The sequence below is a fragment of the Shewanella sp. SW24 genome (assembly GCF_025653395.1).
Taxonomy (GTDB): domain Bacteria; phylum Pseudomonadota; class Gammaproteobacteria; order Enterobacterales; family Shewanellaceae; genus Shewanella; species Shewanella oncorhynchi.
The window spans coordinates 1-85,762 of record NZ_JAKKSH010000020.1 but is presented as its reverse complement, the minus strand read 5'-3'; the positions used below and the strand labels follow the sequence as shown (position 1 = coordinate 85,762).

Sequence of the window (85,762 nt, the reverse complement as noted above, 5' to 3'; positions counted from 1 at the left end):
TGTGCCACCCTGGCGTTCTAGTTTTAACTGTCTCACCCATTTATCCATAGTGGACTTACCTACGTTCATCGCCTTTGCAGCTTCGATGATGCTATGGTTTTTATCGAGGACTAATTGGGCTGCTTCAAGTTTGAATTCAGCACTAAATGTTTTTCTGGTTGTCGATCTCATGTGTTCACCTAAAGTCATCTACGAGGTAATAATATCACCTCTATTTAGGTGGCCAAAATTAGTGTGCCACTACAGTTATCCGTTATCCGTTATCCGTTATCCGTTATCCGTTATCCGTTATCCGTTATCCAGCATCAAAAAATGCTATTTATCTCCCAGCTAGTTGAATTTAACCTAAATCCCTAGGTGACATCACCAAAGCAGGTGATAAAATGGCGACCATTCAACTCAAATTTGGACATCGGTAATGCGCGTCAGCAAGTACCTGCTATCAACACAGAAAGAAACTCCTGCCAACGCAGAAGTCATTAGTCATCAATTAATGTTACGTGCGGGCATGATCCGTCGTAATGCGTCGGGCCTATATAGCTACCTCCCCACGGGCTTACGTGTACTACGTAAAGTCGAAGCCATTGTTCGTGAAGAAATGAACAAAGCCGGTGCAATTGAAATTCTAATGCCTATGGTGCAACCGGCAGACTTGTGGGTAGAAACAGGTCGTTGGGAAAAATTTGGTCCCGAGCTGTTACGCTTTAAAGATCGTCACAATCGCGACTTCGTACTGGGGCCAACCCATGAAGAAGTGATCACGGATCTCATTCGTAAAGAAGTCAGCTCATATAAGCAATTACCACTGAACCTTTACCAAATTCAAACCAAATTCCGTGACGAAGTTCGTCCACGTTTTGGCATGATGCGCTCACGCGAATTCTTGATGAAAGACGCCTACTCTTTCCACCTTGACGTCGATACCATGAATGAAACCTATGAGGCTATGTACACAGCCTATAGCAACATTCTATCGCGCATGGGCTTAGCTTTCCGCCCAGTTTTAGCTGATACGGGTTCAATCGGTGGCAGCATGTCACACGAGTTCCACGTGCTAGCGCAAAGCGGTGAAGATTTAATTGCTTACTCAACGGGTAGCGATTATGCGGCTAACATTGAGAAAGCCGAATCACCTATGCCAACTGAGCCACGCGGCGCAGCCACTGAAGCATTGCGTTTAGTCGATACCCCAAATGCGAAGACCATTGCGGAATTAGTTGAGCAGTTTGGTTTGGATATCACTAAAACGGTCAAAACCTTGATCGTAGTCGGTGCAACCGAAGCCGCTCCGCTAGTGGCGTTAATCGTTCGTGGCGACCATGAACTCAACGAAGTCAAAGCCGACAAGTTAGATTTAGTAGCATCACCATTGGAAATGGCGCCAGAAGCCCTAATCCGTGACGCCATTGGCGCAGGTCCTGGTTCACTTGGCCCTATCGGTCTTAAAATTCCTATCGTTATCGATCACAGCGTTAGCGTCATGAGCGATTTTGCCGCCGGTGCTAACGTTGATGATAAACATTATTTTGGTATCAACTGGGAACGCGATCTGCCGACAGCGCAAGTTGCCGATATCCGTAACGTAGTCGAAGGCGAACCAACACCTGATGGTTCCGGCACTTATGCTATGGCACGCGGTATCGAAGTGGGCCATATTTTCCAACTGGGCACTAACTACTCTAAATCGATGAACGCAACTGTACTTGACGAAAATGGCAAGTCACAGGTGCTACTGATGGGTTGTTACGGTGTCGGCGTGAGCCGTATCGTGGCAGCAGCCATCGAACAAAACTTCGATGAACGTGGCATCATTTGGCCAGAAGCGATTGCGCCATTTAGCGTGGGTATTCTGCCAATGAACATGCACAAGTCGCACCGCGTCACCGATATCGCCGAGCAGTTATACAAAGACTTAAACGAAGCGGGTATCGAAGTGTTATTGGATGATCGTAAAGAGCGTCCAGGTGTGATGTTCGCCGATATGGAACTGATTGGTATCCCACATACAGTGGTGATTGGCGATCGCAATATCGATGCTGGCGTATTTGAATACAAAAACCGCCGCACAGGTGAAAAACAAGATATTCCATTCGATCAACTGCTCGACTTCCTGAAAAACGCAGTTAAAGGCTAAGCCTTAACGCGAAATGTAGACAAGCTGAAGATCAAAAACGAAACGCACTTGAGCCCAGCTTAAGTGCGTTTTTTATTGGACTTTTTATTGACCTTCATCGTTCACATTGGCTCGCAACATGACTTTTTATATGCGGCTGTTTACCGCTGTATTTTGGGCAAGGTATTTTGCGCTAACAGGTACTGACTCGGAGCGACGCCCATCAACTGCCTAAACATATAACCAAAGGCTGAACCCGAGGCATAACCTAAGGATAACGCTGTAGTGAGCACAGATTCACCTCGGCTGAGCATTTGAATCGCCACCTGCAATCTAAGCCTTTGCAACCATTGGCTATAACTCAGCCCTGTTTGCTGTTTAAATAATCTCGCTAACGTGCGGGCCGAGGCACCGACCTCCCGCTGCCAATCCACCAAAGTACGTTGCTCACTTGGATCGGCAAGCAAAGCCTCGGTAATGCGCAGTAATTTTTTATCCCTAGGATAAGGTAAATCCAAGGCGACCTTAGGGGCGAGTACCATAAAGTCACGGATCACCAGCAAGAGCCGCATGACGCTATCCTTAAAATCGGGATCAATTAGCCCAGCCTCACTCTTCACTAAGGCATTAGCCTCTTGCAGTAATAACTGCAAAACAGGCTTCACACTCAAACAAGTACAGTCGGGTGGAAACCCGCCTATCCGGGTTTCATCCAAATACAGACTACTCAATTGCACCTGACCTAGCGCGATAACCTCATGATCGACAAAGGGAGGCACCCACACCGCTTGCTCAGGCGGCACAATGTAACGCCCAGCAGGCGTGATCACACTCAACACACCTTGACTGGCATAAATGACCTGTCCCCAGGAATGACTATGGCGCTGCACATGTTCAAACGGCTTGAGTGTTCGTTTAAGCAACATGATGGAGGCACTTAGCCCTGCGGCGGCTAAACGTGAAGGTGCGACCTGCGTGTGCTGAGTAATATGCTGCTGGGATAAATGAGTGTCAGTGACTTGATTCAAGGTGTTATCGCCCAAGGTGATTTTTATATCGAAGCTTCTTTTCGTATTATCGAGCCTCTTCCGTATAGAAGCGCCTCTTTGTTTAGAAGCACCTTTTGTAAATAAGTGTCTTTTTATCTAGACATTAAGTCAATCTATCGAGCTCAAGCCAAAGCTGCAAACGCTAACATGTCATATCAGACTGAATAAATTGGAGATGACATGAGTATCCACATGGATAAAAATCGCGTAACGCCCGTTACATTACAAAAAATGAAAGGTAAAACCCCCATAGTTGCCCTCACCGCCTATGAAAAGCCGATGGCAGAAATTATCGATCCCCATGTGGATATGATTATCGTCGGCGACTCCGTCGGCATGGTGGTTTATGGGCAAGACTCTACACTCGGGGTCACCTTAGAAATGATGATTAATCATGGTCTTGCTGTCACTCGCGGCGCAGCACATGCCTGCGTTATTATCGATATGCCCTTTGGGAGTTATCAAGAATCGCCTCAGCAAGCCTTCAAACATGCCAGCCAAGTATTAATACGCACAGGCGCGCAGGCGGTAAAACTCGAGGGTGGCGCAGAGATGCTCGACACCACTCGTTTTTTAACCCAGCGAGGGATCCCTGTAATGCCACACATAGGATTAATGCCGCAACACGTGAATCAATTGGGTGGATTTAAAACCCAAGCAAGGGATGCTGCCGCCATCGAAGCCCTCGTTAGTTTAGCGAAAGACTTTGAGCAAGCAGGCGCTTTTAGCATACTGATTGAAGGCACATCCGAGCTCGCGGCGCGCACAGTGACGGCAGGAGTCTCAATCCCAGTCATAGGCATTGGCGCCTCACCCGCCTGCGATGGTCAAGTGCTCGTGACTGAGGATATCTTAGGCTTATTTTCTGACTACACGCCTAAATTTGCTAAACGCTATATCGACTTAGGACCATTGATCACTAAGGCCTGCGCCCAATATGCCCAAGAAGTGAGGACGGGTGAGTTTCCAACATCGGAGCATTGCTTTGGCCTCAGCAAAACGACCAAAGTTACAGCGGATTAATTGTCTAAAGCGAAATGTTCCAGCAATCGAATAAACGATAAATCGAAATTTACAACTAATTGAGTCTACCGACTTGCTTTTTATAGAGGGGCGTTGCTTTAATAAAACTATTAAAACAATAAATTGAGTCTGAAGATTGCCTACATCAACTGCATTAGTCTTAGGCGGTGGCGGCGCTAGGGCGGCCTACCAAGTCGGCGTGTTAAAAGCACTGGTCCAGCTTTATCCACGCAATCATGGTATTCCCTTTAAAATTATTTGCGGAACCTCTGCGGGTGCCATCAATGGCACCGCTATCGCGACCCATGCCTCTTGCTTTCACCTAGGCGTCAGAAAACTCGAATGGGTTTGGCGCCATTTTGAAACCCGAAAAGTCTACCGAGCTTCGATCACAGGCGTTCTCAGCCATCTAACGAAAATGGCCCTCAAAGGCATGCAAGATGATAAGGTCAATACCGATGCAGGCAGTCTGCTCGATAATGATCCGCTAAGAGGCTTACTCAATGAGCTCATCGACTTTAAACGTATAGACCGTAATATCCGTAATGGCTCACTGACAGCGCTGAGTGTGGATGCCTCTTGTTATAATAACTCTCGCTCAGTGACCTTTTTCCAAGCCGCGAAAGAAATCGAAAACTGGACCCGTGCCCGTCGCAGTGGCGAACGTATCATGCTCAATACCGAGCACCTACTCGCCAGTTCGGCAATCCCTATGGTATTTCCATCCATTAAACTCAACCAAGCCTATTATGGCGATGGTTCAGTCCATCAGCTAGCACCGCTCTCAAGCCCTATTCATTTAGGCGCAGAAAAACTCTTAGTTATTAACTTAGAGAGCCCGCACAAGCACTTTCCTATGGAACTAGAATATCACCCAAAAACGGCGACCATAGCGGGTCATCTGCTCGATACCATCTTTTCAGATACCTTAAATAGCGACCTTGAGAGACTAGAAAGGATCAATAACACTTTAAGCCTGATTCCTGAGTCAAGCCGTAACAAACTCGCCTTGCATCCGATTAAGGCCCTAGTCATCAAACCTAGCGAAGATCTCAGCAAAATTGCTGCCCGCTTCTATGATGACATGCCATGGGCCGTCAAAACCTTACTCGGCTTCATCGGTATAGACAGGCAATCAGACTCAAGTATTGTGTCCTACCTACTCTTCGAAAAAACTTATACCAGCGCTTTAATCGACTTAGGCTATAAAGATGCCATGGAACAAATCGATGAACTTAAAGATTTCTTTTGTTTAAAATAAGCTAACGACTTAATCAGTTTCTTCACTAAAAATCATGCCAAATGGATAGATATAGCTTGAATATTAGTGCCGAAATTCAAACTTTCGCATGAGCAAGAAGATCGATTTAACATTGATAATTTTGTTTGCATCGCTTACTATGCTGTACTAGATTATCAAAAAATCATGCACATTTTTTCAAAAAGGGAGTCACGATGAAAAAAACTTCACTAGCACTTATCGTTGCAATGACAGCATTCAGCTCTATGGCTGCAAATGCAGTTGAAGGCGAAGCTGCCGGTACTGGTACTGCTGCAAGCACTAGTACAGGTGTTATCGTTGCTGGTAGCGTAGCTGCTGCTGCTGCAATTGCTGGCGCAGTTGTTATCTCTAACAGTTCTGATGGTAACCCAATTACCAACACAGGTACTGGCACAGGTACAACTACAGGCACTGGTAACTAAGCTATTGTTAGTATGCTTCTAAACAGCCGCCTTATGGGCGGTTGTTTTTTTTGAGTGTTTACAAAGTTAATTTCATAACTTGAAATCTGTCTGATACCTCTTTAAATTCGCTATTTAATCCTAATTGAGAATAAGCAACTCGGATGCGTATATATAAAAAATTACTGTCACTACTGACAATCTCGATTGTGTTAGTAAACACAACCGCTTGTAGCCAAAGAATCAGCGCACTTAACGATACTTTGAAGTTAGCCTTTATCGGTGACAAAGATACTCAATTGTCGGAACAGCAAGTTAATAATATCCCCTATGCCAGTATCTATGCTCGAATCGATGGTATACCTCAAGCGTTCATTGTACTTGCACTTGCAGAGCCTAAGTTCACCTTAACGCTGCCACCGACTCCTGCAATAACAGAGTTAAAATGGCTCTCTGCAGATAAAGCCATGTTAGTAACAATAAATGGACGATTGGTTAGGACGAGCAACCTATTAACAGGTGATTTAATTGCAGTAGAAAGCAATGAGCCAGATCCTATACTCTTAGGCTTACATTTAGATAGCACTCCCAAAACATGGACTCGAACGATTGATTGGCAACCCGGATATCACTTTGGCTACCACGTAAATTCACATTTTAGTTTTATTGCTAAAGAAAACATTCTCATCAACGATACTCCAACCCAAGCGCTACATTACCTTGAATCAGTTTCGGTAGATAATCTCAATATTCAGTATCAAAATGAATTTTGGCTAACACCAGAAACAGGTCATGTGATTAAGAGTCGTCAAAAAATTGCCCCTAATCAGCCTTTTATCGAAATTACATTACTCAAGCCATTTGCGTCTTAGTGGAGTCCCAATGAGATCCTATTTAATGCCCTTAGCGCTACTGGTCAGTTCTGTTTTAGCGACAGTAGCTCAGGCTGAAACCCAATTGTTAGTTACAACGTCGTCAAACCAAGATGCACAAGTTGAATTACTTTATCCAACATCGATTCGTCTTGATAAAGTAGTACTGGACGGCTTGCAACAACTTCAAATACATAATAAAAACAATCATAAAGAGATAACCCCTATTTATTGGTTGGGTGCAGCACTACTCGATATCCAAAACATTGCCGCTTTAGAAGCTAAGCGCAAAGAAACCCTGTCCCAACTAGCACAAATGGGTCAAGCTGCAGATGACAGTATCTATACAGCAAAGCTTGCAAAACTTGCGCAGTTTTTACGACAAATCAAGCTCGGACAGCGCGTAATGCAGCCATTACATCCTGATCTAATTAGGATAAATGACTCATACAACCCTCTAATTGATGGCCGTTTCGAACTTATCTTACCTCAGAGACCTACGACAGTACTTGTCATGGGTGCGGTAGCTAAAGCGGGAAGTTTTGAATGGCAAGTCAATAAGAATAGTAAAGAGTATTTAGCGAAAGCGATTCCATTAGAAAACGCTGATAATAGCTTCGTATGGATAGTTCAACCAGATGGTAAAGCACTAAAACAACCAATAGCCTATTGGAATGCTCAAGCGCAAGATATTGCTCCAGGAGCTGTGCTTTATGTTGAATTTTCAGACTTAGTAGAAGACTACAGCACATTGAACGCCAATATTATTGAATTACTAAGGAATCGGGCTCTGTAATGAATAACGCTACCCATTCTAATCTTACGTTAAGTAAACTTTCAGCTATTGCTCTGGCTCTTTTCCCTTTATTCCATGTCCAAGCCGATGAATTTAGCTATCCTCCACTCTTAGCCTCACAATCGGACTTTGGTGGTGTAGGATTAATGCAAATGCCTACAGGGCGTATGGCTCCTGAGGGTGAGTTTAATTTTGCAACGTCTTATAACGACGAATACCAACACTTTTCGGCTTCAGTGCAATTATTCCCTTGGTTTGAAACCACGGTTCGTTATACCCAAGTACAAGATCTACTTTACAGCGCCGATCCGAGTTTCAGCGGTAACACCAAGTACACTGATAAAGGTATCGACTTTAAAGTCCGTCTAGTGGAAGAAAGTTACTGGTTACCAGAAACTTCTATCGGCATCAGAGATTTTGGTGGTACAGGCTTATTTGATGGCGAGTTTATTGCGGCGACTAAACGTGTTGGGCCAGTCGACTTTACCTTAGGCATAGGCTGGGGCTATATAGGAAATAGCGGTAACCTGACTTCGGATAAAAAAGATCTTAATGACAATTGTGAGCGAGACACATCTTTTGGAGGAAAAGGTGGAACTGTCGACTATCAACGTTGGTTTAAAGGCTGTGCGGCATTATATGGTGGTATTGAATATCAAACGCCGTGGGAACCTTTACGAGTAAAAGTAGAATATGATGGCAATGATTATCTAGCAGATTTCCCAGTCACTTTCGGTGGCGTCGATATGCCACAAGACAGTAAGTTTAACTATGGCTTACTCTACCGTGCAACGAGCTGGAGTGATTTCCACCTAAGCTATGAGCGTGGTAATACTTGGACGTTAGGTGTTAGCCTGCAAACTAACTTCAATGACTTACGACAAATTAAACGTGATACTCCTGCAGAGAAATATAAACCTATAGCAGCAGTACCTATGTCGGGTAAAAGAGTAACGCATGAAGGTACAGAAGAAACAGCACAATCCTCTACCGATACGGCTATTCCAACGGTAACAACTCAGCCATTAGTAACAACTGAGTCATCAAAGTCAGAACCGGTTACAAACACGACTATCAACGCTGAAATGCCCAGCCAAACTGATTGGGACAGAGTAGCGACTGAGCTTAGTACTATCGCTGGTTACGACAATCCAAAAATCTATCTTGATAATCACAGCGTGACCGTGGTTGCAGATCAAGTAAAGTATATGGACCGTAAAGAAGCCCACCATAGAGCGGCGACGATACTGGCAAATAACACGAACAAGCAGATAATTACTGAATATCGTCTTATTGAAACCCGTTATAAGCAGCCGATAACAGAGACACGTATCGACGCTGATAAATTCGCTCAAGTAGCTACCTATGGTTATATCAATGCAGATATGGCGGATAGCACAGAAATCAGTGTACCAAGGTCGCCTCAAGGAACATTAGTAACCCAATCCCATGAGGATTGGTTGGATAAATTAAGTTTTGATATTGCCCCCACTATGGTGCAATCCTTCGGTGGTTCAGAAGGTTTCTATATGTTCAACATAGGTGTTACTGGCAGTGCAGCGTATCGATTTAATGATCGCTTGGAACTTTCGGGATCACTTTATTTGAATCTCTATGATAACTACGATAAATTTTTGTACGATGTTCCACCTGATGGTACCGACTTAAAACGCGTAAGAACGCTCATTCGTCAATATGTCCATGACTCAACAGTCAGAGCGACTAACTTACAGCTAACTTGGATGGATAATCTAAGCGATAACATCTCCTATCAAGCCTATGGTGGTTATTTAGAGATGATGTATGGTGGAGTAGGTACTGAATTCCTTTATCGACCGCTAAACAGTGAGTGGGCATTCGGTTTTGATGTGAATTATGCGAAACAAAGAGATCCTGACAGTATGTTTGGTTTCTTCGAGGATGAGCATCAATACGATCCTATAACAGGCAGTTCATATCGGGTACAAACAGGTGTAGTGACTGGACATGCAACGGCTTATTACCAGCCAAAGTGGTTCCCGAATACCTTGCTAAAAATCAGTGCAGGCCAATATCTTACCGAAGATAAAGGCGTAACTGTCGATTTCTCAAAACAATTTGATAGTGGCGTTATCGTCGGTGCATTTGCGACTAAGACTGACTTGTCAGCAGAAGAATACGGTGAAGGTAGCTTTACCAAGGGATTCTATATTTCGATCCCATTCGATTTAATGACCATTAAACCGACTCAAAGTCGTGGCTTCCTCTCTTGGATGCCGTTGACCCGTGACGGTGGCCAAATGCTTGGTCGTAAATACAATTTATTTGATATGACTGATGCGCGGTCACCTTGGTATACCAGACCCAGTGTAGACCCCATTAAATAGTTAGTACGCAGCTAAACCTCAAAACGGGCAAGATAATTCTTGCCCGTTTTGTTTTCTGCCATTAGGACTAACTTACAATAGTTAATTTGCACTGCCAAATTAACTCACGACTCAATCATTCCTTTTAATACAAGCAGTGATTAGCTTTATGGGGGTGTGCTGGCGATGCTATCTCTGGTGGATAAAATCGGTGCGGCGATTAATGGCCAATCAATGGCAAACTCAGCACGGTTCCAAGCTAAAACGCTTTCATCTTCAGGATCATAATATTGGGTACATTGATAAATAACATCAGCATAATCACTGAGAACATAAAAACCGTGCGCAAAGCCCGGTGGGATCCACATTTGCAGATGATTCTCTGCCGATAGCACTCGCCCAACCCATTTTCCATAGGTGGCCGAGTCAGCCCGAATATCGACGGCAACATCAAAAATGCTCCCTGCACAGACCCGCACCAATTTACCCTGCGGTTTTCGCCGTTGAAAATGCAAGCCTCGCAGAACATTGTGTTGCGAACGACTCTGGTTTTCCTGCACAAATACGGGAGGCTCAAGTCCTCTTGCAGTGAAACAAGCATCAAAATAGGATTGCCTGAACGTTTCCTTAAAAAAACCACGCTCATCACCGAACACTTGGGGTTCAAACACCAATACTTCGGCTAATTCAGTTTCATTACATTTCATCAAATACCTGCTTATCGGGTAAACCGAGCAAATACTCACCATAGCCACTCTTGAGTAAAGGCTGAGCCAATTGCGCTAACTGCCGCCCATTGATCCAACCGCAGCGAAATGCAATCTCTTCAGGACAATTGATTTTTAGCCCTTGTCGTTTCTCAATGGCAGCAACAAATTGTGTCGCCTCGGCCATGGCATCAGGCGTACCAGTATCTAACCAAGCCGTCCCACGCCCTAGAATATCGACCCGTAACTCTCCCAAAGCTAAGTAACGAGTGATAACATCGACAATCTCTAACTCGCCCCTTGCCGAAGGTAAAACCGTTTCTGCAAATGTTGCAGCTCTGCCGTCAAAAAAGTACAAGCCAGGCATAGCGTAACGTGAACGAGGCTGCAGAGGTTTCTCTTCGATAGAAAGCACTTTACCCGTGTCATCGAACTCAACAACACCATAAGCGTTAGGGTTCGCCACATGGTAACCAAAAACGGTCGCCCCAGATTGGCCTTGCCAAGCATGTTGCAAATTTACCGTTAAGTGCTGACCATAGAATAGGTTATCCCCTAGAATAAGCGCACAGGCATCACCCGCTAAAAATGGCTCGGCGATAATGAGTGCTTCAGCCAATCCCTTCGGAGAGGCTTGTTCGGCATATTGCAGCTTAAGTCCCCAATGACTACCATCACCGAGTAATGCATAAAACAGTGGTAAATCGTGGGGAGTACAAATGATCAAAATATGCCGTATATCAGACTGCATCAGAGTGGCCAAAGGGTAATAAATCATTGGTTTATCATAAATGGGCAGTAATTGCTTACAGACAACCTGCGTCATAGGATAAAGACGCGAGCCAGTACCGCCCGCCAGTAAAATGCCTTTTCTCATTGAAATATCTAGGATTGATAAGCCATGTTGAAGTGCCAAGATTGTAGCATACAAAATGTCGCGAGCAGGAAGAATGGATAACAGGGCTGTTGGCTGTTAATGCAAGAAAAACAACACTACAGAATATTAAACCGCAAAAGCTAAATACCATTTTGGCTCAGTAAGATTTAAATTCGTCTTTTACTTTATGTAACATATAAGAAGACACTAACCTATCTCAACCCTTACTACTTTCAGGGATCAGCATCTCAATACGTAACCCCTGATTAGGCGCTGAGAAGAGTGACACATTACCATTCAGTTTTTGTGTGATCAGATTATAAATAATCGACATCCCCAAACCTGTTCCACCACTCTGCCTTGCGGTGGTAAAAAAGGGCTCGAATGCTTTGGCTTTCACTTCATCTGACATGCCTACACCATTATCTTCATAAATCATCTTGATCTGCGAAGCCATTTTTTCAACTACTATCACAATTTGCTTATCACCGACAAAATCATCGGGAAAAGCATGGCGAAAACTGTTCGCGACTAAGTTAGTGAAAATTTGTGCGATCGCACCGGGGTAAGAATCAATAAAAATATTATCGTCAAGTTCAACTTTTAAAGTGATATTTTTCTTACGCATCAAGGGTTTTAATGAACTAAATATTTGAAAAATGTAATTCTTCAGATTAAAGCGCTCGCGTTCCAGTATCGATTGGTCTGCAGCAGTACGCTTAAAGTTATGCACCAGTTCTGCAGCACGGGAAAGATTACGCTCAATTAAGCATAAACCATCCTGCATTGTATTGATAAAGCTGACAAATTTATCCTCATCAAGCTCGTTTTTCTCAAAGAGTCCTTTCAATAGGGATAACTCATCCAAACAATGGGTCACGGATGTGACAGCTATGCCAAGGGGGGTGTTCACTTCATGGGCAACACCGGCGACTAAGCTGCCTAAGGCTGCCATTTTTTCATTTTCAATTAAGTGCTTTTGGGTTGATTTTAAAGTCGATAATGCCGTTTCAAGCTCTGCGGTGCGCAGCTCAACTTTATGCTCAAGATCGGTATTAATGAGCTTGAGCTGTTGCTGATATTCAATGATCTCTTTAGCACTCATGGCTCGGCCAAAAAGGTCGGCCAGTGCCGAGGCAAAGGCCTTCTCATCCCGAGTCCATTCCCTCGCCTCGCCCTGATGTTCAGAACAAATAATCCCCACCATTTTGCCGTGGTGACGAATAGGACTATCCAACAAAGAGCTGATCTGATTCGGTTTCAGATAGGTTTCGACAAATTCTTTAGTGGCGGGATCCGTTTGCGCCTTATTGGCGACAATTGTGCGCTCATTGTCGAGCAAGCTAAAGTAATGGGGAAACTGCGCGCGAGTGAGCACTAACGCTTCTTGCGGCTGTTGATTGTCGAGTGAATAATAACAAGTGATGCTCTGATTATCCGGACTCAACAACCAAATGCCCGCCCGAGAGATCTGTAATCCCTTACAAATTGAGCTCACGATAAGTTGTGATGCTTGAATGAGATCACCCTCATCAATAACCTGAGACTTACTGACATCAAATAAAATTCGATCAAGCATTCGGGTCATAGTGGCTCATCCGGAATATGAATATGTAGTGAGGCAAACACATCTAACAAATTAAGGCTTGCTTCACATAACATGGGATCAAACTGTTTACCCGATTGCGCTAAGATGTACTCGCGCACCGCCTCAACAGACCATGCTTCTTTGTAACTTCGCTTGGAAAGCAAAGCATCAATCACATCAACAATCGCCATCAGGCGACCTTCAATAGGAATGTCTTCCTGCGATAGCCCACGGGGATAACCTTGCCCATCCCAACGTTCATGGTGAGTATAAGCAATTCTAGCGCCCATTTTGGCAATAATACGATTTGAGCCAACCAACAGGTTATAACCCTTCTCTGCGTGGGTTTGCATAATCGCCCATTCCTCGGCATCGAGTTTACCGGGCTTATGCAAAATACTCTCACGGATACCGATTTTGCCTACATCATGAAGAGGCGCCGCATAACGAATAGTTTCGATAAAGTCTGCCTTCATACCAATAGCAATCGCGAGCATTTCTGTCATGCGCGCTACGCGGCGCACATGGGCTCCAGTCTCCTTACTGCGCTGCTCAATGGCATCTCCAATGATTAAAATTAGCTCCCTTTGTGTCTGCTGCACATTTTCGCGGCCCGACAAATTCTCAAAGGTTAAGCTCACATTTGCCGCAAATAGCTCAAGAATGCTGACTTGAAAATCCGTTAACTTAGTGTTGTGTTGTAAATATAAAATACTGGTAACATGGCCACTAAGCTCATAAAATCCAACATAAATATTTTCACGGATCAGCGACGTTTTTAGCGCTATCGCTTCAATAATATGTTCACGCACATCCCCTGGCAGAGTCTCAACGCTACCACCTTCAAAGTAACTGATCATATCTCCCGTGGCGGCCAGCAGATTCATTTGAGTATCGAGGTAAAGGTCTTGATGATAACTCGTGAGATAAAGAGCCGAGCTTTCGAGATTGAGCAGCTGCAAGGTCTGTTCGAGCACTGCACTACCAAAGTTATGCAATGTATGGCTCTTAAGTACAGAGGTGGAGGCAGCAATCACTTTTTCCATCCCCTTTTGGCTTTGCTCGATAATTTTTATATCGCGATAGGAGCGCAATGAGGTGTATACACAAGACTTAAGCCGAGCCGCGGTGAGCTCTGTTTTAGCTTTATAATCGTTAATGTCAAAATCCCGAATAACTTGCTCTTCAGGTGCTTGCCCCGGCTGACCCGTACGTAAAATGATGCGGGTACTGTGGTTATTTAATTCAGTGCGAATTTTTTGGACTAGCTCTAAGCCTGCATGGTCCGTTTCCATGACGACATCAATAAAGGCCAAGGCGATATCTGATTCAGTTTGAAATAATGTTAAACCTTCAGCAGCACTGTAACAGGAGTAGAACTGCAAGACTCGATTATCTAAGGTCAGATTTTTTAACGCAAATCGAGTGACATCATGGATCCCAGGTTCATCATCAATAATAGCCACCTTCCAAATGCCTTGTTTAGGCTTATGGGATGTATCTTCGATAACATCAGCACTTTTCTTAAATAACGCCACAAAACCACCGTTTACGATGAATAGTTACGTTTTAGTATAGATTCAATCTTAAAAGTGACTAGTTTCAAAGGATAAATTATCATCCCATTAATTACAGCTTAGGACTAACAACTAACATACTGGTCACTTAAAACCCACACAAAAAAACTTAAGCTATTGTTATAAAAATAGAAATAGCAAAAGTTAGCCTAACCCAGTCTTGGCGGGTATGATGAGTGCACGTAATGCATAATTCCCAAAATTTCTATTGGAGCTACTATGAAAAAATCACTATGTTACATCGCGCTGCTGGCTTTATTCACCACGGCTTGCTCAGAAGCCCCAAAAGAAGAAACGGCAGTCAATACAGCCCAAGCTCAAACAGAAGCGGCAAAATCCGTCCCAGTAGGTGATACCAGCCAGAACTCGCTCGATTGGGCAGGTAGTTATGAAGGTGTATTGCCTTGCGCCAGTTGTGAAGGAATGCAAACCCTAATCACTTTGCAAGCTGATAATAGCTTTGTTCAAGAAACCGTTTATTTAGGTAAAGATGAAAAGATTTTAAAACTGATGGGTAAAGTGACATGGGACGAACTGGGCCAGAAAATCACTCTAGAAGATGGTACACAATATTTGGTCGGTGAAAATCAGTTGATCATGTTAGACACTGAAGGCAAACGGATCACCGGCGAACTTGCTGCAAATTATGTGTTGAAAAAGAAAGGTCTATAAAAGCAGAGCTGGCAGCTAGCACTCAGCTGCGGTATTAGATTATGAATAACGGCGGCTTTGTACTTAACGTAAGAGCAAAGCCTCCGTACCGTTATCCATAAGTCACACAGAAATGTTCTGCAATCGCAAAGCCATGCTTTAGAAGTTGTGAAGCTAAGAAAGGCGAATCAAACCTTCTTAACCAATAAAGAGGTGATTTTGAATAACAGCATACAACTGATCCGCTATCAAGATTGCCCATCAACGCCATGGAAAAATGGTGGTGGAAGCACAAAACAGCTACTCATTTCCCCCATCAAGGCCGAACTTACTGAATTTGATTATCGGATCAGCATTGCAAGTATTAGCAGCAACGGACCTTTTTCATCATTTATCGACATAGACAGGCAACTGCTCATTCTGGAAGGTGATGGTGTTGAACTCAGCATCAATAGTCATGAAGGGACAAAACAGATAAATGGCCTTGGAGCTGGAGAAAAGATATCAGGAAATACAGATACAACTGAATATAAGCGACTCACGCCAACTGATAGCCCATTCTGCTTTGCTGGTGAAACCTCAATAACAAGTCAATTATTAGGCAGTGATGTTATTGATTTCAATGTCATGACCAAACGCGGCGCATTTAAAGTGCACACGCAAAGGCTTAGCTTTGATGACATATTTATCGAAGAACAGATTGCAACCTCAAACAGCCACCCAAATGAACTGCAAAAAACTGAAGCTTACGTCCCTATCATCCAAATACTTTGCTGCTTAGATACCATGACATGGGAACATAATGGCAAGCTTATCAAGATCATGCCCTATGATATTCTCGTTTTCCAACAAGGCGATGGTATAAGGTTAAAAACAACAAGACCAAGTCGACTACTTAAAGTGTCCATTACTGCCAGTCCTCTATAACAGTATTTACAGGTTAATCTCCAATATTACTCAATTTGGCGCGTTAAAATACCGAGCCACTATCCACTCGACAGTTTTTCTGAGCCCAGAATCGAAGGACTCTAATGGTTGCCAACCAAGTTCTCGCAGGATCTTACTCGCATCAATAGCATAACGCACATCATGCCCAGGTCTGTCTGTAACATGCTCTATCAAACCTCGAAAACCAACACCATTAATAACAAAAGCTTGCGGATGAGTGGGCACTAACTCTTCGAGTAAATCGCAAATTTGGTACACAACCGCTAGATTGCTACGCTCATTAGCCCCTCCAATATTATAGGTCTCCCCGACTCTGCCCTGTGTCATAACAAGAAACAAGGCACGCACATGATCATCTACATATAACCAATCGCGCACTTGTTGACCATTACCATAGACAGGTAACGGTTTTCCGGCCAATGCATTATTAACCATCAAAGGGATCAATTTTTCAGGGTATTGAAAAGGCCCATAATTATTGGAGCAGTTAGTGATAACTATCGGTAAACCGTAGGTGCGATGCCATGCCCGAACAAGATGATCCGCCGATGCCTTGCTGGCTGAGTAAGGAGAGCTAGGATCATAGGCTGTAGTCTCAGAAAAGAATCCTGTAGCCCCTAATGAACCGTAAACCTCGTCGGTGGAAATATGATGGAATCTGAAAACTTTTTGCTTATCCGCATTCAAACTTTGGAAATAGCAGCGGCACGCCTCAAGCAATGTATAAGTACCCACTATATTGGTTTGGATAAATTCAGCAGGCCCATCAATTGACCGATCAACATGGCTTTCGGCCGCTAAATGCATCACCACATCTGGCCGATAATCCTGAAATACGGCATCTAATTTCGCTCTATCGCAAATATCAGCCTGAATAAAATGATAGCGCTCACTACCGGCAATTTCGGCCAAAGCATCAGAATGACTGGCATAGGTTAACTTATCGAAATTGATCACTACACACGTCGTTTGCTCAATCAGCATACGGACCAAGGCAGAACCGATAAAGCCAGCCCCACCCGTAATCAATATTCGCATATCACTCACCCAAAAAAGTAAAAGGTTAGAAAAAAAGTCAGAAAGTATACAACTTTCTGGCTTGAAAATTCAGCATATTAAGATCTGAATGGACACTAGCGCCATTAGGCTTTACAGACTCCAGATCTAAGTAGCTCGGACCGCATCTGCGATATATTCTGCTTGAGTCTGCGTCATAATCTTATCGGTAGATTCGACCATTACGCGAATAAGCGGTTCTGTACCAGATTTGCGCAACAACACACGCCCTTGGTCACCTAAGATCCCTTCAGCCTTAATCACGGCTTGCTGAACGCTACTTGCCGCTAAAATGCTATCAGCATTAGCCGTGGCTAAACGTACATTAATTAACACTTGAGGAAGTTTAGTCATGCCAGCTTTTATCTCAGACAAACTCTTCTGGGACTCTAATATAGCTTTAAGTACCTGTAAGGACGCAACAATGCCGTCTCCTGTAGAAGCATGTTGCAAGCTCAAAATATGTCCCGAACCCTCACCGCCAAGTTGCCAACCGGTATGCTTAAGTTGCTCAACAACATAGCGGTCGCCCACTTTAGCGCGAACAAAAGGGATATCCATCTGCTTAAGCGCAAGCTCTAAGCCAAGATTTGACATTAAGGTACCAACCACGCCACCAGTCATTTCGCCTTTATTGTAGGCGGCATGAGCAAGGATGAATAAAATCTCATCGCCATCAACCACATGGCCATTGTGATCTACAAACATGACACGGTCAGCATCACCATCAAGCGCAATACCTAGATCAGCTTCATGTAGCATAACAGCTGTTTGCAAACTGTCTAAATGCGTAGCCCCACAGTGATCATTAATATTCACCCCATTAGGCTTATCATTGATGCTAATCACTTCAGCACCGAGTTCACGGTAAACATTGGGCGCGATATGATACGCGGCGCCATGGGCGCTATCGACGACAATCTTCAATCCTGCTAAAGATAAATGATTAGGGAATGTACCCTTACAGAACTCAATATAACGACCTGCTGCATCATCAATACGGCGCACTTTACCCAGCTTCTCAGAAGCAACACACTGCATTGCATTCTGATTAAGTGCCTTTTCTAACAAGGCTTCGATTTCAAGTTCTTGCGCATCATTTAACTTAGTGCCGGAATTAGAAAAGAACTTAATGCCATTATCATAAAATGGATTATGTGAAGCACTGATCACTACCCCTGCGTCAGCACGAAATGTAGAGGCCAAATAAGCAACCGCTGGTGTGGGCATAGGGCCAATAAGCGCAACATTCACGCCCGCAGCAGAAAATCCCGCTTCCATTGCCGACTCAAGCATATAACCACTGCTACGGGTATCTTTACCAATAAGCACTTCTTTAGTGCCCGTAGACGCCAGCACAGTGCCCGCAGCCCAACCTAACTTCATCGCAAAATCAGGTGTAATAGGAAACTCACCAACCTTTCCACGCACACCGTCAGTACCAAAATATTTACGAGACATAAAACATCCTTAAAAAACCATAAAACAAAAAAGCCAAATCAAATTGATTTGGCTTTTTAAATACCACAAGAAAACTAAGAAACTAGCGGAACAACTTTATTTTGACCATCAGCAGCACTTAATTTTTTCTTTTGCTGCCATACTAAATCGCATATCCCGTCTGTTGGGTTAAAACCTGTTGGTGCAGACAGTAAGATTTCTCGTATAGCTTCATGGTTAAACTCATGACAAGCTTTATCTAAGCGATTAAGAATAACTTCTAGCTCTTTCCAAGTAAGACAGGTTTCATTGGCAGTCATAATACGTTCATGCTCAGTGCCAGTTACATCATCACCAATCAGTAATTCTTCGTATAATTTTTCACCAGGACGTAATCCACTAAACTCAATGGCAATATCGCCATCTGGATTGAGTTCATCCTTCACTTCAAAACCGCTGAGACGAATCATTTTTGCCGCTAAATCGACAATTTTGACGGATTTCCCCATGTCCAGCACAAACACATCACCACCTTTGCCCATGGCACCCGCTTGGATAACCAACTGAGAAGCTTCCGGAATTGTCATAAAGAAACGGGTAATTTCACGGTGAGTAACAGTAACAGGCCCTCCGTTGGCAATTTGCTTACGAAATAAGGGCACCACAGACCCAGAAGATCCTAATACATTACCAAAGCGAACCATGCAAAAACGGGTTTGATGCGGCTCTTTAGATAATGCTTGAAGTGCCAACTCGGCCATACGCTTAGTCGTGCCCATGATATTAGTTGGTCGTACAGCTTTATCCGTCGAAATCAATACAAAAGTTTCAACCTTTGCTGCAATCGCTGCGCGAGCTGTGTATAAAGTACCAAATATATTATTACGCACACCTTCAACGACATTGTGCTCCACCAATGGCACATGCTTATATGCTGCAGCATGATACACAGTTTGGACTCTAAACGATTGCATTACCGCTTGAACACGATTTTCCCGTTGTACCGAGCCCATGATCGGTAAAATTTTAACATCAAGTCCTAACTCAAAAGCTGTCGCTGAAAGTTCGCGCTCAATCGTATACAAGGCAAACTCAGATAACTCAAATAGCACTAATTTTTTAGGTGACTGTTTTAATATCTGTCGACATAACTCTGAGCCAATCGAGCCGCCAGCTCCTGTGACCATCACTACTTTATTACGGATATTGGCAACCATTAAGTCGCAACGGGGAGTAACTGCATCACGCCCTAACAAATCATCGATTTCGACTTCTTTAATATCACTATAAAGCTTATTACCACTCACCAGATCTGCCATTGCAGGTAAGGTTAAAACTTGTACAGCCAAAGGTTCAAGCTTGACTAAAATCTCTTGTCGACGAGAGCGAGAGGCACTTGGCATAGCCAACAAGACCTTTGTAGCAGCTTTTTGTGTGATGAGCTTTTTAATAATTGAAGGCGAATGAACATGCACTCCTTGAATGACAGTGCCATGCAAGGTTGCATCGTCATCAACAAATGCAAAGGGATAATACTCATGGCTTTGAACAAGTGAAGTTACCAGTTGGCGACCACTCACACCAGCACCATAAATAATCACAGGTTCACCAACGCGCTTTAGACCAGACCCCACTAACGAGCGCACCATAGCGCGAGTTCCACCGACAAATACCAAGGCAAAAGCAGCGTAAATAATTGGTACAGTACGGGGTAAATTCGCCTCGCTGTAATACGCAATTAACACTAACGACACTGTTGATGCAAGCACGCCAACTATAATCGCAGTAAGCGCCTGCAACCCCATATATCTAAGCACGGCACGATATAAGCCCAGCTTAGCAAACACCATGATACTCACAGGCACAACCAAAACGATGAGCAACCAGTATGCGCTATTAGTTAATACACTCACGGCATCTAACCGCACCAACAAGGCAGCCCAAAATGCGACTAAGAGAAATACCGAATCAATCGCCACACTCACCAAACGTTTATGTGCCCGTTTCAAAGAAAATAAACACTGCAAAAATTCCATCTTTTGCTCCAAAAAACTATAAGAAAACTTCATGAGAACAACCGATAAAATTAAATAAGCCAAACTAGGTCCGACTTATTTTTATCCTAAGCTCTAATTAATTGATGCTTGGGAAAGAACCTTAGATAAAACATCACATGCTTTACGCATTTCAACTGATGTTAAAGTCGGATGGACTAGCATCATAACACTAGTTTCACCTAAAAGTTTAGCATTAGGTAGTCGATTTTCAGGACGCCAAGACGTATTATCAAAGGCTTTTTCTAGGTAAACCTCAGAACAACTACCGTGATAACAAGGAACACCTTGTGCTGTAATTTCATCGATTATCCGATCACGACTCCAACCTGCAGCTAAATTTTCTTCGTTCACAAAAAAATAATGCTTGTACTCTGCATGTACTGCGTCACTTGGGACATCAACAAGCCTGAACACAGGGTATGAACGTGCAACAGCATTCAACAGTGCAGCATTAGCTATACGTGTAGAAGACCAAGTTGCCATACGTTTAAGCTGAATACGCCCAATTACTGCTTGTATTTCCAGCATACGCCAATTAGTACCAAATGAATCATGTACCCAGCGGAATCCTGGTGGATGTTGCTTATGATAAACAGAGTCGAAGCTTTTACCGTGGTCTTTATACGACCACATAAATTGCCACAGGGCTTTATCATTGGTGGTCACCATGCCACCCTCACCACCGGTGGTCATAATCTTATCTTGACAGAAACTCCAAGCCCCAATATGACCTATGGAACCTACACTTCGGCCCTTGTACTTCGCCCCATGGGCTTGTGCACAATCTTCAATTACAGCGAAGCCATGCTTCTTAGCAAGCGCCATAATTGGGTCCATATCTGCTGGCATACCAGCCAAATGCACCACAATCACAGCCTTGGTATTGGGGGTTAAAACGGCTTCTATCGTCTCAGCCGTGATATTTTGGCTATTGAGATCAACATCTGCAAACACAGGATTTGCACCTGCAGTAACGACTGTTGAAGCTGAAGCCAAGAAGGTGCGTGGCGTGACAATAACATCATCACCAATACCTACATCGAGTGCTTTAAGAGCAACATCTAATGCTAAAGTGCCATTGCTTAAAGCAATGGCATATTCAGTACCAGCCCACTCAGCAAACTCTTTTTCAAATTCGCGGCATTCATTACCAGTCCAATAGTTAACTTTATTCGACAACAACACGCGGCAAACGGCATCAGCCTCTTCTTGAGTAAAGCTTGGCCAAGGGGAAAATGGGGTATTTAACATAAAAATTCCTGAAGCTCCGTAAAACTATCAATCCAAATCTTTGGTAAATAACAAGCATCAACAAGATCAACTTTTTGAGTATGAATATTATTACCAGCGTCCTTTAGCCCAATAGTAATCCAACCTAGTTGATTAGGTGTAATGAAATCTTTTTTAAGATTATCACCTACATAAATAAAACCATACGCGTTTGGATATTTATTTTGTATGTAATGGAATCGCTCAGGCTGGGGTTTTAGTTCTTGCCAGTCTTCGGATATTAACACTTCGTAACAATCAAGCCCTAGCGCTAAAATTTTTAACCTTTGTGATACTGAACGACCATCAGTAATGATAGACAAAGCAACTGAGTTAGACTCAATCTTCGATAAAGATTCTAATACACCATTGTACAAATGAATTTGAGGGAAATGTAGCCGATAAAGCCAAAGAAAACTATCCTTAACAGATAAAGGCACATTCAAATAGTTACAAACTTCAGTAAGAACATCTTGTTTATTGTTTATAGCAGTTTCAACAAGCTGATCAACATCTCGTTTATAAATATTACGTACAAAATCCGCAATAGCTTTATATCCTGACTTTTTATACTCTAATTCAGAATATAAGGTATCATCGAGATCAAAAACCCAAACGTGTTGATTATTGATTTTCACGAATTAAAACCTTTGCATCATATCTCAACATAATTAGGTCAGATACCCAGTCTTCAAAAAAAATCGGAGCCTTACCCAATAAATACTCCTCGATGAGCCACTTTGGATATTGAGCACCAGCATCATAACTTAAAGGATATCCGCCACCAAAACGAGGATTAATTTCAAGACCTTTAATTACCTGTGTAATTTCATCAACAAAAAATTGAAATGTAATACACCCCCTAGCGCCTTGCACATACTTAAGTTTAGGTAAAAGATAATCATAAACAAAATTTTTCTTAGTTATACCTTTGCTTACCTCTCCTCCCCGAACCTCAAGCCTTTTTCTAGGCACAAGACTAATCAATTCTCCGTTATCAGTATAATAGCCATCCACAGTATATTCACTAAATGTTTTAGGAATAAGTTCCATGTACATGTTTTTATGATTATTATAGATTGCATCAGTAAGCTCACTTTTATCACTTACTACAAAAGCACCAACACTGCAACTGCCATCATACGGCTTACAAAAACAGGGATAAGTTAAGTTATCTTTATCATAAATTTGAGGTTGGTCTATATTATGCGAAGTAAAAAAATTTGCAGTTTCACGTTTATCTCTGCAACTAAAAGTAAAGTCCGGCGAAGAAATGACCAGCCTAACCCCTTTATCCAAAAAATATTCTCTTGAATTAGAAAGTAACAAAAGTTCAGTATCAATTGTTGGAACAACAAGACCAATGTCATGTTTCAAACAAATATCTTCCAATACTTTAAAGTAGTCATCGCTTGTGACTCGGGGGACTTTGAAAAAACCATCGGCAACTTGACATGCTGCTGACAATTCTGGTGCCATGTCAGTACAAAAAACCATACCATGTGGCAAAATGGATTTTAAATCTTTTTTAAATGCCTGAACTAACTCAACCCGCCTTCCAGCGGAGAGGATTAAAATGTTACTTCTCATGGTTTCTTCCCTCAAACTCAGGCATGGTAACGTGGTCATTTGCCGATATACCATCTTTAATTAGCACTTTTTTTACTGTTAATATTAAAATTTTAAGATCCAACCAAAATGAGTGGTTATCAACATACCAAACATCGAGTTTGAATTTATCTTCCCAACTAATAGCATTGCGGCCGTTGATTTGCGCCCAACCAGTAACACCTGGACGCACTTCATGACGGCGCGCTTGCTCTGGACTATAAAGTGATAAATATTGCATCAGAAGCGGACGGGGTCCAACTAAGCTCATCTCGCCTTTTAATACGTTCCATAGCTCCGGCAATTCATCAATACTGGAATTTCTAAGCTTATCGCCAAAAGGCGTCATACGCTCAGAATCGGGTAATAGATTACCCTTAGCATCTACGGCATCTTTCATGGTACGAAACTTGACCATTTCAAACGGCTTGCTATGTAAACCAGGGCGAATTTGGCGAAATAAAACAGGCGAGCCGAGGTTCTTACGGATTTTCCACGCAACAATGGCAATTACTGGAGATAAAACCAACAATCCCAAAAAAGATGCAAATATATCAAATAAACGCTTCATCTAACCTCCTCAAAGACAGCAATAAATTTATTAACCCCCTGTATGAGCGATAAATTTTTGTAATAAAAGTCACAAGCATTAAGCGCCATTTGATTACGTTCCTCCTCGCTCAAAGCGGATAATTGATGTATTGCAGTCGCTAATGATTCTGCCGAATTTGCTTTGCAACAGACTCCCGCTTTAGCATCTTTAATAAGCTGTGCTGCATCGCCGTCAACACCCATTACTATCGGTTTTCCTACCGCCAAATATGCCTGCGTTCGGGATGGAATAGTAATAGAAAATAACGGATCATCCGTTAAATGAACTAACAATGCGTCAGCCGCCTTTAATAAGGTACCAACTTCTTGCATAGGCACTCGCGGCAAAAAAAACACATTATCAAGTTGCAGCTTTTCTACTTGTTGCAGTGCAGTTGCTTTTGCGACCCCATCACCAATCAATACAAAATTTGCATTAATATTACGTTCTTTGAGTAAGCTTGCAGCCTCCACAATTGCAGTTAGTCCCTGTGCAAAACCTAAATTCCCTGCAAATACAATATTTAACTTTTGATTTTCAGGCAGCTTAAGAAGTGTAGGAAATGACTCCTTCAAGGCAATTTCATCACACCAATTATAAATGACTTCAATTTTGGATTCGGCAACACCTTTAGCTATTAGTCTTGCCTTAAAACCTGGCGACAACACAACAATTTTTGCTGCACGCCAATACACAAAATTGCAAACCCGTTCGACAATAGAAAGCGCTCTTTTATTGGTAAGCATACCTGTTGCTGCTAGAGTATCAGGCCATAAATCTTGAATATCAGTGATAAAAGGAACACGTCTAAATAAGCCAATAAACAAAGCAGATAAAGAAGTTGTTAGTGGCGGATGATAACTGTAAATCACATCAGGCTTACTAGCTTTAAACAGCCCACACAATAACGAGCTCGCAGCAAAAGACACATAATTAAAAACTCTTTTAAATGCGGAGCCATTGTGGCTCGGATACAGAGGAACTCGATGAATAACTACACCATCAATCAACTCCTTTTGGTAGGGTTTAATCTTGTACCCATCATATACTTTGCCACCCGGATAATTAGGAAAGCCTGTAATAACCTCAACTTGATGACCATGCTCTACAAGTGTCTTTGCAAAAAGCAAGCCTTTGAAAGTTGGCTCTGGATCAAACCACTGCGTAACAATTAAGATTTTCAAAATGGCATCAACTTATAAATATTGCAATTAATTGATGTAGGAGCAAATCACTCCTACATTCCTCAATCATTAGTACTGCTTCCACACTGTACGCATTACATAATCGCGATAACTATGAATAATTCGCACAACTTTATCTGCGACATTCGGCATGCTGTAATCAGAGACAAGACGTAAATCGCGTAAAGCACCAGAGCGCTGTGTTTCTAATATGGTTAATCCTTGCATTACACGCTCAACCTCAAGGCCAACCATCATAACGGATGCTTCTTCCATTCCCTCGGGGCGTTCATGTGCTTCACGCAAATTTAATGCAGGGAAATTCATGATTGATGATTCTTCATTTATCGTACCACTATCGGAAAGCACGGCTTTAGCATTTTTCTGCAGATGATTGTAATCATGGAAACCAAGGGGTTTTAGTAATTGAATGTTAGGGTGAAATTCTATTCCCTGCGCCTCAATTCGATTACGAGTACGAGGATGAGTTGACACAATAACAGGCAGATTGTAAGACTCAGCAACCATGTTTAACGTTTCAGCCAATTTAGCAAGTTGCTTTGGTGAATCAACATTCTCTTCACGATGCGCACTAACAACGAAGAATTGGCCTTTCAACAAACCTAGGCGAGCAAGTATATCTGAACCATCGATTTGCGGCATATAATGATTAAGTACTTCAAACATTGGGCTGCCAGTTTTAATTACACGGTCAGCAGGTAAACCTTCTGCTAATAAGTAATCACGGGCAATAGAACTATAAGTTAAATTAATATCAGCCGTGTGGTCGACAATACGGCGATTAGTTTCTTCAGGCACGCGCTGATCAAAGCAGCGATTTCCTGCTTCCATATGGAAAATCGGCACTTTACGACGTTTCGCTGGAATAGCTGAAAGGCAAGAATTAGTATCACCAAGCACCAGCATGGCTTCCGGCTGAACTTTTTCTAATACTTGGTCAACTTTAATGATAACTTGACCAATAGTTTCTGCCGCATTTTTACCCGCTGCATTCAAAAAATAATCAGGTTTACGCACACCCAAATCATTAAAAAATACTTCATTGAGCTCAAAATCATAGTTTTGACCTGTGTGAACCAAAATATGTTCACAGTGCTCATCTAATTTTGCGAGTACACGGGATAAACGGATAATTTCTGGACGCGTGCCCACGACTGACATGACTTTTAATTTTTTCATTCTACTTTCTGCCAATATTTATATAAAAACTGCAAGACTAAAGTGGGCTTGCAAAGGTATCTGGTGCTTCACGGTCAAAAATCTCATTCGCCCAAAGCATTACAATAATCTCTTCATCACCGATATTGGTGATGTCGTGTGACCAACCGGGAACAGTTTCCACTATTCGCGGAGAGCGGCTATCAGTTTGCAACTCGTAACGCTCACCACTAGCAATATGCTCAAACTTAAATAATGCTTTACCTCTCACAACAAGAAACTTTTCATTTTTTGTATGGTGGTAATGACCACCTCTTGTAATACCAGGATGAGCAGTGAAAAATGAAAACTGTCCAGCTTCTTTGGTTTTTAGCATCTCACTAAAAACTCCACGTTCATCACCATAACTAGGAATGGCATAACTAAATTGCTCAGGTGACATATAACTGAGGTAAGTAGAGTAAAGCGCTCTACAAAAACCACTACCCACATTTTCAGTAACTAAATTATCACGGCTATTTTTAAAGGCGCGTAATAAACTAGCAACTTCACCCACTGTGGTTGAATACTCTGGCAATATACTCTTAAAACCACTATTTGCTGAACCAGCTAAAAGTGAAATTAAGCTTTGACATACATCATCAATATAAACTAAGTTCACTGGAGTTAATGGGTCATTAATAGTGATATCTAAATCATTGAGGATGTTATAACAAAAAGTTGCCACAAAGGAGTTATAGTTAGGCTTACACCATTTACCAAACACGTTCGGAAAGCGATAAATATAGTAAGAAGCTCCAGTATTTACACCGTATTGCTCGACCGCTTGTTCGGCTAAACGCTTACTTTGACCATACGCATTATCGCGTTCGGCTTGGATAGAAGAACTCACCACCAAGGGGACCTGTTTACTAAACTGCTTTAATTGCTCAGTAATGAAACATGTTAGATCGGCATTTCCTTGTTGAAATTCAGTATCGTCTTTAGGCCGATTAATACCAGCTAAATGATAAACAAAATCAGCTTCACAGAGATATTTAGCAAGTATTTCACGAGATGTTTCACGGTCCACTTCAACAATATCTTGATAGCCATGCTCACGCAGCATTAAACATAAATTTTTACCGATAAAACCTTTTGCACCTGTTACAACAATTTTCATTTAAACACCCTCTGGCACGACTAAGCTGCCAGCCTCAATATCTACGATGAAATCGAGCTTGTGCAGTAGTTTGACCATACCATCAACATTTAAACGTTCAGTATTGTGTGAATTATAATCCTCAATGACAGACAGATCATTTTCACCCTCTTCATTGTATTTAGAGTAATTGAGATCGCGGTTGTCCGAAGGAATGCGGTAATAGCCACCTTGATCTTCAGCGACAAACATTTCTTCACGGCTGCACAGGGCTTCGTACAGCTTTTCACCATGACGAGTACCGATCACATTCACTTGATGCTCGGGTTGAGACGTAATCTGCAGCAAGGCTTTGACTAGCACATCAATAGTGGCAGCAGGTGCTTTTTGCACAAAAATATCCCCATTCGAACCATGTTCAAAAGCATGTAAAACTAGATCAACAGCATCATCTAATGTCATCATAAATCTAGTCATATTTGGATCTGTGACAGTGATCGCTTGACCATTTATGATTTGACGCAAAAATAATGGAATGACGGAGCCTCGTGATGCCATTACGTTGCCGTAACGAGTCGCGCTAATGACAGTTTTTGCTGGGTCAACGTTACGTGATTTAGCAACAATAACCTTCTCCATCATGGCCTTGGATATTCCCATGGCGTTTATTGGATAAACAGCCTTATCCGTACTTAAACACACGACTCGCTTAACTTCATTAGTAATTGCTGCCTCCAAGACATTTTCAGTACCTAATACATTAGTCTTGACGGCCTCCATAGGGTAGAACTCACAGGATGGAACTTGCTTGAGTGCTGCAGCATGATAGATAAAATCTACACCACGAGTGGCATTTAGAACACTGTTATAATCCCGGACATCTCCAATATAAAACTTAAGTTTTGGATGATTATACTTTTTTCGCATATCATCTTGCTTCTTCTCGTCGCGAGAAAAGATTCGAATCTCTTTAATATCCGTTTCTAAAAAACGATCCAGAACTGCATTCCCAAAAGAACCTGTGCCACCAGTTATAAGAAGAACTTTACTATTAAACATTTTAACTCCCACACATGATACATTTATTGTAAACATTCAAAATAGTCTCATTATTAGCTACAGGTGAATGAGTTACTTCTGCCCGTTGTATACCCGATATTGATAAAGCACTTGCTAATTCATCACTTTTAAAAACTCGTTGTATTTGAGCAGCAAGCATATATGGTGCATCATGCTGATAAAAGAGAACTTCCGTCTCATTTTCAGCTAAACTTGGAATTCCACCAACAAAAGAAGTAATACTTGGCACTCCTGCTATCATCGCTTCTCCAAGTGAATTCGGGCTATTTTCGATAGTCGATGAACACACATAAACATGAGAGCTAAGTAATTTTTTATGCATTTCCTCATCGTTTAGCTGTCCTAAAAATATCACATTTTTAGACAGGTCATATTTTTTAATTAATTTCCCAATATACCTATCATAATAAGTTGTTAAAAAGCATTGTTTAAAGGCGTTATCAAATTGCGTGTTTTTTCCGGATATATATAGCTTCACATCAGGAAATTGTTTCTTTAAAATATTAACAGCCCCAATAACATTATGAATACCTTTGATAGGATAATGCCCTTGACTAACAAAGATACTAAACGCTTCGCAACAATCTCTAGACCATTTCAAATCAGAGTAGAAAGATTTACGAAGAGTTTCATTACAATGATAATAACGAGCACCTGGATTAATTTCTGCAATACATGAATAGTCCCAAAGAGTACGGCCAACGATGTTTGCTGAATTTTTAATTGACTCAATTTCTTCTAATCCACGCTTTTTCATCAACCTCTTAATACCAAAAGCATTATCTCTCTTCAAGATATTTCTTAGCGTAAAGAGGTACCGCACATGGATTGGTAAGTTACCATATACATGTTCTGAATATACTGAGACTAATCCTTGTATAGATAACACGAACGGAATATCAAGTTGCTTACAAGCTTTAATCATTGCTAGTGTGTGTGGCATTTCTGTGCCATAAATGTGAACGATATCTGGTTTACAGTTAACCAGCACAACCTCCATTGTATAACTAGATGAGCTTTCTTTATTAGGGAATATATAATAGTTAATTGAATCCCCCTGTTTATTGTCTATTAAATTAGTCTTTGACACTGGAAAGACAATAGATAGGCTATCAATTGATTTAGATAAAAGATTCGAAGATTCTACCAGCCAACCGCCATAAGGGGTATATGGCAACCCAAACAAATTACACGCCTCAGGAGTTGGGACATTCACAACCCATAACACATTCATATCATATACCTTAAATTATTGTTTTATAAACAGCAAAGCTTTCCCAAAGTGGCGTATTAAAAAAAGAAACATACCTTAATAAAAACAAAAAGAAGATCAACGCAGCAATAAAAAACCTATTAACATCACTCCTTAACTTTTCGATCAAATGAATAACTGACACTAAAGAGAATAAACCAAAATATATATCAAATCGGCTTATCATTGGAAAGACAAAATACAAAATAGATATCAAACTTGAAAGCAAAGCTAATTTACAGACTAAAACCTTATCATCATCACATCTACTGTAAGCTAAAATATTAAAAACCAAAAATAACAAACTTATAAGTATAGTTCTAGGATTTGGCTGAATTACTTCAGAAAGATAACTAATAAAAAGAGGGAAGTATGCATTAACAACAAATTCAACCCCTGTTACAAACAAACCAGAAGTTGACATAAATATAATAACAACAAAAAAAATCACAATCCACTTTATACTAATACGCGTATGATTGATAAAAAATGGAATTAAAAATAAAACCATAGCACTTAAATGAAAACCACAAGCAACACTAACAAATAAACAGTAAGTAACGTACCGTTTTTTCTCCAGGAACAAGACTGCTAACAGAAAAAAAAGCATAGCAATAGTTTGCCTGAGAGCAGAAGCATGTATAAAAAACAAGTAAGGATTTAATATTAAAAAAATGCTAAACAAGTAAAAATAAGAGTTTGAAACCCATCGATTAATTACAATGTATAATACTACAACATAAAGCAAAGATATAAAAATTAAAAGTCCCCTAAAGGAAGGCATGCTCACATTCAAAAAATAAAAAAGTCTGTCAGATTGACCATGTGAGGGAGATCCACTCTTTATGGCGCTAAATATATATTCGTACGCAGAATAGTCATTGCCATAGTCAACCCTAAGAGATAAGAATATAAAAATAAATATCAAAAAATAAAAAAAACACACCTTATTCAACAATTTTATTTTTGCTCTAGAGCTTAAAAATACTAGTAGAAAAAAAGAAAAAAACAACAAATGCTGCATTAGATAAATTCTTCCAGTTTTTCAGCCCAAGCTCTTATACTTTTACTTTCCATATAACATAAACCATTTCTTGCTTTTTTTAGACACAGTTCATAATTTTCAATGCCAGCTTGTATCGCTTCAAAAATTGACTCAGGTCTATTATCCTTTACAGGTGTAACAAAATCACTATAAATACTAGGAATACCTTTCAACATTGTCATTATAACTGGCGTACCTGATACCAAATATTCCATAGTTTTAGATGGGAAAGAATACTTAGTAAAATCATCTTGTTCTGAACGACAATTAATTAAAAAATCAGCTTCTTCAAGGATCTTTGAAATTTTTTGTGGTGCAACAGACCCTTTAAATGTCACATTTTTTAATTTTGCCTCTTTCAGCCATGGGACCATACTTCCAAAACCATATAACTCAAGATTTATACGCCCCTCATCAAAGAACGAAACAGCATCTATAACGTTTGATAGCCCATAAGTTTTTTCAAGAGACCCCGCATACACAATAGATATAGGCTTACTTAAAAGTGAGGTGTCTCTAACAGGTTTTATTTTATCTAAATTGGAAATCCCTTCAAGTACAAAGTATGGTGCATTACTATTAAAATCCAACGCAAGGTATTTAGATACAACAATTGACTTATCAAATTTAGACATAAAAAATTTTGATAATGCGTACTCTCCACACCTTAAGTACTTAACAAAAATATTCTTTGAAGTATGTACTGAAGGAGGGTCAGTCCATAAAGCTATTATCTTAATATTAAAAATCTTAGAAACTAAGACCCCAATAACAAGATACGGTAAGTGCACAGAATAAACAATAACCATATCGTACTGCTTATTGACAAGTTTTTTTAAAACAGATATGAAAGTAAAAAAAAATCTACTTATCAACTTCAATACAGGGAAATTAATAAATCCAGATTCATATATAATGATATTTTTGTTTTCAATCACATACTCATGCGAGGAACAATTTACTATGATTTTTTTATTCTTCGGATAGATTGAAATTGGTCTATTTGACACGTAGTCAACATCATACTTACCACTACACTCTAATATTGAAATAAAATTCTTATTAAACTTATGCGTTTGAATTGCTGGATTAGCATCATTATTAAAATCACTAAAAATACTCTCATCCGGGATAAAGAACCCCATCATCAAGCATTTATTTTTCTTTTTCAACTTAGGCTACCACCATAATTTAGACTAGACGCGAAATATTAAATGTTTTACAAAGCAAAAACTTAGTCACCTAGGAAAAATTAACTTAAGTTCACATCAATAATCTTAAGTCTATTCAGTACTGAGAGAATTGGTTTAACCAATAAATATTGAATGATTTTACTATCACTTCCAACAAAGCAAGCATTGTTTAGCCAAGAAAACCTAAACCTTCTTGGTAAGATTATGCCGAGCTGGTCTGAATTATATACAAAAAAATCCTTCAATACTATTTCGATTGAATTCCTAGATTTGCGATTACTAACATTTCTCGGACTTAATAAATCTATTTTTTTATTATATTTGTAGTAAAATCTTCTGTAAATCCGTTGTTCAACAGTTGGATAATCATCTACACTTTGATAATCATTATTATCATCAGGAAACCCACCTAATGACCAAAACTTTTTCAAATCTTCAGTTCTACCTACTTGAATGAAATCACTAAAATGATAGTCCACTGTAAATAGCCTAAAATTTCTATAATAAAACCGTCTGGAAAAAACATCAATTATCGATATCTTGTTTTTAAAGTTATTAGCCTTCAATTGTAAGCCTATAATATCAAGTAAACTTCTATTAACAAAAAGAAAATCAGTACGTGTTTTGACTGAATAGGCAGTCGTGACATATTTAATTCCTTCAAACACTCCATTTACTTGCCGATTAACATTCTCGTAAATTTTTTTTCCTCCTATATATCCGCAAGTAGTAGGCCCTACGTCCTCAACATATATTATGCTATCTACAAGCCTATCAACATTAACTGTAGAAGGTAATTCACCTGAAATTGAGAATATTATTTTTGACTTAGGGTAATTTAGCCTAATACTTTCCAGAACTTGGAGTGTAGAAATGCCATCAAAATACTGAAATGGTCCCTGAACAACAAATGTTAAATCACTCGAATTGTATAACATATATAACCCAAAGGCAAAAAACCAACAAAACGAAAAAACAAATAGCACGAATCAAATAGTCTGCCACAGGGAACTTAAATAGGTAGAAAAAACGTCTGACGTTAAAAATACCGCAAGTGAATAGTTGCGAGAGAATTAGACCTAATACGACACCAACCAAACCATAATTCATACTGAAAACAAATGTGAATATTATAGATAATATTGCAGCCGCAAATGTAGAAATAATAAAATCTGTGTATCCAACAATATTACAAGCCGCCGTTGTTGTTGTTTGAAAAGCTTCAAGCATTATCAATATCGAAAAAAGAACTAATATATTAAATTGCGGCACAGATATTTCTGAGTTTATAAAACTGAAATATTTATCCACAAATACTGTGGAAATAATGGCACCTACTATAATCAATGTCAAAATAACATTCAAAACCTTTTTAACATTTTCATTTAACTCGCCTAACTTTCCTGTTTTATACATCATAGCCCAGGAAGACAAATACATGCTCCTTGGTATGACAGATAATTGCAAAATCCCGAAGTATATTTGAAAAAGCATTACATACTGAACGACTTCATTAGGGTCGAGATTTATACTAATTACATAAATCGTACTATTGAACACAAAAAGAGATGGTATCGCAGTCAATGCCCAATTTTTTATATTTTGAAGATTCCTTTTAATCACTGAAAAATCAAATTGTACTGAAAAATCTTGAGGAGTTAATAGGAACCCGACAAAAACAGCAAGAAGAGAGCTTATCAATATAGCCAACCCTATTGAATAATAACCGAAATCCATATTTATGAATAAAAGAGTCATTATAAAGTATGCTACATTTGTCGCTAACTTAGTTAACCTTTCACTTTCCACAGATTTCATTACATAAATCAAAGAAAAGTTATAATTAGAAAAAATCCTAACAATGTTTGCGACAAAAAAAAGAGCTAAGTAACCGGAGTGAAAAATTATTATTGCTGGAGTAAGTAATAAAAAAAAACCAAGAACTACCAAATTAAACATACATATACTTATCGCAATCTTTTCGATACTAGGCTTACTTTTTATTTTTTCAAAAGATATTTCCCTTATTAGTATTTGCCCAACACCTAGATCAAGCAATCCAATATATGGTGCAAGCGCTATCATTAGAACCCAAACTTCTAATTCCTCTAAGCTAAATTTATAACTTGCAAACTTCAGAATGATAATAGAGTAAACTATTGTCAAAATTTGATTCAAAAAAGAGTAAAACGTTGCTCGACTCATTCAGTACCTGCTAAAACTAACTACTCACGAATATCGCATGAGTAGCTATCATCATTCGTACACTTCATTCGCTAATGCAAATGTACCGCCATTAACGCTTATTTTTTGTTTTAAGGGTTAAAATCTGCTTTCTGACCTTATAAACGTCGACTAAACTCCCGAATGTGAACTCATATCATCGTACAATTATTTCACACTCAAGTCCTTCTAACGAATGTAGAAGCATATCTTGCTCTGTCGCCTGCTCATCAATTTGACAGATATTGACAATAATGCAACTGAACATTCCAACCATATTTAAGCCAGCGCCTTAAAATTTAAATTTTTTTGATATCAGACTTTACAATGTCTGCATCATTTCCACGGTGGTTTGATCTGCATCATCCGTGTGAAGAATTAATGAAATCTCGCTATGCAGACTTGCATAGTTTGCAGTAGGATTAACAAAGTACGCGCGAGGGGCCACTTTGGTGGCAGGTCATTCTCCTGATCGCCCTGATTGGATATTAGCTGGCTCAGGTTGGTTTTTCACCCAGCTACACTTTTGAAATTTGGCCATTCATGCTCCAAACCGCAAAAGTGCCCTTTCGTTCTCACTATAGCACAACAGTTTCATCACGATCGCATCTTCTAGCATAACTATCAATCTCTGAAAATTCCGGTAGCAATTGGGAGAGACGATAGAGATCATTTATTGCTCATTCCTGTTCGCCTTAATGACCTTTCACTAAAGCAAATAATAAGTATTTTATTAATTATCTGTTCGGCAATTTTCCGCTGACAGCTCATAGCATCTTATGCTATAAAACAGCCTTATATATTTTGAAATCCAACAGCTTGGTTATTTCAATGTTCTTATTAATTTTAACTTCTTCTTTTGATAGCCCAAGACTAAGGTTTTGTACTCTTGCAAATAGCAGTCATCGATTGAATAGCAGAGCGATCTTCTGATTTCATACGTCAGCACTCACCGTTTCCCCTCAATTGCAACGACCTATCCACTGGTTAGCTCATAACAATCTTTGGTCAAACTAATATGGCTATCTTTTGTATTACTATTGGACTGACCATACATATCTCACTAGCTATTGTGTCTAGCCCCATTTCCTCTGGAATAGTTCTAGAGAGCACCTATTTTCTAAACTGTTCGTATTCCTCGGGAACACCACAGAAAATCACTTCATTTTTATTAATTACATGACAGCGTATATCTGCACCACTTTTGATTAAGAAATTATACAAGGGAGCTACATATAACTCTCCTTTTTCCCATTCTAATTGCGGTTTTTCAAGCATTAACTCAAATGCTTTAGTGAAAAGTTCACGGCGGGAAAAATAATATAATCCTGTAGAGCATAGATTCGAGATTGGTCTCTTTTCAGCAGTCTCGATAACCCTGTCAGAGTTTAAATTTTCTGTCTTTGCAAAGGACCAATTATCTCCTTCTCCCATGAAAACTTCCAGATAACCGTCAGCATCAATTTGCTTAGGTTGAATAAAATTAGGACGGAAAGTATCAATATTGAAGATGGTAACAGCTCCTTGCCAATCAGAGCCATCTAAACCTAGCGCGACAGTCTCAGCCTGACCTCTAGTTTCTTGATCTAATACAACGATTTCAAATTTCTTGATACCTAAACACTCACAACGCTCACGCACAAAATCTAACGTACCGTAAACATCGCGAACAACAAACATAAAAGGCGTATTGTCAAAATATTTTTCGAAACTCAAAATAGAATGATCAAACAAGCTTTTTCCATGAGCTTCAAGCATGTATTTGGGTTTCGTATAACCAGCTTTAAAAAACCTAGAGCTCAATCCTGCCATGGGAATCAGAATCATTAGAATTCCTCTAATTTTGAAAATAGTCTTAGGGCGTTAGCCATCAATGCTTGTTGACGTTTAGGATTATCGGAATGAAGTGGAAGCATTGAAAGAAACAGATGAACTTGCATGGCTAATAAATTAGCCTTATTTAATCCATAGCGCTGTTCGATCAGTCGAGTGAAATAAGTTTCGATCGAGTCCATTCGACTAGATTTAGCTAGTGATATTTCAACATTATATGGCTGCCAAACTAATTTAAAGTACCCTGCAATAATTACATCATAACGTCCGATAACAGAATGACTTAATTTAGCAATGTCATATCGTATATCACCATAGGGACTGATTTCTCCCTCTGGTGTAATCCCTCTTGGATCAATTACTTTAACGCTACCTGTTCGAAAATCGAAAAGAATATTCGAGAAACATAAGTCTCCATGATACCATGTAGCTACAGTATTTGTATTGGGTAAATAATTATCAACTTTAGAAAGAATCTGACGTAGCCCAGGTAGAGTTTGCCCATTAAAAACCCAAGGAGTATCTAAATTTAATTCCGTTTGAATAGCATACTCTTGCAGGCGTTGTTCAGTTTTCACGCCAAATAAAGATGACATTTTTGCAACATTTATATCTCTAGGTGCCAAATACTCGATACAGGAATCAACAAAATCTAGGCAAGCTAAGAGTATCCTTCTCCAAACAAATGGCGGCAATTCACCAAAAGTGAATAACTCATTAAGTGCAGTCAGGTGTAAGTATTCGATTTGATAACCTACTGCATCATCTGCGTCTAAAACATCGAGTAACTGGGGAGTGAAACTTTTGATTTCAGGCGGCAGCTTTTTAAACCAATTCGCTTCAGCTTTCATTTTTTCTGATTTATAGCTCTTCTTTGTAACAGTTCGAGAAGTAATAATCATTTGATTGAATGCACGCTGAGTAGTCATTTTTGACTTGGAGCGATAATATGTATGTACATGACCGAAGTCCAACCATTGATCAATTTTTATCGGATTAAGCCCGACTCTCTGATGATATAAGTTAACAGCGTCAATAAATCCAAATCTAGATTCCGTCAGTGCTCGGCTCAATTCTCTTGGTTTAGAAAATGCAAAATACCCACTGGCAACCCACGTGCTGATATCTTCTTGATCAGGGTTAAAACTTCCAAGTAGTGTTGTCGATGCGTCTTGATATATAGCCCAATCATAAGCATCAGCGACCTCACTTAATGAAACCAGATCAAGGCCTTTAGGAAGTTGACTAAACAGAGTATCACCATGAAGTAGCTTCAATCCCTCTTCTTCTGGTAATGCCAGTAAGTTAATTGCATAGAGAACCGCCTCACCAAGTGACAACCCACTAGGCAATCGAAGAACTTCGACTCCTAAAGACTCTAAACGATTTTGATCATGGTGTTCAAGTTGATACTCTTCTGAGAGGGTAAGCACAACATCTTCATTCTTCGGCAAACTAGCAACTTGTTGTTCAAAAAGTCGCTTGTTACCAACAGGTAAAAAAGCCGGTGGAATTGGACCAAACTCAGATTGTAGCTCAGACTCTATCAGCGCTGATGACATAATAAGAATCACACTCGCTCCTCATCAATTAGTCGCTGAATTTCAGTCGGCGACAACTTTGCAAATTCAGAAGGTCGAATAGCGCGATCATCTATATAAAAACCTTCATGACCGCACCACGGTTTACCAACAATCACTTCATCAAAAGGTACATCGTGCAGCTCTAACCAAGCTGTGATTATAGGAAGCGTGTATAGGTTTATCTTACCAATGTTGCCTTCATAAGTGCGCATATTTCGTGCAGTAAAAATAGTTATGATATAACCTAGCTCTTTGTAATTACGTAATTGTCTAATCACGTCTATGTTTGGGCTAACATTTTTGTAATCCGACGTATCAGCTAATGTTACTGTGCCATCAAGGTCTACAACTAATCTTTTCATTTTTTGACTCTAAGTATAATTAGTCTCTAGCAGAACGCTCTGCAGAACATTGTTTTATCTCTGGGCTTGAGTGTCTTGAGACACTTCTTATTCATTTTGAGACTGGTCAATCTTAGGCCCCTTGTAACGCGTAGATTTTATTGTTCTTTAAATCAGTATTAATAGGCTTTTATCTTAAAAAGATGTTTCAATCTTCTTTTTTAACAAAATGTCTAATTAACACAAACATCACGCCTAGCATACCTCCAAGCATTGTGCCTAATACACAAATTAATGCGCGTTTAGGCTTTGCTTTTTCTTCTGGTACTAATGCTGGATCTATAGTCTTAAATACATATTCATCACGCACTTCAGCAAACATGATAGTTTTAGCTTGTTCTTCTACTAACTTATACAAAATGGTTCGAATATCTGCCACATTAGTTAAGGCAATTTGTTTATTTAAAAACTCACTGCTGCGATTCGCCTCAGCCACATCGCGGTCTTTCATCACTTTGTTAATATCTTGGATTAACCAAGCAACCCACTGCTGCGCAACAGCTGGTGATAAATGCTCAACTGAAATAGTAACCATGCCAGTTTCTTTGGCTTTATTAACGGCAATCATTTTGCTAAAGACTTTATAGGCCTCCTGCATTGAAGGCTCTGGTTTAAATGGCGCTTTAGCTTCACGTACCCAAGTACTGGTTTGTTCGTTGTAAAGTTCAGGATCATAAATTAACTTATCAGCGTCCCTGTCCCATTTTTCGACGGCCATTAAATCGGCGAGTATATTGTGCCGTTGAATAAAATCACTGGTAAATTGACGTGACTTTAATACCTCAATGGCTAATTCAGTTTTATCTGTACCGCCCTTAGCACCTAAATTTACCCCAGCTAAGCTGGCTAAGCCGCCAAACTGCGAGGCTAATCCACTTAAACCACCGCCTTGCTCTTCAGATGCAGGGGCTAATAAAGCTTCGGATTTATAGATATTGGGCTGTTTTATGGCAAAAATAACCGCACCAATCGCGAATACAGCTGTAATAGCAATAATCAACCATTTACCTTGCCAGATGACAGAGAATAATTCACGAAGATCAATTTCGTCGTCATGCACAGCCGACGAAAACTTTGCATCTTGTATATATTTGTTTATTTCATTAGACATTTAAAACTTATCTCGTTATGTAAGTTCTCGTAGACGGTTGACGGAACGCTCCGCTCGCAGATAACGGTAAAAGCAAAGCTAAGAACGTTGACAGTTGACGGAACGTTCGCAGTCTCACTCACGGAACGCTGCGCTTACGGATAACAGACAATGCTTTTACCGTAAGGGCGAAGCCCGTTCCGTTATCCGAGAGTCACGTAGTGACGTTCTGTAGCCGCAAAGCGGCGTGCGCTTATTTATTTTCTGAATTTCGACCTTTAATCGATTCGATTAACCCAGCTAGCATGGCGGATATCCTTTCAGTTTTCATTAGTAAATCATCAACATAATTTTGTTCTAAATAACCAATATCTTTACCAATCATTGCTTGCGTAATCAATTCCGCAAGCGAAGCTTTAGCAATATATAAAAACTGTATTTGCTCTTTAGCGCCATAACGTTCCATTCCCTCAGCAATATTTGACGGAACAGAAAGGCCGGACCGAGTAATTTGGTCTCTGAAGCCCCAATCTCGGAGGTCTTTTGTAGCTATATAAATAGAAGATGATAATTCGTAACTAAGTTGCCAGACTTCTAGCTTTTGAAACTTCATATCCATTCCTTGGAAAAATTTAAAACCGATCACGGTTGACGGAACCGGAAACGTTGACTGTTGACAGAACGCTTCGCTTACAGATAACGGTAAAAGCAAAGACGTTGACGGTTGACGGAACGTTCGCAGTCTCACTCACGGAACGCTGCGCTTACGGATAACAGACAATGCTTTTACCGTAAGGGCGAAGCCCGTTCCGTTATCCGAGAGTCACGTAGTGACGTTCTGTAGTCGCAACGCGGCGTTCCTAGCCCCTTAGTTCTACAGCCCTGCGATAACTGATACAGCTACGGCGGTGTTATAGATAATGCCCGTGATCTGTGTCCAGAGACTTAGGTTATCTTTATATTCCGTATCTAATGGCACAATAATGGTATCACCCGGTTGTAACTGGTCTTCACTAGTAAACCAACTCGAACGGCCAGGCATGAGTACAGAACCATTTGCTTGGATAACGTAAGTGCGGTCTTCATCAGCACGTTTACGCGCACCACCGGACATAGCTAAATATTGGTCTAAAGTTAAGCCATCTTTAAATCTGTGAGTTGCTGGGTGCTGAACCTCTCCCATCACTGCAATGGTTTGTTTAGTCGATGGAACATAAAGGATATCAGCATCTTCAAGCTGTATATTCGCTTGTTCAATCCCTAATGAAATTGCCGCTAAATCGACAACAAGGCGCCCTACCGCTTTGATATTTTCTAAATCGGCCAACATCAATTGCGCATCAGCATAATTGACCATAGTGCCATCCTGCGATACACCTCGTGTGGCTATATCTCGACGCAATTGATCGGCTAACTTTTTAATCTCTATTTGCTCTTGCTTACGAACAGATTCGCGCACAAATACAGCTGATGGCAAATAAGCATATTCAGTAAACCCACCCACACGAGCGATTAAATCATTTAGTGTTTCACCGCGGCGGATATTATAGCGTCCAGGGAATTTTACTTCGCCGCGGATTTCAACAACTTTAGATTCTTGCCAATCCGGAGTCGTCATCACTGTTAGCATGTCACGTCCAGTTAAACGGATATTGGCACTTTCGATTCCTTGCAAAGCTTGTGTTAAATCAAGATTATTATGCTTAATTCTCGAGCCATTGATATCGGTTGAGGTAGTGGTTAATTCAGCTCTAGCAGTATAAGCACCTTCTTTTAAACCACCTGCAGCGATCACTAAATCATTCACCCGAGCACCCACCGTCAGTGGATATACTCCTGGCTCTCTTACCTGCCCATCAATAGCAACAATTTGAATACCGGAGCCTGCTCGCCCTTGGCTATTTAATTTAACCATTACTGGGTAGAGTAACTCTTGACGGCCCATCTGATTACTGAGTTTAAGTAGTTCTGTATCGTCAAATAAATTAGCCAGCATTTTATTGACAACGCCTTTAACAACCTCAGCTTCTTCAGACTCTTTCTTATCTGTTAGTACTACACCAGCAAGATCGGTACGTTGCGATAACTTAGTTTTATCGAGTTGCACAAAGCCCGCTTTAAATAAATCTGAACCTAAAAGATTACTTGTATTTAAAGAAGTGACTTTTTCAATACGCTCTTTTACTAATTTATTTAGCTCATAGCGGTTCTGTATATCATCTGAAAAATTAAACAGAATGATTTTATCTCGCGCATTTAAGCTAAGGTCTTGGCCACTTTCTTTAGCACTAATTGCTTTCCCTGGTGAGAATTGATGCACTTCAATATCACCGTACTGATTCACTTCCCGGATCACGATTGCGTAATCGAGATCAGCAGAAGCCGCTAAATCTCCCCATAGAGAAGGTAATACGTCACTCACTTTTTGACCGGCAAACCATTGATATTTACCCGGACGAACAACAGCCCCGGCTATAGTGATGGCACTCTCGTATTGCTCCGACGCACTTTTTACACGAACAATGTCACCAGCTTTGGCCGGTGTATTTCGACCTTGCTCAGAAGTTAAGTCTACATTCACTATGCTTTTCAAAGATTTACTATTGTAACGCTCTATTGAACTGCTTTTAGGATATGCTCCTGTATTTAACCCTGCGGCCATTGCGATAACGTCAGCCATGCTCTCATTGTGTTTTAGCTCGTAAATGGCTGGGCGTCTTACTTCGCCAGTTACGCTTACAAGGCCGCCGATAGAAGGAATAAACACCACATCACCAGAATGGAGTCTTAAATCCCCCGAGGCATCACCTCGCATTAACAGGTCATAAAGATCTAAAGTACCAACTAGTTTGCCATTACGTTTCAGCTGTACATTACGTAATGAACCGATCTCGTTAACACCACCAGCGACAAACAGAGCCTGAGTGATAGTTGATAAACTTGAAACCGTATACGAACCAGGTTTATAGGCATCACCGGCCACAAAAATGCGTATCGAGCGCAACTCACCCATAGTGATGTTGGACTCAATACCTATCATTTGCTCACTAATACGCTGGGATAAAGAGTCTCTGAGCTCAGAGAAACTAAGCCCCATGACTGGTATTGGACCTAGCTCAGGGAACTGGATAACCCCCTCACGGTTAATGACGAGGTCATACTCTTTATTTTCTTTACCATAAAGCTGAACTTTAATGTTATCGCCTGGACCGACGAGATACTCTCCTGGAACAGGGACGTCTGACACAGGTGCAAATGTGCTTGGTTCACCAGCAAACATCTCATAACCGAAACGACGCAATTTTATTTTGCTGGGATCTTCAGAAAAATCTAACTCAGCTTTAGCCGCTTTTTTATCGGCATCAGACACACGAGGATTGGTGTCTCTTTCCCCTACGACTTCAGGATTTGTAACCTGAGTTTGGGCCTGAGAACCTGAAAGCATATTAGGATCAATACCGTATTGCTTAGCAAGCCTTGCCTGTTCAGATTTCGGTAATTGCTTGAACTGCTCAATCATTTGTGGAGATGGCGTAACGGCATGAACCTGAGCGCCCATCAATATTGTGGCGCTAAGGCCTACTATGATGAATTTTTTGATTTGTTGTAACACCAGATATCTCCGATTGGGTTAAAAATGATAAAAAGCAGAGTTGCTAGAAAAAAGAGCGTCGCTAGCTCCTTCTAGAGCCTAGGACGCTACGCGGCTAGAGCGCGCTACGCCCTGCTAGAAAAAGCAGAGCATCGCTGCGCTATAGCTAGAGTCTAGCGCGAAGCGACCTAGAGCCACGCAGTGGCGTTCTAGCAGACCGAAGGCCGTCCTTTCTTTGCTTTCAGACACACTACCGATCCGCGTGGCGGCCCGAGGCCTTCGGCGTCCGCTTAACGAATGAAACTATTCATTCGATGTCTTTCAGGCACGCTACCGCCCATAGATTGCGGCTTCTATATTGCCCTTCGCGATGCGAAAATTCATATTTTTCATTAACATAAAACAGTTTTACAAGAATAGTTAAGCTCTACACTCGTTCAGTTACAGAACGTAACTAAATCTAGTTACGTTAGTAAAACACCTTAACCATAGGATGCAAACACTTAAGGTAAGAGCTTATATTCTAACTATTCTAACTTTATGATTACAGAATCTTACTTCAAAGATTCACTACCCACAGAACACTTAGTGTTCAAACAGCCGTTTTTAAGGTCACAGCTTAACTGGTTACATTTTGAAAAATGTAATAACAAACCCTAAACAAAGCCAAAGAATTGATTTTTAAGTAAATATTAAACACCTTGTCACTTTGGTAAATATTTTATTAACTTCAAGAATAGCTAATATCTTACAGGATACTCAGCATTACTCCTACAAACAGGTTTGTACTTGTGCACTTAAACACAAATTCGTTCCACACTTTGCTCAGGTACAGTAACCGTCTTTATCTGCCCCATAATGTTAAAAAGAACATGGCAACGTTTGTTTGGGCATTTTTCTTGAAAAATGCCTTCTAGATCGACAAAGGGGCCATCTGTAAAACGAATTTTTTCCCCCGTTTTTAGCTCTAATGCTTCGTCTAATAATGTTTGGGAAGGCGTTAGTTCTTTCATGCGAATGGCATGGATAATTCTGTCGTCAATGGGCGTCATTTTCTCTTGACAATTAACGATTCGATTCACACCACGAGTAGAATGGACCTGCCTGACACTTGTCTGACTTGGGTCAAAATTGATGAATAAATAATTAGGAAAGAGTGGTACGCGACAGACTTGTTTGCGCCCGCGCTGAGATTTCTCTTCAGAAACCATAGGCAAATACGTCTCTAAATTTTGAAGTGCTAAGTTCTGTTGTGCTCTCGCTTCACTACGAGGTTTGCAATACAAAAGGTACCATGCCTTCATAAGCTAATCTCACTACCCTATAAATAAGTGACGTCCATTCACGGGTCGCAATCATAGCAAAGATGCTCAAGTCGGTGGAAGTAATTTTTCGACTATTCCAGTCTCTCGCTCGGTATGCATACAATGACACTCACATTAACTAATTCATAATTAAAATCACAACACTATACTGCTGATAATGTCACCACTTAGCTTACCAAAATTGACTTTGGTTGCTTTTAAGGGGTATATAAGGTGGGATTTTAGCGAAAATACTCATTTTACTGCTAAACACATTACTTTTATTATAAGAACGTAACAATAACCCATACGTAACTAGCGGTTATTCAACAATTAATGAATGCTATAGCGGGAATTAATGGTTGATTAAACCTGCAGGCGATATTGGGACGAGCAACAACCATTTTTCTGTGGTGACATCATCCTGTTTCAGGGGCCCACAGGCAATCACGAGCTTAAGGTGGAAGACTTCATGAGCGTAGCAAAACCACAAGGAACGATGCTTGGGCATCCCAAGGGATTGTTCCTGCTGTTTACAACAGAACTTTGGGAACGATTTAGTTATTATGCAATGCGTGCCATTTTGGTACTGTATTTAGTTGATCAGGTGGGTAAACAAGGCGGTGGCGGCTTAGGATTTAGCCAAGCTGACGCTTTATCCTTGTATGGTACTTTTACTGCGTTAGTGTATTTAACACCGCTGATTGGTGGTTGGTTAGCTGATAATTTTCTGGGTCAGCGCAAAGCCATTTATTTTGGTGGTGCGTTAATGGCGGCTGGCCAATTTATGCTAGCTGCGCCTCATGCTTGGTTTCCTGGTATTGAAACGACTATTTTTTATATCGGTCTAGGTACACTCATTCTGGGTAATGGTTTGTTTAAGCCGAACATTTCCACTATGGTCGGCGATCTCTACGAGGAAGGTGATCACCGTCGCGATGGTGCATTTACTATTTTCTATATGGGAATCAATTTAGGTGCGGCATTATCCGGCTTTATTGTTGCTTGGGCTTATACTAGCTTTGGCCACACTGAAATGGTTAATGGCCAAGAGGTTTTTGTTAATAACTGGCAGGCAGGTTTTTTCTGTGCTGGTATTGGTATGCTGCTGTCGCTGGTGATTCAATTTTTATTTGCTCAAAAACTGTTAGGTAATATTGGCACCGTGCCAGCGGCCAAGCTTGAACGTGAACGCCAAGCTAAGCTAGGCAATACCCGTAAAGAACCACTTACTAAAATTGAGCGTGATCGTCTCAAGGTGATTATGGTGCTGGGTTTGTTCACGATTATTTTCTGGGCGGGCTTTGAACAAGCGGGCGGGTTAATGAACTTATTTACCAATGAGTTTACAGACCGTTACATAGGTACTTGGGAAGTACCCACGACTTATTTCCAATCGCTAAACGCTATTTTTATTGTGTTATTTGCCCCTGTAATTGCTTCTATCTGGATCCGTTTAGGTAAAAATGAACCTAACTCGCCAGTGAAATTTGCCTTAGGTTTGTTCTTATTGGCGATTGGCTTCTTGTTCATGATTGGCGCTGTGGTTGAAATGGGTAGCGATCCTACTGCTAAATCAAGCATGTGGTGGTTAGTGGGTGCTTATTTCTTCCATACTATGGGTGAATTATGTTTGTCACCTATTGGCTTATCTATGGTGACTAAGCTTGCTCCACTGCGTATTGCCTCTTTGATGATGGGCGCTTGGTTCCTGTTTATTGCGATGGCGAACAAGGTTGCTGGGGTCGTAGGCTCTTTGATTGGTCACGGTGGTGGCAAAGAGGAACAACTTGCTAATGCTATGTCAATTTTTGCCGGTATCGCGATTACAGCGGCTCTGTCTGGCGTGATCCTGTATTTTATGGCTGACAAATTAGTCGATTGGATGCATGGCGCAGAAACCAAGCATCATACTGAAGCTGAAGCCTTAGAAAGCGAAATTGCAGTGACGGCTGAACATGAAGCGATAAAACGTTAATTATCTTTTTAACTGTTAAAACAAAACGCCTTACTCGCAAGAGTAAGGCGTTTTTGTTAAGTCAGCTACTCGGTTATATACTCAATTTCGTCAAAGCGTCTAAAAACTAAAGGCTTAACTGTAGAAAACCACCAGCAGGTAGCGTTGCATCATAGACTAAGCCCTTAAACTTGTTATCAAGTAAAGCTTGTTTATGCTCAGGCTCACTTGTCGCAATACACAACTGTTCTTGCGGTAAAATACTTCGGAACTGAATGCTCGGTTTACCCCAATCTAGCACACCAAGCTGCAGGCTATCAGACAGTGCTAACGGGCTTAATCCCTCGTCATTACGCAGATAACAACGCAGCCCCTTACCCGCCTGTGCAATAGCAGCACGGTACTTAGTTAGCTCAATGGCAACATAAATCATATCGGCTTTAATATCGAGACCAGATTTCACTAAACGCTCGTTCAAATAGCTCATCATGTTAAAGGGTTCAATAATGCTTTGACTCTGACCATTCCTAAAATCTTTAAGCTTCTGATTAACAAAACTTCTGAGCAGAACGCAGGCAAACGCAGCTCGATTATCCTCAGGGTACAAATGGGCCATGTACATGATCAGGTGATCGCTACCAACCATAGTTGAATCAATGAAATAACTGCTTATATCGCTATTTTTATAAAGGCTATAGTCAACCTTGGCTACCGGATAACTAATATTTGAAGCGGGAAAGAGTTGTTGCTGAACTTGTTTTGCCGCAGCAACACTTTGCTCAAGCAATGCTAGATTATCACTTAATTCTTGGTGGGATAGCGCGTCAAAATCTGAGGCTTGAGTATCATCAATGTAGGAACTATGAAGGCTTTGTTTAATGGCTTGTTCAATAATAAATAAATCAGATACTGGCTTAACGAGATAATCACTTGCGCCAATACGTAAGGCTTCAACGACGTCAGCCATGACATTATTACCCGAGATCACGATAGAAGGCACTAAAGGTGCTAACCTTGTCATTTCCTTAAGCATATCGAGCCCACCGAGCTTAGGCATACTCAAGTCTGCAAGAACAATATCGAAGCGCTGCGATTTAAAAACTGACAATCCTTGTTCACCATCACAGGCTTGTGTGACTTGCGCACCTCTGCTATCGAGAAAGCTTGCAACAATCTGTCTAAACACGGGGTCATCTTCAACTAAAAGAACCGCAACACCATTTAACGCCATAAAGGTTCCCGAATAAAGTTCATCGCATAGCCATTACTCAAGTGAATATGCCAATAACAAAATTTAACAAGGCGAGCATTTGATGACTAAAGACAAATGCTGTCAAGTACGGCCAATAGGATTACTCAAGCTCCTGCATATACTGATCGAGTAACTCATCATCATCTTGCTTTTGAGGGACATTACCATCATAGACTTTATAGTCCATGTGCTGTAAATATGCATCTTTGACAAAGGCATAGGGATCGAGTGCATTATCAACAAGTCGCTCTTGATCGATTGCTGATGCTCTAGAATGAAGGTTTTTAAGTCCCCATTTAACAATGGATTGCCACATTGTTAACTCAGACAATGGAAAGTATAGACCATCAACCCAATCAGACGCGAGTTCTCGCACAACATAAGGACCCGCAAATGGCGCCATGAAGTAAGGTCCATTAGGCACCCCATAATAACCCAGCACTTCATTAAACTCATCTTGCTTGCGGCTCATACCCATCATGTCAGCAACATCAATGACACCTAATAAGCCGACAGTAGAATTGATTGTAAAGCGTCCACCAGCATTAGCTGCCCAGCCCCACTTACCCTGCAGCACATTGTTTACTAAGCTGCTAGGTTCCTCTAAATTCTGCACAAAGTTATTGATACCTGTTTTAGCAGGCGTCGGAATATAATCGTTATAACCATGGGCTACAGGACGATATAAATATCTATCTAGGTAGAGATAGTTGAAGTCCCACATAGCTCGGTTAAAGCCTTCGAACGGATCGCGGGGATCATCATAGGTAATTTGTACCTTAGCAGGTGTTTCCTGCTGAATGGTATCTGATAGGGATACTTCAGCCGATTGCACTTTAGGCAACAGCATTAACCCCAAAGATAATCCCATCCATTTTAACTTCATATCGCTCTCTTAATATAAATGTACAGTTTAGACATCAAATTTTCGCTAAAGTGACAATACAAAAATGACGATATAAAGATAATTCGTCTTAGTGGCATACTATCCAGTATGACAGTTCCTTTGTCACAAGGCGCATAAGCATACTTGGCAAAAAAAATTGGTCAATTGTTAATTTTACTAAACGAATGTATCGCAGGATAAACTATATAAGGTCATTAAATGGAGTCGATTCCACTTGTCAGCAGTCAAAATTCGCAGTTACACACTGCGATGGCCCACACTGATGCCCTCAATGCTACTCCACGCCCCATTCCGGCTCAGGTGCAAACATCACCTGAGGGAGATAGTATTATTCTAAACGGTACAGAATATAATTTAAAGCTAGTTAATGCTCAACAGCGGCAAATATTGTTGACTGCTAATAGCTTTTTAGTCGCGCCCAATGCGCAAAACAGCTCAACTCCAACTACAATAGTGCAAAACTCAACTAGCCAACTGCTTGCGTTAGCTACACCTCTCGTACTGAAAATCCCTGAGGCAGTGATCAATCTGGCGCAACAAAATGGCATCTCTCAGACGCAGCTTTCTGCACTCGCGGCTCGCACACAGGGCTATCCATTACCCAACGTCACTATAGTTAACAAGGAGTTTCAATTTGCTAATGGTACCGTTGTAGCACAAGATCCAGGACCCCAGCTGAATCAAGGTGAATTCATCGCGAAAATAGCCTTTCAACAAGGGCGCCCTATTTTATTACTCACCCCAATACAGAGCAAACTCGAAATCATAATTGGGGCGCCAGTAAATGAAACTCAGGTTCCCACAAATAAACCATCTTCTGATCTTGTGATCGCGAAAATTGAACCAGCCCAGATCATTGCCTCCTTTCTAAAAAAACTCGAAAATATCAACTTTCTACCTGAGCCCACAAAACAAATTGTGACAGCCAAAGTCGATATAATGCAGCTTCAAAGTAAAGTAGATATTCCATCAGCGCCTACTGCGACTGGCTCACAGAATATCTCTAACGCGCAAGTCATAACGCCAACAACTAAAGACCTAGGTCAGATCAGCACCCAAAACTCAGCCCTTGAAAATCGGCTTGAGGGTCAATCACCGGCATCACAAATGGGTGAAAACGTAAATAGCAAAAACGGGTTACCTCAAGGCTCAAAAACGTCACAAGAAATCCTAAGTGTGAGTCCTACAGACATAAACAAACTTAAGAATATTTTAGGATCCAGTAGCCAAAAGAGTGAACAACAAGGCAATGATGCTAAGACTGATACTTCGATAAAAGTAGCTGATGTCTTACAAAAAGCGTTCAATAAAGCGGGGGCACTTCCTATTGAGCTATCTCGTTCTAATAGCAACTCGAATTTAGCATCTGAGTTATTGAAACTCCTACCGCATTTAGGGCTACCACCACTGAGCCAATTAAATGATATCGATGAGCTCAAAGCCAATATTCTCGGTCTAGCGAGTCTAAATCTTGCTACGCCTCAATCAAATCAAGCCTCTATGCTCATGAATGGGAGTGCAATTACCTCACTTTTTCAGCTGCTACTTGGCTTTAAAGCCAATAACAATTCGAATTCCGTGAGCAAAAAGCTTGCCGACTACCTTGAACAGTTACAAGCTAAAGTGGGCTTCTCCACTAAACTACTTGGGCAACTGAGCAAAGCAGGAGGCCTTGATAGCATGGGACTATTAGCCTCTAACCTGCATTTATACCAACAGGCAAGTAATGAGAGCGCAGGCAATTTAGTGTGGTTCTTCGCCCTGCCCTATGGTATTAACCAACGACAGGAGCAACTGGAAGGGAAATTTGAGCAAGAAGCCGATCCTGATGACCCAGATAAAAAAATAGGATGGCGTTTACAACTGAAGTTTAACCTAGCACAAGGACCTCTGCTGATTTCAGCCCAAAACCACAATCAACAATTAGATATCCAGTTCAAAGGCAATAGTCAGATACTACTTAATAAGGTTAATAACTTTTTAACGCCCTTAAGCCAAAAACTATCACAACTGGGTTTTACGCCTGGTGAACTATCAACTCAAATAGCGCAAGTACCAGCAACCTTATTACCTGGCGATCATTTCCTCGTAAAAACAAAAGCTTAGTGAGTGACAATGTTCCAACACTAATATTGAGTTCATTATACAAAACATTGGGAATAACGATATGAGCGAAGAGAGTGAACCTAAACAAGCTGTCGCACTGAGCTACGATGGTCGTAACGCTCCTAAAATAGTCGCGACTGGTGAAGGGCTTATCGCAGAGGAAATTATTGCCTTAGCTAAGGCTAACGGCGTTTATATCCATCAAGATCCCCATCTGAGCCATTTTTTGCAATTGCTAGAGTTAGGAGAGGAAATTCCCAAGGAGCTTTACCTGCTTATCGCCGAACTGATTGCATTTGTGTATATGCTCGACGGTAAATTTCCTGAGCAATGGAATAATATGCATAAAAAAATTGTCGAGAAGGCATAAAATAAAAAAGCTAATTCAGAAAATTAGCTTTTAGTGTTCAATTGGCTACCGATTACTTACGATGCAGACGGATCAACAGCTCGGCTTCAGCTTTAGGTAATTCGCATTCCTTAATCAATTCGTCGACACCAGCACCAAGCGCGACCATCTTCATTGCTCGAGTATAAAGTTTTGCCTGTGGATCCTGTTGAGTCGTCTCTTCAATACGTTCAGACTGTTGCAGTATGCGTTTTTCTAATTCAATAACACGACGGCCTACACCGATTGTGCCACTGCGTAATTCTTGCAATTCGCGTTTAAAAGACTCTCGCTGCCGATCGCCCTCTTTAACTAACACAGTCAATGCCTCAACTTTGCTTCTTAATTTACTCAATTGCTTTTGTAAAAAGAGTACTAACCCTAAGCATGCGATGACATAGACTAACGCTGCGATCAAAAATTCATCGCCCATCAAAAATCCTTATACTCACTCAAAACCATAGATTTGGAGCTGGCTTACAATTGAGTTATCTATTCCAAAGTGCTCACTTAACGTCACCAATATAATTGGCCATTGTTCAAGCTATGATAAAAAGACTTCGTCTACCCATAAATCGTAAATACTCAACATCATCGATTTATTCGCAAATAAACAAAATGGCTGAATGAATTCTAATCATTCAGCCTTATCACACTCATTGATTAGATCTGAGTCAACTCGGCCCATTCTTCGTCGGACAATAATTTGTCGAGATCAACTAAGATAAGTAATTCATTGTCGCGATTGCTCACGCCTTGAATAAACTTAGCACTCTCTTCCGTTCCAACATTAGGCGCATTGTCAATTTCAGAACGGCGCAAATAAACCACTTCTGCAACACTATCAACTAAGATACCAATGACCTGCTTTTCAGCTTCGATGATAACAATTCGGGTTGAATCATCAACTTCAGCAGACTGCAATCCAAAACGTGAGCGGGTATCAATTACAGTGACGACATTACCACGTAAGTTAATGATCCCTAGTACATAATAGGGAGCACCAGGTACGGGAGCAATTTCAGTATAACGCAACACTTCCTGCACTTGCATTACGTTGATACCGTAAGTTTCATGGTCCAACTTAAAGGTAACCCATTGTAATACTGCATCATCTTTACTTGCAGCGACTGCTGCTACATTTCTTGTATCTTTCATGTTTACCTCAACCAATTGAGTCCTGACAACCTAAACCCGCATTAAGCATTTCAACTAAGGCTTGTACGTGCAAAATGCCACACATCTGTTCTTTTACTACACCCGCTAACCAAGGGCGTTTACCCGCTTGACTACGCCAGTTGACTTGCGACTTATTAATTTTTACCGCATTGACCAAGGACTCACAAGTCAATCCCCAGTTACTGCCTTCTAATAATACAAGATATTGATAATTTACTGATTGCGCCAGTTTATCTGTGTATTTTTCTGGCATAACCCACGCACAAGTGTCGACAATGTTCAATTGTTCCTCCCTATGCGTCTGTACACCAAGAAACCATGCGGGTCGACCAAAGATGTGGTTTATCCGCTCAACTTTTACTATTCCGCCTAAACTCACCAAAGGCACAGCCAATGTCAGCCCTGCTACTTTAAAGAATAGTACCTGAAACTCATCATCGAGCACTTCTTGCAAATCTTTTGTCACACTAGGAGGCGTAATGCCGACTTGTGTTTCTGGCTCAACGATTTCATCAACAACGGTTTCATTAACAACATGCTGAGCTTGTGGTACTTCTACCACAACAGGTTGAACATCAATAGGTGGCGCTATCTCTACTGAAGGAGGTATCGGTTCTAACCTTGCAGTCTTTAGTACTGGCGCGAGTAATTTCTCTAACGCTTGCTTATTCACTTGAGCTACAACCTGGCTTACCGGAGCAACAAACTCATGTTGTCTCGGCACAGCTTTTGGCTGCAACTGCGCAGTAGGCGTTATGGCCTTCTCTACATTCTGCGGTGCGGCAGTGCGACCATTTTCAGCCAAAATAGCCGCATCGAGCAATGCTGCCTCCGTTTGATTAACGGCAACATTTTGATTTGAGTCTGCTTTTACAATGCTTTGAGGGGAAACAATCTGGTTTGGACTGTCGTCTTCCTGTAGCAATAATGCGAAAAAATCAAAAACAGTTTCATCAACCGATTTTGACATGGCCAAACTCCCCAACTAATAAGAAATCTAATAATCTTTCATAGGCTTTAACGCCGCGGCAACCACTCGCATAATGCGATGCTGGTAAATGTGCCAAACTGGCATCTCTAAACTTAGTGTCTACTGGAATAACGTCTTTCCACAAAGTATCACTGTATTCGGCACCAAGAACTTGCAAAGCCGCAGGTGATGCTTTAGTGCGTTTATCGTACATGGTAGGCACAACAGTGTAACTGTAGCGCGTCTTCTTAGATCGGCCCATTAACTCCATCGTTTTAATCATCCGCTCTAGCCCTTTAATGGCAAGAAACTCCGTCTGCACAGGAATAATGATATGCTGACTTGCCGCAAGCGCATTGACCATTAATACCCCGAGTACGGGTGGGCAATCAACGATAGCAACATCATAATCATCAGCAACCAGTGCTAATAAATTACGTAGTACTAATCCCATTCCCTCTTGATGACCTAAGGCTCTATCTAAGGTAGCCAATGCCATAGTTGCAGGCAATAAATCCAAACCATCGACTAAGGTTGGCACTACATGGGATAAAACGAGTTCCTTAGAAAGGTTTTTATGGGCAAGAAAAACATCAAACAACGAGCCTGGAACCTCTTCAGAATCAATACCTAAGTAATAACCTAACGAAGCATGTGGATCGGTATCTATCATAAGAACACGCTTGCCACGCTTAGCTAATGTTCCCGCTAAACTCGCTACCGTCGTGGTTTTACCTACGCCACCTTTTTGATTCGCTATGGTCCAGACTTTCAAGAAGTGACCCCTACCTATACTGGTTAATATGCTAATGAACTAGAAAATTGTGAGTTCACAAATTCTAAAAATTACTGCTCTTTTCTGGTCGTGACTCGAATGCCGCCATTGGGCAAACTAATCACTTTGACACCATCGGCATTCTCAGATATCACCACGGGCAGCATCTCTGCATTTTGGGGGGCAATTGTCTGAGAAACAGCTTTAACCTCTTTTTCTGGCGCTTGAAGCTGTTTAGGAATAGAGGATTCCAGATTAGTTTTTTCCTTCGCCGTATCTATTTCAGTATCTGGTTCGCCCAGCAAAGGCGGAATGCTATTTTGTACCGGCTCAGGACCAATCGCTACAGCCTTCTGCTCACCAGGAGCCGCTAATTGCAACATTGCTTTAGTCTGATCGGGATGAGACGCTAACCAAGTTGCAATGGCCTCAGCCTGTTCGTCAGGTACCATTAACAGCACCTGAGTCGATTCCAAACGTTTTATATCCGCCTGCAGCAAACTATTCTTACGCTTGTAATCAAGGCTTAAGGCACCAAGAACCAAAATGGCTATGCCCATCAACAAGATGATGAGCACACTATTTGTGCTCATCGGATATTGGTTTTTAGACACGAACAGACTCTTTTAAAATACATTCGGCCATGTTGTCTAAGGCTATCGACTGGGTGGCAATCCCTGCACTCGCAACGGCTTGTGGCATACCATAAACCACACAACTGGCTTCATCTTGCGCCCAAATGGTAGCGCCTACAGCTTTCAACATACGTGCGCCTTCTCTGCCATCCGCCCCCATGCCCGTTAATACAACAGCAAGCACATCACCACTAAAGGCTTTAGAAGCAGAAGCAAAGGTGATATCCACACAGGGCTTATAATTCATATCAGCACTGCCTGCGATAACTTTTAATCGGCCACTTGCTCCAGTACGTTCAACCATCATTTGCATACCACCTGGCGCTAAATATGCACAACCCGGTTTAAGCAGATCGCCATTAGCGGCCTCTTTTACTTCAATCTTACATAAGCCATTTAAACGACTCGCAAATGCAGGGGTAAAGGCAGCAGGCATATGCTGGATTAATAAAATAGGATGCGGATAGTTTGCTGGAAACTGCGTGAGTATTTTTTGCAGCGCAACCGGACCACCAGTAGATGTACCGATCAGCAATAATTTATACTGTTTACCACTTGCACGAATCGTCGTTGCCGTTGACGTTCTAACAGGAGCTGCGACAGGCGTATGAGCCGATATACTCGTTGTACCTAAAACGCTACCTGTTGGACGCACACTAGGTGTTGGCGCAACCACAGGACGTGCAATCGGACGAAACATTCTGCGTCGTCCCAATGCCTTAACTCTTTGTTGCAACAATAAAATAGCGTCATCTTTGTTGGTCGCAATATCTTCAAAACGTTTAGGTAGAAAATCTAATGCACCAGCATCTAAAGCGTCTAACGTTGCTTTAGCGCCATCATGGGTTAAAGAAGAAAACATCAAGATCGGAGTCGGACACTTAGCCATGATTTCACGAACAGCAGTAATACCATCCATGACAGGCATCTCAATATCCATAGTGATAACTTGGGGATTAAGCTCAGCAGCCAACTTCACCGCTTCGGCCCCATTTGAGGCCGTCGCAATAACTTCCAGTTCAGGATCTTGATTGACTATTTCACTAACACGTCGTCTGAAAAAACTTGAGTCATCAACGACTAATACTTTAATGGCCATTCCATTCCTTAGCTTGGAAACTAATTCTTACTTTTCGCATAATGCTTTAGCAATCCAGGAACATCTAAGATCAGTGCAATACCACCATCCGATGTAATTGTCGCACCAGCCATCCCAGGTGTGCCATGTAACATAGCGCCAAGAGGTTTAATAACGACCTCTTCTTGTCCTATTAAGGCATCCACTACAAAACCAATTTGCATCATGCCTAATTGCACGATAACCACATGACCATGCTTTTTATCGCCATGTTTAAAGGTCGTTTTGTTTCTATGTAGCCAGTGTTCCAAATAGAACAAAGGTACGGCCTTATTACGCACTATGACAGTCAGTTGCCCATCAACAATATTGGTTTTTGTGAGATCGAGATGGAAAATCTCATTCACGCTAGATAGAGGTAATGCGAACACTTGTTTAGCGACATCGACCATTAAGGTAGGCATAATCGCCAGTGTTAACGGTACTTTAATCTCAAGTATCGTTCCCTTACCTTTCATGGAATCAATATGTACAGTGCCATTCAGCTGGGTGATACGAGTTTTTACCACGTCCATCCCAACACCACGGCCTGAAATATCTGAAATCTCAACTTTAGTTGAAAAACCTGGTGCAAAAATCAAATTATAGGCTTCGCTGTCTGTCATCCGCGAAGCAGAATCTTCATCGAGCACACCACGATTTATGGCGATTTTTTTGAGTTTTTCAGGATCCATGCCTGCGCCATCGTCTTCGATTTTCAGCAGTATATGGTCGCCTTCCTGACTTGCAGATAAGGTAATCGTTCCCGTTCTTGGCTTACCACTAGCTTCACGCTCGTTTGGCATCTCGATACCATGGTCCACAGAGTTACGCACTAAGTGGACGAGCGGATCGGCAAGCGCTTCAACGAGGTTTTTATCTAAGTCAGTTTCTTCACCGACCATGATCAAATCAATTTCTTTGTTTAGTGTACGAGCAAGATCACGTACCACCCGAGGGAAACGACCAAACACTTTCTTGATCGGTTGCATACGGGTTTTCATCACAGCGCCTTGCAAATCGGCAGTAACGAGATCTAAGTTCGCGAGAGCTTTCGACATCTCCTCATCATCACGGGTGATGCCTAAGCTCACCAATCGATTACGCACTAACACTAACTCACCCACCATATTCATGATCTGGTCGAGTCGTGCGGTATCTACACGTACTGTTGTTTCACCCTGAGGCACATTCGCAGAGCTAGCCTTAGCAGGTGCTTTATCGACAACCGCAATTTCCACCTTAGGTTTTGCAGCAACGACTGGAGCAGGAGCTGGTACTGCGGCTTTAACTGGCGCAGGAGCATGTGGTGCAGCAGTAGGTGCTACAGTCGAAACAGGGGGTGTAGGCGCTTTAACTTCGGCTTTCGCAGGTGCTCCACCTTTCCCATGGAGTTCATCGAGTAATCGTTCAAACTCATCATCGGTAATTTCATCAGCATCTACAATCGGTTGAGGCACAGGTGTTGCCACAACCTTAGGCTTAACAGGCACTTCAGCCTCAGCTTTAAATTTACCTGAGCCATGAAGTTCATCCAGTAACGCCTCGAACTCATCATCAGTGATGTCATCACCTGATGTTGAAGGTGTTTTAATTGGTGCAGCAGGCTTGACAGCAACAGGCTCAGATACAAATGTGGTAGCAGCGACCGCAGGTCCCTTTCCTGAACCATGAAGCGCATCCAATAAAGCTTCAAATTCAGCATCATTGATATCATCGATACTTGAAGACGTATTTTCAATGGAAGATGAGTTATCACTTATGTCAGCAGGGATTTCTTGAAGGGTAGGAGTATCAATAATGACTTCAACAACAGGTTCTGGCTCTACAACCTTGGCAGAAGCGACTTCAGATGGCAAAGGTGCACCTGAACTGAGCATTTTAAGTCTCGCTAACAAACCTGAATCGGCGGGATCTTGTTGCTCGCCCTGCTGGGTTTGCGCAAACATGGTATTAATTGCATCAACAGCCTGCAAAATAATATCCATCAACTCTGCGTTAACGCTACGCTTGCCTGTGCGCAATAAATCGAAGGTATTCTCAGCCTCATGACAAACATCAACCATGGGAGTTAAGCTAAGAAAGCCAGCACCACCTTTAACGGTATGAAAACCTCGGAAAATGGCGTTCAGCAAGTTAGTATCATCAGGATTATTTTCAAGCGCAACGAGTTGCTCTTGCAGAAGCTCTAAAATTTCACCGGCTTCGATTAAAAAGTCCTGGAGTATCTCTTCATCTACATCAAAGGCCATCAAATTGACTCCCAGTTAGAAACCCAGACTCGATAGAAGATCATCCACTTCGTCTTGACCCGTTACTACATCTTGACGAAGTTCGGCATTCATTATCGGGCCTTCTGCTTCAATATTATTTTTCTGAGCAATCTGACTTTCAATCATAGGTTGCTCACCAAATACCGTCAGCATAGAAACCAGATTACTTTCTACTTCCATTACTAGATCAATAACACGACGTATTATTTGTCCTGTTAAGTCTTGAAAATCTTGCGCCATCAAAATTTGATTAAGCAATTCACGTAATCGAGTCGAGTCATTTGCACTACGAGACATAAGGTCTTGTACATCGTGACAAAGGCCCTTAAATTCAGTCAGCGCTATCTCGCGTCGCATTAATCTGTCCCAAGATGGCATGACATTTTGAATATTTACAGTCACGGCATTAGCCAAAGGTAAACATTCTTCAACCGCATCCATGGTTTTATTTGCAGCTTGTTCGGTCATGTCAATAACGTAATTTAAACGTTGCTTGGCATCGGGGATCTCTGTATTGGCTAATTCAGCAAGACGATTATCAACTTGAAAATCCATCAGCGCACTATGAAGTTGCCGAGTTAATTTACCTACTTCTTCGAATAATTCTCGTTGCAGTGGAGCAGCAAGCTCCCGAAATAAATCATCTGCCTGACTTTGCTCACCTGCACTTAATAATTCAACTAAATGCTGAGCTTGCTCGAGCGTGATGAGCCCTGATGTTTGTGACTTCATAGCTCATCCTTGCTCAAGCGAGTCGTTCGAATATTTTATCTAACTTCTCTTTCAGCGTTGCAGCGGTAAAAGGCTTAACCACATAACCATTCACTCCCGCTTGAGCGGCAGCAATAATCTGTTCACGTTTTGCTTCAGCAGTTACCATTAATACGGGTAAATGCTTTAGCGAATCATCAGCGCGAATTGCTTTTAACAGATCGATTCCTTGCATACCAGGCATATTCCAATCTGTAACAACAAAATCAAAATCCCCCTTTTGCAACATCGGCAGGGCTGTTGAGCCATCGTCTGCTTCTTGGGTGTTATTAAACCCCAAGTCTCGCAACAAGTTCTTGATGATACGCCTCATTGTCGAAAAATCGTCAACAATGAGAATCTTCATATTCTTGTCCAAGGTTTCCTCCGGTGAGCTGACATTCTGTGCTCGATTAATAATTATACTTATGTCCAGTGCTTGAGTTTAGCTTTTAATCGCAACATTGCCTGACTTAATATCTGGCTAACCCGCGATTCACTGACTTCAAGAATGGCGCCAATCTCTTTTAAATTCAATGCTTCATCGTAGTACAGGGATAACACTAATGCATCTCTTTCAGGCAATAATTTAATTGCCTCAACCAGAGCAGAATGAAATTGGTTCTCAGCTAATGCTTCAAATGAATCATCATCGGACCGATCACTCACTGTAAGTATATCCTGAGATACGCCTAAATCTTCTATCCCTATGATTTTTCCGACAGAAACATCGTTAAGAATATGATGGTACTCATCGAGCGTCATATCAAGTTTTTCTGCAATTTCTGTGTCGCGTGCATCACGGCCCAGTTCTTGCTCTAACTCATCAATAGCGTGTGCAACCTTACGATTGTTACGATGAACGGAACGAGGGACCCAGTCGCCACGACGAATTTCATCTAACATGGCTCCACGTATGCGTATGCCGGCGAAGGTTTCAAATTTCGCACCTTTGCCACCATCAAACTTGGATGATGCTTCTAGTAACCCCATCATCCCAGCTTGGAGTAAATCATCTAACTGCACAGATGCAGGTAGTCTGGCGAGTAAATGATGCGCAATTCTTTTAACCAACGGAGCATACTGTTCAACGATCGACGATTTATTGTCTAAACAAGTATACGCAGCGGCTTTATTCACTCGTTTTTTCCTCTTGAAAATCTGGTCGTTGTACTAAACGCTCAACGAAAAACTCCAAATGCCCACCAGGTTGCTGCGGCACAGGCCAGCTCAAAATTTTATTTGCCAATCCTTGATACGCAATTGCAGCTGGTGATTTAGGATAAGCTTCAACCACCAATTTTTGTTTACGAACTGATTTACGTAAGTTTTCGTCAAATGGAATCGTGGCGACTAATTCAAGTGCAACATCTAAAAATCTGTCGGTCACTTTACTGAGTTTAGCAAATAATTCCATACCTTCGCGTAAACTACGCACCATATTGGCAACTATTTTAAAACGGAACACGCCATGCTCACGGCTGAGAATTTTAATCAGGGCGTAGGCATCGGTAATAGAAGTAGGTTCATCACAAACAACGACTAGCACATCCTGCGAAGCACGTGAGAAACTGAGCACCATATCCGAGATCCCAGCCGCTGTATCTACGACTAGAATATCAAACTGAGTCCGCATCTCGCTAAATGCTCGGATTAATCCAGCATGTTGTGCAGGGCTTAATTCCACCATCCCCTGTGTTCCTGAGGTGGCTGGAACTATGCCTATCCCCTTTGGACCACGCACGATAATATCGTCAAGCTCTGCATCACCAGAGAGCACGTGAGAGAGGTTACGCTCGGCACGAATACCCAGCATGACGTCGACGTTTGCTAAGCCAAGGTCAGCGTCAAGTACCAAGACACGCTTGCCTTTTTCGGCTAATGCCACAGCAGTATTAATAGAAACGCTGGTTTTACCCACGCCTCCTTTGCCACCTGTGACCGCGATTACTTTCACTTTTTCGTTATAGGGTTGATTCATCATACGTAAACCACTTGCTTGATCCAGGGTCATAAATCTACTCAAATGCACAGGCCATATTATCTGACCACGCTGTGTCTTGTAATGATTGTTGTTCTGTACTATCTAACGCTGCGAGTGCCTGCTGGGCTAAATCTAGGGTATCCGCAACTTTCATATCTTCAGGAACTCTTTGTCCATCAGTAATATAACTTAATGGTAATCCGTTTTGGATCAACACACTTAATGCCCCTGCTAACGACACAGATTCATCGAGTTTTGTGAGAACGACACCAGATAGGGGAATGCGTTTAAAATGATTGACTGCATCTTGCAGCACACGGCGCTGCCCTGTCGCAGACAGTACCAGATAACTGCGGATAGGTATCCTGCTATTTGCAGTTAAATTATCAAGTTGCTGGTAAAGGCGCATATCTCGCTGTCCCATGCCAGCCGTATCTATCAATACTAGCTTGCGATTCCTAAACTGATAGAGAATTTGTTCTAATTCATTTAGATCATGAGCTTGCTTTACTGGACAGCCCATTATTTTGCCATAAGTTGCTAATTGCTCATAGGCTCCGATGCGATAATGATCTGTGGTAATTAAAGCAACATGTTCAGCACCATGATGTGCCGCAAAACGGGCAGCAAGTTTAGCTAATGACGTTGTTTTACCAACCCCAGTAGGACCAACTAATGCAACCACTCCGCCCTGCTTAACAATGTCATCGCCCTGATTATCAAGCATATTCGCAAGACTTTGTGGTAATGCTCTGACTAATTCAGCTGGCGTATAATGCTGGCTCAGCGCGGCTAATTTATTCGCAACCGCAGGGGAGAATTCAGCCTCAAGCAATTTGGCTTCGAGCATAGCACCGACGGGATCGATGCGTTTTTTATGTTCCGTCATCAAGGAGGATACTTGATGTGTCAGTAAATTACGCAGTGATGCTAATTCATCACGCATAGCCTCAATATCAGCACTTTGTTTCTGTGATGTTTGTGGCTTTTTATCAAACGAGGAAGGTGCTTCACGATGTTCTGGTTTCACAGCAGTAGGGGCTTGTAAGCCCTTAGCCCATGCTGGTAACTCGGCATCAACTTGCTGATGTGACATTTGTTGATTCAAACGGCTTTGCTGCTTCTCAAGTAAGGCTTGTAATGAGTCTGCTGGTGCGGCTGGCTTAGCGCGAGTTTCTACACGAACTGGCTGCTTAGCACCTAGGGACACGAGATCGTCGCTCACGTCCATAAAGGTCGGTGCTGGCGCAGTGGCTGCAGTTTTCGCTTTAGGTTCGTCATAGTCAACGGCAGCGACAATTTCGATGCCACCGTTCACTTTTTTATTTGACATAATGACGGCATCTGAGCCGAGTGTTTCTTTCACTTGGGCCAGTGCGGCGCGCATGTCTTTGGCAAAAAATCGTTTAATCTTCACTTATGCGTCCTCTACTGGCCGACTGCAGATACGATACGTATTTGCTTCTCATCAGGTATTTCTTGATATGAAATGACTCTGAGATTAGGAATAGTATGTTTAACAAAGCGTGACAGCGTCGCGCGTAACATACCTGACGTCAACAATATGGCGGGTTGTCCGACCATTTCTTGCTTCTGAGCCGCATCGGCAAGGGACTGCTGCATGCGTTCTGCAAGACCGGGTTCAATATTAGGACCATCACCACCGGTTGCTTGCATTGACTGATGCAACATCTGTTCCAACTCTGGCGCCAAAGTAATGACGGGGATTTCGAGCTCTGGGCCTGAGATTTCCTGAACTATCATACGTTTCAAAGCGATACGTACAGCGGCAGTCAAGACTTCAGTGTCATTACTCTTAGTGCCATATTCTAACAAAGTTTGCACTATAGTACGCAAGTCTCTAACTGAAACCCCTTCATTTAATAGGTTCTGCATCACTTTTACGACATGTCCTAGTGGCATGATATCTGGAATAAACCCATCAACCAGCTTAGGTGAGTGTTTTGCAAGCATATCCATCAGTTGTTGCACTTCTTCGTAGCCTAACAACTTAGCAGCATTATTTGTGAGTAATTGACTAATATGAGTTGCAACAACCGTCGCAGCATCGACGACGGTATAACCTAGTGTTTGTGCGTGCTCACGTAACTCAGGGGCGATCCATACAGCTTCCAGACCAAAGGCGGGGTCGCGCGTTTCGATACCATCGAGTTTGCCATAGACTTGACCAGGGTTGATCGCCAATTCGCAATCATGACGAATATCTGCCTCTCCGACGACGACGCCCATTAATGAAATGCGATACGCATTAGGCGATAAATCTAAGTTATCGCGAATATGCACCGCGGGCACTAAGAAGCCTAGTTCCTGAGACAACTTTTTACGCACGCCTTTAATGCGGCTTAGTAACTCGCCACCTTGACCCTTGTCTACCAGAGGGATCAAACGATATCCAACCTCAAGACCAATAGTATCAACATGATGTACATCGTCCCAACCTAGCTCTTTAGGCTCTTTATCTTGTCTTTCTATTGGACCCGATTTCACTTGTTCTAGCGCTTTAAGACGTTTGTTTTCATTTCGTTTATAAACAAAATAAGCTGCACCAGCAGTCATAAAGGCAAAGCTTAAAAACGCCATGTGCGGCATACCAGGAACAATACCCATGACAAACAGGACTCCGGCGGCGATACCCAATGACTTATGACTGTCAAACATCTGACTCATCATCATTTGGCCCATATCACCTGACTCGTTTTGACGAGTCACCATCAAGGCTGCGGCGATTGACAATAATAGACCAGGGATCTGCGCCACTAAACCATCACCGATAGTCAGTAAGGTATAAATTTCAACCGCTTCAGAGAAACTTAAGCCATGCTGCACAATCCCTATGATGAAACCACCTACGATGTTGATCACTAAGATCATGATACCGGCAATCGCATCCCCTTTAACGAATTTGGACGCACCGTCCATCGCACCATAGAAATCGGCTTCACGGGTCACTTCGGCACGGCGTATTCTCGCTTGGTCTTGATTTAAGGTTCCAGCATTTAAGTCAGCATCGATTGCCATTTGCTTACCAGGCATAGCATCCAAGGTAAAGCGGGCACTGACTTCTGCGATACGACCTGCACCTTTAGTCACCACCGCAAAGTTGATGATAATCAAAATGATAAATACCACTAGACCAACGGCATAGTTACCACCGATCACCACAGAACCGAAGGCTTCAATCACCTTACCTGCGGCATCACCGCCATTATGACCCTCGAGTAAAACCACACGAGTAGAGGCAACGTTAAGCGCAAGACGTAATAATGTCGCCACTAGCAGGACACTTGGGAAAGCAGCAAAATCCAACGGTCTATCAGTATAAATTGCGACTAATAATACGATGAGCGCTAAGGCGATGTTGAATGAAAAGAGTATGTCTAATAGAAATGGAGGGATAGGTAAAACTATCATGGCCAATGCTGCGAGTACGAGTATAGGAGTGCCTATACCTTTAAACGTGCTCAAGCGCATTTGTTTTACTTGACCTAAGGTCGCTCTAACATCCATTCATATTTACCTAAACTTTGACGTATGACAGCATGAAAGCAAAAAATACGCCAATAGCGTATTGGCCTGCAATAATATCACGACTTCAAAGAATTTTTAGCTTAGGTCTTAATATTTTAACTCATCGGGAATGGGTTGATTAAGCGGGATTGGGATAGGCTTGCGACCTCGACCTTTTTGGTACTGGCGCAACTGAAATACATAAGCCAAAATCTGTGCCACGGCGGTAAACAACCCTTCAGGGATTTGTTGATCTAACTTAGTCGTATGGTATATAGCTCTTGCTAATGGCGGGGCAGAGACGATTGTCACATTATGGGCCCTTGCTATCTCACGAATTTTAAATGCGACATCATCGACACCTTTGGCAACAACGAAAGGCGCGACTGAACGCTGCACGTCATATTTAATTGCTACCGCAAAATGCTCTGGGTTAACAACTATTACATCGGCATTGGGTACTTCGGCCATCATTCGACGTTGAGCCAACTCGCGTTGCATCTGCCGTACTCGCCCTTTAACTTCAGGCTTCCCTTCAGTATCTTTATACTCATCTTTTACTTCTTGTTTGGTCATCTTAAGTTGTTTGTTGTGATTCCAAAGTTGAAATGGCACATCTATGACAACAATAAACAAAATCGAGGAACATAACAGGATAAACATCCAAACCAACAAATCTAATGCATGGTAAACATTACCAGGAAGATGGTCGCTAGACAGCAACATGATGTCATTGAAATAGAAGCTTAATAAAAAATAAGCAGAAAACGCTACTACCGAAAATTTAGCAATGCCTTTGGTGAGTTCAACCAAAGCCTGCACGCCAAACATGCGTTTAAAACCAGCAAGGGGACTCATTTTACTGGCTTTTGGCATCATAGCTTGGGCCGAAAAATTGATCCCTCCAAGAGAGACGTTACCAATAAACGCAACAACCACAATCAGTAGCATAATTTTAGCCATGGGCCAGGCTATTTCACTCGCAACAACACCCCACACTTTGAACATTTCATTAGTATCAAAAATTTGCGCCCTATCCATGGTAAATACAATTTCAAACACCCGAGTTAGGCTAATGGCCAAACTTGGGCCTAGCATATAAAACCCACATGCCGCCGAAATCAATACCGCTGCAGTGCCGAGTTCTTTCGAACGTGCAATTTGTCCTTTTTCTCGCGCCTGTTCTAAACGCCTCCCCGTGGGTTCCTCTGTACGTTCGCCACTTGATTCTTCAGCCATGGGCTTCTCCTAATCCCATCATATCAAGCCATCAGCGTTACATTGGAGCGCTAACATATCGCAAAGCAACACTTGAGCCGTCGACCATACTTCATCGAAGTGTGCCATTACCGGTGTTAGGGTTAACCACAGAATAAACAGTCCACCAATCATAGTGATCGGAAAACCAATAGAGAAAATATTCAATTGCGGTGCGGCGCGGGTCATGACCCCGAAGGACAAGTTGACTAATAACAAGGCGATAATCGCAGATATCGACATAGTGAGTGCCGCACCAAACATATACGACCCCCAATCAGCCAGTGATCGATAACTTGTGAGTGTTAAGCCTTGATTAGAAATTGGCAAAGTTTCAAAGCTTGCCACTAGCATACGGATCATCAAAAGATGGCCGTCCACAGCTAAGAAAATCAATGTCGCCAATAAAAGGAAAAAGTTACCAATAACGGGTGTTTGTTGGCCAGAACCTGGGTCAACCATAGAGGCAAAGCCTAAACTGGTCTGCATACCAATGATCTGTCCAGTGAGCACAAAGACTTGCATTACCATTTGAGTCACAAACCCCATGGCAACACCGATAATAATTTGCTGCGCGGTGATGAATACTGCGCTTAACGAAAATAAATCCACATTTTGAGTTGGAGGAAGAACGGGTGCTATCGCAAAGGTAATTGCCATAGCCAATAATAAGCGCACTCGTGTTGGTGTCGTTGCCGCCCCAAATACCACCATGACCATCAACATACTCGCGACGCGAAACAATGGCCAAATATAAGCGGCAATGGTTTGCATTAAGGTATCGAGCAGCAGCTCCATCGCGTTAGCCTATCACTTGCGGGATGCGATTCACCATCTCGATGAAAAAGTCCATCAGGGTTTCAACTAACCAGTGCCCCATAAACATTAGTGCGAGCAGCGTTATGATTAAACGCGGAAGAAAACTTAAGGTCTGCTCGTTAATCGAAGTCGCCGCTTGAAACACAGCAACGATTAACCCTATCCCCAGACCAGGCAACACAATAGCAGACACCATCATAACGATAACAGAGAGAGCTTCACGAAAAATATCAATTAGCGCCTCAGGACTCATGTGTTTACTCTCCCTTGGCTATCCGAAACTATTCGCTAATGTCCCGAGGACTAAGCTCCAACCATCTACGAGCACAAACAACATGATCTTAAACGGCAGCGACACTATCATGGGAGATAACATCATCATCCCCATAGCCATCAAGATACTCGCCACCACTAAATCGAGAACTAAAAAAGGCACAAATAGCATAAAGCCAATCTGAAATGCGGTTTTTAACTCACTGGTAATGAAAGCGGGCACTAACACACTCATAGGTGCTTCTTCGGGAGACTTAATATCCTTATAGCCAGAAATCTCAATAAAGGTCTTTAAATCCGTCGTTCTTACTTGGCCCAACATAAAGCCTCTCAGCGGCTCTTTCCCTTTGTCAAACGCTTGCTGCAAGGTTAATTGCTCATCGATATAAGGCTTCACCCCTTCATCATAAATCCGGTCGAATACCGGTGCCATGATAAAAAAAGTCATGAACAAACTCATGCCAATTAAGACTTGATTAGATGGCGTCTGTTGTAACCCAATGGCTTGGCGTAATATCGACAGGACAATGATAATCCGCGTGAAAGAGGTCAACATGATGAGCATCGCAGGTAAAAAACTCAGCGATGTCATCAGCAGTAAAATCTGCATTGTGACCGAATATTCCGTTGAGCCGTCTGGCGCCGTTGTTACTGTTACAGCAGGTAAGACGCCATCTGCGGCCCATACTGACGGCATCAATAGCAACATAACTAACCCAACTAACGCGAGGATACGTGTTGTCATTGTTTTAATTTCGCCTGACGTAATCGACTCGCAAACGAATCAGCTTCTAGATGGATAGGTTCAGCTAACTTATCAATCAAACTCACCTGCTGCGAGCTAACCCCAAGCAAATATTGTTGTTCTCCCACCTGAACCAAGACTAAACGCTCTTTTTGACCGAGGGAAGTCACAGCAATGGTCTTTAGTACGCCATTGGTCGTGGGGACTAAATTAAACCTTCTCAGTAAATAAGCTAACGCGAAAATTAATAATAAAACCAGAATCAAGCCACCTAACATACTTGCTAAGGTCGCAACTTGAGAAGGTTCAGCCATGTTTGCAGCAGGCGCTATTGAAGCAATATTCACTGCGCCTTCCCCACCGAGGCTATCGGCGCTCGCTTGAACCGCTATCACTAAACTCTGTATTACCGATGTGCTCATTTAAAGTTCCAACGACTTTTACATCTCGAATTATTTAAGCTTTTTAATTCGCTCAGTTTGACTGATCACATCCGTTAAGCGAATACCGAATTTATCGTTTACCACCACCACTTCACCGTGAGCGATAAGCGTGCCATTGACCATCACATCTAACGGTTCACCTGCGACTCTATCTAACTCAACCACAGAACCTTGGTTAAGTTGTAATAAGTTTCGAATACTAATATAGCTGCGGCCCACTTCCATCGAAATGGTGACAGGAATATCTAAAATTGTATCTAACTTAGCCGCTTCAGCCTTAGAAATAGGTCTTGAATCATCAACCAGCTCATCGAGTTCAATTGCGTTGGCTTCTTCTAACGCTTGTTCTGCCATTGCTGCAGCCCAATCATCCGTATCGTCTGTGCTCATCTTACTTCACCTTATAATTCTGATATATCACGAGATTTACCCTTACGTGTCACCAATTGCAGCTCAGATTTAACTGTCTCTGGCCGAGGGATTTTCTCACATATTTTAAGCGCTAGGTTATCTCTAGAACGGCCCATTTTACAACGATATGTCGGTAAATCCTCGATTTTCATCATGATAAACTCGGGTAACTCAATAGGAATAATATCGCCCGCTTTAAAATTCATGACCTCTTTGAGCGTTAATTCATGTTCAACAATATTGGCATCGAACCCGACCTTCACATCCATGATTTCATCGTGCAATGCCTGTGACCAACGCATATCAGTATCTTGCTTGTCACTTTGCACACCCGCATCGAGTAACTCTCGGATAGGTTCAATCATGGAGTAAGGCATAGTGATGTGAAAATCACCACCACCTCCATCGACTTCAATATGGAATGAATTAATCACCACAACTTCGGTAGGACTAACAATGTTCGCCATGGCGGGATTGACTTCAGAGTCCAAATAATCAAACTCAACATCCATTACGGGCGCCCAAGCATCTTTATAATCTTCAAATATAATCTTAAGCAGTAACTGTACGATTCGTCTTTCTGTCGGCGTAAATTCTCGCCCTTCAATCTTGGCATGGAAACGCCCATCGCCACCAAAGAAGTTATCCACTAGGATAAATACCAGTCGCGCTTCCATGGTGATCAATGCTGTGCCTTTGAGTGGGCTAAAACGCACCATATTCAAGCTAGTTGGAACAAAAAGCGTATGTACGTACTCACCAAACTTGAGCATCTGTACACCGTTGATCGACACTTCGGCCGCTCGGCGCATCATATTAAACATGCTGATGCGCAAATGGCGCGCAAAACGCTCATTCACGATTTCCAGCGTCGGCATACGCCCACGAACTATTCGATCTTGGGAAGAGAAATCGTAGGAACGGGCATCTTCTCCAACAGCGTCAATTTCGTCATCATCGACGTCATCAACCCCGTGCAATAGCGCATCAATTTCGTCTTGGCTTAATAAATCACTCACTATATTGCCTTCGCCTCTTTTGGTGCTGAAGTTAAAGGGTTATTGCATTACAAAACCGGTAAATAGTACTTTCTCGACAACCTTACGCCCAGTTACTGACTGTAGAGTATTTTGCACACTCAAAAGTGCTAACTGCCGTAACTCATCTTTCCCCGCTTGCGTGCTGAGCTTTTGCACATCTGCACCACTAAAGGTCGTTAAAAGCGCATCTTCAATCAGCGGAATATGTTTTTGTGTTAGCACATCATCATCGGTACCACGCACCATAAGCTGCACTTTAATCTCAACTAAACGAGCCCTATCAGGCCCTGGTAAGTTGAATAAAAAAGGACGTGGCATAGGCACGTATGATGCGGTAGCTACTTCTCCTGATGCTGGTACTTCAGCCTGAACAGCACTATCTGCTGCTACGGCGGGAACCTCTTCGGTACTGCTTCCCATAAAGAACCAGACGCCGCCACCGATTAACAGCGCGACTAAAACGCCTACACCAGCAAAAATAAATAGTTTCTTCTTACTCTTAGGCTCTTCAGTACTTTCAAGTTCTAACGATTCTTCCTTAGCCATCACTATTCTCTTTAATTTAGGCGGAAACTCATTACAGTTTTATTTGAAACGTAATTATGTCAGTCATTGCTATAGGTTACCTGCTTAAGCGTAATAATCTATACCTGAAGTTACACTAATCGCTTGATTTAAACCTAAATGTAACTCTTCTGCCGAGATTTCATCCATGTCTGCCGCATTTGAACTGCCGCCATCACCGAAACTACCTTCACGACGCTCACCTTGATCGCCTTGAGAAACATGGCTGTCAGCCAACTGCATCCCTTGCTCTTGCAATAACTCACGTAATCTTGGCATAGCTTGTTCAACCAGATCGCGCGTTTGCGGCTGAGTAACATGAAACTGTACTTGGGTTTGGTCGCCATGCACTTGGATCTTTACCAACATATGTCCAAGTTCAGGTGGATCGAGCCGGATTTCCGCATGTTGGATGCCTTGACTCACCATAGTAATCAATTGCTGCTTCATCACAGGTGAAAATCGTTGGATCATCTCCTGCATTTGGTTTTGCTGTTCTACTCCTTGACGCAATGACAACTGAACTTGCATGGTTTCTTGGCGATTTAATTGTGACATCGAGAGTGTCTGTATGGATGATGTCGACTTAAGTTCTGAGAAAGTATTACTATCATCCATAAAACTTTCGTCTCTGGGAATATCCATCGCAACCGTTAATTTAGCATCTTTCAGTAATAGGTTAGCAGCCAAATCGGAATTGGGACTCCCATCAAGATCACTTTCTGTTACAGATGTTGTATCTAATGGTTCAGATGAAGTTGAAGAGCCTAAGGTATTCAGGTCGAAAGTATTTCCCGAGGTCGCGATATTAGCCGTATTGAGACTATTCACTGTAGAGCTACTAGTCGTTGCTTTTGCCGCAGTGTTGGTTACCGACTTTATCGTTGCACTGTTCGCTAAGCCCGCTTGATTAATCACAGCATTAAGTGTGACCTCATTCTCAACTAAAGACTCATCTATACTCACCCCGACTTCAGTGGCAGAGACAAGCTCAGTGTCTTCTAAAGGTAATTCTAAAGCGTCATCGGTCAAATTTGGATCAATCACAGCATCACTATCTGCTGACGCTTCAAGTATATTTGGGTCTATGGGAAGAATATGCACGAGTGACTTATCAGTCAAAGAAGATGGTTTCACGTCATCTGCGATTGAAATTGCTGCCATATCTGGGCTAGTAGAAACTAACTTTTGTAATTCAGCAGAAAAACCCGCTTCATCTATATCTGATGCCAGTTCAATCTCAGCAGAAACAGTAGATGCCAATGCTGAGCCGGTTAATAACGCTGATGAAGTATCAATATTTTCTCCACCAGTCATTTCGGTCATATCTTCTTCAGCATTTAAAAATGCTAGCGGCAAACTATCTCCATCTGATGCCGTTTTCTTCATATCATTTGCCATGCTAATTTGGGCAAAAATGAGATTTACGTCGGCGTCATCAGTTGATATATCGTCATCTTTTACTTTATCAGCAGAGGTAACCTGCACAGTATCATCAGTGTTAGCAATGGTTTTTTTAGACGCAGAAATAGAAAATGAGCTAGCGGTGACTGACGCAAGTGTAGATGAAAAGTCTTCATTATTAGACTCTTGGGAAGATGTCTTAGCGGAATTGGCCGCAGAGTTGCCTGTTTTACTTAACAGGATATTGGTCATTTGTTGCATAAGTGCTCCCAAACATCACCCAGCAAAAAAAGAAAATGGCTAGGTAGAAACGTCAATTAAACACTGCGGTTGCAGGGTCATGGACTAAATCAAAGCAAATAAGATGCCAAAACATCAGGTTTTACGACAGCATATCGAAAAGAATTAACACTGAGAGGTGCCGAATTGATGCTTATGCCATCAATACAAAAAAACTAAAGAGCCTATCCGGCTAGCGAGCAGTAAAGATGCCTATCATTTCACTAACGTTGATGACGGCGATAAAATTGCTGGGAAGCAAATTCATCGGTCATTTTTTGCTCCCTTTTTTGTTCAACCACTTGACGCTTCTTCTCTTTACTGGCTAAGAGTAATTCTACTGCCTTACGTTTTTTTTGCTTTTCCAACCAATGTTGTTGTCGATATTCTTTTTGCTTTTCACCGTCGGCTACGACGCGATTTTGCTGGATAATTGCGTCATCGATCTGACGAATAAAACGGTGAAACTGGTGATAGTGACTAGCACTGATAGCTTGACCTTGCTGTGATTGCATTTGCTTCATGTATTCTAAGCGATAGTTATTCAGAGCACTGAGTTGATTCAACCGTTTTTGACACTCTAATTGCGCAGATTTTAACAATAATGCCGCTTGTTCTTCGGCATCATTGGCAAGCTTTAACACTAACAACAAGGGATCGGCGTTAGCCATACTAGACCTCGATTAATTCGATGACGCCATTATTTGCACTGTGCAGCAAGTTGCCCAAGCATGACTTGGCTATCGGCAAAGCTAAATGCATCACGCATGGTTTGTCGCAAAAAAGCATTCATTGCTGGCTGCAGTCGTATCGCATTATCAATGCGAGGATCACTTCCTTGGGCATAGGCCCCAATAGAAATCAAATCTCGATTTTGCTGATATAAAGAATAAGTTTGTTTCACGCGGCGCATTGCTTCCAAATGTTCATTGGAGATCACCATTGGCGCGACTCGGCTAATAGAAGCTTCAATATCAATCGCAGGATAGTGCCCCGAATCCGCAAGCGAACGTGACAAGACAATGTGGCCATCGAGGATCGCCCGCGAAGCATCGGCAATGGGATCCTGTTGATCGTCTCCTTCCGTCAACACAGTATAAAATGCCGTAATTGAACCTTGCCCTGGGCCACCATTTCCGGCGCGCTCAACTAAACGTGGCAATTTTGCAAACACAGAAGGCGGATAACCTTTAGTCGCAGGCGGTTCACCCACAGCCAAAGCAATTTCACGCTGTGCTTGAGCGTAGCGCGTTAAACTGTCCATAAGCAATAAAACGTTATAGCCTAAATCGCGGAAGTATTCGGCAATACGAGTCGAGGTTTCACAGGCGCGAAGGCGCATCAAAGGCGATGTATCCGCAGGCGCAGCAACAACGACCGAACGCGCTCGACCTTTCTCACCAAGAATTTCCTCAATAAACTCTTTCACTTCCCGGCCACGCTCACCCACTAGCCCAACCACAATAATGTCTGCGGTAGTACCGCGAGTCATCATACCTAAGAGCACACTCTTACCGACACCTGAGCCCGCAAACAAGCCCATACGTTGGCCTTTGCCCACGGTCAGCATAGCGTTGATAGCGCGAACGCCAACGTCCAGCGGTTCAGTAATAGCACGGCGGGATAAGGGATTAATGGCAGCGCTATGTCTTGGCGCTTGTTGGTCGGTTTGCAACGCGCCTAAACCATCTAAAGGCACGCCGTTACCATCGAGTACGCGTCCTAGCAGGGATAAACCAACATTGAGTCCAGTTTGTTCCCCCAAAGGCACAACCCGCGCACCAGGCAATACACCACGTAATTCTTCAATGGGCATTAAATATAATAGTTCGCCATCAAACCCGACCACCTCGGCGATTAACTCGCCCGCCATGGTTTCGATCGAACATAAACTGCCCACAGGCGCACGGCAACCGCTTGCTTCTAAGGTTAAGCCGACAACACGCACCAGTTGACCACTGGCCACAGCGCGAAATGGCGGCACCTTACCCTGATGATGATTAAGTCTATTCAGCAGTTGATGTTGGCGATTTTGCATCTGATTTTGCCTCTAATTGCTCACCTGTGTTTGAGGCAGATTGTATATCCTCAGCATGTTGAGAAACCGTATCGACAACCTGATCATCAAGCTCTGATCCCACAGCCTCAGAAGCAGCAACGTGTTTAGCGGTATCTTCAACCTCTATCGCCTCTTGCAATTGACGCTGCTTGTCACTTAAGTGAGCATGTTGGTTCCGTAAAGACTCAAACACAGCATCAATACGCGATGCGAGGGTCAAATCGACTAAAGAACGATGACTACTGAGAATACAGTCACCTGGGCTTAAGGAAGGGTCAACTTCAAGTTCCCACTTACTGCGGGTCAATTGAGCGCTGGAATAAAGTTGTTCGACTAAAATAACATCGTCAGGATGCAAGCGGATTGTGACTGTTTGTTCTTTTATCGGCAGTGATTCTATACCTAAGCGCAATGCCGAAAGCACTTGTTCTGGATGAGTTTTTAATTCGTGGCCAATGACAGATTTCGCTAATGTCATACTCAGGTTCAGTAGCGAAAGTTCAATATCGCCATCGAGCAATTGCAATGGTTTTTCAAATTGAGCTAATAAGGTTTCAAAACGCGAGAGCAATATTTTTGCTTGGGCTAAACCGGTTTCTAATCCTTGCTCATGCCCTTGGGCGAGCCCTTCAGTATGGCCCTGCTCTAACCCTTCTAAACGCCCTTTTTCTAGCCCTTGCTCATACCCTTGCTGCTTACCCTCGCTAAAGCCTTCTTCTTCGGCTTGGGCGCGAATGTCTTCAATCTCAGCCATAGTCGGTGGAGAAACACTTTCCACTGTAGTCGACTTAGCGGCTTGATGATTCGAATGGCCGAACAGATTTGAGATAGAATCATCATCGGCTTCAGTCACATCTGGCAGCGCCCAGTGACTAAATTCGACATCTCCTTCGCTCAAGACCTTATTCAACAATTTATTGTCGCTCGGATTAGAGGAACTCATCGCCACCACCGCCGCCTAACATGATTTCGCCGCTGTCACTTAAGCGACGAGCAATAGACAGGATTTCTTTTTGTGCGACTTCCACTTCACTGATACGGATTGGGCCCATAGCTTCAAGATCATCACGCAATAATTCAGCGGCACGTTTTGACATGTTACCCAATATTTTTTCTTTCAGCTGATCATCTGTGCCTTTGAGCGCCTTCATCAGTACATCTTGCTGCACTTCACGCAACAGGGCTTGAATACCGCGGTCATCGACATCGATTAAGTTTTCAAATACAAACATCAAATCTTGGATTTGCTGCGCCATTTCTTCATCAGACTCGCGCATGGTTTCCATCAACTGGCTTTCGATACCCGTGTCTAAGTAGTTCATTATGTTGGCAGCCGCTTTTAAGCCACCCATTTTCGCGGCCTGGGCGCCACCTTGACCGGCGAACTGTTTCTCCATGATGTCGTTCAACTCTTGCAGTGCGGCAGGCTGTACTTCTTCAAGATTTGCAATACGCATCATCAAGTCTAAGCGGGTATTCTCAGGGAATTGACCAAAAATTTCCGCCGCTTGATCGGGTTCTAAATAGGACAACACAATCGTTTGGATCTGAGGATGTTCATTCTGAATAATGGTCGCCACTTGGCGTGCATCCATCCATTTCAACGAATCCAACCCCTTAGCACCACTGCCCATGATAATCTGTTCAATCAGATTACCCGCTTTATCTTCACCCAGCGCAGCGGTTAAGGCTTTACGGACGAACTCTTCACTGTTGAAACCAATTGAAGAATACTTTTGAATATCATCAAGAAACAGCTTATGTACCCCGATAACTTTTTCCTGACCAAACTCATCCATTGCCGCCATGGCCATACCCACTTTTTGCACTTGCTTCGGCTCTAAGTGTTTTAAAATGGATGCAGCATCAGCCTCACTCAAACTGAGGAGTAAAATAGCGGTCTTTTCAACGCCACTAATATCTTTGATATTAAAGGCAGGTGCGGCCGCAGGAGCCACTTCTTTCGTTTTATTCTCAGCCATTGTCTTGTAACCAGTTTTTCACGACTTGAGTAGAGAGCTCAGGCTCATTCGCCACGAGCGCACGGATAGCTTTAATCATATCATCATCTTTGTGAAGATTAGGGATATGAATTGAGCCATCGTCAGCATAACTGTATTCCGCCTCTTGAGTATTGAGCATCCCTAGCGTATCAGCCGCATATTGGTCCTCAATTTCTGCTAATTCATTACCTAATCTGCCATCCTCAGGCATATTCACACTGTCAGGATAGATCAAGCGTTTCAGCATAGGACGTACCACAGCTAGAATCAGCACCAAAATCACTAGCGCACCAATCCCAAGCTTAATCGCACGCCAAAACCAAGGTTGCTCCCAAAGTTCAGGTGCGGGTAAATCTTCAACCAATTGATCCATAAAGGGAACGGTTACCACTTCCAGCACATCACCCCGTTGTGAACTAAAACCAACCGCGCCTTCAAGCAAACGACGGATATTAGTCAGTTCTTGTTCGGTACGGGCAACACGGGCTACTTGACCATTTTCTCCAGCGGCACCAGGTTTAAAGTCCACCGCGACTGACACACTAATACGGCGCACTGCACCAACTTGCTGGCGGGTATGGCTAATGGTGGTATCTAATTCAAAGTTACGGGTCGCTTCGCGGTGCGAATTACCTGCGGTGACAGACTCGGTCGCTTTAGTCGCATCTTCTGGAATATTTGACTCCATTGGCGGTTGATTGGATAACGCGCCAGGGATCCCACCAGAAGAGCCGCCAGTGGTGTTATTTTCAACGGTCATTTCACTGCGCAGTGCTGGTAAATCAGGGTTAAAACGCTTTGATGTTTGCTCAACAGCAGTAAAATCCATACTGACGTCGACTTGAGAGGTAAAATTATCAGGACCTAGAATTGGCACCAGAATCGATTCAATCTTAGTGCGATATTCAGCTTCTTTTTGCTGTACTAATTCAAGTTCACGGCGAGCCGTCGCAGACGCGCCATCTTGGCTGCCTGAGTTCAATAAACGGCCGTTAGAATCAGTTACCGTCACCCTTGATGGTTCTAAACCTTGTACTGCAGAAGCAACAATATCGACGATAGCATCGACTTCACCTTGACCTAAGCCACCGCGACGGGTATTGATCACCACAGTTGCACTCGGTTTAGAGGCATTGCGGGCGAAGACGTTTTCTTTAGGTAACGCAAGAATGACTTTGGCACGGCTGACACTTTGTAGTTGCTCAATCGCACGGGCGAGGTTTTCTTCTTGGCTATGCTTAAGACGAGCTTGTTCCATGCGTTGGCTGACACCAAAGCCACTGTCTTTATTCAAAAAATCTTGGTTGGCTGCAGGACTGTCGATACCAGCACGGCTCAACATCATTTTGACTTCTTGATATTTATCTTCAGGAACTTTAATAACGTCCACGTCGATTTGGTACTTAACTTTATTTTTATCAAGTACATCTAGCACTTGAACCATTTCCTGAGTTTCCATTTTACCCAATGGACGATACTCTGGCTCCTGCGCCCACAGCATGACAAATACCGCCAAGGCTAAACAAATCGCTAAGGCTAAAATCATAGTCACTTGGCGCATCATATCGACACCACCAAGATTTCCCATCATTCCTGACTTATGTTCTTGCTGGACACCTTGGTCAGCTAAACCGGAATTGGATCCGACAATCATTTCTGTACTCACGATTCGTACCTGCTAATTGGGTTATTCACTGGCCTAGACAGGCATGCTCATTATTTCTTTGTAGGCTTCGACAAGCTTATTACGCACTTGCACTGTCGCCTCGAAAGCGACACTCGCTTTCTCACGGGCAATCACAGTGTCCGATAAAGAAACGGTAGTATCACCCATCTCTAAACGTGTCGCGAGGTTTGACGATGCAGACTGTAAGCCGCTGACATTGCCGACGGCTTGCGATAGCAACTGACCGAAGTCTGCACCACTGGTGTTATTCACTTGCTGCATGATATTTGGCTGAACGCCAAACGACGGCGTTATTTCGCCTTGGAGTTTCTGCATTTCCTGCAGGAATGAATTTGCGCCTATTTGCATGCTGAGCTCCCAGTCGTCGAGTTCTTGACGATCAAAATACCGATAACGGGACAATGCAAAATAACGGCCAAGTTTTCAGATGGTCGTGATTGATAATAAATTGACGGGATAAGAAGATGTCAATAACTAAGGATTTTGGATGAAATGAGCCACTTTTGCGGTTGTGTGTTTTAATAAATACAGCCTCACACTCAATGTGGAGGCTGCGTGATGATAACTTGAATTTATAGACTAATTTGGCAGTTGGATCCCCATATCACGCATCCTTGCCATCTTGTATCTTAGGGTTCGTGCGCTAATTCCTAGCTTTTCGGCGACTAACTTACGACTTCCTTGGCATTGATTAAGGGTCTCTAAAATAATCACATGTTCTTGAGCTTTGAGCTCTTCACCTAAACCGTCTGGCTCAGAAGAAAATGAGTCTAGATCTTCACCGCTTAAAATCACATCCTGCGCATCGATAATAATGTCATTGGCAGTGATCAATTGACCAGCTCTTAATATCAAAGCACGCTGGATCACATTGTCGAGTTCACGTACGTTCCCAGGCCAGCGATGACTCAATAAACGTCGACGCGCATTCTCATCCAACTCAGGCACATCGGCAACATTCAATGCCTTAGCATGTTTAGCTAGTAAATGACGCGCAAGAGGTAAAATATCTGCAGGACGTTGACTTAACGCAGGCCAAGCTAAAGGAAATACGTTAATTCGATAGTAGAGATCTTCCCTAAATCCCCCTGCGGCGACCACTGCCTTTAAATCACGATTGGATGTAGCAAGCACGCGCACATCCAATTTAATAGTTTTACGGCCACCTAAACGCTCAACTTCACGCTCTTGCAAAACCCGCAACAACTTAGCTTGTAAGCCTAAATCCATCTCAGAGATTTCATCGAGCAGCAAAGTGCCACCTTGAGCCTGCTCAAATTTCCCCGGACACGCTTGATAAGCCCCCGTAAATGCACCCTTTTCATAACCAAAAAGGGTGGCTTCGAGCATGTTCTCAGGAATAGCGGCACAGTTAATGGCCACAAAGGCTTGATTAGCACGGCTACTATGTTGATGAATATAACGGGCCAAAACCTCTTTACCCGAACCGCTAGGACCTAAGATCATGACAGAGGCATCGGAGGCGGCAACCCGTTGAGCAAGTGCTAATAATGCTAAACTTTTCTCATCAGCGACGACGGGCTGATCCACATTTTGTTTTAATGGCAAATAGCGTGAGACTTGATTGAGTAACACTTCTGGTGCAAAAGGTTTGGCTAAATAATCAACAGCGCCTAATTTTATAGCGTTCACCGCGCTACCAATAGTCGCGTAGGCCGTCATCAACAGCACTGGCAACTTAGGATGATGCTGCTGCAGATAGTTCAATAAACCTAAACCACCAATACCTTGCATCTGCACATCGCTAATAACTAAATCAAACTGATGTTGTTTCAAGGCTAAAATAGCGTCTTCACCGGAGGCAACATCAACACACTCATACTGAGCCAGCATTAAGGTATCAAACAAGGCTTCACGTAATGAAGCATCATCCTCAACGAGCAATAACTTTGCTTCAGACATGGGTAATCTCCAAAGGTAATATCACCGCGGATTTAGCCCTTGGGAATACTAAAGACACAGTACAGCCTTTATTCGGTACACAACTGAGTTGCAGTTGCCCCCCATGATTGCGCACCACAGATTGCACAACGGCTAACCCAAGCCCAGTTCCCTGCGACTTAGTCGTAAAGAAAGGTTCAAATACCTTCTGCTGCATAGTGGCGTCTAAGCCTTTACCATTATCGATGACGTCCAATAATAACCGTTCGCCCTCTTCCTTCGCTTGGATACGAATTTCAGTTGCTCCGGCTTCTATGCTGTTCATGACTAAATTATTAATCGCCGAGCTTAATGCATTGGAATTAGCTAACATCGAGCTGCTTGACGCATCATCAAATAACAAGTCACAGCCTTGCTTTGCCGCTATTGGCTCACAATTTGCCAAAACATTGTCGATAACCTCAGCCAACGAGATTAGATCTCCAAGTTCATCCTGACGGCCTTTCGCCATCAATAGCATGTCGTTAACCTGCCGCTCGAGTTCATTGAGTCTATCAACAAGTTTTTGTTGGAATTTAGCTTTAGCGGCATCGGATAACTTCGGACTCGCAAGGTTTGAAGCGTATAACAAAGCGGCTGATAAAGGCGTGCGCACCTGATGAGCCAAAGTTGCTACCATCTTGCCCAGTGCAGATAAACGTTGTAAATGGGAGATATTTTTCTGTAATAACCGAGTTTCAGTCAGATCAGTTAGCACAATTAATTGACCAGGCTCTGGCGTCAATGGCGTAATCGCTAATTTAACGCGGCGGCCATTACGCAGCGACACTTCGTGGCCATCATCGTCCTGCGGCGCAAAGGCACTGTGGATCACATCAATCCAGCGAACACCACACAAGGAGCGCTCAAGTAATTCAACTGCAACCGGATTTGCATCCGTGACTATACCGTCGCCATTGATAATCACCACGCCGGATGGCATAGCCTGTAAAATATGCTCCATTCGATTGGACATATTCGCGGCCTCACGCAGTTGGTTCCATTGTTTGCTAGTGTGCTTGAATGACTCAATTTGCGCTAGTGGGTTGGCTGACATAGTCACTCCGTCAAAAAATTGCTTATGACGGGGTGACTGCAGTATCTATGCCAAATTGGAAATTGAACTTTAGAGGTTAAAACAACTTATATAACAATAAAATAGAAAACTAATCTTTTGTCATTCCGTACTTACGCATTTTTTCTACAAGCGTTGTACGGCGTATTCCAAGCATTTCAGCAGCGCGAGCTACGACATTATCTTGTAGCTCTAGCGCCTGACGTATCATGTCTATTTCTAGTTCTGCTAACAAATCCTTAAGGTTCACACCTTCAGGCGGCAGCTCACTAGGGAAACGCGTTTCAGGGATTTCAACCGGCTCTTCATCGCTAAAGATAGAAGCTAAAGCATCACGTTCCTGTTGCTCTTCACTCATCTCTACACAATATTCGGGCACATCGATATGGCGATATTTGACAGGTAAATCGTTAACATCGACCAGTCCACCCGGATATAAAATGGTGAGGCGTTCGACTAAATTAGACAGCTCGCGCACGTTGCCCGACCAAGCATGTTCTTTCAGCGACTCTATCGCACGCTGCGTAAAACGCACCTTACCACGGCCTTCGTTATAGACTCGGCTAACTAACTCTTGTAATAGCAAAGGCACATCGTCCTTGCGATCACACAACGCGGGCATTTCAATCGGGAATACGTTTAGGCGGTAATAAAGATCCTCACGGAACTCATTAACGCTGATCATGGTTTCTAAATCTCTATGTGTCGCAGCAACTACGCGTACATCAGCATTAATTGTCTTAGTACCACCAACGCGCTCAAATACCCGCTCTTGCAGCACACGGAGTAATTTAACTTGCATTTGTAGTGGCATGTCTCCTATTTCATCGAGAAATAGTGTACCACCTTCAGCTAATTCAAAACGGCCTTTACGGGAACAGATTGCCCCAGTAAATGACCCCTTTTCATGACCAAATAGCTCACTCTCTAATAACTCAGGCGGTATAGCACCACAGTTAACAGGGATAAATGGACCGTCACGGCGCTCAGACAAATAATGGATATTACGGGCGACCACTTCTTTACCTGTACCTGATTGACCCAGAACAAGCACGGTTGCCTCAGATGTTGCTACTTGATTTATCAAGTGCCTCACATTCGCAATACCATCACTGCGTCCCACTAAGCTTCGGAATAACTTTGTTTGATTCGCACTAGTAGGGACTTGAGGCCGTTTAACTTGACCGAATACTTGGCAAAAGTGTAATAATTCAGTGAGCTGAGGATACGTTAAAGGTTCTTCTATATGTCCAAGAATATTAGACACTTGCAGATCGTCAACATTGCCAAGCAACAGCATAGGTTGCCATGGATGTTGACCTGCGATGTTTTTAAGCCCATCAGCATCCATAACATCAGTTAGGATAACTAAAGCTCGAAAACGGGTATCTTGGAGGCTAGCACTTAATTTTTCGGTGTCAATTTGTACAAATTGCTCACCTAAAAAATCCAAAATGCAACACAGGCGATTTAATCGCTCTGATGGAGGGCCGATAAGTAAAATTCGTTGATCTGTTTGCATCATTCAGTAGGCCGTAAAGCTCTAATATGTATTAATTCGCATTAATTATTTATGATTAGTTGCTGTAAAAGCTTAACAAATTCAATGTAACAATCTGTGCCACCATCACTACTTGAGATGAATATTGTATTATCAGCAGGCGAGAAGCAAGCCTCAGATGAGGTTTATGCCAAACTGAATTGATTTTAGTTCATTTACATCATGATTCTAGTCTAAAACGTCAATATTTTGACTTTTAGCCAAAAAAAAGACGCAACCAGTGCGTCTATTTTTAATCACGAAATAAGATATTAACCCGCTTCAGAATGCGCAGAAATATTATGTTTATCTGCAGGAATTGCATCCCAACTCTCTTTTAGAGTACGAACTAAGTCACTTACATCATCAATCGCTTGAACATCATTATTCAAATTCGCCTCTGAAATACGGCGCAACATAAAATCATATAAATTACTGAGATTGTAAGCAACACTGCCTTCAGCTTCCATATTTAAGCAGCTATTCAGCCCCGCGATAATCCCTAGCGATTTGCCAATAAGAAGCCCTTTTTTTGCAAAATCACGCTGCTCTATTGCATATCGACTCTGAGCCAAACGCTCAAGCAAACCAGCAAACATCATTTGAATAATGCGGTGAGGGGATGCCACTGCTATTTCACTTTCTAAAGAAACCTTACGATATGACTGTAATGAACCTCTCATATTTGTACCTACCTATTTGCATCTATCGACTTGTATACATTGATATGACGTTGACTATTACTACCAGCATGCAATAGAGCTTGCCTATCCAGTAAGAAAACATTGGCTTTCTCTGTACATGCTTGAGTTAATGAAAACTGTAACTGCAAATAATCTCTGTCAACAAATTGCTCATCTGCAACCAAAGCCTCAAGTAATAATTGACGCTGGCCAACAAATTCTTGCAATTTTAATACCAAAAAATCAATATTTTCATTATCAATTGACAATGTAGTCACTTGTCTAATGATTTCATTCATTTGCTCATTAAGAGAATCTAATGTGCTAACAACATTCTGTGTATTAATTTTGCTATGATGCATATATAAAATCTCTTACTCTGCCACTTTAGATAAAAAACTCATAAAATCCAAGAACTGGCAAACATCGTGTAAATCTATCTTACGGTAGGGACAATTTGGCTGATAAAATATTATCGTTTCCTCACAAGCCCTGGAAGAGAGTCGAGTCGCTGAGTTAGCATACTACCTTGAGCGTTCATCTGACCGACAATCAAATCCATAGCATTGTACTGCTTTAATAACCTAGCTTCATAGGCCTTCATTTTTAAGGCAAGACTCTCACGGCTATCGGTAATACGAGAAAGTTGAGTATCTAAACTTTCATCTCGACTATCTAAAATTCCCCCAGTTTTTACATAGGAGTCAGTAACATCCTTCATCCGCGTACCAAACCCAGTTTTTTCTGCAGAAAAAAAGTCCGATACGGCATTAATATCTTTACTTAGCACTTCATCAAGCTTTTTATCATCAATCTCAAGGCTACCCGTCTGAGTGGTTTTAATACCCAGATTCGCTAACATCATAGAGCCACTATCACCACTCGTTGATGACAACACGCCCCTCATCTGGTTTTGGACACCACGAATAACAGAATCACCCTGCAATATACCCGCTTTCTTAGTTTTGGGATCATAGCCTGACATGCCAGACATAGTTTTCATTAACTCATTGTATGAATTAACAAAATCTTTTATAGCTGTTTTCGAAGAGTCACGATTAGGTTCAATTTTGAGTGTCGTTGTTTTATCTTTGTTAGCATCCGTCAATGTTAAGTTGATGCCAGTAATCGCATTCTTTACTTCGTTTGAATCAGAGGTCACTTTTAAGCCATCAACATACAAAATTGCATCTTTTGCAGGTTGTAATTCTGTCATAGCAAAAACATCTGAAAGTGCTGTTCCAGCGTCATCCGTAGCCGATGCTTGCACTATATTGGCAGCTCCAGTTTTATTAGATGTAAGAACCAACTGAGCACCATTGTCGCCCTTAATGATAGTCGCGGTCACTCCAACATTATCTTTAGAAGCATTGATGTTTTTCATAATGTCTTGCAGAGAGTCTTCTGCACCAACAGCGACATTAAAGCTCTCACTTCCCACTGTCAGACTTAATGAGCCACTTCCTATTGGAGCCGTAACATCTGTAACTGCTGTAGAACCTAATTTATGGCTTTCAGCCAACTGTTCAACAATGACTTTATAGTTACCAGCTACTGCAGTCGGGTCAACTGTTGCGGTCATAAAGTCTTTATTGGAAAGCGTACTCTTAAAACCTGTAAAAGTTTTAGCATCAGATAGAGGTTTTATCTTCTCTAAGAAATCAGACATTGCACTTTTCAATGCCCCCAGAGCAGAGATCTGAGTATTTATCTTACCTTCTTCGGCATTGAATTTGGCTTCTTTAGGCGCTTTTTCTGCATTAACTAAAGCGGTTACAATGCCGCCGATGTCCATGCCAGTACCTACACCTAATGATGTTAATCCCATATCCACCTCTGATCTGCGTCTAAAAACTTACCAATACGTATAGTTAATAGTATTAATACAGCAAAATTCACGCCAAGACTTCAGTTAATATGAATGGCTTACCACTCTAGACTGAACCTCTCATGAATGCATATAAAAAAACTACGACTTAAACCTCTGTTTTTATTAATGCGCCTGTCACTTCAGACAGTTTTTCAGCCAAAGCAAGCGCCTCTTCACTGGGAATTTGTCGCAGCACTTCGCCAGAGTCTATATCCATAACACTGACAACGGGCCTATCAGAACTCGCATCAACTTTAAATGCTAATCCCTTACGCATCATAGTTACCATATCCGTCAGGTCACTCGCAACCTTATCTAACTGCTCAACATTCGTTTTAGTATCTTTTGTAGACTCGCCATCTTCTACCATGTTCACGCTGTTTGATTGGCCAAACAAAGGCTTTATTGAACCACTTGACTCTTGCTGAAGAGATTGTGGAGGAGCTAGTTTAAGCTCAGTCTTCAACCCCACTACATTAGATGTACTAACTGAATTAATATCCATCATGCCACCCTCTTAGTCACACTTACCTATGTACTCTGGTACTGCTAGAAAGTACTAACCTTACAGATGAAGCACAAAGCTACACGCTTCAGCTTTATCTTCAAACATTTGCTAATCTGCTTATTACTGTATATTGATGATGCAGCTAAATGATATTTACTAATAATCACTTTATTAACAACACTAAACTGACCATTTTAATGCACAAAGGGAAGGGTCTAAACGAACCTCCCCTCTCAGTGCCAAACACTTAGATGTCTATCATCTCAGCATGAGATAACCGCCAATCACAATTACAGCAATGACAGGGCAACTTGTGGTAATTGGTTGGCTTGCGCCAACATAGCAGAAGATGTCTGAGACAGAATTTGTTTCTTAGTCATTTCTGCAGTTTCTTTTGCAAAGTCAACATCTTGAATACGGCTACGGGCATCTGCTACGTTAGTTTGCACGTTACCCAAGTTATTGATAGTGAAGTTCATACGGTTTTGTACCGCACCTAAATCTGCACGTTGGGAATCAATACCAGCAATAGCTGAATCTATGACAGCCAAGGCATCCTGTGCTCCTTTGGCTGTGCCAATGTCAACTTTAGACACTTCAGACAATTTAGAGCTACCAGCAGTGGCAGTCACACCGCCACCGAGCAACTCGTTAGCTGAAGCACCTTTAATGGCAAATTTTTCAGGTGAAGATAATTTAAGTTCAGACGTTTTACTGGCGTTTGCTCCACTAGCTATGCCGCCTAACGCTGCTGTACCGCCAGAGTAACCAGTGACTTCTACACCAGCAACACCCTTAGCTGTAATACTAATGACACCTGTTTCTTTATCGTGGCTAACATCGTATCCCGCTTTACCTAAGTCAGTCGCGAGTTGCGCTGAATCACCTTTGTATGTCGCTAAATTGTAACTATCTTTTGTTGTGCCATCTTTAGCAACAACAGAGAAAGTACCGACATCCGAGGCGCTTAAGCTAGACAGGGTTGTTGT

General features: G+C 42.1%; 79 protein-coding genes. 12 read left to right on the top strand and 67 right to left on the bottom strand.

What is annotated here, in order from left to right:
• On the bottom strand, nt 1–171 hold a 171-nt coding region (locus L5M17_RS16125; protein WP_263148087.1), incomplete at its 3' end, for a transposase.
• Between the two features lie 247 nt (nt 172–418).
• Here L5M17_RS16125 and L5M17_RS16120 point away from each other — a divergent pair.
• Nucleotides 419–2,134, top strand: a complete 1,716-nt coding sequence (locus tag L5M17_RS16120; RefSeq protein ID WP_263148502.1) for a proline--tRNA ligase — start codon at nt 419–421, stop codon at nt 2,132–2,134.
• A gap of 140 nt (nt 2,135–2,274) precedes the next feature.
• On the opposite strand, the gene L5M17_RS16115 is transcribed toward L5M17_RS16120, so the two are convergent.
• Nucleotides 2,275–3,156 carry a helix-turn-helix transcriptional regulator gene (locus L5M17_RS16115; RefSeq protein WP_317629598.1) on the bottom strand — a complete coding sequence of 294 codons (882 nt, stop codon included), beginning with the start codon at nt 3,154–3,156 and terminating at the stop codon, nt 2,275–2,277.
• Nucleotides 3,157–3,342: 186 nt separating this feature from the next.
• Between L5M17_RS16115 and panB the strand changes: the two genes are divergently transcribed.
• The 6 genes from panB (at nt 3,343) to L5M17_RS16085 (ending at nt 9,902) form a co-directional block, all read left to right on the top strand.
• Nucleotides 3,343–4,185 (top strand): 3-methyl-2-oxobutanoate hydroxymethyltransferase, encoded by an 843-nt coding sequence (panB, locus tag L5M17_RS16110; protein WP_219250903.1) that lies wholly within the window; start codon nt 3,343–3,345, stop codon nt 4,183–4,185.
• 136 nt (nt 4,186–4,321) lie between these two features.
• Entirely contained in the window at nt 4,322–5,446 is a 1,125-nt protein-coding gene (locus L5M17_RS16105; protein ID WP_131523125.1) for a patatin-like phospholipase family protein, read from the top strand.
• Nucleotides 5,447–5,640: 194 nt separating this feature from the next.
• The gene (locus L5M17_RS16100; protein WP_028761135.1) at nt 5,641–5,889 is read left to right on the top strand and encodes a hypothetical protein; all 249 of its coding nucleotides are present in this window, start codon (nt 5,641–5,643) and stop codon (nt 5,887–5,889) included.
• A 143-nt stretch (nt 5,890–6,032) separates the two neighbouring features.
• Nucleotides 6,033–6,740: a YjbF family lipoprotein gene (locus L5M17_RS16095; protein ID WP_263148500.1), complete on the top strand. Its 708-nt coding sequence runs from the start codon at nt 6,033–6,035 to the stop codon at nt 6,738–6,740.
• A 10-nt stretch (nt 6,741–6,750) separates the two neighbouring features.
• Nucleotides 6,751–7,536: a capsule biosynthesis GfcC family protein gene (locus L5M17_RS16090; protein WP_263148499.1), complete on the top strand. Its 786-nt coding sequence runs from the start codon at nt 6,751–6,753 to the stop codon at nt 7,534–7,536.
• Nucleotides 7,536–9,902: a YjbH domain-containing protein gene (locus L5M17_RS16085; protein WP_263148498.1), complete on the top strand. Its 2,367-nt coding sequence runs from the start codon at nt 7,536–7,538 to the stop codon at nt 9,900–9,902. The genes L5M17_RS16090 and L5M17_RS16085 overlap by 1 nt, the downstream gene beginning before the upstream one ends.
• Nucleotides 9,903–10,048: 146 nt before the next feature.
• Here the strand turns inward: L5M17_RS16085 and rfbC are convergent, their stop codons facing one another.
• The 4 genes from rfbC to L5M17_RS16065 all read right to left on the bottom strand — a co-directional run bounded on the left by rfbC (nt 10,049) and on the right by L5M17_RS16065 (nt 14,591).
• Nucleotides 10,049–10,588, bottom strand: coding sequence for a dTDP-4-dehydrorhamnose 3,5-epimerase (gene rfbC, locus L5M17_RS16080; RefSeq protein ID WP_263148497.1), 540 nt, complete (start codon nt 10,586–10,588; stop codon nt 10,049–10,051).
• Nucleotides 10,578–11,465, bottom strand: a complete 888-nt coding sequence (gene rfbA / locus L5M17_RS16075; protein WP_263148496.1) for a glucose-1-phosphate thymidylyltransferase RfbA — start codon at nt 11,463–11,465, stop codon at nt 10,578–10,580. The genes rfbC and rfbA overlap by 11 nt, the downstream gene beginning before the upstream one ends.
• Nucleotides 11,466–11,682: 217 nt before the next feature.
• Nucleotides 11,683–13,053 (bottom strand): GAF domain-containing sensor histidine kinase, encoded by a 1,371-nt coding sequence (locus L5M17_RS16070; RefSeq protein WP_263148495.1) that lies wholly within the window; start codon nt 13,051–13,053, stop codon nt 11,683–11,685.
• Nucleotides 13,050–14,591, bottom strand: a complete 1,542-nt coding sequence (locus tag L5M17_RS16065; protein ID WP_263148494.1) for a DUF3369 domain-containing protein — start codon at nt 14,589–14,591, stop codon at nt 13,050–13,052. The genes L5M17_RS16070 and L5M17_RS16065 overlap by 4 nt, the downstream gene beginning before the upstream one ends.
• A 258-nt stretch (nt 14,592–14,849) precedes the next feature.
• Here L5M17_RS16065 and L5M17_RS16060 point away from each other — a divergent pair, with 258 nt between their 5' ends.
• Both L5M17_RS16060 and L5M17_RS16055 read left to right on the top strand, forming a co-directional pair.
• Nucleotides 14,850–15,302 carry a copper resistance protein NlpE gene (locus L5M17_RS16060; RefSeq protein WP_113940966.1) on the top strand — a complete coding sequence of 151 codons (453 nt, stop codon included), beginning with the start codon at nt 14,850–14,852 and terminating at the stop codon, nt 15,300–15,302.
• Between the two features lie 198 nt (nt 15,303–15,500).
• Entirely contained in the window at nt 15,501–16,208 is a 708-nt protein-coding gene (locus tag L5M17_RS16055) for a HutD family protein (protein WP_263148493.1), read from the top strand.
• Nucleotides 16,209–16,238: 30 nt separating this feature from the next.
• On the opposite strand, the gene rfbB is transcribed toward L5M17_RS16055, so the two are convergent.
• The 23 genes from rfbB to rfaH form a co-directional block, all read right to left on the bottom strand.
• Complete coding sequence (gene rfbB, locus L5M17_RS16050) at nt 16,239–17,267, bottom strand: dTDP-glucose 4,6-dehydratase (RefSeq protein ID WP_263148492.1); 1,029 nt, start codon at nt 17,265–17,267, stop codon at nt 16,239–16,241.
• A 126-nt stretch (nt 17,268–17,393) separates the two neighbouring features.
• Complete coding sequence (glmM, locus tag L5M17_RS16045; RefSeq protein ID WP_263148491.1) at nt 17,394–18,746, bottom strand: phosphoglucosamine mutase; 1,353 nt, start codon at nt 18,744–18,746, stop codon at nt 17,394–17,396.
• A 74-nt stretch (nt 18,747–18,820) separates the two neighbouring features.
• Nucleotides 18,821–20,761 (bottom strand): nucleoside-diphosphate sugar epimerase/dehydratase, encoded by a 1,941-nt coding sequence (locus L5M17_RS16040; protein ID WP_263148490.1) that lies wholly within the window; start codon nt 20,759–20,761, stop codon nt 18,821–18,823.
• A 93-nt stretch (nt 20,762–20,854) separates the two neighbouring features.
• A complete protein-coding gene (locus tag L5M17_RS16035; RefSeq protein ID WP_263148489.1) occupies nt 20,855–22,033 on the bottom strand; it encodes a DegT/DnrJ/EryC1/StrS family aminotransferase in 1,179 nt (392 codons plus the stop codon).
• The gene (locus tag L5M17_RS16030; RefSeq protein ID WP_263148488.1) at nt 22,027–22,689 is read right to left on the bottom strand and encodes an HAD family hydrolase; all 663 of its coding nucleotides are present in this window, start codon (nt 22,687–22,689) and stop codon (nt 22,027–22,029) included. The genes L5M17_RS16035 and L5M17_RS16030 overlap by 7 nt, the downstream gene beginning before the upstream one ends.
• Nucleotides 22,676–23,641, bottom strand: coding sequence for an ATP-grasp domain-containing protein (locus tag L5M17_RS16025; protein WP_263148487.1), 966 nt, complete (start codon nt 23,639–23,641; stop codon nt 22,676–22,678). The genes L5M17_RS16030 and L5M17_RS16025 overlap by 14 nt, the downstream gene beginning before the upstream one ends.
• Nucleotides 23,631–24,230, bottom strand: coding sequence for a sugar transferase (locus L5M17_RS16020; RefSeq protein ID WP_263148486.1), 600 nt, complete (start codon nt 24,228–24,230; stop codon nt 23,631–23,633). Before L5M17_RS16020 ends, L5M17_RS16025 begins: the two co-directional genes overlap by 11 nt.
• Nucleotides 24,227–25,435, bottom strand: coding sequence for a glycosyltransferase family 4 protein (locus tag L5M17_RS16015; protein ID WP_263148485.1), 1,209 nt, complete (start codon nt 25,433–25,435; stop codon nt 24,227–24,229). Before L5M17_RS16015 ends, L5M17_RS16020 begins: the two co-directional genes overlap by 4 nt.
• 69 nt (nt 25,436–25,504) lie before the next feature.
• Nucleotides 25,505–26,635: a non-hydrolyzing UDP-N-acetylglucosamine 2-epimerase gene (gene wecB / locus L5M17_RS16010; RefSeq protein ID WP_263148484.1), complete on the bottom strand. Its 1,131-nt coding sequence runs from the start codon at nt 26,633–26,635 to the stop codon at nt 25,505–25,507.
• 37 nt (nt 26,636–26,672) lie between these two features.
• Nucleotides 26,673–27,776 carry a UDP-2-acetamido-2,6-beta-L-arabino-hexul-4-ose reductase gene (gene wbjC, locus L5M17_RS16005; protein ID WP_263148483.1) on the bottom strand — a complete coding sequence of 368 codons (1,104 nt, stop codon included), beginning with the start codon at nt 27,774–27,776 and terminating at the stop codon, nt 26,673–26,675.
• On the bottom strand, nt 27,777–28,814 hold the full coding sequence (locus tag L5M17_RS16000) for a polysaccharide biosynthesis protein (protein ID WP_263148482.1): 1,038 nt from the start codon (nt 28,812–28,814) through the stop codon (nt 27,777–27,779). It lies immediately after the preceding gene.
• Nucleotide 28,815: 1 nt separating this feature from the next.
• The gene (locus L5M17_RS15995) at nt 28,816–30,069 is read right to left on the bottom strand and encodes a glycosyltransferase family 4 protein (RefSeq protein ID WP_263148481.1); all 1,254 of its coding nucleotides are present in this window, start codon (nt 30,067–30,069) and stop codon (nt 28,816–28,818) included.
• A 10-nt stretch (nt 30,070–30,079) separates the two neighbouring features.
• The gene (locus tag L5M17_RS15990; RefSeq protein ID WP_263148480.1) at nt 30,080–31,111 is read right to left on the bottom strand and encodes an EpsG family protein; all 1,032 of its coding nucleotides are present in this window, start codon (nt 31,109–31,111) and stop codon (nt 30,080–30,082) included.
• Nucleotides 31,111–32,304 carry a glycosyltransferase gene (locus L5M17_RS15985; RefSeq protein WP_263148479.1) on the bottom strand — a complete coding sequence of 398 codons (1,194 nt, stop codon included), beginning with the start codon at nt 32,302–32,304 and terminating at the stop codon, nt 31,111–31,113. Before L5M17_RS15985 ends, L5M17_RS15990 begins: the two co-directional genes overlap by 1 nt.
• Nucleotides 32,305–32,384: 80 nt before the next feature.
• Nucleotides 32,385–33,263: a WavE lipopolysaccharide synthesis family protein gene (locus L5M17_RS15980; protein WP_263148478.1), complete on the bottom strand. Its 879-nt coding sequence runs from the start codon at nt 33,261–33,263 to the stop codon at nt 32,385–32,387.
• A complete protein-coding gene (locus L5M17_RS15975; protein WP_263148477.1) occupies nt 33,244–34,530 on the bottom strand; it encodes a lipopolysaccharide biosynthesis protein in 1,287 nt (428 codons plus the stop codon). Before L5M17_RS15975 ends, L5M17_RS15980 begins: the two co-directional genes overlap by 20 nt.
• Before the next feature lie 1,131 nt (nt 34,531–35,661).
• Nucleotides 35,662–36,375: a glycosyltransferase family 2 protein gene (locus L5M17_RS15970; RefSeq protein ID WP_263148476.1), complete on the bottom strand. Its 714-nt coding sequence runs from the start codon at nt 36,373–36,375 to the stop codon at nt 35,662–35,664.
• Nucleotides 36,375–37,955, bottom strand: a complete 1,581-nt coding sequence (locus L5M17_RS15965) for a capsular biosynthesis protein (RefSeq protein WP_263148475.1) — start codon at nt 37,953–37,955, stop codon at nt 36,375–36,377. The genes L5M17_RS15970 and L5M17_RS15965 overlap by 1 nt, the downstream gene beginning before the upstream one ends.
• Nucleotides 37,952–38,326 carry a capsular biosynthesis protein gene (locus tag L5M17_RS15960; protein ID WP_263148474.1) on the bottom strand — a complete coding sequence of 125 codons (375 nt, stop codon included), beginning with the start codon at nt 38,324–38,326 and terminating at the stop codon, nt 37,952–37,954. The genes L5M17_RS15965 and L5M17_RS15960 overlap by 4 nt, the downstream gene beginning before the upstream one ends.
• A gap of 187 nt (nt 38,327–38,513) precedes the next feature.
• Entirely contained in the window at nt 38,514–39,476 is a 963-nt protein-coding gene (locus L5M17_RS15955) for a Wzz/FepE/Etk N-terminal domain-containing protein (protein WP_263148473.1), read from the bottom strand.
• A gap of 232 nt (nt 39,477–39,708) precedes the next feature.
• Nucleotides 39,709–40,068 (bottom strand): four helix bundle protein, encoded by a 360-nt coding sequence (locus L5M17_RS15950; protein ID WP_263148471.1) that lies wholly within the window; start codon nt 40,066–40,068, stop codon nt 39,709–39,711.
• Nucleotides 40,069–40,329: 261 nt separating this feature from the next.
• Entirely contained in the window at nt 40,330–43,068 is a 2,739-nt protein-coding gene (locus L5M17_RS15945) for an SLBB domain-containing protein (protein ID WP_263148470.1), read from the bottom strand.
• A 776-nt stretch (nt 43,069–43,844) separates the two neighbouring features.
• Nucleotides 43,845–44,351, bottom strand: coding sequence for a transcription/translation regulatory transformer protein RfaH (gene rfaH / locus L5M17_RS15940; RefSeq protein ID WP_263148469.1), 507 nt, complete (start codon nt 44,349–44,351; stop codon nt 43,845–43,847).
• Between the two features lie 472 nt (nt 44,352–44,823).
• On the opposite strand from rfaH, the gene L5M17_RS15935 reads away from it, so the two are divergent.
• Complete coding sequence (locus L5M17_RS15935; RefSeq protein WP_028761163.1) at nt 44,824–46,329, top strand: peptide MFS transporter; 1,506 nt, start codon at nt 44,824–44,826, stop codon at nt 46,327–46,329.
• A 106-nt stretch (nt 46,330–46,435) separates the two neighbouring features.
• On the opposite strand, the gene L5M17_RS15930 is transcribed toward L5M17_RS15935, so the two are convergent.
• A complete protein-coding gene (locus tag L5M17_RS15930; protein WP_263148468.1) occupies nt 46,436–47,539 on the bottom strand; it encodes a response regulator in 1,104 nt (367 codons plus the stop codon).
• 121 nt (nt 47,540–47,660) lie between these two features.
• Nucleotides 47,661–48,446 carry a VacJ family lipoprotein gene (locus L5M17_RS15925; RefSeq protein WP_028761165.1) on the bottom strand — a complete coding sequence of 262 codons (786 nt, stop codon included), beginning with the start codon at nt 48,444–48,446 and terminating at the stop codon, nt 47,661–47,663.
• Between the two features lie 219 nt (nt 48,447–48,665).
• Here L5M17_RS15925 and L5M17_RS15920 point away from each other — a divergent pair, with 219 nt between their 5' ends.
• Both L5M17_RS15920 and L5M17_RS15915 read left to right on the top strand, forming a co-directional pair.
• Nucleotides 48,666–50,573, top strand: coding sequence for a hypothetical protein (locus tag L5M17_RS15920; protein WP_263148466.1), 1,908 nt, complete (start codon nt 48,666–48,668; stop codon nt 50,571–50,573).
• Between the two features lie 61 nt (nt 50,574–50,634).
• Entirely contained in the window at nt 50,635–50,943 is a 309-nt protein-coding gene (locus tag L5M17_RS15915) for an EscU/YscU/HrcU family type III secretion system export apparatus switch protein (RefSeq protein WP_028761167.1), read from the top strand.
• Between the two features lie 52 nt (nt 50,944–50,995).
• On the opposite strand, the gene L5M17_RS15910 is transcribed toward L5M17_RS15915, so the two are convergent.
• From L5M17_RS15910 to L5M17_RS15735, 36 genes are all read right to left on the bottom strand, one after another.
• Complete coding sequence (locus L5M17_RS15910; RefSeq protein WP_028761168.1) at nt 50,996–51,394, bottom strand: DUF2802 domain-containing protein; 399 nt, start codon at nt 51,392–51,394, stop codon at nt 50,996–50,998.
• Between the two features lie 230 nt (nt 51,395–51,624).
• Nucleotides 51,625–52,119 carry a chemotaxis protein CheW gene (locus tag L5M17_RS15905; RefSeq protein ID WP_006082380.1) on the bottom strand — a complete coding sequence of 165 codons (495 nt, stop codon included), beginning with the start codon at nt 52,117–52,119 and terminating at the stop codon, nt 51,625–51,627.
• Nucleotides 52,120–52,126: 7 nt separating this feature from the next.
• A complete protein-coding gene (locus L5M17_RS15900; protein ID WP_263148463.1) occupies nt 52,127–53,110 on the bottom strand; it encodes a chemotaxis protein CheW in 984 nt (327 codons plus the stop codon).
• The gene (locus tag L5M17_RS15895) at nt 53,094–53,885 is read right to left on the bottom strand and encodes a ParA family protein (protein ID WP_028761170.1); all 792 of its coding nucleotides are present in this window, start codon (nt 53,883–53,885) and stop codon (nt 53,094–53,096) included. Before L5M17_RS15895 ends, L5M17_RS15900 begins: the two co-directional genes overlap by 17 nt.
• A gap of 71 nt (nt 53,886–53,956) precedes the next feature.
• Nucleotides 53,957–54,478 (bottom strand): membrane anchored protein in chemotaxis locus, encoded by a 522-nt coding sequence (locus L5M17_RS15890; protein ID WP_198572674.1) that lies wholly within the window; start codon nt 54,476–54,478, stop codon nt 53,957–53,959.
• 13 nt (nt 54,479–54,491) lie between these two features.
• Entirely contained in the window at nt 54,492–55,619 is a 1,128-nt protein-coding gene (locus L5M17_RS15885; protein WP_212600925.1) for a chemotaxis response regulator protein-glutamate methylesterase, read from the bottom strand.
• A 20-nt stretch (nt 55,620–55,639) separates the two neighbouring features.
• On the bottom strand, nt 55,640–57,889 hold the full coding sequence (locus L5M17_RS15880) for a chemotaxis protein CheA (RefSeq protein ID WP_263148461.1): 2,250 nt from the start codon (nt 57,887–57,889) through the stop codon (nt 55,640–55,642).
• 15 nt (nt 57,890–57,904) lie between these two features.
• A complete protein-coding gene (locus L5M17_RS15875; protein ID WP_028761174.1) occupies nt 57,905–58,642 on the bottom strand; it encodes a protein phosphatase CheZ in 738 nt (245 codons plus the stop codon).
• Nucleotides 58,643–58,655: 13 nt separating this feature from the next.
• Nucleotides 58,656–59,039, bottom strand: a complete 384-nt coding sequence (gene cheY, locus L5M17_RS15870; protein ID WP_007649667.1) for a chemotaxis response regulator CheY — start codon at nt 59,037–59,039, stop codon at nt 58,656–58,658.
• Nucleotides 59,040–59,086: 47 nt separating this feature from the next.
• Complete coding sequence (locus L5M17_RS15865; RefSeq protein WP_028761175.1) at nt 59,087–59,800, bottom strand: RNA polymerase sigma factor FliA; 714 nt, start codon at nt 59,798–59,800, stop codon at nt 59,087–59,089.
• On the bottom strand, nt 59,793–60,674 hold the full coding sequence (locus L5M17_RS15860; RefSeq protein WP_006082389.1) for a MinD/ParA family protein: 882 nt from the start codon (nt 60,672–60,674) through the stop codon (nt 59,793–59,795). Before L5M17_RS15860 ends, L5M17_RS15865 begins: the two co-directional genes overlap by 8 nt.
• A gap of 4 nt (nt 60,675–60,678) precedes the next feature.
• Nucleotides 60,679–62,061 (bottom strand): flagellar biosynthesis protein FlhF, encoded by a 1,383-nt coding sequence (gene flhF, locus L5M17_RS15855; protein ID WP_263148459.1) that lies wholly within the window; start codon nt 62,059–62,061, stop codon nt 60,679–60,681.
• 11 nt (nt 62,062–62,072) lie between these two features.
• Nucleotides 62,073–64,172: a flagellar biosynthesis protein FlhA gene (flhA, locus tag L5M17_RS15850; protein WP_263148458.1), complete on the bottom strand. Its 2,100-nt coding sequence runs from the start codon at nt 64,170–64,172 to the stop codon at nt 62,073–62,075.
• A gap of 108 nt (nt 64,173–64,280) precedes the next feature.
• The gene (gene flhB, locus L5M17_RS15845; RefSeq protein ID WP_263148457.1) at nt 64,281–65,411 is read right to left on the bottom strand and encodes a flagellar biosynthesis protein FlhB; all 1,131 of its coding nucleotides are present in this window, start codon (nt 65,409–65,411) and stop codon (nt 64,281–64,283) included.
• Nucleotides 65,412–65,429: 18 nt separating this feature from the next.
• Nucleotides 65,430–66,227, bottom strand: coding sequence for a flagellar biosynthetic protein FliR (fliR, locus tag L5M17_RS15840; RefSeq protein ID WP_028761179.1), 798 nt, complete (start codon nt 66,225–66,227; stop codon nt 65,430–65,432).
• 4 nt (nt 66,228–66,231) lie between these two features.
• Nucleotides 66,232–66,501, bottom strand: a complete 270-nt coding sequence (gene fliQ / locus L5M17_RS15835; RefSeq protein WP_113939469.1) for a flagellar biosynthesis protein FliQ — start codon at nt 66,499–66,501, stop codon at nt 66,232–66,234.
• 18 nt (nt 66,502–66,519) lie between these two features.
• Nucleotides 66,520–67,266: a flagellar type III secretion system pore protein FliP gene (gene fliP / locus L5M17_RS15830; RefSeq protein ID WP_263148455.1), complete on the bottom strand. Its 747-nt coding sequence runs from the start codon at nt 67,264–67,266 to the stop codon at nt 66,520–66,522.
• Nucleotides 67,263–67,580: a flagellar biosynthetic protein FliO gene (gene fliO / locus L5M17_RS15825; RefSeq protein ID WP_372838760.1), complete on the bottom strand. Its 318-nt coding sequence runs from the start codon at nt 67,578–67,580 to the stop codon at nt 67,263–67,265. The genes fliP and fliO overlap by 4 nt, the downstream gene beginning before the upstream one ends.
• 138 nt (nt 67,581–67,718) lie before the next feature.
• On the bottom strand, nt 67,719–68,099 hold the full coding sequence (gene fliN / locus L5M17_RS15820) for a flagellar motor switch protein FliN (protein WP_028761182.1): 381 nt from the start codon (nt 68,097–68,099) through the stop codon (nt 67,719–67,721).
• Nucleotides 68,100–68,110: 11 nt separating this feature from the next.
• Nucleotides 68,111–69,139 carry a flagellar motor switch protein FliM gene (gene fliM / locus L5M17_RS15815; protein WP_105251943.1) on the bottom strand — a complete coding sequence of 343 codons (1,029 nt, stop codon included), beginning with the start codon at nt 69,137–69,139 and terminating at the stop codon, nt 68,111–68,113.
• Nucleotides 69,140–69,178: 39 nt separating this feature from the next.
• Nucleotides 69,179–69,706, bottom strand: a complete 528-nt coding sequence (fliL, locus tag L5M17_RS15810) for a flagellar basal body-associated protein FliL (protein WP_028761184.1) — start codon at nt 69,704–69,706, stop codon at nt 69,179–69,181.
• Nucleotides 69,707–69,790: 84 nt separating this feature from the next.
• Nucleotides 69,791–71,389 carry a flagellar hook-length control protein FliK gene (locus L5M17_RS15805; protein WP_263148451.1) on the bottom strand — a complete coding sequence of 533 codons (1,599 nt, stop codon included), beginning with the start codon at nt 71,387–71,389 and terminating at the stop codon, nt 69,791–69,793.
• Nucleotides 71,390–71,631: 242 nt separating this feature from the next.
• Nucleotides 71,632–72,078: a flagellar export protein FliJ gene (gene fliJ, locus L5M17_RS15800; RefSeq protein ID WP_028761186.1), complete on the bottom strand. Its 447-nt coding sequence runs from the start codon at nt 72,076–72,078 to the stop codon at nt 71,632–71,634.
• 29 nt (nt 72,079–72,107) lie between these two features.
• The gene (gene fliI / locus L5M17_RS15795; RefSeq protein WP_028761187.1) at nt 72,108–73,445 is read right to left on the bottom strand and encodes a flagellar protein export ATPase FliI; all 1,338 of its coding nucleotides are present in this window, start codon (nt 73,443–73,445) and stop codon (nt 72,108–72,110) included.
• Complete coding sequence (gene fliH / locus L5M17_RS15790) at nt 73,414–74,409, bottom strand: flagellar assembly protein FliH (protein WP_263139365.1); 996 nt, start codon at nt 74,407–74,409, stop codon at nt 73,414–73,416. Before fliH ends, fliI begins: the two co-directional genes overlap by 32 nt.
• A complete protein-coding gene (gene fliG, locus L5M17_RS15785) occupies nt 74,396–75,448 on the bottom strand; it encodes a flagellar motor switch protein FliG (protein ID WP_028761189.1) in 1,053 nt (350 codons plus the stop codon). Before fliG ends, fliH begins: the two co-directional genes overlap by 14 nt.
• Complete coding sequence (gene fliF / locus L5M17_RS15780; protein ID WP_263139440.1) at nt 75,441–77,123, bottom strand: flagellar basal-body MS-ring/collar protein FliF; 1,683 nt, start codon at nt 77,121–77,123, stop codon at nt 75,441–75,443. Before fliF ends, fliG begins: the two co-directional genes overlap by 8 nt.
• A gap of 45 nt (nt 77,124–77,168) precedes the next feature.
• Nucleotides 77,169–77,504: a flagellar hook-basal body complex protein FliE gene (gene fliE, locus L5M17_RS15775; RefSeq protein WP_028761191.1), complete on the bottom strand. Its 336-nt coding sequence runs from the start codon at nt 77,502–77,504 to the stop codon at nt 77,169–77,171.
• Nucleotides 77,505–77,735: 231 nt separating this feature from the next.
• Nucleotides 77,736–79,079: a sigma-54-dependent transcriptional regulator gene (locus tag L5M17_RS15770; RefSeq protein WP_263148449.1), complete on the bottom strand. Its 1,344-nt coding sequence runs from the start codon at nt 79,077–79,079 to the stop codon at nt 77,736–77,738.
• Nucleotides 79,072–80,154: a sensor histidine kinase gene (locus L5M17_RS15765; RefSeq protein WP_113939465.1), complete on the bottom strand. Its 1,083-nt coding sequence runs from the start codon at nt 80,152–80,154 to the stop codon at nt 79,072–79,074. Before L5M17_RS15765 ends, L5M17_RS15770 begins: the two co-directional genes overlap by 8 nt.
• 109 nt (nt 80,155–80,263) lie before the next feature.
• Nucleotides 80,264–81,697, bottom strand: coding sequence for a sigma-54 dependent transcriptional regulator (locus L5M17_RS15760; RefSeq protein ID WP_105251936.1), 1,434 nt, complete (start codon nt 81,695–81,697; stop codon nt 80,264–80,266).
• 287 nt (nt 81,698–81,984) lie between these two features.
• The gene (gene fliS, locus L5M17_RS15755) at nt 81,985–82,395 is read right to left on the bottom strand and encodes a flagellar export chaperone FliS (protein ID WP_113939464.1); all 411 of its coding nucleotides are present in this window, start codon (nt 82,393–82,395) and stop codon (nt 81,985–81,987) included.
• Between the two features lie 8 nt (nt 82,396–82,403).
• Nucleotides 82,404–82,757, bottom strand: a complete 354-nt coding sequence (locus L5M17_RS15750; protein WP_263148446.1) for a flagella biosynthesis chaperone for FliD, FliT — start codon at nt 82,755–82,757, stop codon at nt 82,404–82,406.
• Nucleotides 82,758–82,867: 110 nt separating this feature from the next.
• Nucleotides 82,868–84,223, bottom strand: a complete 1,356-nt coding sequence (fliD, locus tag L5M17_RS15745) for a flagellar filament capping protein FliD (protein ID WP_263148444.1) — start codon at nt 84,221–84,223, stop codon at nt 82,868–82,870.
• Between the two features lie 148 nt (nt 84,224–84,371).
• Nucleotides 84,372–84,773 carry a flagellar protein FlaG gene (locus tag L5M17_RS15740; RefSeq protein ID WP_317629597.1) on the bottom strand — a complete coding sequence of 134 codons (402 nt, stop codon included), beginning with the start codon at nt 84,771–84,773 and terminating at the stop codon, nt 84,372–84,374.
• Between the two features lie 290 nt (nt 84,774–85,063).
• On the bottom strand, nt 85,064–85,762 hold a 699-nt coding region (locus L5M17_RS15735; protein WP_263148442.1), incomplete at its 5' end, for a flagellin.

Excerpts from the sequence above, each read along its gene's own strand:
- L5M17_RS15905 (WP_006082380.1), bottom strand. The coding sequence starts at position 52,119 with ATGAAAGATACAAGAAATGTAGCAGCAGTCGCTGCAAGTAAAGATGAT.
- L5M17_RS15990 (WP_263148480.1), bottom strand. The coding sequence starts at position 31,111 with ATGCAGCATTTGTTGTTTTTTTCTTTTTTTCTACTAGTATTTTTAAGC.
- glmM (WP_263148491.1), bottom strand. The coding sequence starts at position 18,746 with ATGTCTCGTAAATATTTTGGTACTGACGGTGTGCGTGGAAAGGTTGGT.
- L5M17_RS16025 (WP_263148487.1), bottom strand. The coding sequence starts at position 23,641 with ATGAGAAGTAACATTTTAATCCTCTCCGCTGGAAGGCGGGTTGAGTTA.
- panB (WP_219250903.1), top strand. The coding sequence starts at position 3,343 with ATGAGTATCCACATGGATAAAAATCGCGTAACGCCCGTTACATTACAA.
- fliS (WP_113939464.1), bottom strand. The coding sequence starts at position 82,395 with ATGAGAGGTTCATTACAGTCATATCGTAAGGTTTCTTTAGAAAGTGAA.
- fliQ (WP_113939469.1), bottom strand. The coding sequence starts at position 66,501 with ATGAGTCCTGAGGCGCTAATTGATATTTTTCGTGAAGCTCTCTCTGTT.
- fliR (WP_028761179.1), bottom strand. The coding sequence starts at position 66,227 with ATGGAGCTGCTGCTCGATACCTTAATGCAAACCATTGCCGCTTATATT.
- rfaH (WP_263148469.1), bottom strand. The coding sequence starts at position 44,351 with ATGAAGGCATGGTACCTTTTGTATTGCAAACCTCGTAGTGAAGCGAGA.
- L5M17_RS15950 (WP_263148471.1), bottom strand. The coding sequence starts at position 40,068 with ATGAAGTTTCAAAAGCTAGAAGTCTGGCAACTTAGTTACGAATTATCA.
- L5M17_RS15805 (WP_263148451.1), bottom strand. The coding sequence starts at position 71,389 with ATGCAACAAATGACCAATATCCTGTTAAGTAAAACAGGCAACTCTGCG.
- L5M17_RS15740 (WP_317629597.1), bottom strand. The coding sequence starts at position 84,773 with ATGATGGATATTAATTCAGTTAGTACATCTAATGTAGTGGGGTTGAAG.
- fliD (WP_263148444.1), bottom strand. The coding sequence starts at position 84,223 with ATGGGATTAACATCATTAGGTGTAGGTACTGGCATGGACATCGGCGGC.
- L5M17_RS15995 (WP_263148481.1), bottom strand. The coding sequence starts at position 30,069 with ATGAATGTGTTATGGGTTGTGAATGTCCCAACTCCTGAGGCGTGTAAT.
- fliJ (WP_028761186.1), bottom strand. The coding sequence starts at position 72,078 with ATGGCTAACGCCGATCCCTTGTTGTTAGTGTTAAAGCTTGCCAATGAT.
- L5M17_RS15925 (WP_028761165.1), bottom strand. The coding sequence starts at position 48,446 with ATGAAGTTAAAATGGATGGGATTATCTTTGGGGTTAATGCTGTTGCCT.
- fliN (WP_028761182.1), bottom strand. The coding sequence starts at position 68,099 with ATGAGCACAGACGATACGGATGATTGGGCTGCAGCAATGGCAGAACAA.
- L5M17_RS15880 (WP_263148461.1), bottom strand. The coding sequence starts at position 57,889 with ATGGCCTTTGATGTAGATGAAGAGATACTCCAGGACTTTTTAATCGAA.
- L5M17_RS15760 (WP_105251936.1), bottom strand. The coding sequence starts at position 81,697 with ATGATGCAAACAGATCAACGAATTTTACTTATCGGCCCTCCATCAGAG.
- rfbC (WP_263148497.1), bottom strand. The coding sequence starts at position 10,588 with ATGAAATGTAATGAAACTGAATTAGCCGAAGTATTGGTGTTTGAACCC.
- L5M17_RS16040 (WP_263148490.1), bottom strand. The coding sequence starts at position 20,761 with ATGGAATTTTTGCAGTGTTTATTTTCTTTGAAACGGGCACATAAACGT.
- L5M17_RS15980 (WP_263148478.1), bottom strand. The coding sequence starts at position 33,263 with ATGTTATACAATTCGAGTGATTTAACATTTGTTGTTCAGGGACCATTT.
- L5M17_RS15975 (WP_263148477.1), bottom strand. The coding sequence starts at position 34,530 with ATGAGTCGAGCAACGTTTTACTCTTTTTTGAATCAAATTTTGACAATA.
- fliI (WP_028761187.1), bottom strand. The coding sequence starts at position 73,445 with ATGCAAAATCGCCAACATCAACTGCTGAATAGACTTAATCATCATCAG.
- fliH (WP_263139365.1), bottom strand. The coding sequence starts at position 74,409 with ATGAGTTCCTCTAATCCGAGCGACAATAAATTGTTGAATAAGGTCTTG.
- fliE (WP_028761191.1), bottom strand. The coding sequence starts at position 77,504 with ATGCAAATAGGCGCAAATTCATTCCTGCAGGAAATGCAGAAACTCCAA.
- L5M17_RS15770 (WP_263148449.1), bottom strand. The coding sequence starts at position 79,079 with ATGTCTGAAGCAAAGTTATTGCTCGTTGAGGATGATGCTTCATTACGT.
- L5M17_RS15860 (WP_006082389.1), bottom strand. The coding sequence starts at position 60,674 with ATGACCCTGGATCAAGCAAGTGGTTTACGTATGATGAATCAACCCTAT.
- flhB (WP_263148457.1), bottom strand. The coding sequence starts at position 65,411 with ATGGCTGAAGAATCAAGTGGCGAACGTACAGAGGAACCCACGGGGAGG.
- rfbA (WP_263148496.1), bottom strand. The coding sequence starts at position 11,465 with ATGAGAAAAGGCATTTTACTGGCGGGCGGTACTGGCTCGCGTCTTTAT.
- rfbB (WP_263148492.1), bottom strand. The coding sequence starts at position 17,267 with ATGCGAATATTGATTACGGGTGGGGCTGGCTTTATCGGTTCTGCCTTG.
- flhA (WP_263148458.1), bottom strand. The coding sequence starts at position 64,172 with ATGGATGTTAGAGCGACCTTAGGTCAAGTAAAACAAATGCGCTTGAGC.
- L5M17_RS16100 (WP_028761135.1), top strand. The coding sequence starts at position 5,641 with ATGAAAAAAACTTCACTAGCACTTATCGTTGCAATGACAGCATTCAGC.
- L5M17_RS15875 (WP_028761174.1), bottom strand. The coding sequence starts at position 58,642 with ATGAAGTCACAAACATCAGGGCTCATCACGCTCGAGCAAGCTCAGCAT.
- fliL (WP_028761184.1), bottom strand. The coding sequence starts at position 69,706 with ATGGCTAAGGAAGAATCGTTAGAACTTGAAAGTACTGAAGAGCCTAAG.
- wecB (WP_263148484.1), bottom strand. The coding sequence starts at position 26,635 with ATGAAAAAATTAAAAGTCATGTCAGTCGTGGGCACGCGTCCAGAAATT.
- L5M17_RS15885 (WP_212600925.1), bottom strand. The coding sequence starts at position 55,619 with ATGGCCATTAAAGTATTAGTCGTTGATGACTCAAGTTTTTTCAGACGA.
- L5M17_RS15960 (WP_263148474.1), bottom strand. The coding sequence starts at position 38,326 with ATGAAAAGATTAGTTGTAGACCTTGATGGCACAGTAACATTAGCTGAT.
- L5M17_RS15890 (WP_198572674.1), bottom strand. The coding sequence starts at position 54,478 with ATGAGCACAAATAGTGTGCTCATCATCTTGTTGATGGGCATAGCCATT.
- L5M17_RS16120 (WP_263148502.1), top strand. The coding sequence starts at position 419 with ATGCGCGTCAGCAAGTACCTGCTATCAACACAGAAAGAAACTCCTGCC.
- L5M17_RS15900 (WP_263148463.1), bottom strand. The coding sequence starts at position 53,110 with ATGTCAAAATCGGTTGATGAAACTGTTTTTGATTTTTTCGCATTATTG.
- L5M17_RS16085 (WP_263148498.1), top strand. The coding sequence starts at position 7,536 with ATGAATAACGCTACCCATTCTAATCTTACGTTAAGTAAACTTTCAGCT.
- L5M17_RS16070 (WP_263148495.1), bottom strand. The coding sequence starts at position 13,053 with ATGACCCGAATGCTTGATCGAATTTTATTTGATGTCAGTAAGTCTCAG.
- L5M17_RS16035 (WP_263148489.1), bottom strand. The coding sequence starts at position 22,033 with ATGTTAAATACCCCATTTTCCCCTTGGCCAAGCTTTACTCAAGAAGAG.
- L5M17_RS16060 (WP_113940966.1), top strand. The coding sequence starts at position 14,850 with ATGAAAAAATCACTATGTTACATCGCGCTGCTGGCTTTATTCACCACG.
- wbjC (WP_263148483.1), bottom strand. The coding sequence starts at position 27,776 with ATGAAAATTGTTGTAACAGGTGCAAAAGGTTTTATCGGTAAAAATTTA.
- fliG (WP_028761189.1), bottom strand. The coding sequence starts at position 75,448 with ATGGCTGAGAATAAAACGAAAGAAGTGGCTCCTGCGGCCGCACCTGCC.
- L5M17_RS15935 (WP_028761163.1), top strand. The coding sequence starts at position 44,824 with ATGAGCGTAGCAAAACCACAAGGAACGATGCTTGGGCATCCCAAGGGA.
- L5M17_RS16000 (WP_263148482.1), bottom strand. The coding sequence starts at position 28,814 with ATGTTTAATAGTAAAGTTCTTCTTATAACTGGTGGCACAGGTTCTTTT.
- L5M17_RS15765 (WP_113939465.1), bottom strand. The coding sequence starts at position 80,154 with ATGTCAGCCAACCCACTAGCGCAAATTGAGTCATTCAAGCACACTAGC.
- L5M17_RS16095 (WP_263148500.1), top strand. The coding sequence starts at position 6,033 with ATGCGTATATATAAAAAATTACTGTCACTACTGACAATCTCGATTGTG.
- L5M17_RS15750 (WP_263148446.1), bottom strand. The coding sequence starts at position 82,757 with ATGCATCATAGCAAAATTAATACACAGAATGTTGTTAGCACATTAGAT.
- L5M17_RS15955 (WP_263148473.1), bottom strand. The coding sequence starts at position 39,476 with ATGTCTAATGAAATAAACAAATATATACAAGATGCAAAGTTTTCGTCG.
- L5M17_RS15930 (WP_263148468.1), bottom strand. The coding sequence starts at position 47,539 with ATGGCGTTAAATGGTGTTGCGGTTCTTTTAGTTGAAGATGACCCCGTG.
- L5M17_RS15920 (WP_263148466.1), top strand. The coding sequence starts at position 48,666 with ATGGAGTCGATTCCACTTGTCAGCAGTCAAAATTCGCAGTTACACACT.
- L5M17_RS15970 (WP_263148476.1), bottom strand. The coding sequence starts at position 36,375 with ATGATTCTGATTCCCATGGCAGGATTGAGCTCTAGGTTTTTTAAAGCT.
- fliF (WP_263139440.1), bottom strand. The coding sequence starts at position 77,123 with ATGATTGTCGGATCCAATTCCGGTTTAGCTGACCAAGGTGTCCAGCAA.
- L5M17_RS16020 (WP_263148486.1), bottom strand. The coding sequence starts at position 24,230 with ATGAAGCGTTTATTTGATATATTTGCATCTTTTTTGGGATTGTTGGTT.
- L5M17_RS15915 (WP_028761167.1), top strand. The coding sequence starts at position 50,635 with ATGAGCGAAGAGAGTGAACCTAAACAAGCTGTCGCACTGAGCTACGAT.
- fliP (WP_263148455.1), bottom strand. The coding sequence starts at position 67,266 with ATGACAACACGTATCCTCGCGTTAGTTGGGTTAGTTATGTTGCTATTG.
- L5M17_RS16090 (WP_263148499.1), top strand. The coding sequence starts at position 6,751 with ATGAGATCCTATTTAATGCCCTTAGCGCTACTGGTCAGTTCTGTTTTA.
- L5M17_RS15910 (WP_028761168.1), bottom strand. The coding sequence starts at position 51,394 with ATGGGCGATGAATTTTTGATCGCAGCGTTAGTCTATGTCATCGCATGC.
- fliO (WP_372838760.1), bottom strand. The coding sequence starts at position 67,580 with ATGGCTGAACCTTCTCAAGTTGCGACCTTAGCAAGTATGTTAGGTGGC.